The 115,343-nt window shown below is 71.7% G+C and carries 91 protein-coding genes (1 of these 91 cut by a window edge); 49 read left to right on the top strand and 42 right to left on the bottom strand.

Features of this window, described 5'->3' with window-relative positions; genetic code table 11:
- Positions 1–105 precede the first annotated feature (105 nt).
- Positions 106–3,876: a S8 family serine peptidase gene (locus ACGFRF_RS25030; RefSeq protein WP_393743427.1), complete on the bottom strand. Its 3,771-nt coding sequence runs from the start codon at positions 3,874–3,876 to the stop codon at positions 106–108.
- A 315-nt stretch (positions 3,877–4,191) separates the two neighbouring features.
- On the opposite strand from ACGFRF_RS25030, the gene ACGFRF_RS25035 reads away from it, so the two are divergent.
- Positions 4,192–4,617 (top strand): organic hydroperoxide resistance protein, encoded by a 426-nt coding sequence (locus tag ACGFRF_RS25035; RefSeq protein ID WP_393743429.1) that lies wholly within the window; start codon positions 4,192–4,194, stop codon positions 4,615–4,617.
- Positions 4,618–4,724: 107 nt separating this feature from the next.
- Positions 4,725–4,922: a hypothetical protein gene (locus ACGFRF_RS25040; protein WP_393743431.1), complete on the top strand. Its 198-nt coding sequence runs from the start codon at positions 4,725–4,727 to the stop codon at positions 4,920–4,922.
- Between the two features lie 72 nt (positions 4,923–4,994).
- Here the strand turns inward: ACGFRF_RS25040 and ACGFRF_RS25045 are convergent, their stop codons facing one another.
- Entirely contained in the window at positions 4,995–5,906 is a 912-nt protein-coding gene (locus tag ACGFRF_RS25045; RefSeq protein ID WP_393743433.1) for an SGNH/GDSL hydrolase family protein, read from the bottom strand.
- Between the two features lie 457 nt (positions 5,907–6,363).
- Between ACGFRF_RS25045 and ACGFRF_RS25050 the strand changes: the two genes are divergently transcribed.
- From ACGFRF_RS25050 to ACGFRF_RS25060, 3 genes are all read left to right on the top strand, one after another.
- Positions 6,364–6,810 carry a VOC family protein gene (locus ACGFRF_RS25050; RefSeq protein WP_393743435.1) on the top strand — a complete coding sequence of 149 codons (447 nt, stop codon included), beginning with the start codon at positions 6,364–6,366 and terminating at the stop codon, positions 6,808–6,810.
- 100 nt (positions 6,811–6,910) lie between these two features.
- Positions 6,911–8,350, top strand: coding sequence for a dihydrolipoyl dehydrogenase family protein (locus ACGFRF_RS25055; protein ID WP_393743437.1), 1,440 nt, complete (start codon positions 6,911–6,913; stop codon positions 8,348–8,350).
- Complete coding sequence (locus tag ACGFRF_RS25060; protein ID WP_393743438.1) at positions 8,347–8,949, top strand: GPP34 family phosphoprotein; 603 nt, start codon at positions 8,347–8,349, stop codon at positions 8,947–8,949. Before ACGFRF_RS25055 ends, ACGFRF_RS25060 begins: the two co-directional genes overlap by 4 nt.
- 459 nt (positions 8,950–9,408) lie before the next feature.
- Here the strand turns inward: ACGFRF_RS25060 and ACGFRF_RS25065 are convergent, their stop codons facing one another.
- From ACGFRF_RS25065 to ACGFRF_RS25075, 3 genes are all read right to left on the bottom strand, one after another.
- Complete coding sequence (locus ACGFRF_RS25065; protein ID WP_393743440.1) at positions 9,409–9,978, bottom strand: hypothetical protein; 570 nt, start codon at positions 9,976–9,978, stop codon at positions 9,409–9,411.
- Between the two features lie 323 nt (positions 9,979–10,301).
- Positions 10,302–11,066, bottom strand: a complete 765-nt coding sequence (locus ACGFRF_RS25070) for an MBL fold metallo-hydrolase (protein WP_393743442.1) — start codon at positions 11,064–11,066, stop codon at positions 10,302–10,304.
- Between the two features lie 304 nt (positions 11,067–11,370).
- Positions 11,371–11,946 (bottom strand): YbaB/EbfC family nucleoid-associated protein, encoded by a 576-nt coding sequence (locus ACGFRF_RS25075; RefSeq protein ID WP_393743444.1) that lies wholly within the window; start codon positions 11,944–11,946, stop codon positions 11,371–11,373.
- Positions 11,947–12,247: 301 nt separating this feature from the next.
- Here ACGFRF_RS25075 and ACGFRF_RS25080 point away from each other — a divergent pair, with 301 nt between their 5' ends.
- The gene (locus ACGFRF_RS25080; protein WP_393743446.1) at positions 12,248–12,646 is read left to right on the top strand and encodes a 6-pyruvoyl tetrahydropterin synthase family protein; all 399 of its coding nucleotides are present in this window, start codon (positions 12,248–12,250) and stop codon (positions 12,644–12,646) included.
- A 93-nt stretch (positions 12,647–12,739) separates the two neighbouring features.
- On the opposite strand, the gene ACGFRF_RS25085 is transcribed toward ACGFRF_RS25080, so the two are convergent.
- Complete coding sequence (locus tag ACGFRF_RS25085; protein WP_393743448.1) at positions 12,740–16,840, bottom strand: discoidin domain-containing protein; 4,101 nt, start codon at positions 16,838–16,840, stop codon at positions 12,740–12,742.
- Positions 16,841–17,163: 323 nt separating this feature from the next.
- On the opposite strand from ACGFRF_RS25085, the gene ACGFRF_RS25090 reads away from it, so the two are divergent.
- Positions 17,164–17,694 carry an MEKHLA domain-containing protein gene (locus tag ACGFRF_RS25090; RefSeq protein ID WP_393743450.1) on the top strand — a complete coding sequence of 177 codons (531 nt, stop codon included), beginning with the start codon at positions 17,164–17,166 and terminating at the stop codon, positions 17,692–17,694.
- A 218-nt stretch (positions 17,695–17,912) separates the two neighbouring features.
- Here ACGFRF_RS25090 and ACGFRF_RS25095 read toward each other — a convergent pair whose 3' ends face one another.
- Positions 17,913–18,350, bottom strand: coding sequence for a cupin domain-containing protein (locus tag ACGFRF_RS25095; protein WP_393743452.1), 438 nt, complete (start codon positions 18,348–18,350; stop codon positions 17,913–17,915).
- A 561-nt stretch (positions 18,351–18,911) separates the two neighbouring features.
- Here ACGFRF_RS25095 and ACGFRF_RS25100 point away from each other — a divergent pair.
- Positions 18,912–19,424: a sigma-70 family RNA polymerase sigma factor gene (locus ACGFRF_RS25100; RefSeq protein ID WP_393743454.1), complete on the top strand. Its 513-nt coding sequence runs from the start codon at positions 18,912–18,914 to the stop codon at positions 19,422–19,424.
- A 182-nt stretch (positions 19,425–19,606) separates the two neighbouring features.
- Positions 19,607–20,752: an LLM class flavin-dependent oxidoreductase gene (locus ACGFRF_RS25105; RefSeq protein ID WP_393743456.1), complete on the top strand. Its 1,146-nt coding sequence runs from the start codon at positions 19,607–19,609 to the stop codon at positions 20,750–20,752.
- Positions 20,753–20,900: 148 nt separating this feature from the next.
- On the opposite strand, the gene ACGFRF_RS25110 is transcribed toward ACGFRF_RS25105, so the two are convergent.
- On the bottom strand, positions 20,901–23,006 hold the full coding sequence (locus ACGFRF_RS25110) for a BTAD domain-containing putative transcriptional regulator (RefSeq protein ID WP_393743458.1): 2,106 nt from the start codon (positions 23,004–23,006) through the stop codon (positions 20,901–20,903).
- A 1,167-nt stretch (positions 23,007–24,173) separates the two neighbouring features.
- On the opposite strand from ACGFRF_RS25110, the gene ACGFRF_RS25115 reads away from it, so the two are divergent.
- The 4 genes from ACGFRF_RS25115 to ACGFRF_RS25130 all read left to right on the top strand — a co-directional run bounded on the left by ACGFRF_RS25115 (position 24,174) and on the right by ACGFRF_RS25130 (position 27,847).
- Positions 24,174–24,878: a hypothetical protein gene (locus ACGFRF_RS25115; RefSeq protein ID WP_393743459.1), complete on the top strand. Its 705-nt coding sequence runs from the start codon at positions 24,174–24,176 to the stop codon at positions 24,876–24,878.
- 758 nt (positions 24,879–25,636) lie between these two features.
- Positions 25,637–26,179, top strand: a complete 543-nt coding sequence (locus ACGFRF_RS25120; RefSeq protein WP_393743461.1) for a SigE family RNA polymerase sigma factor — start codon at positions 25,637–25,639, stop codon at positions 26,177–26,179.
- A gap of 136 nt (positions 26,180–26,315) precedes the next feature.
- Positions 26,316–26,873 (top strand): hypothetical protein, encoded by a 558-nt coding sequence (locus ACGFRF_RS25125; protein WP_393743463.1) that lies wholly within the window; start codon positions 26,316–26,318, stop codon positions 26,871–26,873.
- A gap of 287 nt (positions 26,874–27,160) precedes the next feature.
- Positions 27,161–27,847, top strand: a complete 687-nt coding sequence (locus tag ACGFRF_RS25130; protein WP_393743465.1) for a hemerythrin domain-containing protein — start codon at positions 27,161–27,163, stop codon at positions 27,845–27,847.
- Positions 27,848–27,888: 41 nt separating this feature from the next.
- Here ACGFRF_RS25130 and ACGFRF_RS25135 read toward each other — a convergent pair whose 3' ends face one another.
- The 3 genes from ACGFRF_RS25135 to abc-f all read right to left on the bottom strand — a co-directional run bounded on the left by ACGFRF_RS25135 (position 27,889) and on the right by abc-f (position 32,248).
- Entirely contained in the window at positions 27,889–28,452 is a 564-nt protein-coding gene (locus tag ACGFRF_RS25135) for a CGNR zinc finger domain-containing protein (protein WP_393743467.1), read from the bottom strand.
- A gap of 417 nt (positions 28,453–28,869) precedes the next feature.
- Entirely contained in the window at positions 28,870–30,534 is a 1,665-nt protein-coding gene (locus ACGFRF_RS25140) for an ABC-F family ATP-binding cassette domain-containing protein (RefSeq protein WP_393743469.1), read from the bottom strand.
- Positions 30,535–30,613: 79 nt separating this feature from the next.
- On the bottom strand, positions 30,614–32,248 hold the full coding sequence (gene abc-f, locus ACGFRF_RS25145; RefSeq protein ID WP_393743471.1) for a ribosomal protection-like ABC-F family protein: 1,635 nt from the start codon (positions 32,246–32,248) through the stop codon (positions 30,614–30,616).
- 428 nt (positions 32,249–32,676) lie between these two features.
- On the opposite strand from abc-f, the gene ACGFRF_RS25150 reads away from it, so the two are divergent.
- The 5 genes from ACGFRF_RS25150 to ACGFRF_RS25170 all read left to right on the top strand — a co-directional run bounded on the left by ACGFRF_RS25150 (position 32,677) and on the right by ACGFRF_RS25170 (position 39,062).
- Positions 32,677–33,399: a molybdopterin-dependent oxidoreductase gene (locus ACGFRF_RS25150; RefSeq protein WP_393743473.1), complete on the top strand. Its 723-nt coding sequence runs from the start codon at positions 32,677–32,679 to the stop codon at positions 33,397–33,399.
- Complete coding sequence (locus tag ACGFRF_RS25155; protein ID WP_393743474.1) at positions 33,347–34,048, top strand: cytochrome b/b6 domain-containing protein; 702 nt, start codon at positions 33,347–33,349, stop codon at positions 34,046–34,048. The genes ACGFRF_RS25150 and ACGFRF_RS25155 overlap by 53 nt, the downstream gene beginning before the upstream one ends.
- A gap of 1 nt (position 34,049) precedes the next feature.
- On the top strand, positions 34,050–36,407 hold the full coding sequence (locus tag ACGFRF_RS25160) for a SpoIIE family protein phosphatase (RefSeq protein ID WP_393743476.1): 2,358 nt from the start codon (positions 34,050–34,052) through the stop codon (positions 36,405–36,407).
- A gap of 388 nt (positions 36,408–36,795) precedes the next feature.
- Positions 36,796–38,427 carry a tannase/feruloyl esterase family alpha/beta hydrolase gene (locus ACGFRF_RS25165; protein WP_393743478.1) on the top strand — a complete coding sequence of 544 codons (1,632 nt, stop codon included), beginning with the start codon at positions 36,796–36,798 and terminating at the stop codon, positions 38,425–38,427.
- A 44-nt stretch (positions 38,428–38,471) separates the two neighbouring features.
- A complete protein-coding gene (locus ACGFRF_RS25170) occupies positions 38,472–39,062 on the top strand; it encodes a DUF308 domain-containing protein (RefSeq protein WP_393743480.1) in 591 nt (196 codons plus the stop codon).
- 220 nt (positions 39,063–39,282) lie between these two features.
- Here ACGFRF_RS25170 and ACGFRF_RS25175 read toward each other — a convergent pair whose 3' ends face one another.
- The 3 genes from ACGFRF_RS25175 to ACGFRF_RS25185 form a co-directional block, all read right to left on the bottom strand.
- Complete coding sequence (locus tag ACGFRF_RS25175) at positions 39,283–40,518, bottom strand: cytochrome P450 (protein WP_393743482.1); 1,236 nt, start codon at positions 40,516–40,518, stop codon at positions 39,283–39,285.
- 182 nt (positions 40,519–40,700) lie between these two features.
- On the bottom strand, positions 40,701–41,567 hold the full coding sequence (locus tag ACGFRF_RS25180) for a Bax inhibitor-1/YccA family protein (RefSeq protein WP_393743484.1): 867 nt from the start codon (positions 41,565–41,567) through the stop codon (positions 40,701–40,703).
- Positions 41,568–41,745: 178 nt separating this feature from the next.
- The gene (locus tag ACGFRF_RS25185) at positions 41,746–42,213 is read right to left on the bottom strand and encodes an SsgA family sporulation/cell division regulator (protein ID WP_393743486.1); all 468 of its coding nucleotides are present in this window, start codon (positions 42,211–42,213) and stop codon (positions 41,746–41,748) included.
- A 408-nt stretch (positions 42,214–42,621) separates the two neighbouring features.
- On the opposite strand from ACGFRF_RS25185, the gene ACGFRF_RS25190 reads away from it, so the two are divergent.
- Positions 42,622–43,494, top strand: coding sequence for a hypothetical protein (locus tag ACGFRF_RS25190; RefSeq protein WP_393743488.1), 873 nt, complete (start codon positions 42,622–42,624; stop codon positions 43,492–43,494).
- Between the two features lie 149 nt (positions 43,495–43,643).
- On the opposite strand, the gene ACGFRF_RS25195 is transcribed toward ACGFRF_RS25190, so the two are convergent.
- Positions 43,644–45,341 carry an amidohydrolase gene (locus tag ACGFRF_RS25195; RefSeq protein ID WP_393743490.1) on the bottom strand — a complete coding sequence of 566 codons (1,698 nt, stop codon included), beginning with the start codon at positions 45,339–45,341 and terminating at the stop codon, positions 43,644–43,646.
- 418 nt (positions 45,342–45,759) lie between these two features.
- On the opposite strand from ACGFRF_RS25195, the gene ACGFRF_RS25200 reads away from it, so the two are divergent.
- The 3 genes from ACGFRF_RS25200 to ACGFRF_RS25210 all read left to right on the top strand — a co-directional run bounded on the left by ACGFRF_RS25200 (position 45,760) and on the right by ACGFRF_RS25210 (position 49,023).
- A complete protein-coding gene (locus ACGFRF_RS25200; protein WP_393743491.1) occupies positions 45,760–46,515 on the top strand; it encodes a dienelactone hydrolase family protein in 756 nt (251 codons plus the stop codon).
- Positions 46,516–47,002: 487 nt separating this feature from the next.
- Positions 47,003–47,962 carry a zinc-binding dehydrogenase gene (locus ACGFRF_RS25205; protein WP_393743493.1) on the top strand — a complete coding sequence of 320 codons (960 nt, stop codon included), beginning with the start codon at positions 47,003–47,005 and terminating at the stop codon, positions 47,960–47,962.
- Between the two features lie 56 nt (positions 47,963–48,018).
- The gene (locus ACGFRF_RS25210) at positions 48,019–49,023 is read left to right on the top strand and encodes an NADP-dependent oxidoreductase (protein WP_393743495.1); all 1,005 of its coding nucleotides are present in this window, start codon (positions 48,019–48,021) and stop codon (positions 49,021–49,023) included.
- Positions 49,024–49,167: 144 nt separating this feature from the next.
- Here the strand turns inward: ACGFRF_RS25210 and ACGFRF_RS25215 are convergent, their stop codons facing one another.
- The gene (locus tag ACGFRF_RS25215; RefSeq protein ID WP_393743497.1) at positions 49,168–49,557 is read right to left on the bottom strand and encodes a DUF2255 family protein; all 390 of its coding nucleotides are present in this window, start codon (positions 49,555–49,557) and stop codon (positions 49,168–49,170) included.
- Positions 49,554–50,432 (bottom strand): helix-turn-helix domain-containing protein, encoded by an 879-nt coding sequence (locus tag ACGFRF_RS25220; RefSeq protein ID WP_393743499.1) that lies wholly within the window; start codon positions 50,430–50,432, stop codon positions 49,554–49,556. The genes ACGFRF_RS25215 and ACGFRF_RS25220 overlap by 4 nt, the downstream gene beginning before the upstream one ends.
- Positions 50,433–50,723: 291 nt before the next feature.
- On the opposite strand from ACGFRF_RS25220, the gene ACGFRF_RS25225 reads away from it, so the two are divergent.
- The gene (locus ACGFRF_RS25225) at positions 50,724–51,650 is read left to right on the top strand and encodes an alpha/beta hydrolase (RefSeq protein WP_393743501.1); all 927 of its coding nucleotides are present in this window, start codon (positions 50,724–50,726) and stop codon (positions 51,648–51,650) included.
- A gap of 104 nt (positions 51,651–51,754) precedes the next feature.
- Here ACGFRF_RS25225 and ACGFRF_RS25230 read toward each other — a convergent pair whose 3' ends face one another.
- Positions 51,755–52,183, bottom strand: a complete 429-nt coding sequence (locus ACGFRF_RS25230) for a hypothetical protein (RefSeq protein WP_393743502.1) — start codon at positions 52,181–52,183, stop codon at positions 51,755–51,757.
- Positions 52,184–52,302: 119 nt separating this feature from the next.
- Between ACGFRF_RS25230 and ACGFRF_RS25235 the strand changes: the two genes are divergently transcribed.
- On the top strand, positions 52,303–52,842 hold the full coding sequence (locus ACGFRF_RS25235; RefSeq protein WP_393743504.1) for a CGNR zinc finger domain-containing protein: 540 nt from the start codon (positions 52,303–52,305) through the stop codon (positions 52,840–52,842).
- 309 nt (positions 52,843–53,151) lie between these two features.
- Here ACGFRF_RS25235 and ACGFRF_RS25240 read toward each other — a convergent pair whose 3' ends face one another.
- Entirely contained in the window at positions 53,152–53,727 is a 576-nt protein-coding gene (locus tag ACGFRF_RS25240) for a TetR/AcrR family transcriptional regulator (protein WP_393743506.1), read from the bottom strand.
- 214 nt (positions 53,728–53,941) lie between these two features.
- On the opposite strand from ACGFRF_RS25240, the gene ACGFRF_RS25245 reads away from it, so the two are divergent.
- Both ACGFRF_RS25245 and ACGFRF_RS25250 read left to right on the top strand, forming a co-directional pair.
- On the top strand, positions 53,942–54,376 hold the full coding sequence (locus tag ACGFRF_RS25245) for a hypothetical protein (RefSeq protein ID WP_393743508.1): 435 nt from the start codon (positions 53,942–53,944) through the stop codon (positions 54,374–54,376).
- Between the two features lie 163 nt (positions 54,377–54,539).
- Positions 54,540–57,695, top strand: coding sequence for an AAA family ATPase (locus ACGFRF_RS25250; protein ID WP_393743510.1), 3,156 nt, complete (start codon positions 54,540–54,542; stop codon positions 57,693–57,695).
- A gap of 90 nt (positions 57,696–57,785) precedes the next feature.
- Here the strand turns inward: ACGFRF_RS25250 and ACGFRF_RS25255 are convergent, their stop codons facing one another.
- The gene (locus ACGFRF_RS25255; RefSeq protein WP_393743512.1) at positions 57,786–60,599 is read right to left on the bottom strand and encodes an AAA family ATPase; all 2,814 of its coding nucleotides are present in this window, start codon (positions 60,597–60,599) and stop codon (positions 57,786–57,788) included.
- A gap of 279 nt (positions 60,600–60,878) precedes the next feature.
- The gene (locus ACGFRF_RS25260; RefSeq protein ID WP_393743514.1) at positions 60,879–63,152 is read right to left on the bottom strand and encodes an ATP-binding protein; all 2,274 of its coding nucleotides are present in this window, start codon (positions 63,150–63,152) and stop codon (positions 60,879–60,881) included.
- A gap of 290 nt (positions 63,153–63,442) precedes the next feature.
- On the opposite strand from ACGFRF_RS25260, the gene ACGFRF_RS25265 reads away from it, so the two are divergent.
- Positions 63,443–63,730: a hypothetical protein gene (locus ACGFRF_RS25265; protein WP_393743516.1), complete on the top strand. Its 288-nt coding sequence runs from the start codon at positions 63,443–63,445 to the stop codon at positions 63,728–63,730.
- Between the two features lie 26 nt (positions 63,731–63,756).
- On the opposite strand, the gene ACGFRF_RS25270 is transcribed toward ACGFRF_RS25265, so the two are convergent.
- Together ACGFRF_RS25270 and ACGFRF_RS25275 are read right to left on the bottom strand one after the other, a co-directional pair.
- Positions 63,757–64,683, bottom strand: a complete 927-nt coding sequence (locus tag ACGFRF_RS25270) for an alpha/beta hydrolase (RefSeq protein WP_393743518.1) — start codon at positions 64,681–64,683, stop codon at positions 63,757–63,759.
- Between the two features lie 243 nt (positions 64,684–64,926).
- Positions 64,927–65,817: a class I SAM-dependent methyltransferase gene (locus tag ACGFRF_RS25275; protein WP_393743520.1), complete on the bottom strand. Its 891-nt coding sequence runs from the start codon at positions 65,815–65,817 to the stop codon at positions 64,927–64,929.
- Positions 65,818–65,947: 130 nt separating this feature from the next.
- Between ACGFRF_RS25275 and ACGFRF_RS25280 the strand changes: the two genes are divergently transcribed.
- A complete protein-coding gene (locus ACGFRF_RS25280; RefSeq protein ID WP_393743711.1) occupies positions 65,948–66,199 on the top strand; it encodes a DUF1990 family protein in 252 nt (83 codons plus the stop codon).
- On the opposite strand, the gene ACGFRF_RS25285 is transcribed toward ACGFRF_RS25280, so the two are convergent.
- Entirely contained in the window at positions 66,133–69,426 is a 3,294-nt protein-coding gene (locus ACGFRF_RS25285; protein ID WP_393743522.1) for a glycosyl hydrolase family 18 protein, read from the bottom strand. The genes ACGFRF_RS25280 and ACGFRF_RS25285 overlap by 67 nt on opposite strands.
- A 674-nt stretch (positions 69,427–70,100) precedes the next feature.
- On the opposite strand from ACGFRF_RS25285, the gene cseB reads away from it, so the two are divergent.
- From cseB to ACGFRF_RS25300, 3 genes are all read left to right on the top strand, one after another.
- Positions 70,101–70,829 (top strand): two-component system response regulator CseB, encoded by a 729-nt coding sequence (gene cseB / locus ACGFRF_RS25290; RefSeq protein WP_393743524.1) that lies wholly within the window; start codon positions 70,101–70,103, stop codon positions 70,827–70,829.
- 1 nt (position 70,830) lies between these two features.
- Complete coding sequence (locus ACGFRF_RS25295) at positions 70,831–72,075, top strand: ATP-binding protein (protein WP_393743526.1); 1,245 nt, start codon at positions 70,831–70,833, stop codon at positions 72,073–72,075.
- A 371-nt stretch (positions 72,076–72,446) separates the two neighbouring features.
- Positions 72,447–73,484, top strand: coding sequence for a D-alanyl-D-alanine carboxypeptidase family protein (locus tag ACGFRF_RS25300; RefSeq protein ID WP_393743527.1), 1,038 nt, complete (start codon positions 72,447–72,449; stop codon positions 73,482–73,484).
- A 184-nt stretch (positions 73,485–73,668) separates the two neighbouring features.
- Here the strand turns inward: ACGFRF_RS25300 and ACGFRF_RS25305 are convergent, their stop codons facing one another.
- A complete protein-coding gene (locus ACGFRF_RS25305; RefSeq protein ID WP_393743529.1) occupies positions 73,669–75,222 on the bottom strand; it encodes a CehA/McbA family metallohydrolase in 1,554 nt (517 codons plus the stop codon).
- A gap of 410 nt (positions 75,223–75,632) precedes the next feature.
- Here ACGFRF_RS25305 and ACGFRF_RS25310 point away from each other — a divergent pair, with 410 nt between their 5' ends.
- The 3 genes from ACGFRF_RS25310 (at position 75,633) to ACGFRF_RS25320 (ending at position 78,483) form a co-directional block, all read left to right on the top strand.
- Entirely contained in the window at positions 75,633–76,706 is a 1,074-nt protein-coding gene (locus tag ACGFRF_RS25310; protein WP_393743531.1) for an aldo/keto reductase, read from the top strand.
- A gap of 159 nt (positions 76,707–76,865) precedes the next feature.
- Positions 76,866–77,684: an oxidoreductase gene (locus tag ACGFRF_RS25315; protein ID WP_393743532.1), complete on the top strand. Its 819-nt coding sequence runs from the start codon at positions 76,866–76,868 to the stop codon at positions 77,682–77,684.
- 133 nt (positions 77,685–77,817) lie between these two features.
- Positions 77,818–78,483, top strand: a complete 666-nt coding sequence (locus tag ACGFRF_RS25320) for a TetR family transcriptional regulator (protein ID WP_393743534.1) — start codon at positions 77,818–77,820, stop codon at positions 78,481–78,483.
- A gap of 224 nt (positions 78,484–78,707) precedes the next feature.
- On the opposite strand, the gene ACGFRF_RS25325 is transcribed toward ACGFRF_RS25320, so the two are convergent.
- Positions 78,708–78,878 carry a hypothetical protein gene (locus ACGFRF_RS25325; protein WP_393743536.1) on the bottom strand — a complete coding sequence of 57 codons (171 nt, stop codon included), beginning with the start codon at positions 78,876–78,878 and terminating at the stop codon, positions 78,708–78,710.
- A gap of 61 nt (positions 78,879–78,939) precedes the next feature.
- Here ACGFRF_RS25325 and ACGFRF_RS25330 point away from each other — a divergent pair, with 61 nt between their 5' ends.
- Positions 78,940–79,710, top strand: a complete 771-nt coding sequence (locus ACGFRF_RS25330) for a TetR/AcrR family transcriptional regulator (RefSeq protein WP_393743538.1) — start codon at positions 78,940–78,942, stop codon at positions 79,708–79,710.
- A gap of 220 nt (positions 79,711–79,930) precedes the next feature.
- Entirely contained in the window at positions 79,931–80,521 is a 591-nt protein-coding gene (locus tag ACGFRF_RS25335; RefSeq protein ID WP_393743540.1) for a flavoprotein, read from the top strand.
- Between the two features lie 49 nt (positions 80,522–80,570).
- Here ACGFRF_RS25335 and ACGFRF_RS25340 read toward each other — a convergent pair whose 3' ends face one another.
- Complete coding sequence (locus ACGFRF_RS25340) at positions 80,571–81,533, bottom strand: helix-turn-helix domain-containing protein (protein WP_393743542.1); 963 nt, start codon at positions 81,531–81,533, stop codon at positions 80,571–80,573.
- Between the two features lie 37 nt (positions 81,534–81,570).
- Positions 81,571–82,554 carry a transcriptional regulator gene (locus ACGFRF_RS25345; protein ID WP_393743544.1) on the bottom strand — a complete coding sequence of 328 codons (984 nt, stop codon included), beginning with the start codon at positions 82,552–82,554 and terminating at the stop codon, positions 81,571–81,573.
- A gap of 242 nt (positions 82,555–82,796) precedes the next feature.
- Between ACGFRF_RS25345 and ACGFRF_RS25350 the strand changes: the two genes are divergently transcribed.
- Positions 82,797–85,790, top strand: a complete 2,994-nt coding sequence (locus ACGFRF_RS25350) for a S8 family peptidase (RefSeq protein WP_393743546.1) — start codon at positions 82,797–82,799, stop codon at positions 85,788–85,790.
- 121 nt (positions 85,791–85,911) lie between these two features.
- On the opposite strand, the gene ACGFRF_RS25355 is transcribed toward ACGFRF_RS25350, so the two are convergent.
- On the bottom strand, positions 85,912–87,054 hold the full coding sequence (locus ACGFRF_RS25355; RefSeq protein ID WP_393743548.1) for a ricin-type beta-trefoil lectin domain protein: 1,143 nt from the start codon (positions 87,052–87,054) through the stop codon (positions 85,912–85,914).
- Between the two features lie 399 nt (positions 87,055–87,453).
- Here ACGFRF_RS25355 and ACGFRF_RS25360 point away from each other — a divergent pair, with 399 nt between their 5' ends.
- From ACGFRF_RS25360 to ACGFRF_RS25370, 3 genes are all read left to right on the top strand, one after another.
- Entirely contained in the window at positions 87,454–88,572 is a 1,119-nt protein-coding gene (locus ACGFRF_RS25360; protein WP_393743713.1) for a hypothetical protein, read from the top strand.
- Positions 88,573–88,968: 396 nt separating this feature from the next.
- The gene (locus tag ACGFRF_RS25365) at positions 88,969–89,907 is read left to right on the top strand and encodes an SRPBCC family protein (protein ID WP_393743550.1); all 939 of its coding nucleotides are present in this window, start codon (positions 88,969–88,971) and stop codon (positions 89,905–89,907) included.
- The gene (locus ACGFRF_RS25370) at positions 89,904–91,079 is read left to right on the top strand and encodes a zinc-dependent alcohol dehydrogenase (protein WP_393743552.1); all 1,176 of its coding nucleotides are present in this window, start codon (positions 89,904–89,906) and stop codon (positions 91,077–91,079) included. Before ACGFRF_RS25365 ends, ACGFRF_RS25370 begins: the two co-directional genes overlap by 4 nt.
- Positions 91,080–91,234: 155 nt before the next feature.
- Here ACGFRF_RS25370 and dacB read toward each other — a convergent pair whose 3' ends face one another.
- Positions 91,235–92,614: a D-alanyl-D-alanine carboxypeptidase/D-alanyl-D-alanine-endopeptidase gene (gene dacB / locus ACGFRF_RS25375; RefSeq protein ID WP_393743554.1), complete on the bottom strand. Its 1,380-nt coding sequence runs from the start codon at positions 92,612–92,614 to the stop codon at positions 91,235–91,237.
- A gap of 231 nt (positions 92,615–92,845) precedes the next feature.
- On the opposite strand from dacB, the gene ACGFRF_RS25380 reads away from it, so the two are divergent.
- Both ACGFRF_RS25380 and ACGFRF_RS25385 read left to right on the top strand, forming a co-directional pair.
- The gene (locus ACGFRF_RS25380; RefSeq protein WP_393743556.1) at positions 92,846–93,337 is read left to right on the top strand and encodes a hypothetical protein; all 492 of its coding nucleotides are present in this window, start codon (positions 92,846–92,848) and stop codon (positions 93,335–93,337) included.
- A 377-nt stretch (positions 93,338–93,714) separates the two neighbouring features.
- Positions 93,715–94,956 (top strand): cytochrome P450, encoded by a 1,242-nt coding sequence (locus ACGFRF_RS25385; RefSeq protein ID WP_393743558.1) that lies wholly within the window; start codon positions 93,715–93,717, stop codon positions 94,954–94,956.
- A 453-nt stretch (positions 94,957–95,409) separates the two neighbouring features.
- Here ACGFRF_RS25385 and ACGFRF_RS25390 read toward each other — a convergent pair whose 3' ends face one another.
- The 5 genes from ACGFRF_RS25390 to ACGFRF_RS25410 all read right to left on the bottom strand — a co-directional run bounded on the left by ACGFRF_RS25390 (position 95,410) and on the right by ACGFRF_RS25410 (position 99,324).
- Positions 95,410–95,565, bottom strand: a complete 156-nt coding sequence (locus tag ACGFRF_RS25390) for a hypothetical protein (protein WP_393743560.1) — start codon at positions 95,563–95,565, stop codon at positions 95,410–95,412.
- Positions 95,566–95,928: 363 nt separating this feature from the next.
- Complete coding sequence (locus ACGFRF_RS25395) at positions 95,929–96,354, bottom strand: DUF6924 domain-containing protein (RefSeq protein WP_393743562.1); 426 nt, start codon at positions 96,352–96,354, stop codon at positions 95,929–95,931.
- A 204-nt stretch (positions 96,355–96,558) separates the two neighbouring features.
- Positions 96,559–96,999, bottom strand: coding sequence for a nuclear transport factor 2 family protein (locus ACGFRF_RS25400; protein WP_393743564.1), 441 nt, complete (start codon positions 96,997–96,999; stop codon positions 96,559–96,561).
- A gap of 140 nt (positions 97,000–97,139) precedes the next feature.
- Complete coding sequence (locus ACGFRF_RS25405; RefSeq protein ID WP_393743566.1) at positions 97,140–98,528, bottom strand: MFS transporter; 1,389 nt, start codon at positions 98,526–98,528, stop codon at positions 97,140–97,142.
- Between the two features lie 253 nt (positions 98,529–98,781).
- Entirely contained in the window at positions 98,782–99,324 is a 543-nt protein-coding gene (locus ACGFRF_RS25410; protein ID WP_393743568.1) for a TetR family transcriptional regulator, read from the bottom strand.
- Between the two features lie 139 nt (positions 99,325–99,463).
- Between ACGFRF_RS25410 and ACGFRF_RS25415 the strand changes: the two genes are divergently transcribed.
- Positions 99,464–100,906: an aldehyde dehydrogenase gene (locus ACGFRF_RS25415; protein ID WP_393743570.1), complete on the top strand. Its 1,443-nt coding sequence runs from the start codon at positions 99,464–99,466 to the stop codon at positions 100,904–100,906.
- Between the two features lie 172 nt (positions 100,907–101,078).
- Here ACGFRF_RS25415 and ACGFRF_RS25420 read toward each other — a convergent pair whose 3' ends face one another.
- From ACGFRF_RS25420 to ACGFRF_RS25430, 3 genes are all read right to left on the bottom strand, one after another.
- Complete coding sequence (locus ACGFRF_RS25420; protein ID WP_393743572.1) at positions 101,079–101,936, bottom strand: oxidoreductase; 858 nt, start codon at positions 101,934–101,936, stop codon at positions 101,079–101,081.
- A gap of 108 nt (positions 101,937–102,044) precedes the next feature.
- A complete protein-coding gene (locus tag ACGFRF_RS25425) occupies positions 102,045–102,878 on the bottom strand; it encodes an oxidoreductase (RefSeq protein ID WP_393743573.1) in 834 nt (277 codons plus the stop codon).
- A 355-nt stretch (positions 102,879–103,233) separates the two neighbouring features.
- Positions 103,234–104,073 (bottom strand): amidase family protein, encoded by an 840-nt coding sequence (locus ACGFRF_RS25430; protein ID WP_393743575.1) that lies wholly within the window; start codon positions 104,071–104,073, stop codon positions 103,234–103,236.
- A gap of 12 nt (positions 104,074–104,085) precedes the next feature.
- Here ACGFRF_RS25430 and ACGFRF_RS25435 point away from each other — a divergent pair, with 12 nt between their 5' ends.
- Both ACGFRF_RS25435 and ACGFRF_RS25440 read left to right on the top strand, forming a co-directional pair.
- On the top strand, positions 104,086–104,865 hold the full coding sequence (locus ACGFRF_RS25435) for a NosD domain-containing protein (RefSeq protein WP_393743715.1): 780 nt from the start codon (positions 104,086–104,088) through the stop codon (positions 104,863–104,865).
- Positions 104,866–105,020: 155 nt separating this feature from the next.
- A complete protein-coding gene (locus tag ACGFRF_RS25440) occupies positions 105,021–105,800 on the top strand; it encodes an SDR family NAD(P)-dependent oxidoreductase (protein ID WP_393743577.1) in 780 nt (259 codons plus the stop codon).
- A gap of 261 nt (positions 105,801–106,061) precedes the next feature.
- On the opposite strand, the gene rpmF is transcribed toward ACGFRF_RS25440, so the two are convergent.
- Positions 106,062–106,262 carry a 50S ribosomal protein L32 gene (rpmF, locus tag ACGFRF_RS25445; RefSeq protein ID WP_393743579.1) on the bottom strand — a complete coding sequence of 67 codons (201 nt, stop codon included), beginning with the start codon at positions 106,260–106,262 and terminating at the stop codon, positions 106,062–106,064.
- A gap of 1,131 nt (positions 106,263–107,393) precedes the next feature.
- Between rpmF and ACGFRF_RS25450 the strand changes: the two genes are divergently transcribed.
- The 4 genes from ACGFRF_RS25450 to ACGFRF_RS25465 all read left to right on the top strand — a co-directional run bounded on the left by ACGFRF_RS25450 (position 107,394) and on the right by ACGFRF_RS25465 (position 112,671).
- Positions 107,394–108,029: a TetR/AcrR family transcriptional regulator gene (locus ACGFRF_RS25450; RefSeq protein ID WP_393743581.1), complete on the top strand. Its 636-nt coding sequence runs from the start codon at positions 107,394–107,396 to the stop codon at positions 108,027–108,029.
- Between the two features lie 305 nt (positions 108,030–108,334).
- Positions 108,335–109,375 carry an alpha/beta fold hydrolase gene (locus ACGFRF_RS25455; RefSeq protein WP_393743583.1) on the top strand — a complete coding sequence of 347 codons (1,041 nt, stop codon included), beginning with the start codon at positions 108,335–108,337 and terminating at the stop codon, positions 109,373–109,375.
- 112 nt (positions 109,376–109,487) lie between these two features.
- Complete coding sequence (locus tag ACGFRF_RS25460; RefSeq protein WP_393743585.1) at positions 109,488–109,682, top strand: hypothetical protein; 195 nt, start codon at positions 109,488–109,490, stop codon at positions 109,680–109,682.
- Positions 109,683–109,878: 196 nt separating this feature from the next.
- Positions 109,879–112,671 (top strand): helix-turn-helix transcriptional regulator, encoded by a 2,793-nt coding sequence (locus ACGFRF_RS25465; RefSeq protein WP_393743587.1) that lies wholly within the window; start codon positions 109,879–109,881, stop codon positions 112,669–112,671.
- Positions 112,672–112,819: 148 nt separating this feature from the next.
- Here ACGFRF_RS25465 and ACGFRF_RS25470 read toward each other — a convergent pair whose 3' ends face one another.
- From ACGFRF_RS25470 to ACGFRF_RS25480, 3 genes are all read right to left on the bottom strand, one after another.
- Positions 112,820–113,872: a YeiH family protein gene (locus ACGFRF_RS25470; protein ID WP_393743589.1), complete on the bottom strand. Its 1,053-nt coding sequence runs from the start codon at positions 113,870–113,872 to the stop codon at positions 112,820–112,822.
- Between the two features lie 4 nt (positions 113,873–113,876).
- Positions 113,877–114,449 (bottom strand): cysteine dioxygenase, encoded by a 573-nt coding sequence (locus tag ACGFRF_RS25475; RefSeq protein WP_393743591.1) that lies wholly within the window; start codon positions 114,447–114,449, stop codon positions 113,877–113,879.
- 144 nt (positions 114,450–114,593) lie between these two features.
- Positions 114,594–115,343 carry the 3' portion of a LysR family transcriptional regulator gene (locus tag ACGFRF_RS25480; protein WP_393743593.1) on the bottom strand. The gene runs 156 nt beyond the window's last position, so only the last 750 of its 906 coding nucleotides appear in the window; its start codon lies off the right edge, out of view; it ends in the stop codon at positions 114,594–114,596.

A 115,343-nucleotide genomic window follows, 5' to 3' on the forward strand; every position in this document is an offset into this window, starting at 1 on the left:
GCCGGGGCCCCCCCCCCCCCCCAGCCCCCCCCCCCCCCCCCCCCCCGCGCGGGCGGGGCCCCCCCCCCCCCCCCCCCCCCCCCCCCCCCCCCTGATGCGTGAGGTTCAGCGGTGTTCCGCCCAGGCGCGGGTGACCGTCTGCCGGACGCTGTTGCCGGCCGAGTCCCGGGCGGTGACGCGCAGCGTCACATAGGCGGTGCCGCTTCGGTGGTGCGTACGGTCCACCGTGGCCCGGAACGTCTCATGGCCCCGGTCACGGACGGCCGTCGCACGCCAGGTGCGGCCGTCGTCGTAGGAGATCTCCACCCGCGCGCTCAGGCCGGCCGGGCGGGGCGCTCCGTCCTGGGCGCGGACCGTGACGTCCACGCCGTACGATCCTGCCCGGTTGACCGTGTTGTGCGCGTCGACCGGTACTACGTAGTCGAGTTGGAGCAGGGGCAGCGGCGTGGATTCGTCGGTGGAGCCGGAGCGGAAGGACCAGGACGTGCTGGTCGCGGTCGCGTAGTCCCAGTCGGGCGAGGTACGCGAAGTGGCCAGCTCCAAGCGGTAGTTAGCGGGTCCGCTCGGCACGCCCACGTTGGCCCAGGCGGTTTCCAGGTCGGTGAGTCTCGTCCCGTCGCGGTAGAGGGCGGCCGTCACCGTGTCCTTCGTGGCCTGCGCGCGGCCGGTGCCGATGCCGCCGCCGTCGGTCTGGAAGCGGGACCAGTGGCCGGACTGCGAGTCCGTGAACTCGGGTATGCGCAGGCGCAGTACGTCACCCTGCCGCACGGTCGGCTCGGGGGTGCCCGCGGGGATCGACGGCCGGACGACGGCGCCCTGCCAAGTCTCCGAGGTCCGGGCTCTGGGCCGGTAGGTCCGGGGGGTGTCGCGCATGCCGAGTGACAGGGGCAGGTCGGGGTCGTACACGGTGGTGTGGTGGACGAGGTGCTGCCAGATGGTGTCCCCGGCGCTGACGTACTCGGTGCGGGTGAAGCCGGTGGGGACGTAGCGGTTGTACTGGAGCCAGGCCGTCTCCTGGTAGGGGCGCCGGGCGAAGCGCTGCTCGGCGGCCCAGCCGCTGCCGCCGTTGTCCGTGTAGGTGGCGTGCACCACGGCGCTGTTTTGGGCGGACACCGTGTGGATGACGTGCCGGGGGATCTGTTCTCTGGCCACCTGCATGACGTCGTAGAGGTAGGGGCTGCGGGCCGTGCCGCGGAAGGTCACCTCCGTGGTGCGGCGGTGGATCCGCTTCAGGATCTCGGCTCCGGTGGTGGCCCCGACGCGGACGACCGGCAGGGGCGAGCGTTCGCCGTCCGGGGTCCAGCGGGTCCAGGGGTTGTCGTCGAAGTGGATGAGGAGGACGCCCCTGGCGCCCGCCGCCGCGGCCTGTTCCAGGGCCGGTTGCAGGCCGGTGCCCTGTGCGTCGGTGAGCACGGCGAGCCGGCCGCGTACGCCGGTGAGCGCCGGGGCGGCGGCGTCGCCCGCGTCGACCGCGCGCAGGGTGGTGCCGTGGTCGTCGAAGAGGGGTGAGGCCGGCATGTAGTAGGCGTCGAGCGTGCCGGGCAGGCCGGTGGTCCGTGCCTGGAGCAGCGGTGCGACGAGCTGCCAGCGGGAGGCGAACTCGAAGGTTCCCGTCCGCACCGGGGGAGTGGGGCTGACGTAGAGGCGCTTGGCGATGTCGAAGAACATCGTGCCCTGGATCAGGGCGCGGCCGTCGATCTCGCGGTAGGTCTGGTAGCTCAGCACCCCGCGCTGTTCGGCGGGCTTGGGGGTGCGGATCTGTACCGGAACGGTTCTGCGGGCGTCCACGGTGACCGTCGTGTCCCTGGTGACCCGCACCTCGGGCAGGACGACCTCATGCAGTTCCTGGCCGTCCCGCGCGGTGCTGAGGAAGGTGTGGCTCACCTGGTAGGTGCCCTCCTCCACCTCGGCGACGCCGTTGTCGGGGTCCGTGTAGCCCATGAATCCGCCGGGGCCCCAGATGAGCGGCTGAGCGGCGACGCGGTCGCCGTTCTCGTCGTACGTCCGCACGGTCAGCTTGTGCGTCGGGCCGTGCACGATCAGGCTCAGCGTGGTGTGCACGGAGGGGGTGGCACCGCCTTCCGGGGTGCCGGTGACGTAGCCGTAGTAGGTGCCCTGCCCGGCCTTGGCCGGATCGACGGTGAGGGGGACAACGACGGTTCCGTGGGCGGGGAGGCGTACGGAGGAGTGGGCGAGGCGGACGGCGTCCGCCGGGGCCGGGCGGCCGGCGGCGTCCGTGAGGCGGGGGTGCAGGGCCAGGGTGACGGCTTCGTCGGAGGTGTTGGTGTAGGTCAGGTCGAAGTCCCGGGCCTTGTCACCCGGTTGGAAGGGTCGGGGGGTGATGCTGCCCGTCGCGGTGACCGCGCCGAGGGCCGCGGCGGCCACGTCGATGCGGCCGCCGCCCTGGTCGGTGACCTTCTGGCCGGTGATCGTGCGGGCGGTGCTGACGAGGGCGTCCTTGATCTGGCTGCCGGTCCAGTCCGGGTGGCGCTGTGCGACGAGTGCCGCGGCGCCCGCGACATGGGGGGTGGCCATGGAAGTGCCGGAGAAGCCCACGTAGTACTGGTCCACCACGTCGCCCTGTGTGGTGCCCGAGGCGCGGGCCGCCACGATGCCGACGCCGGGAGCGGTCACGTCCGGCTTCGCGGCGCCGTCGCCGGAGCGGGGACCCCGGCTGGAGAAGGCGGCCAGCGCGTCGGCGCGGTCCACCGCGCCCACCGTGAGCGCCGAGTCGGCCGCGCCGGGTGAACCGATGGTGGAGGCCCCCTGCTCGCCGCTGTTCCCCGCGGCGGCCACGAACAACGTGGAACTGGTGCGCGAGAGTTCGTCGACGGCCTGGCTCATGACGTCGGTGCCGTCGCTCGGGGCGTCCGAGCCGAGGCTCATGTTGACGACCTTGGCGCCCTGGGCCACGGCCCATTCCATGCCGGCGATGATCTGGGACGCGGAACCGCTGCCGTCGTCGCCGAGCACCTTGCCGACGAGCAGGTCCGCCCCGGGAGCCACGCCCTTGCGGGCGCCGCCGGAGGCCGCGCCGCTGCCGCCCACGATGGACGCGACGTGGGTGCCGTGTCCGAAGGAGTCACCGGTGGTCGGACTGTCCGAGAAGTTGGCCGACTTGACGATCCGCCCGGCCAGGTCCGGATGGGTCTGGTCCACGCCCGTGTCGAGGACCGCCACCTTGACTCCTTGGCCGTGATCGCCCTGCTGCCACACGGGTGGGGCGCCGATCTGGGCGGTGCTGCGGTCGAGGTCGGCGCTGACCCGGACGTCGAGCCATACGCGGGGTACCTCGGCGCCCGTCGATGTCCTCGACCCGGCTGTCCGGGGCCGCAGTTCGGTCCACAGACGGCTCAGGTCGCCCTTGTCGACGTGCAGGGCCTCGGCGCCGATGCTGGTCAACTCGCGGGTGGGAGCGTCCTGTTCGGCGAGCGCGGTGACGCGACGCGCGCTCCGGGCCGCCGCTCGGCCGGATGCGCCGACGATCAGGGGCAGCGTCGCGGTGTGGGCGTCGTCGTATCTCTGCGCGACGAGGGCCGTCACGTCGAACAGCGCCCGGTCCAGGCGGCCTTGGGAGACGAGGGGAGCGGCATCGGCGGGCAGGACCGTGAGGTGGCCGTCCTGTTCGAAGGTGTGGAAGACGACGCCGGAACGTCCCCGGCCGGGGTGTACGGCGGCCGTCTGCCGGCCGTCCGGGCCCTTGGCCACGGTCACGCTGTCGCCCGTGATCAGGTGGACGGTCGCCCGGCTGCCCGGTTCCCCGCTCACCTTCGCGGCGAGCGGTGGACCCGGTGGGTCCGCGAGCGACGGGGTGGCCGTCGCGGTGGCCAGTGCGACCCCTGCTGCGAAGGTCGCCAACAAACGGACGTGTCTCATCGGTTCCGTGCCCTCCCGGCGCGCTGCCTGCCGTTCATCTGCGCGACAGAATCCGACGGCCGTGAGGCAGGTGTCACTCGATCCCCGTGGCACAGCTGGGACATGTCACAACAGCGACAGCGGGGCGCGTGCAGCGTGACGAAGCCAGCCGCCGGGGGATAAGCCTCCGACGAGCCGCCGAAAGACATCAGTCACCGTCTTGACGGGTGACGCAAACGCCTGCCATGATTACGTCACCACCTCAACCGGTGACACGGAAAGTGTCCGGGCAGGAGGTGACCGAGAACCTTTCGATCCAGATGGGGAGCACCAGTCATGGCAGTCAGCTACACCGCGGTTGTCGACGTCGACGGAGAGGGCCGGAACGGCGGTCACGTCCGCTCCTCCGACGGTCTGCTGGAGACCAGCCTCGCCCTCCCCAAGGAGCTGGGAGGCGCGGGCACCGCGACCAACCCCGAGCAGTTCCTGGCCGCCGGCTGGGCCGCATGCTTCCTCGGCGCCCTCCGTCGTGCCGCCAGCACCCGCAAGATCCGGCTGACCAGCACCACCATCACCGCCGAGATCACACTCACCCACGGCGACGACGGCGAGTTCTCCCTCTCCGCGGTGCTCAGCCCCGTGCTCGGTGGCGTGGACCAGGCCACCGCCGAGGAACTCGCGCACGCCGCCCACCAGATCTGCCCGTACTCCAAGGCGACGCGCGACAACATCCCCGTCACCATCAACGCCAGCGCCGCCTGATCCCCCCCCCAGATCGCGGGTCCCGTGCCCCTTCCCCCGGCACGGGACCCGCTCCCCGGGCCACACCCGCACCGCCTACCCAAGAGCGAGGGCATGACATGGCCGCCATGACGTTCACACTCCGACGGACGGCCGGACACCGTCGTTTCGTCGACGACCGAGTCTCCGCCGTCGCCGACGAGCAAGTGCCCCGGCGCGCGGGAAGCCCCACGGAGCGGGCGTGGCCCGACGACAGGCAGGTGTGGAACTGGGCGGAGAGCGCGGTGCTGTCGGGATACGGCCCGGCGGCTTCCAGCCTTGCGTGACGACCCGGCGGGAGGGACGAGTGGCCCTTCCGGACTCCCGGCCGGGTCGGGGACCGCGCTACGACATGGAGGTCAGTGGCGCCCGGCGTGACGCGGAAGGGCCGCGTCGACGGCGTCGGCCATCGCGTTCTCACCCGTGGCATTGGGGTGCACCGGCGCCGCCGGAGTCTCGGGGGCGAAGGTCTCGATCCAGCGCTCGCCGGTCGGCTTGCAGAGGTCGTGCCCGACGGTCGGCGTGTACGTGTTCACGTACCGCGCCCCGCCGAGTCGCGCCTGGCGGGCCAGCATCGCGTTCAGCTCCTTCTCCTTGTCCCGGAGCCAGGCGAAGTCACCCGCGGCCAGCGGCACGCTCCTGCTGGTACAGCCGACGCCGTCCTCGGGGAAGAGGTCGGGGTAGCCGACCACCACGACCCGGGCGTGCGGCGCGCGGCGGTGGATGCCGCGCAGCACCTGCCCGACCTTCGGCGCGGTCCGGGCGATCGCGTCCGAGATCTCGTCCGCGCCGGTAGCCGTGTAGTGAGTCTGGCACGGGGCGCCCGCCGGGTCGCTGCCCAACAGCTGGACACAGGTGCCCAGCACGGTCGAGAAGCCGATGTCGTTGCCACCGATGGTGACCGTGACCAGGTCGGTGCCCCGGTCGAGCGCGTCGAACTGGGCCGGCACACCGTCGGCCTGCGGGGCCGTCATGGCGGCGGTGGTGGCCCCCGAACAGGTGACGTCCGTCAGCGTCGCACCGCGGGCCCCCGCCACCAGCGAGGGGTAGTTCCGGCTGGAGCGCAGGCAGGTCGTGTCGACCTGGGTGGGCACGAGCGGCGCGGAGGCGTACGAGTCACCGAGAGCGACGTAATCCAGCTTGTGCCGGCCCTCCGTGGCCGTGCTCGCCACAGCGGTACCGGCGGGAGCGAGGGCCGCCCCGGCGGAGAGCAGTGCGGCACCCACCGTGAGTGCGCGTCCCGCGCGGGAGGTGGGAAACAGTCTCCTCAAGATCTGTCCTTTCGTGTTCGGTCGGATGACGATCGGTCTTCGGACGCGGGCCGCGACACATCCCTGTGCGGCCACGGCATCCAACAGACACACGTATCCGGGGGCCGTCAGGTGCGGGCCGCGACGGTCACGAATTGATCACCGATGGTCGGTCGGCCGGAACGCGGCACACGTGACCGCCGTCGAGCCGGAGGAACCGGAACACCTAGGCCGCCCGGCCGGACAGCTTAAGGGCAGCAGGCCGCGGGCCGGCCAGGACACACCGTCAGGTGACTGATGCGGGACATGCCGCTCCCGGACGACAGTGAGGACGAACGCGGCGAGCACCGGCCTGGAGGTACGTGCTCGGCGCATCCGCTCTCGGGGACCGCCGACGGCTCGGTCCGGGACGGCGCACCACACACATCACCGCCCACACACCCACCACAACATCCGAACCGAAAGCGAGATCACCGCCATGGACATGAAGCTCGAAGTCGTCATACTTCCCGTCTCCGACGTGGACCGCGCCAAGGGCTTCTACGTGGAGCAGCTGGGCTGGCGTCTGGACGCCGACTTCCCGATCAACGACGGCTATCGGATCGTGCAGGTCACGCCGCCCGGTTCCGAGTGCTCGGTCATCTTCGGGGAGGGCCTCACCGAGCAGCCGGCGGGCACGCTCCACGGCCTCCAACTGACCGTCACGGACATCGTGAAGGCCCAGGAGGAGCTGACCGGCCGCGGTGTGGAGGTCTCCGGACCGTTCCGCGACGAGACCGGCGCCTTCCACCACGCGGGTGACTCCCACCGGGTCCCGGGCCTGCACCCGGAGCGGGCCAGCTACGGCACCTTCGCCGCCTTCAAGGACCTCGACGGCAACGAGTGGTTCCTCCAGGAGGTCACCCAGCGCGCGCCCGGCCGCTGAGCCCGGTCCCGGCGCGGCTGACTTCCCCGTCGCGCCGGGGCCGCCCATCTTCGGGCACCCACGACCCCCATCCGAGCGGCACGCATCCACCGGAGGACACATGCCGACCGAGAACATCCGGACCTACGACGTCATCGTGATCGGCGCGGGCCCGGTCGGCGAGAACGTCGCGGACCGCACCACCGCCGCCGGCCTGAGCACCGTGATCGTCGAGAGCGAACTGGCCGGTGGCGAGTGCTCGTACTGGGCCTGCGAGCCCAGCAAGGCACTGCTGCGCCCCGCCCTGCTCCGCGCGGACGCCATGCACGTGCCGGGGCTCGACCCCGCCGTGAAGAACCCGCTGGACGTCGAGGCCGTCCTGGCACACCGCAATCGCATGTCCGCCGACTGGAAGGACGACGGCCAGGTCGAATGGATCAAGTCGGCCGGCATCGACCTGCTGCGCGGCCACGGACGCCTGGAAGGGGTTCGTGAGGTGTCGGTGCAGACACCCGACGGCGACACCGTCCGGCTCCGGGCCCGGCACGCCGTCGCGGTGTGCACCGGAAGCCGTGCGGCCCTGCCCGACCTGCCCGGGATCGACACGTTGCGGCCCTGGACCAGCAGGGAGGCGACCAGCGCGCAGCGGCCGCCGGGGCACCTGGTGATCGTGGGCGCCGGTGTGGTGGGCGTCGAGATGGCCACCGCCTGGCAGGCCCTGGGCAGCCGGGTGACCCTGCTGGCCCGCGAGGACGGGCTGCTCCCGCGCATGGAGCCCTTCGCGGGCGAACTGGTCACCGAGCGTCTGCGGGAGGCCGGTGCGGACGTACGGTTCAAGGTCTCGGTCGTCGCCGCGCGGCGGCTGGCCGACGGCGAGGTGCGGATCACCCTGTCGGACGGCGATGAACTCACCGCCGACGAGATCCTCTTCGCCACGGGCCGCGCTCCGCGCTCCGAGGACATCGGGCTCGGCACCGTGGGGCTCACCCCCGGTGACTGGCTCCCCACCGACGACAGCCTGACCGTCACCGCCGTCCCCGGGAACTGGCTGTACGCCGTAGGTGACGTCAACCGCCGGGCACTCTTCACCCATCAGGGCAAGTACCAGGCCCGCATCGCCGGAGCCGTGATCGCCGCCCGTGCTCGGGGCGAGGAACCCGTCACCGGTCGCTGGGCCCCGCACAGCAGCACGGCCGACCTCGAGGCCGTCCCCGGCGTCGTCTTCACCGACCCCGAGGTCGCCTCCGTCGGTCTGACCGCTGTTCAGGCCGAGCGCGCCGGCCGCGCCGTCGACGTCATCGACTACGAGATCGGCCATCTCGCGGGCGCCCACCAGTACCGCCCCGACTACCGGGGCCGGGCCCGCGTCCTCATCGACCGTGACCGCCACGTCGTCGTCGGCGCCACCTTCGTCGGACCGGGCGTCGGCGAGCTGCTGCACTCGGCCACCGTCGCCATCACGGGGGAGGTGCCGGTCGAGCGCCTGTGGCATGCCGTACCCGCCTTCCCCACCATCAGCGAGGTGTGGCTGCGCCTCCTGGAGACCTGGAGGGACGCATGACCACCGCACGGGACCTCGCGCTCATCGCCCTGGGGCTGCCGTCCGACCAGCCCGTGGAGCAGGGCGACCTGTCCCTCGCGCTCGCGGGCGCCGAGGCGCTCGATCTGCTGGAGAGCGGGGCGCTGACTGTGGACGGCGACCGCATGGTCGCCGACGGGCCGGTGGCGACGGGTGACCGCCTGCTGGACCAGGCGGCCGCCTCGCTCGCCCGGCAGCGGCCGGACGAGACGGTCGAGGACTGGCTGTGGCGCCGCGGCCACGAGCTGGCCTCGGCCTACGTCGACGACCTGGAGCGGGCCGGACTCGTCAGCCACCCCCGGCACCATGGCTTCCACCTGTGGTCCGGGCGGGCCGTACTGGCGGATTCGCCGGAGCGTGCCCGCGCCGAGGAACGCCGGAGGTCCGGCGAGCCCGTCCTGGGCGCTCTGATGGCGGCCGCGGGAATCGGGGCCGAACCGTCGGAAGAGGGCGAGAGCCCGATCGGGGACGCGGTCGCGACGGTGCTGGCCGCCGTCGGCGAGGCGGTGACGCGACTGGAGGCGCTGCGGCTGCGCAGGGACGTCGAGAACGCCGCGTTCGACAACATATGGCGGGGCTGAGACCAACCGGCGGCCGGAGATGTGTGTCGCCGTGGAGAGGCGGTCACCACACACAGGAGCGAACGTGGACTGCGCCGCCGCGTTGACGCAGACGGCGCGGCGGCCGGTCCGGACCTCTCACGGCGCCCGCGTTCGCTGGTGGACCCGCCGACTTGGCCGGACGCGGAGACAGCTCCGCGTGAACCTTTCGGCCCCGTCCGTTCGTGGACATAGGGAGAACGGAGGGGATCCCGGGGCGGCTGCGCGCGTCGGCGCCGTCATGAGGAGAAAGATGCGCTTGTGAAGACCGGTGTCGAGCTTGCCGACGGGAACCGCGAGATGGGGCGTCGCGGCGGCGGTGGCATCCTTGCCGCACCGCCCGAAGGTGGCTCACCCGTCCCGCGTGGCGAAGCGCGCCGCACCGGACACGTACCGGTGTCCGGCGGCGGGACCACGGCCGGCGGGACGGGCGGACAGGTGTCAGCCGGCGGCGTCCGCCGCGGCCGGGGCCGGCTTCACCAGGGTGTACATGACGGAACGCTGCTGCTTGTGACGCCGGATGCGGCCCTTGGCGACCAGGGCTTCCAGGGTGTTGCGCACGACCTGCGGCGTGGGGTTGCGGTCCGGGTGCTTCTCGAGCAGCTCGTCCCGCAGCTCCTTGGCCAGGCGCGGCTCGTCGTGGCCGGCGAGCAGATCCGCCAGCAGGTCCCCGAGCAGAGGTCGGTGCGACTTCCCCTTCGCACCGGCCTTCGCCGTCCTGCCCTTCGCAGCGGTGCTGACCGACGCCGAACGCCGCGAAGCGGCTCCGGAGGCAGGCTTTGCCTTCGCGAGGACCGGCTCGTCCTGCAGCTGCTCGGGCAGACGTGACGGGTCCGCGAAGCCCTCGTACCGCTCGGCGAGGTTCAGGATGTCCGCCAGGAGGGCCTCCTCCTGCTTCAACACCCTGATCCTTTCCTCCAGCTCCTGCTGTCGCCGGCGGTTCTCCTCCAGGTCCGACGCGGCTTGTTCCACGTACCGCGACCGGAGCGTGGCGGCTGATTGGCTGGTCACAACCGTTCACTCCCTCGATATGGATGACGTTGCGCATGGTACCCACGCCGAGGGTCCCGTGCAGATAAGTGTCGACGCCAGACAGTTCGCCGGGCATGTTCACTCTTCACGATAAGCGCCATGTGCCCCGTGCATGTACCAAGTGCATCTTTTTGCCACGGCTGGCGGGGCGGGACCACCACCCGCACGAGGTTCCCCCCGGACAGACTGCCCGGTGAGTGTGTCCTCGAACCGTCCAACGCCCTTTTGGGGACAGATGGGTGTCCGGAGGACGTGGCGGATCAGGGGGACGGGGTGTCGCCTCGTCCCCCTGATCCGCGGGGTCACATCGCCGCGTGCTCGCGGGCGGTCAGGGCTGCTTCCTCGACCGAACCGTGGTGCACGGGTCCGTGGCCCGGCAGGATGGTGTCCGCGTCGATCCCCTCCAACGCCGCCAGGGAGTCGAGAGCCCTGGCGCGGTCGGTGTGGAACATGTCGGGCAGCAGTTGCGGACCGCTGATCCGTGACGTGGGGTGCGCGGTCACCAGAGCGTCACCGCTGATCAGGATGCCGCTGCCGGGCAGGTGGTAGGCGCAGTGCCCCTTGGTGTGCCCGGGTGTGTGCACGGGAGTGGGGGCGCCGGGCAGGTCCAGGGCTCCCGGCACGGGGAAGGCCTGCGGCTCGCGGACCGGAACATGGGTGGTTCCGCCCGCGCGGAGGGCGTGCACGGCCCACGGAAGCACGCCGGGCCGCCATGCCTGGGCGAGTACCTGTCCGATGGAGACCTGGTCGAGGAAGTCGCGGCGGGCGTGCGGCACCTCGTCCTGGTGCATGAGGACGGGTACGTCGTACGCGGCGCGCAGGTGTTCGGCCGCACCGATGTGGTCGTTGTGCGCGTGCGTGACCAGGACGGCGGCCACGGAACGCGGGTTCAGCCCGACCGCCTGCAGCGAGGCCAGCACGGCGTCGCGGTCGCCGGGGTAGCCGGTGTCGATCAGGGTGCAGCTGTCGCCGTCCTTGACGATCACCCAGTTGGTGTTGCTGCCGGACACCGCGTAGACGTTGTCCTGGACACGGACGATGTCGTCGTCGCGCAGAATTCTCGGCATGGCCGTATGGCTCCTCGATGGAAAAATAGGGGACAGCTGGGCGCGATCCGGCTCACGCACCTGCCTGAGCGCGGACGACGACCGGACAACGCCGTCGTGACGCCGCCCGTAGCGGGTCCCCGTCGTATCACTGACTGTTGCTCTGGAGGTCGGCCGGGGTGGCTTTCGGCGGGCCCAGCATGATGTCACCGGCCTCCTCGGTGATGCACGAAACCCTGGCGACACGATAGCAACGTATGCGCATGTTGTTCGGTATGTGGTCTATGGTCCTCGACCACCGACGCCCGCTGGCGGGGACGCGTTCTCACGAGTCGCACACGGCATCGCACACGGCTTCTCTCAGTGCCACGACGGCCTCGTGCAGCTCCGACGGCAAGGGAGTGTGCGGGGAGACGGACCGAGGACCGGGGCGGCCCCACAACGGCCTGGCATACGCGGAGTCGTGGACCGGGACGGGACCGGCCGTCAGTGCCCGGGCCTGACGGACCAGGCGGTGCCAGCACACGGCCGGTGCCTCGCGGAGCGCCTCGGGGCAGAGCGGATCGTCCTCGCTCGCGCCTTCCACGGCCACCGGCAGCCGGAGGTTCGCGGCCGTCAGTACGGCGGTGGCGCGGGCCGCGAACTCGGCGTGGGCCGTCGTCAGCGCCTCCAGGACGCTGTCACCCAGCTGGGGGGCGGCCAGCTCGCGAAACCGATTGCTCAGGAAGTGCACGCCCGCAGCGCGGCCGTCGGCGCCCACGGTGACCTCCACGAGGCCGTCCTTGGAACGCGCCGTCACCGACAGTGCCCTCATCTGCTCCCGGGCCCTGTTCAGCACACCGTACTGCTCGGCGAAGTCAGCAAGGGCCTTCTCCAGACGGCTCCCCGGTGGCTCGTCCATCGTCCTCCTTTGCCGGTGAAGCCACCCGCGGGCGGCATGACCTCGAAACGGCCGGGCGGCCGCGTTTGCCGCGGACACGTTCCGGGCGTCTGCTCGCGTCCCGGCCCGGCGATCTCCGAGGGTGGAACCGGGCCATGGGGCCTTCAGACACATGATGGACACGAGCCGACGGCGCACTTGGTTCACATGCGGGAGGAACCGGAAACGCTTTCACTGGTCCGCGGCCAGGTATGAAAACATCCCGTCACAGGTGCGCCAGGTTTCTTGTCGCGCCGGTCCGCGGCCCCACCTTGGAGGACTCTTGTTCAGCATCACCGTACGTGACCACATGATGATCGCCCACAGCTTCCGGGGTGAGGTCTTCGGGCCCGCCCAGCGGCTGCACGGTGCGACGTTCGTCGTGGACGCGACGTTCCGGCGCCCCGACCTGGACGACGACAACATCGTCGTGGACATCGGTCTCGCCACCGCGGAACTGGGCAAGGTGGTGGGCGCGCTCAACTACCGCAACCTCGATGACGAGGAGCAGTTCCAGCAAATCAACACCTCGACGGAGTACCTCGCCAAGGTGATCGCCGACCGCCTGGTCGAGCGGATCCACGCGGGGGCGCTGGGGGAGGGTGCCCGGGGGATCCGCGAGGTGGCCGTGACGTTGCACGAGTCGCACATCGCGTGGGCGTCCTACGAGCGGCGCGTGTGACCGACGGGTGAAGGCCCGCGCCGCCGAACGGCGTGTGACCGACATGGAAAGGCCCGCGCCGCCGCGTGGAGCGGCGGCGCGGGCTCAGGGTGGTCAGCCGCGCACCATGACCGGGGGAGTGTTGTACCCCTCGACCCGCAGCCTCGGCCGGCCCGAGGCCAGGGCGGCGGCCGGCCAGGACAGCGTGACCGTGCGCGTCTCACCGGGCAGCAGCCACAGGTAGTTGTCGTCGTAGAGCGTGGGCAGCACCCGGCCGCCGTCCTCGGCGTCCAGCAGGGAGAGCCGGACCATGGCGGCGACCATGGACCCCCGGTTGCGGACGGTGGCGGTCGCCTCGCGGCGGCCTCCGTGACGCGACACCTGCGAGAGCGAGGCCGACAGCCTGACCTGCTGGACCTGGTCCAGGCCGCGCAGGGCCTGCGGGGTGCGGCACCGCCAGTAGGTGTTGCGGGACAGCACCTGTCCCCGTTCGTCCGTGAGGGTCAGTCGCAGCAGGTGCAGGTCAGGCAGGTCGTCCGCGGGCGCAGCGGTGAAGGCCGCCGCGGACGTGGCGGGGTCCACGTCGACGCGGGCCTGCCGGGTGCTCGCGATCCGCCGGCCGGACAGGTCGTACGTCTCCGCGGTGACCGTCGCGCGCTTCAGCGCCTCGCGGGTGTGGTTGACCGCGATGACCTGCCACTTTACGGGGTCGGCCTGGACGTGCAGGGGCTCGCAGGCACGTTGGCAGCCGAAGTAGGCGCCGTTGACGTCGAAGTCGTAGTCGTAGGTCTGCCAGACCGTGCTGTGCCAGGCCGGGTGCGACATCCACAGCATCAGACCGCTGGCGTTGTCCCACAGGTTGGCGTTCCAGGCCTCGAACATGGCGCGGAAGTTCTCGTAGTTGACGAACTGCGCCTTGCGCGTGAAGTCGTCCAGGTCGCGGGCCGTGCCGAGGCGGGTCTCGACGGCGGCCCGGTAGTTCTGCGGCGCCTGGTTCCCGTGCTCGCTCCAGTCGTGGTAGTACCACGCGCCGCCGATCGGCCACTCCGGCCCGTCGTCGCCCACCATGGCGCGGGTGCTCGCGGCGGTGGAGACGACGGGCATGCCGATCTCCGTGTGGAAGCCGAAGTCCTTGCTGCCGTACGTCGACGGGTCGAAGTACCGCTCCGGCTCGACCCAGCCGTAGGGACCGCCGCCCGTGACGACGCCGCCGGCCGAGTTGTTCTGGTAGAGGATCCCCGGCGCCTGGCTCTCGACCGCCGCGCGCATGCCCTGGTCGATCGCGGCAGGCGGGTTGCCCTCGTTGGCACCGCACCACACCGCCACGCTCGGGTGGATGCGGTAGCGCAGCACGGTGTCGCGGGCCACGGAGACGAACGCCTCGTGGTCCGGCGGGTCCATGCTCCAGGCGTTGGGGAAGTCGTTCCACACCAGGATGCCGTGTGCGTCGCAGGCGGCGTAGAACTCCTCGCGGTTGCTGCTGCCGACCCAGTTGCGGATCATCGTGAAGTTCATGGCACGGTGCATCCGCACCGCCGCGTCCATCCGCTCGGCGGGCATACGGCGCAGCAGTTCGTCCCAGCCCCAGTTGCCGCCGCGCACCAGCACCCGGACGCCGTTGACGCTGATCTTCAGCGGGTCGGGGGTGTTGGAGACGGTCGTGACGTCGGTCCAGGCGTCGCCGTCGTCGGAGACCTGGATGGTGTACGTCTTCGGGTAGGCCTGCTCCCACAGGACGGCCACGCGGTCGAAGCGCCGGGCGGAGCCGAGGTCGACCTGGATCCACTGGTGGTCCTCGTAGGCGGAGGACCAGCGGGTGCCCGCGTTGCCGTCGGTTGCGTGCGCGGCGGGGTGGCCGTCCTCCTCGCTGGAGGCCGTGGCCTGCTGGTGCAGGGCCAGGTCGGTACCGGGCTTGGTGCTGTCGACGACCGCCAGGGACCACAGGGAGTTGCCCCAGCTGGTGTTGCGGATGCCGCAGGACAGGCGGACGTAACGGGCGGTGCGGGCCTCGAAGTCGGTCACCCGCAGGCTGGCGTCGCCGCTGTTGAAGGGCAGCGGGACGGCCGTGTTGTCCACGGACGCGGCGTCCGTCCACTGCTCGCCGTCCTCGGAGACCTGCACCACGAAGGTCTGCGCGTAGGCCTGCTCCCACACCAGGTCGACCCGGTCGAAGGACTGCACGGAGCCGAGGTCGACGCGGATCCACTGGTCGTCGGCGAAGTCGGAGGACCAGCGGGTGCCCGGGTCGCCGTCGGTGGCGTTGGCCGGCCCGTGGCCGTCCTCGTCGGTGCTGGAGGCCTCGGCCGGGGCGTGCAGGGCGAGGTCGACGCCCGGCCGGGCGCTGTCGAAGACGGACAGCGTCCACAGCGAACTGCCCCAGCCGGTGGCCCGGGTCAGACAGCGGACGCGGACGTGCCGGGCGCGCCGGGCCCCGAGCTGGACGGTCTGGGTGCAGGCGTCGGAGGAGGGCGTGAACTTCAGCGGGGTGTCGTACTCATAGCCGAACTGCCGTATGCCGAAACGGGTGGTGCGCCGGTCGCTCTCGGTGCCGCCGGTCCGGGCGACCAGGGTGAGGTCGTGCAGGGTGGGCTCGCCCATGCCGTTGGGCCACCACAGCTCGGGGTCCTGCACCCGCAGCGCGCCGAACGCGTCGGGCGCGAAGACGACGTCGACCGACTTGCCGGCCGGGACGGTGACCGTGCGGGAGACGCGTACGTCGCCGAAGGAGGCGGAGACGGTGGTCTCGTGGTCGGCCGAGTCGGCGTTGCGCACCGGGACGGTCACCGTCAGCTCGGCCACCGACAGGTCCGGCAGCGCGGGCAGCACGGTGTCCACGCGCGGGTCGCCGATGACGACGTGGCCGGTCGATCTCAGCCGTACGTGGTTCCAGATCCCGGCCCCGCGGTCACGGACGGCCGGCATCCAGTCCCAGCCCGAGGAGGCCAGGTACGTCGGCGAGTTGAGGTTCATCGTGTTGGCGCCCGCGTCCACCCACGCCTCGCCCTTGGGTCCCTTGTCGCCGGGGCTGCCGGGCACCGGCATGGGGGAGATCCGCACGGCGAGGGCGTTGCCGCCCTCGGCCGCCAGCAGGCCGGTGACGTCGTGGGCGGAGCGGGCGAAGGGGAACGTCACCTCGCCCACCGAGCGGCCGTTGAGCCAGATCTCGGCCTTGTGGTTGACGCCGTCGAACTCCAGCCAGACGTGCCGGTCCGCGCCGGTGCGCAGACCGCGGGGCAGGTCGAACTCCCGCCGGTACCACCAGGAGTGCCGGGACAGCGCCTCCGGCACACGCAGGTTGTTCAGCCCCGCGACCGGGTCGGGCAGCTTGCCCTGGTCGACGAGGGAGCCCAGCACGGTGCCGGGTACGGTCGCGGGCAGCCAGCGGCTCGTGTCCACGCCCGCCTTCGCCAGCGCCGCGCCGTCGCCGTCCGCCCAGTCGTCCATGGTGAGCGTCCAGCCCGACTCCAGCGGCACCGTGCCGTCGGCGGCCACGGTGAGCCCGGGAGCCTCGCCGTGGTGCGTACCCCAGTCGGTCCAGCCGGTGGCCTGCGGGCGGTGGGCCGGGGCGGTGCCGTACACCTCGAACCCGTTGAGGCCGAGGGGGTTGGGGCTGGAGCGCCTGCGGGACGTCATCCGCACCCAGCGCGCCGTGACGGGCTTCACCACCGGGATGTCCACCACGCCGCCGGTGCCGGCGGCGGTGCGGTGGACGCTGGTCCAGGAGTCGTGGTCGCGAGAGGTCTCGACCACGAACTCGGTCGCGTAGCTGGAGAGGATCTCCTTGCCGGTGGTCCCCTGCGCGGGGTTGCCGCTGGTCGGCGGCGTGAACACCGGGTCGCTCGCGTCGGCCTCGAAGGTCAGCCGGATCCGGTCGACCCGGCACTCCGCCTGGAGGTCGACCTCGATCCACTGCGGATCGCCCGCCTCGGCACGCCATCCGGTGCCACGCACGCCCTGCGAGCGGATCGCGTCCACCACGAAGCCGGCGGGGGTGGGCGCGTAGGCCTGCGAGGAGGCCCGGACCGGGCGGTAGGCGGCGATCTCCCCCGGCGCGGAGAGCCCGCCGGATGTCTCGGTCGCGGTCCCGGTGCGTACGGCGGCGCCGGCGGCCGACGGGAACACCGTGCCGAGGCTGAACCCGGCCAGCAGTGTCGAGCCGGTGGCGACGACGGCGCGCCGGGAGGGGCGTTGCGAGGGACTCGACTGATCGGCCATGAGTGAGCCGTCCTATCACAGGGGTGGGTCGGAAGCGGGCATGCGTGTTGCCGGGTACGGAGCGACTCCCGTGGTCTGACAACGTTGCCATAGGCTGTTGCGGGGAACACTTCCCTGTCAAGGCCTGTGACACCGATGAATGGTGGGGCGGGCTGGGCGGAGGCCGCGACAGGCCCGGTCCGGGGGCGCGTTGTGGGGACGGGCGGTGTGGCGCGGGGGCCGGGCGGTGGGGGCGCCTGGGCCTTGGCCACTGTGCTCCCCGCCGCCACACGTGTGACCATCGGACGCCGACCCGTGCCAGACAAAGGAACATGTGAACGGTGATGACTTCCCTCGATGACGGCGGCGAGCCGAGGGCTTCTTTCGATGACGGCGGCGGGCAGGTGACGCTGAACGTGCCGGCCTCGGACCCCGCGTTCGCCGCTCTGCTGCTCTCCAGCCATCTGCGGCTGGTGGGCGAGCCGCTGTGCCCGGTGCGGTGGGACACCGATCAGGAGGCCGCGCTGTGGCTGCACGACCGGGCGCCGTTCGGTCTGCTCGCGCACGACTCCTCCGCCGATCCGCGTTTCGTCTACGCCAACAGCACGGCGCAGGAGCGCTTCGGCTACTCCTGGGACGAGTTCGTCGGAATGCCGTCCAGGCTGTCCGCGCGCCCGGACGGCCAGCGGGACCGGGACGCCTTCGTGCGCGCCGTGCGGGCCGACCACTACGCCACCGGTTACCGGGGGATCCGTGTCGGCAAGGACGGCCGCCCCTTCTGGATCGAGGACGTGACCATGTGGGATCTGATGGACAGCCGTGGCAGGATCCACGGCCAGGCCGCGGTGTTCCGCTCCTGGTCGCCGGTCGGGTGACCCGTCCGTGGGCCTTCTCGCGCGGCGAGCCCGCCACGGATTGCTGCCGTGGCGGGCTCGCGCACAGGGGATCGCACCGGCCCGGGTGGCGCCGTGGGAGCCGCATAGCCCCGTGAGCCGCTTGAGCGGCTTGAGCCGCGTAAGCGAGTGGCCTACGCGGCCTGAGCCGCGTGAGCAGCGGAGGCGCCGGGGCCGCGGGTGCCGGGTCGGTCCGGGGCCTACTGGAAGTCGCAGCCCGGGTTGGGGGCGTCCTCCGACAGCGGGGCGCCGTGCGGCAGGACGTACAGCACGTCGAGGACGACGTCGGTGGTGCCGAGGTTGCGCCCGATGTGCACGTGCTCGGCGCCGGACGGCTCCGTGATGCTGCTCCCGGCCTTGTACACGCCGTCGGAGGCGCAGTCGGAGTCGAAGTGGCTCAGGGTGCCGTGCTGGACGAAACCGTAGACGGTTCCGTCGTGGTAGTGCCAGCCTGTGCTCTGGCCCGGGGGAATGGTGATCTGTCGCAGGACGTAGTCCTTCCCGCCGAACGTCGTCTGGGAGATGATCGTGCCCTTCACACCCGGACCGGCCGGTGTGGCGAAGGCGGTGCTCGCGCCGAGGGAGAGGCCGACGGCTGCGGCCATGGTCACTCCCAGGCGCAGCAGGTTCTTGCGCATGTGGGTCAAACCTTTCAGGTGGATCCACAGCGCGCCGGCAGGGGCCGGAGGGTCCGGGCGGGCCGGCGCACTGGCTCGTGGAACACGCGTTCATGACCGGCGCTGTCGGCACCGGTGGCCCTGCGGGTCCGCACCGTGCCGCGCGCTTCGCGTGTCGAGCAGACAGTGTCACACATGTGGCCGGACCGGGCGGGCCCCCACACTCTCCACCCGATTGCCCCACGACGATTACATGTGTTTACCTTTTGGCAACGCGCCGTTCGGCGGTCAAGGCGGCTCGACGTACGTGACATACAACTCACCGCTCGTAGATGTTTGGATCCTGTTAAGAGCGGGAAATACCGTGCGGAGCGGAAAACCGCCTGGTGAGAGGGCATACTCTGGCCCGTCCCGGACAGCGTCCGCTCACATGTTCCGGTTGGACGGGGACGCGGCACTGCGGCGACACAAATGCAGCAGTTTTCTGGCACTTGCCGGTGCCTACAGTGCGAATGCGGGGGTTACATCCGGCCCCCGGTCGCCGCACAACAGAGAACCAGGATGGTTCAGAACACTATGGCTATGCCCCTCACGGCTATGTCCCGGTCCGACCTGCTCGGCACGATCATGAGGGAACACCGGGACGGCCTTGTCTCGTACGCCGAGAAGATGCTGGGCGACCACGGACTGGCCGAGGACATCGTCCAGGAGACGATCATCCGGGCCTGGCGGAACATCGACCGCCTGGTCGGGATGGACGGATCGGTCCGCGGCTGGCTTTTCACCGTGACCCGGCATCTGGTCATCGACTGGGTGCGCAAGCCCCACGCCCGAAGGGAAGTCGTGGGAGACACCTACAACGACCCCGTATCGGGCACCGACGGCACCGAGGCGGTGCACGACGCCCTGGTGGTGAGGCCGCTGCTGCGCCGGTTGTCTCCCGAACACCGGGCCGTGCTGGTGCACATCTATCTGTGTGACCGCACCATCCAGGAAACCGCCGGCATCCTCGGCGTGCCGGCCGGCACGGTCAAGAGCCGCCAGCACAACGCGCTGCGCAAGCTGCGTGCCGTCGTGCGACCCGAGGCGGCTTAGACATCGTTGTCCAAACGCGCGCGGGCCACTGGCGGGCCGACTGGCGGTGAGCCCGGCGCGGTGGGTGGCCGTACCTGAGGATCTTCCCTCCCGCGTTTGACCGGACCCATGGGTCCGCTTAAGCTGGCCCGAGTATGTGGACTTCTGAGTCCATTTGGGGATCTCGGCAGGGAGAGTGGCACATGGAACACACGGCAGTACCCGGCGATGCTCACACCGGAACCACGGCGGCGGCGCCGACCACGGCGGTGGCAGACGCCGCGGTGGGGAGCACCGCGGCGGCGGCCGCCCGGCCGCACGGAAGTGCCCCGGCTCCGCTCTCGATCCTCGACCTCTCGGTGGTGGGAGAGGGCACCGGCGCCGCCGAGGCGCTTGCCCACACCACCGCGCTGGCGCAGGCGGCCGAGCGCTGGGGCTACCGCCGCTTCTGGGTCGCCGAGCACCACAGCTTCCCCGCGTCGGCGAGCCCGGCTCCCGCGGTGCTGCTCGCCCACCTCGCCGGCGTGACCAGTGGCATCAGGCTCGGCTCGGGCGGAGTCATGCTGACCAACCACGCGCCGCTTGTGGTGGCGGAGCAGTTCGGTGTGCTCAACGCCCTGCACCCCGGGCGCATCGACCTGGGGGTCGGCCGTAACCCGGGCGGTCTTCCCAGTGTCGCCCAGGCGCTGCGCCGCAGCGGTGAGGACCCCGGAGCGGACGCCTTCCGGGACCAACTGGACGAGGTCCTGGGCTTCTTGAGGACCGATTTCCCGGCGGACCACCCGTACACCCGAGATCACGTGCATGTGGTGCCCGGGGCGCCCGGCCTGCCGGTGTGGGTACTCGGATCGGGGACGACGGGGGCGATGGTGGCCGCACGGCTCGGGCTGCCCTTCGCCGCCGCCTACCACATCAACGCGGCCCAGGTTCCGAAGGCCGTCGAGACGTACCGCGACCAGTTCCGCCCCTCGAAGACGCTGGACGCGCCGTACCTGATGGTCTCCGCCAACGTCGTCTGTGCCGGATCCGAGCCGGAGGCCCTGTCCCTGGCCCGGTCGGGTGCGCTGATGCTGGCGCTCGCCCGGCAGGGGAGGCAGACTGCGCTGCCCTCCGCGGAGACGGCGGCGAAGCACTCGTACACCGCCGAGGAGCGCCGGATCACGGACCTCTTGCTGAGCACCGTCGTCCACGGGACGCCGGAGGCGGTCCGCGCAGGTCTGACGGACCTGCAGCGGCGCACCGGCGCCGACGAGCTGATGCTGACGTCGATGATCCACGACTTCCCGGCCCGCAGGCTCTCCTACGCGCTGGTGGCGGAGGAGTTCGCCCTGACCGCGGCGCACGTGTGACCCCCGCACGCATGTGATCACAGGCGATCCGCGGCGCGGTGCCGCGTCTCCCGGAGAGCCTCCCTGCGACAGGCCCCGCGACAGGCACGCCGACCGGTCCCGGCCGGCGGACGCGGGGCGAGCCATCCCATGTCCCCGGCGACGACCTCTACCGGGTCGTGACGCACATTTCCAGTGCCGAGGTCAGTTGGCGCCGGAAGGTCTCGCCTCTCGGGTAGTGACCCAGCGAGCGGGAGAGTTCGGGCAGCAGGTACTGCTCGGCGACGATCCACTCGGCGGCGTCCGAGGGTCCGCCGAAGTGCTGGGGACGGACACCCGGCCGCGGCGGCGGCAGGATCACGGTGCTGCGGTGCGGTGCGAGCAGCGCCGTGGCGGCCTCGGCGCTGTACAGATAGTGCTCGACCATCCGGGCTACCGCTTCCGACCGCGCACTCGGCGAATCCAGGAGCGAGCTGAGTTCCGCGGCGTAGGTGCGCAGCAGTTCGTGACAGGTGTACCGCCCTGCGACCAGCTCGACGAGCAGGTGATGGTCCATCAGCTCGGCCACGTCCTGCCGGGTCCTGCGCAGATCGGTGCCCGCCAGGCTGGCGGCGGCCGGCAGGGCGATGTCCCGCGAGGGGTGCAGGCCGAGTAGCCGGAACAGTCTCGCGGCGCTGCTGCCCAGAGCGTCGTAGGAGCGGTGGAAGGCGTCGCGGGTGTTCGTGCGGGCGTCCCGGCTGGACAGGGCGTCGAGGCTGTCAGCTGTGTCCTGCAGCCTGGCCGTGAGCGCGGCCAGCGGGAACTGCGGCCGCGTCAGGGCACGGGCTCCGGCGACGGCCAGTGCCAGCGGCAGCCCGCCGCACAACTCCACCAGCTCCTCCGCGGCGGCGCGCTCGGCCCGGGTCCGGTCCGTGCCCAGCCGCCGGTCGAGCAGTTCGAGACCCTCCTGCCGGGTCATGGGCTCGAGTGTGATGATCCGGGCGTTGTCGGTGACGGCGAGGCCCTCCAGCCGCCGTCGGCTCGTGACGATCGCGAGGCATCCCGGCGTGGCGGGCAGGAGCGGCCGTACCTGTTCGCAGTCCACCGCGTCGTCCAGGACGAGCAGCAGCCGGCGTCCGGCCAGGGCACTGCGGTAGGCGGCGCCGAGGGCGGTGGCACTCGGGTACGACTGGTTGTTCTCCACGCCGAGGGCGTCGAGGACCTCGGCGATGGCCGCGCCTGGTTCCAGGGGGGCCTGGGACGGGTGGTGACCTTGCAGGTCCACATAGATCTGGCCGTCGGGGAAGTGGTCGGCCACCAGGTGGCCCCAGTGCACGGCCAGCGTCGTCTTGCCGACACCCGCCATGCCGCAGATGGCCGCGGTCATCGTGGGCGGCCGGCTCTCACCCTCCAGCGGCAGCAGTTCCAGGCACTGGCCCAGTACCTGCTGACGGCCGGCGAAGGACAGGCAGTCCGCGGGCAACTGGGCCGGCCTGTCGGCGCCCACGGGCTGCGGTGCCGGATGGTCCGTACGGGCGGCGATTCGGCGCTGGAGCAGGTGCTGCTGGGCGGCGCGCAGCTCGGGCCCGGGTTCGACGCCCAGTTCCTCGGCCAGCCCTCGGCGGATGCTCTCGAACTGTTCCAGGGCGGCGGCCTGCCGGCCGCTGGCGGCCAGCGCGGCGATGATCCGGCAGTGCAGGGCCTCGTCGAAAGGGTGGCACTGCACAGCGCGGCGCAGCATCGTCAGCACTTCTTCGATCAGTGCGGGCGCCGCCGTGAGGACGGCGTCGGCCGCCTCCTTCACCGTCGCGACGAACTCGTGCCCCACCGACGTGAACACCGGATGCTGGGCCACATAGGTGCCGGCGGCGACGGCCGGACCTCGCCACAGCCGCAGCGCTTCCATGAAGTCCTGCGCGGCCTGCGCCGGCGCGCCGCCCCTGAGCGCGAGCTGTGCCTGCGCGCGCAGGTCGCGGAACTGCAGCAGATCCGAGGTCGAGGTGTCGACCAGCAGGCGGTATCCGTCGGCGGCGCGCACCAGGTGTGCCGCGTGCGTCCTGCTGCGAAGTTCGGGTTCGAGTGTTCTGCGCAGCGCGCCGATGTGCCGGTGCACCACATTGACGGCGCTGGCCGGTGGCTCGTCGTCCCACAGGATGTCCACCGCTTCGCTCACCGTGAGCGGGCCGGGGGCACGCAGCAGCAACAGGGCGAGCAGGGCCAGTCTTTTCGGGGGGCCCAGGTCGATCTCGGTGTCACCACGCAATGCCCGCACGGTGCCGAGGATTGAGTAGCGCACTGTCGCGTCCATCTCGCCGCTGGCCTCGTCATTCTTACGTCGTGCCGCTGGTCGCCCGTCCGATCGGGTCACCGCTCCAGTCCGGGACGGGGCCGTACGCCGCGAGGGTGTTTCCGGCATGTCTGAAGGGACGTCAGACATGTCATGGCCCCCCGGAGGAACGGGCAGTGGAACGGGCGCACGGGACGGGCGTGTCCGGGCCCCACCACTGTCGGTTGACGTGTTCGGTCGCAGGGACGGTGCTGCCCCGGCCGTCTGCCGTGCCGCGGCCCCGGAAGGCGGAGACGCTTCTGACACGGCACGCCCGAAAGTGGACTTTGTGGTCCGTTTAGGGTCCGACTCTACTACAGGACAGCTTGTCCGGACGGCCTGTCCGTTGTGAGGTCGGCAGGGAGTCACAGGGCAAGCATGGCAGTGGCGCGACCGCCGGTGTATCAGTCTGTCGACTTGCCGTTCCCCTGCCGTCCGGGTCTTCGATGCGTCACATGACGGTAGGTGTGCACGCGTCGACCCGTCGACCGTGGGCGCTCGGCGACCGCGATCGGACCTCGGGCGTGTAGGACCGGCATATGTACCTCGCCAGGCGTGCCGAATGGGGGCGGGAGTTATGATGTCCCCATTCGACGTCACCGGTCAAGACGGTGACTCCAAGGGGGATGAGGAACCGTGCACCGTCCGCGGGGGTGTGGATCCGACCGGCATGGTGGATCATGTCGAGGTGACAGTCGGAGGTTCTCAGAGCGGGCGGCACATCACCTCGGTCACCCCGACACGTGTACACGCGTCCCCGTGTGGGCGGTGTGGGTGGTGCGGGCGGAGAATGACATGAGGACGTCACCGGTCGGGCGGCCGGGCACGGACGGTGGGAACGGGTCTTCGCCCTGCGTCGAGTGCGCCAGGACGCCGACGGCGCGAGCACGGCAGGTGAACCTTGCGGAAGTCTGCTCCGTTCGTTCTCATGACGGGCTTCCACCAGCTGGGCGGCCGCTACGGGCGCCTGCTCCGTCGGCCGGTCGGCCCAGGTGTCCGCGGGCGGGGTGCAGCCGGGCCGCGCGGTGGTGCCGACCGGGCGACGGACTCCCCCGGAGGACCGGCGGCTCCATGACGGCAGTGCGGCCGACGGCTTGCGTCCACGCGTCGTCACGCCGGTGAGAGAAGGAGCCCCCCTTGTACGTTCTGGTCCCCGACGACCCCGTGTTCTTCGCGAAGTTCCAGAGCCTTGAAGAGCCGCTCCTCCGCCACCTCTACCTGCTTCACAGTGCGGGCATGGAGTCCGACGACGAGCGGATCATCTCGGACGCCTACGACAGCTGGGTGCAGGTGCTGCTGAAACTGCCGCTGTGGTCCCAGTGGCACGCCACGGACACGTCCGCGCACGCCACGGACACGTCCGTACCGGCCACGGACGCCTCCGCGCACGCCCCGGGGACGTCCGCCGAGCATGCTCCGGGCGAGCCGGCCGGGTACACCCTCTACAGCGCGTGCGGCACCCAGCTGACGAGTCTCTACCCGATCGAGGTGACCGCGGTCGACCTCGGACACCTGACGGCCTGCCTCGACCTGTTCGTCGCGGCCGGCAGGACCCAGCACGCCATACCGGCCCAGGTGGGCGCCGAAGTATGGGCCGACCTGCCCGAACGGAAGGACACCCTCGTCGACGTCTTCCGGCGCGTCATGGAGGTCCTGCTGCTTCCGCCCCCGCAGCGGCTCCTGGGCACCTTGCAGCAGGTCGTGCGCCAGGGCCAGACCGTCTCCGTGACCCTGCCGGCCGAGGAGGAGACGGAGTACCGGCGGTACTGCGAGGACATCGTGACCATCCTCAGCTCCGGTGACACGTTCGCCTACCGAAGCCATCGCGCCCTGTACCTCTGACACCGCCGGTGTCTCTGGGGCCTCTGTATCTCTGGAACGCCTGTGTCTGGGGCACCCCCGTCACGGCGAGGCGCCATGTTCGCCGGGATGCGACGGATGCGCGAGGCTTCCTCCGGCGCCGGGATCCCATGGATGTCCGGGGCCCGTCGTAGTTCCGCGATGCCTTCGGGGAGACGGGTGCGGATGTTTGCTGAACCTTCTCGGCCCGCCGGTGCGTTGTCCAGTTGAAGGTTCCGCTGCCAGACACGCGGGCGGCGGGACCGGGACGGGCCTACTGGGGGGCTGACCTTCCCCCCGGTGGTCGGATGACCGTCCCCGCACTGGCGGCCCGAGTCCCCCCTCAGGGCCGCCAGTGCGCAGACCTGGGTGAACCACCTGTTCTCCCCGTCCGTGCCTCCAGCGACCGGCCTTCGGAGACGGATCCTCCGAGGACGGGTCCCGGACTCGGGCCCTTCCCAAAAGCCCCTGGTCCGGGTGCGGCCCGCTTCCGCCTTCCCGCGGCGGAAGCGGGCCGTACGGCTCTTGGCAGGTCCCCGAGCGCAGCGTCCACGGCTCCTACACACGGCGCGCAGCGACGGTGTACAAGCCCGCGAGCAGGCCCCGTCGCTCTCCTCGACCGGCCGGCGGCACAGCCGGAGATGTCCCCGGGCTCCCGTGTGACGTGGTTCACGTGTGTCTTCTCCGGCCCGGAAGGCAACCGAACCGCTTTCCCACCCGGTTGCCACTGGGGGGAACAGACCACCTGGCACGGGAGCGGAATGACGACGGCGCGAGACGCGGCCACGGGATTCGAGGCGTTCGTGGCCGCACGCGGACCCAGGCTGCTCCGGGTCGCCTGGCTTCTGACGGGTGACGCACACCTCGCGGAGGACCTCCTGCAGACGGTGCTCGCCAGAGTCTGGCCCAAACGGCGCCGCATAGCCGACGAGAACCCGGAGGCATACGTGCGCAAGGCGCTGATCAACACACATGCGTCGTGGTGGCAGAGGCGCTGGCGGGGCGAGATCCCGCACGAGCACGAGCGGATCCCCGAGCGGGCCGGCGCGGAGGACCCGTTCACCGCCGTCGACCTGGAGTGGACCCTGTCGCTCGTCGTACGGCGGCTGCCGCCCCGGCAGCGGGCGGTGGTGGTCCTGCGGTACTTCGAGGAGCTGAGCGTGCAGGAGACGGCGCGGGTGATGGGCTGCCGTCCAGGCACCGTCAAGAGCCAGGCGGCCAAGGCGCTGACCACGCTGCGCGCGGAGCTGGCGACCGTGTCCGGCGGCTGGGAGGAGAGTGAGAGCCATGGGCGCCGCGTCTGACGGGGAACGGTTCCTCGAGACGGAGTCGGCTGTCCGACGCCTCCTGGAGGCGGCCGTACCCTCCCCCGCGGCCCCGGCCGACCGCCTGGCACGGATCAGCCGTCGGTCACGGCGGCGCAGGCGTAGGGCCGCCGCCGTGACCGCGCTCGTGACCGCGGCGGTGCTCATCGGCGTGGTGTCGGGGCAGCGTGGCGCGACTGCCACCCACAGGGGGGAGCCCGCGGTGGCGCCGTCGGCTACGACCGCGACCGTCGGGGCGCCCGTGCGTCTGCTCGGGCCGGACCGGCCGTTGACGGTCGAGCTGCCGGAGGGGTGGCACGCGCTGACCGTCGAGGGCGCGCGGGGCAGCCGTGCGGCTTTCCTGTCGACACAGCCGTTGTCCCGGCCCACACCCGAGGGCTGTCTGGCGGACAGCGCCCACATGTTCCCCGGTTGCCGGCCCGTGTCCCGGCTGGCGCCGGGTGGCGTGCTCATCGTCCTGCGGTACGGCGACGGGCGGGGCGTGGGCCCGCTCCGGATGAGCGTGGCATCCGGGATCGACACCTGCGCGGGTGTGGGAGCGGACGGCGGCCACTCGGCCGACGCCGGTTCCTTCGAGGTGCTGTTCTCCGTGTGCCAGCGCGGTCCGACGGCGAGGACGGCCACCGTCATCGGGGAGATCCTGAGCGAAATGTTTCCCGACGACGGGACCTGACTGGTAGCGCCGTGGCGCGCGCGCCCGAACACTTCGTCTCCACAGGATCTTCTGACACGTGTCTGTGTGGTACGTTCCGTGATCAGCCGGTCCGGAAGATCCACAGTACTCGCTCGTACGAGTGTGCAGCTGGCACACGTACGGCAGGGCCGTCTCTCTCTACGTGCGATCGGAGACGCCCATCGGTCGGCAGCGATCCTCGGTCCGCCCTGAGCGGCTGCCCGCTGCCGGTCCGCCGGATCGCCCTCCTCGCCTCGCGGCACGGAAACGGTAAGAAAGGTCTACGGATGTCCGCCACGCAGGTGCCGGCCAAGGAAGGCACCCGTCTCTTCGAGGAACTGTGTGCCGTGCACGGCATCATGACCCGGGGCGCGCAGCTCGTCGCCGGGTCCTTCACACGGCTCGCGGGCGGTGCGGCCGTCGACACCAGGACGCTGGTGACGACCTTGCAGTGGTTCGTCGAGTTAGTGCGCCACGTCCACCGGCGCAAGGACGAACTGTTGTGGCCGGTGCTGCGCGAGCGGTTCCCCGTGAGGGTCCGCCGACTCGACCGGTCGGCCGAGGACGCCGACGCGCTGGACGAGGCTCTGGACGCACTGGAGAGCGTGATCGAGCGGATCGCCGAGGAGCGCCGGGTCGGCGGGTCGGTGAGCTGGGGGCACGCGATGCGGGAGGGGACGCTCGCCTCGCACCGGGTCCGGGACCTGCTGGCCGAACGCCTCGGCGTGGAGGAGCCGCTGCTGAAAGGACTGCTCCACGTCGCCCCGGACGAGGACGTCGTCGGGCTGCGCAAGGCGTTGGCCGACTCCGTTCCGCGCGGCGGACCGCATCTGGTCCTCGGCCTCCTGGAGCACCCCGAGCCCCTGCGTGGCCGGGACCACGTGTACGCCGGCCTTCCGCCGTCCGTGCGCTGGACCCGGTGGATGCTGGTGAGCAGATTCCGCAGGACGCTCAAGGCCCTCGCGGCCGGCTGAACCCGCGACCGCCGGGTCCCGGCGATGTCCGGGTCAGCAGGTCATCGCACGGGCATGGCGGGCGCGGTCTTCTTCCGGGCGCGGTAGGCGGCCGCCTTGATCTTGTTGCCGCAGGACTCCATGCCGCACCACTGGCGCCGCATGCCCCGGGAGCGGTCGATGTACACCCGCGTGCACTCCGGGTTGCCGCACTCCTTCATCAGGGGGACGTCCGGGCCGCTGAGCAGTTCGACGGCCTGCCGCGCGACGGTCGCCAGGGCTTGCCCCGGGGTCGCCTCGTTGTGCCGCCCGGCCGTGGTGAGCTGCGGCGTCACCGGGTCCTTGCGCGCGGCGCCGTTGACCACGGCGAGTGCCTCGCGGTCGAACTCCTCACCGAGGCGGCGGTTGGTGACGAGGCGGTAGATCGCCTCGCGCACGGTTGTCGCCTCCTGGACGTCTTCCTCGTCGCCCGGCGTGATCGTGTCCACGAGTCCGGACTCCAGGTACCAGGCATTCAGCCGCTCCGGCGTCACGAACATCTCGAACCGGGTCGAGCGTCGCGCACGAAGAGTGGCCGCGAAGTCGAGGGCCGGGTGCCCGCATACGAAAACATGGTCAAGGTTCACATCACCATCTTGACAGGTGACTGACGTGGAGCGCAAGAAGCGTCACCGTTCCGGGCGGTGCCGCTCGGTCGGGCGCGGTCGCGGCACAGCACCGGGTCCCGGTCACAGGGCCAGGATCAGGGCACCAGGATGGCGGTCACAGGGCACGCGGGGGAGAGGCTCGGCACCCGGAGGACATGCCAGGCACGTGGAGGGACGTCCGGCACGTGGCGTGGGGCGCCCGGCACTCCGGACCGGAGCGGTGCCCGGCATCCGGCGCGGAGGCCCGCATCCGGCGTGGGGCGCCCGGCACCGGGGGAGACGTCCGGCACGTGGCGTGGGGCGCCCGGCACTCCGGACCCGAGCGGCGCCCGGCACCCGGGATGGAGCCCGCATCCGGCGCGGAGGTTCGCATCCGGTCTGGCGGGCGCGTCCGCGTCAGGCCCGGGAACGGGCCGTCGCCGTGTTCTCCCGCTGTCCGCTTCCCGGCTCCAGCCGGATCTCGCGGCCCGGCCACCGCTGCCGCAGCCAGCGGTCGTGGCTGGCGAGGACGATCGCGCCCGGACCGGTGCCCAGGGCGTCCTCCAGCTCGTCGCACAGACGCGGGGAAAGATGGTTCGTCGGCTCGTCGAGCAGCAGCAGCTGGGGCGGACGGGCCACCAGGAGGGCCAGCGCGAGCCGCCGGCGCTGCCCGACGGACAGCCGGCCGACGGGTTTGCCCAGGTCCGCCTCGTGCAGGAGACCGAGCGAGCCCAGCGGCACCTTCTCGGCCCGCGCCGCGCCCAGCGACAGCTCGTAGGTGTCGCGGACCGTGCGCTCGGGCCGGTCGAAGACGGTGTCCTGGGTGAGCAGTCCCACCGTCAGCCGGCGCCGCCTGCGCACCTCGCCCTCGGCCGGCAGACGTCCGGCGAGCACGGCGAGCAGCGTCGACTTGCCCGCCCCGTTGCCGCCGGTGACCAGCAGCCGATCGGTCGCCGACACCTCCAGGTCGTCCAGCGCGAGCCGACCGGGCACCCGTACGTCCCGCAGCGCCACCAGCGGCTGCGGGCCCTCCTCCGCGCGGGCGGCCAGTTCCCCGGCCCCGAACCGCAGAGGCCGGGGCGGCTCGGCGACCTGGGTGCGCTCCAGTTCCTCCAGCCGCCGGGTGGTGTTGCGCACGCGGCGGGAGATCGAGTTCTGCACCCGGCCCGCCCGGTGGCCGTAGCCCATCTTCTCGTTGTCGACGCGGCCCCGGTCCGGCGCGACCCGGTGCGCGGTCACGCCCGCCGCCTGCCGCAGCTCCTCCAGTTCCTCCTGCTCCTCGGCGTACCGCCGCTCCCAGCGCTCCCGCTCGGCGCGCTTCTCGCCCAGATAGGCGCTGTAGTTGCCGCCGTAGCGGACCGGGCCGTCCACCGCCGGGTCGAGGTCGATCAGGTCGGTGCAGACCGCGTCGAGGAACGCCCGGTCGTGGCTGGCGACGACCACCGTTCCGGGCAGGCCGCGGACCTGCTCCTCCAGGAAGGCGGCGGCGCCGTCGTCCAGGTGGTTGGTCGGCTCGTCCAGCAGCAGTGCGGACGGCCTGCGCACGAGGAGCGCGGCCAGGGCCAGCCGGCCGCGCTGCCCACCGGACAGCGAGCCGAGCGTGCGCTCGTGCCCGAGCGCGCCGAGGCCCAGGCCGTCCAGCACCAGGGCCGCGCGGCGGTCGGCGTCCCAGGACTCCCGGTCCTGGGCCTGTTCCAGCCGCCTGCCGTAGGTCTCGAGGAGTTCGGCGTGGCCGGGATCGTCCTCGGGGACGCGGGCCAGCTCCTCGCCGAGCCGTTCGAGTTCGGTGAGGTCCTCGCGGGCCTCGCGCAGCGCCTCGTCCAGCACCGTGGCGATGGTCGAGTCGGCGTCGAACGGCATCTCCTGGTGCAGGAAGCCGAGGTCGCCGGGGTGCGTGACGCTTCCCGCGTCGGGTTGGTCCACGCCGGCCAGCACCCGGAGCAGGGTGGACTTGCCGACGCCGTTCTCCCCGATCAGGCCGATGCGGTGGCCGGGGGAGGCGGTCAGGCAGACGCCGTCGAGGACGCGACGGCCGTCGAGAACGCGAACGAGGTCGCGGGCGAGCAGAGCGGGCTGGGGCACAGGGAACCGTCCAACGTGATCGGTGGTCGGCCCGCCGGGCACAAGGCCTCGGACGCGGGCCACGTCACACGCCGGTGGCTCACACCGCGGGCGCCCCGGTCTCCTTGAGCGCCCCGTCGGCCAGCCGCAGCCAGCGGTTCACGCCGATCTCGGCGAGGAAGCGCTCGTCGTGGCTGACCACCATGAAGGCGCCCTGGTAGGAGTTGAGCGCGCTCTCCAGCTGGCCCGCGCTGACCAGGTCGAGGTTGTTGGTCGGCTCGTCGAGCAGGAGCAGGTGGGGGGCCGGTTCGGCGCACAGCACGCAGGCCAGGGTGGCGCGCAGCCGTTCGCCGCCGGACAGGACGCCGACCGGCAGGTGGGCCCGGGCGCCGCGGAAGAGGAAGCGGGCGAGCAGGTTCATCCGCTCCGCCTCGGGCCGCTCGGGGGCGAAGGCGGCGAAGTTCTCCGCCACGGTGCGGTCCAGGTCCAGCAGGTCCAGGCGCTGCGAGAGGTAGGCGATGCGGCCGTCGTTGCGCTTGATCTCCCCGCTGTCCGGGGTGAGGTCGCCGGTGATCAGCCGCAGCAGGGTGGTCTTGCCCGCGCCGTTGGGCCCGGTCAGCGCGATGCGGTCGGGGCCACGGACGGTCAGGTCGACGCCGCCGTCGGCGAACACGGCCCTTCCCGCGTGGTGGACCTGCATCCCCTCGCCGAGGAAGAGGTTGCGTCCGGCGGGGACCTGGGTGTCGGGCAGTTCCAGGGTGAGGCGCTGCTCCTCGCGCAGCGCGCGTCCGGCCTCGTCGAGCCGGGCCTTGGCCTCGCTGACCCGGGAGGCGTGCATCGTTCCGGACTTGCCCGCGGCCTCCTGCGCGCCGCGCTTCATGTTGCCGGCGAAGATCTTGGGCAGGCCGGCGTTCTTGAGGTTGCGGGAGGCGTTGCTCATACGGCGCTCGGCGCGTTCGCGGGCCTGCTGCATCTCCCGCTTCTCCCGCTTCAGTTCCTGCTCGGCGTTGCGCACGTTCTTCTCGGCGACCTCCTGCTCGGCGCGCACGGCCTCCTCGTACTCGGTGAAGTTGCCGCCGTACAGGCGCAGTTCACCGCTGCCGAGTTCGGCGATGCGCTCCATGCGGTCGAGCAGCGCGCGGTCGTGGCTGACGAGCAGCAGACAGCCGTTGAAGTCCCCGAGCACGTCGTAGAGCTTGTGCCGGGCCTCCAGGTCGAGGTTGTTGGTCGGCTCGTCGAGCAGCAGCACGTCGGGGCGCTTGAGCAGCTGGGCGGCGAGGCCCAGCGAAACGACCTGGCCGCCGCTGAGCGTGCCCAGGCTGCGGTCCAGGGTGAGGTCGGCGAGGCCGAGACGGTCGAGCTGGGCGCGGGTGCGCTCCTCGATGTCCCAGTCGTCGCCGATGGTGGTGAAGTGCTCCTCGCTCACGTCCCCGGACTCGACGGCGTCGATGGCGCGGATCACCGCGGCGACGCCGAGCACCTCGGCGACGGTGAGGTCGCCGGTCAGCGGGAGGCTCTGGGGGAGATAGCCCAGTGTGCCGCCCACCGACACCGAGCCGGTGGCGGGCTTGAGTTCCCCGGCGATCAGCTTGAGCAGGGTGCTCTTGCCGGAGCCGTTGGGGGCGACCAGGCCCGTGCGGCCGGTGGTCACGGTGAAGGACAGGTCGTGGAAGACCGGGGTGTCGTCCGGCCAGGCGAAGGAAAGGTTCGAGCAGACGACGGCGGCGTCGGACATGAAGGCGACCTCGAGGTACTGATGGCAGAGCATAGACCTCTGCCCTGGGCAGATGTGGGAGCAGGGAGTACGACGAAGCGGACCACGTCGGCGGTGCTCCTGTGCACCGGCCGGTGGCCGTCAGGTCCGGATCTCACCCGGAGATGTCGTCTTCACCCACCACGTCTGCGACTCCTCGATCACACGGTCCAAGGTCCCTCACAGCGTAGCAGGTGGGCGTCCGGCGTTCACGGGGGCGGGGGTTCATACATATGTGCCCTTGGTTGACAGCCGTGGACGGCCGTGTCACCATCGTCACCAGTTGAATAGGTGACGGTATCGCAGGCGGCCGGCCAGTGTTCACACGTGTGGGCTCCGCTCGAACCGGTGCCTGCCCGTCCGGCCGCACTCCGCCGGGATCGTCGCCACCTCTAAGGAGCACACTGACCATGGCAGGAAAGCCCAAGCGCAGGGCCGAGGGCGCACCGGTGGGACGGCGGGCGATGCTGGGCATGCTCGGCGCGGGCGCCGCCGGGCTCGCCGCCGCGCCCTATCTGCAGCGCGGCTGGGAGGGGTTCCTCGGTGCCGCCTCCCAGGTTGACGCCACGGGCCTGACCGGTCTGCTGCCCAATCCGGGCGGTTTCCGGTACTACAGCGTCGTCGGCTCGGTGCCGCACAAGGACGCGACGAACTACGAACTCAAGGTCGGCGGTCTGGTGGAGAAGCCGAAGACCTACACGCTCGACGAGCTGCGCGCGATGCCGCAGACCCGGGTCGTCCACGATGTGCTGTGCACGGACGGATGGCGTGTGGACAAGACGCCCTTCGAGGGCGTGAAGCTGGCGGACATCCTGGACGCCGCCGGGGTGCGTTCCCCGGGCGCGGCGGTCCGCTTCACCTGCTTCGACGGCGCCTACACCGAGAGCCTCACCCTGGAACAGGCCCGCCGCTCGGACGTTCTGGTGGCCCTGAACATGCAGGACAAGCCCATCACCCACGCACACGGCGGACCGGTCCGCCTCTACGTGGCACCCATGTACTTCTACAAGTCGGCCAAGTGGCTGTCCGGCATCTCGGTCACCGACGAGGTCGTTCCCGGCTACTGGGAGGAACGCGGTTATGCGGTCGACGGCTGGCTCGACGACGCCGACCGGCACAGCGACGCGGCCTGAACCGCCCGGTCGTCTGCGCCGGTTCAGCAGCGCCGAGCGCATGGTCCACCGGACCACCGGCTACCTGATGCTCGTGTGCCTGGTCACCGCCGCCTGCCTGTACCTGGGGCCGCTGGCCCAGCTCGTCGGGCGGCGGCACCTGATGGTCACGCTGCACGAGTGGTCGGGCATCTCGCTCCCGCTGCCCTTCCTGCTCGGGCTCCTGTCCGCCGACTTCCGCGCGGACCTGCGCCGGCTGAACCGCTTCGCGGTGTACGACCGGCAGTGGCTGCGGGCCGTGCGCAAACGCCGCATGTCGCCCGAGGCGCGACCGGCCGGCAAGTTCAACGCGGGCCAGAAGATCTACGCGGGCTGGATCGCCGGGGCCGTGCTGATGATGATGTTCACCGGTCTGCTGATGTGGTTCATGGGGCTGCTGCCCTTCATCTCCCGCACCAGCGCGATCTTCGTCCACGACCTCCTGGCCTGGGCCATCACCTTCGTCCTGCTCGGACACATGCGCCGGGCGTACGAGGACCCGGAGGCGAGACTCGGGATGCGCACCGGGTACGTCAGCCGGTCCTGGGCGGAGCGCCACCACTCCCGGTGGCTGAAGGAGGAGCGGATGGGTACCGTGACCGGTGAAACCGAGGAAGCGGACAAGGTGTGACATGTCCCCCAAGGAGGGGCAGGTCTGGCCGGAAGGGCTCATGGACGACCGCAGCGCTCCTGACGCCGGGTCCCCGGACGGCCGGGGACCGGAGTCCGCCGGAGTGCTCGGCGACGAGCTGACGGCGGTGCTGCACCGTGCCGTGCACCAGACCGCTCGCCGTCTGGACGCGGTCGCGGCGGCCGTGTACCTGCTGATCCCAGACGGCGGCGAACTGCGTGCCGCCATGATCGGCGGCAGCCCGCCGTCCGTGCTGACGCTTCCGGGCCGGATGACCCTGGACTCGCCCTACGCCTCCGCGCGCGCCCTGGCCGACCACGGTGTGGCGTTCCTGGCCGAACCGGATCCGCTCCCCGAACCGGAGCGCGGGGCGCTGGCCTACCCCTACACCGTCGCCTCGGTCCCCCTGGAGACGGAAGGGCATCGCTTCGGTTCGCTGACCGTGCTGCGCACCGAGGACAGCGGTGGCTACAGCGACGCGGACTGCCGGGAACTCACCCGGATCGGTGACCGGCTGGCCGTGCTGCTGGCCGGGCTCCACGCCCGTGGCGCCACGATCGCGCCCGGGAGCCTGCCCGTGCTGGTGCCGGTGTTCGGCACCGGACCTCCGGCCGCGGCAGGGGAGCAGGCCGTCGTCCGGGGCGTGCCGGGGGTGCCCGGCTCCGCGGGGATGACCCTGTTGTACGCCCTTCAGCGGCTGACGGACATGTTGAACCGGGCGACCACCATGGAACACGTCGTCGGAGCGGCCGAGTTCTGCGTCGTGGCGCCGATGCGCGCCCGAGCGCTGGCACTGACCTCGGCGGCCGAGGGCCGGCTGTGGGTCCTGGGCCACAGCGGGGACTCCTCGGACCTGGTGTCCGAGCTGCACGGCGGCGCCCTGCACGCGGACACGCCCGCCGCGCGGGCGATGCGGGGACGAGCGCTGTTCATCCCCGGTTCCTGCGGACCGCCGTCCACGGGCCGCGTCCGGGACGCCGAGCCCGGGGCCCCGTCGAGCGGGGTGCCGCGCTACGGCAGCGGTGAGCACGCCGCCGCCTACCTGCCGCTCGTCGGCAGCCGGCACGTGGTCGATCTGCCGATGGCCGACGCCGCCCCTGTCGTCGGGGTCTGCTGCCTGTCGTTCGACGGGCCGCGGACGTTCCCGCCCGAGGAGCGGGCCGTGCTGACCATGATGGCCGGGCTGCTGGGCGCGACGGTTCAGCGCATCCAGCTGAGCGCCGCACGTCAGGTGCTCGCCGTGGGCATGCAGCGGCGGCTGCTGCCCGCCGTCCTCCCCGAGGCGCCGCGCCTGCCCACCACGGCCCGGTACCGGCCGGCCCAGGCCGCGAGCGAGGCGGGCGGGGACTGGTACGACGTGATCACGATGCCGGACGCCCGCGTGATGCTGATCATCGGGGACGTCGAGGGCCACACGCTGGAGAGCGCCGCCGTCATGGGCCAGTTGCGCACCTCGGTGGCCGCCTACGCCACCGAGGGCCACGGGCCGGCCGCGCTGCTCGAACGCACCGACCGGCTGCTGTCCCGGCTGGGCACCGAACTGCTCGCCACCTGCTGCGTGGTGGCCGTGGACACCGAGACAGGGGTGGCCGAGGTGGCGCTGGCCGGGCATCCGGCACCGCTCGCGCGGCTGCCCGACGGTACCGTCCGCCCGCTGCGGGCACCGGCCAACGTGCCGCTCGGACTGCACGGACGCACCCCCTACCGCTCCCAGGAGCACATCCTGCGGCCCGGAACCGTGCTGGCGCTCTACTCGGACGGAGCGCAGGAACCGGACAGCGACGACGTCGGCGCACGCCTGGACGCCGGCGGCCACGGGCCGGGCGCCGACCTGGAGATCCTGGCGGACCGCCTGTTGGCGGACACCCCCGGCGGGCGCGACGACGCCGCGCTGCTGCTGGCCCGCTACGAGGGAGCGGACGACTCCGCGGCGCCCCGTATCGCGCGTTTCCACGTGCACCGGCGCGACCTGCGGGCGGTCCGGGAGGCCCGCGGCTTCGTGCACGAGCGCCTGTGCGACTGGGGTCTGGCCGATCTGTCGGACGACCTCGAACTCATCACCTCGGAACTCGTGACCAACGCGCTCATCCACGCGGGCAGCGACGTGGACCTGCGGCTGCGGGCGTTCGGCGACCGGGTCCGTCTCGAGGTGCGGGACTCGGACAGCGACCCGCCCGTGCCCACCGCCTACTCGCTCACCGACGAGGGCAGCGCGCGGGCGGAACACGGCCGCGGCCTGTACCTGGTCGACGCGTTGGCGCAGACGTGGAACACCTCTCCGAGCGGCCGGGGCAAGACCGTCTGGCTGGAGATGGACATCCCCGGGGCCGAGGTTGCGGCCCGGCCGACCGTCGAATGACCTAACAGCTCTTTTACAGAGTCCCGCCCGAAGCCGTGGGCCCGGACCGTCAACTGACTGTTGTCGTCTCGTGACAGCCCCGCCACAGTGGAACCAGGTCGAGGGCACCCCAGCGGCCGTACGACATGTGACCCCGATACATGTGACCTCGATACGTGTGCCCCCTTCCATCACCGGTTTGACCGGTGATACTGTCTGGCTCAGTCTTCGGCGATCGGAGGCCGCCTCGGTTGCCTACCGAGGTCGCCCCGGTCGCATACCGAGGTCGCGGAGGCACGCGTGCGGACGCCGCTCGTGGGGGCCCGCCGACCTCAGCCACGTTCAGCTCATGTGCCGTGCACCTGTGTCGCCGCGGTCAGGCGCACATCTACTTCCGGGATGGAAATCAATGAGACGCTCACTTCTGACTGTCCTCGCGGCCGGTGTGCCGCTGGCCGCGGCACTGTGGGTGCCGACCGCGTCGGCGGAGCCGGAGAACACCGCCTCGACGCCGCTCGGCTGCCGGTCGCTGCCCGTGCAGGCCCCCGCCGGTACCAAGGTGGAGAGCGTGACCGCGGTCAGCCACGCGGCGGGCACCGTGGACGTGCCCCCGGTCACCCCGCTGCCCGGGGCGCAGATCCCCGACGTACCGGCGTTCTGCGACGTGACGGTGACGCTGACCCATCCGGGTCAGGGCGACCACGCCAAGGTGCGCGTCTGGCTCCCGCTGAACGGCTGGAACGGCCGCCTCCAGACGATCGGCGGCTCGGCCTACGCCGCCGGCGACTACGGCGCGGGCCTGGCCGCCGCGGTCAAGAACGGTTACGCCGCTGCGACCACCGACGCCGGCGTCGGCACCTACATCGACACCAGCTGGGCCCTGACCAGCGCGGGCAAGGTCGACACGACGCTGCTGAAGAACTTCGCCAGCCGCTCGGAGCACGAGGCCGCGGTCGTCGCCAAGGACGTCATCGACGGCTTCTACAGCAGGCCCGCCTCCTACGCGTACTTCAACGGCTGCTCCACCGGCGGACGCCAGGGCTACATGGAGGCCCAGCGTCACCCCGACGACTACGACGGCATCCTCGCCAACGCGCCCGCCATCAACTGGGACGAGTTCGAGGTCGCCACCCTGTGGCCGCAGGTGGTCATGAACAACGAGAAGACCTACCCGACCTCCTGTGAGTTCAAGGCCTTCACCGATGCCGCCGTCAAGGCCTGTGACCCGCTCGACGGCGTCAAGGACGGCCTGGTCAACGACCCGGCCCGGTGCGACTTCGATCCGCGCCGGCTGATCGGCACCAAGGTGGTGTGCGAGGGCAAGGAGCTGACCATCACGGCGGCCGACGCGGCCGTGGTCCGCAAGATCTGGGACGGCCCGCGCACCGCGTCGGGCAAGAAGCTGTGGTCCGGCGTCCCGATCGGGGCCGACCTGTCGGGTCTGGCCGGCGTCACCCCGCCGGACGCGAACGGCAACGTCAAGGGCGCCCCCTTCCCGGTGCCCGCCTCCTGGGTCCAGACCTGGCTGGAGAAGCAGCCGTCCTTCGACCTCACGACGATCACCTACAGCCAGTTCACGCAGCTGTTCAAGCAGTCCGAGGCCGAGTACGACAAGATCATCGGCACGGACGACCCGGACCTGTCCGCCTTCCGCAAGTCCGGCGGCAAGCTGCTGAGCTGGCACGGCCAGGCCGACCAGTACATCCCCACCCAGGGCACCGTGAAGTACCGCAAGCAGGTCGAGCGGGAGCTGGGCGGCGCCAAGAAGGTCGACGACTTCTACCGTCTCTTCCTCGCCCCTGGCACGGCGCACTGCGGCCTGAACAACGGCAGCGGTGCCACGACCGACGACCTCGGCGCGCTGCGCACCTGGGTCGAGCACGGCAAGGCGCCCGAGACGCTGCCCGCCACCCTGATCAACGCCGAGGGCAAGAGCGTCACCCGCGACCTGTGCAGCTACCCGTCGGTGTCCCGCTACGACGGCCACGGCGACCCGGCCGTCGCCTCCAGCTTCCGGTGCGTCCTCCCGTCCCGGCACTGACCCGACCGCCGACCACCTGACCATCCGAGAAAGGCCCCACCCTCATGAGCACGCAGACAGCCACACCGTCGAGCTCGACGGCGGCGGACGGACGTTCCTCCCTGCTGAGGCTGTACCTGGGCCGCGGCGTGCTGGCCGTGGCATGGGCATTGGCGTTCGCCAAGGCTCACGAGAACGTCGACGCCGTGGCCATCACCCTGCTGGTCGCCTACCCGCTGATCGACGCGGTCTCCTCGCTGATCGACTACCGCGCCACGCCTGACGGTTCGGAGCGCCGGGTCACCGCGTTCAACGGGGTGCTCAGCACGCTGGCCGCCATCGCGGTCGGTATCGCCGGGGCCGGTGGCGTCGCGCCGGTGCTCCATGTGTTCGGTGCCTGGGCCGTCGTCTCCGGTGCCGCCCAGGTGGTCGTCGGGCTGCGGCGGCGCGGTCCCGAACTGGGCAAGCAGTGGCCGACCCTGATCTCGGGCGGGCTGTCCTTCCTGGTCGGCTTCTTCTACAACATCCAGGCCGCGGGCGACAATCCCTCGCTCGACGTGCTGTCCGTCTACGCCACGGGCGGCGGGGTGTGGTTCATCCTCCAGGCCCTGCTGCTCGGCTGGAAGGGCCGCCAGCTGCGCACGCGGACCGTCTGACCGCCCTACCCGGTACCGTCCCGGCCCGCGCCCCCTGGCGCGGGCCGGGACGTTTCTCTGCGCCGGGCCGGGACGCGTGGGCCGGGACCTTGTGCTGGTCGGTGTGTCCGGTGTGCCGGCTGGGGGCCTTGTGCTGGTTGGCGTGTCCGGTGTGCGGGCCGGGGGTCTTCTGCCGATCGGCGTGTCTGATGTGCGGGCCGGGGCCCCTTGCCCGTTGGCGTCAGCCGACGCGGTAGCGCACCGGAAGGGACAGCACGCCGCGGATGATCCCGGAACCGATCCAGTCGAGCGAGTCCGGCGGTGCGGCCAGTTCCAGCTCGGGGACGCGGGACAGCAGGGTGCGCAGGGCGATGACCGTCTCCAGCCGGGCGAGCGGGGCACCGAGGCAGTAGTGGATGCCGTGTCCGAAGGCGAGATGGCGGGCGCCCGGGCGGGTCACGTCGAGAACGGCGGGGTCGTCGCCGCCGTCCACCTGCGGGGCGTCGTGCCCGGCCGAGCCGAGAGCGACGACGATCATGCTGCCCCGGGGGATCGACACCCCGCCCAGTTCGAGGTCTGCCGAGGCGTAGCGGCTCGTGGAGCGCTCGACGGAGGTGTCGTAGCGCAGGAACTCCTCCACCGCGCCGGGCAGCAGCTCGGGCCGCTCGCGCAACAGCCGCAGCTGGCCGGGGTGTCGCAGCAGCGCCAGCACGGCGTTGCCGAGCAGGTTCACCGTGCTCTCGTGCCCCGCGACGACCAGCATCATGGCCGTGCCGACCAGTTCCTCCTCGGAGAGCCGGCCGTCCTCCTCGTCGCGCACGGCCACCAGGGCGGACAAGAGGTCGTCCTGGGGACGACGGCGTTTGTCCGCGACCAGGTCGGCCAGCAGTCCGTGCAGAGCGGCCAGTGCCGGGCGGTGCTCGGGCGAGGCCACCTGGAGCGCCTGCCCCGACCAGCGGCGGAAGTCCAGGTGGTGCCGGTGCGGGATACCGAGGAGTTCGGCGATGACCGTGGCGGGCAGCGGGGCGTTGAACGCCTCGACCAGGTCGAGTTCGCCCGAGGGCGGCATCGCGTCGATCAGGTCGTGGGCGATCTGCTCGATGCGCGGCGCCAGTTCGGCCGTACGGCGGGGAGTGAAGGCGGCCGAGGCCAGCCGGCGCAGGCGGGTGTGCTCGGGCGGGTCGGCCTCCATCATCTGCGCGCCGAGTCCGACCGAGGGCTGGTGGAGCACATAGCCGGCGGCGGCCAGGGCCTCGGCGGCGGGCGTGGCGTCCTTGAGCAGGGCGGGATGGGTCAGCGCCTCGCGGGCCAGGTCGTAGCCGACGACCACCCAGCCCTTCAGGCCGAGGTGGAACTCGGCCGGGTGGATGGGGCCCAGCTCCCGGAGCCGGGCGTACCGCGCGGGGGAGTCGGCCTTGAAGGCGTGATCGATGACCACCCTGCCGTCCTGGTACGGGCACTGCTCGTGCGTACTCATGGATGCCTCTCCCGTTCTGGCGGTCCAGGACCGTCCCGGGCGGGCCCGGGCGGTGCCTGACATGCTGTCAGGTCCCCGTGCTGAAGACGAGCCGGGCCCCGCGCTGGTTCAGCCGGCCGGCGTGGGGGCGGACACGCCGGAGGGGCATGCGCAACGCGCATGCCCCTCCGGCGCCGGAGAACTCAGTTGTCGCTGTTGAAGATGGTCAGCACCTGGAGCACCTCCAGGTAGATCCACACCAGTGTCGTGGTGAGACCGAAGGCGGCCAGCCACGCCTCCTCGCGGGGGGCGCCGTAGGCGATGGCGTCCTCCACCTGCCGGAAGTCCAGGGCGAGGAAGCCCGCGCCGAGCAGGATGCCGATCACGCCGAAGACGATGCCGAGGCCGCCGCTGTGGAAGCCCAGGCCGTTGCCCGCGCCGAAGGCGGAGAAGAGCAGGTCGGCGACGAGGAGCAGGAGGAAGCCGGTCGCGGCGGCGGCGAGGAAGCCGGCGAACCGCTGAGTGACGCGGATCCAGCGCATCCGGTAGGCGATGAGGACGCCCGCGGACACGGCGAAGGTGCCGAGCACCGCCTGGACGACCACGCCCGGCGCGATGTACGTCGAGGTCGCGCTGGAGATGACGCCGAGGAAGACACCCTCGAACGCCGCGTAGCCGAGGATCAGCGCCGGGGACGGCGCCCGCTTGAACGCCTGGATCATCGACAGGACGAAGGCGATCAGGGCGGCGCCCACGGCGATGCCGTAGGAGCGGCCGATGTTCGCCTCGTCGACGGGCAGCAGGAGCCAGGACAGCACTGCCGTCAGTGCCACGGTGCCGAGCGTCGTCGCGGTGCGGACGACGACGTCGTCCATCGTGATCGCGTTCCGCGCGGTCCGTACGTCGGCGTCGGGGCCCGCGCCGGCGGCCGAGGCGTAGGGGTTGGTCAGGTAGTCGTCCGCCGGCCGGCCTCCGGCCGTGGCGCCCACCGGGCGGCGCATGTATGCGTCCGCCGGGGCGGCGTCACGGGCGGCGCCCCAGCGGGAGAAGATCGGGTTGCTGCTCTTCACGTCATTCCTCCTCGTCGCCGCGCGTGCGGCCTGCGGCACAGCGTTGTCCTCGGGCGTCCGGGGCGGCATACGTGTGACCGTGTCGCCCACCGGCCCGACGTCCGGCAACCCTGTGCGTCACCACTCTGACAGGTGACGCGACGGGGCGCAAGTCATCCCTGGCCGGGCCCGGCCGCGCTCATTCGGACGGCGCTGCCGGACCGTCGAGCAGCTCAAGGAGGAAGTCGTCCCAGTTCAGACCGGCCATCTCCGCCTCGGCCGGAATGATCCGGTAGGTGGCGTCGAGCCACTCCGCCAGCGGCGCGGTGGGCAGCTCGAACAGGGCCTCCACCTCCTGCGATTCGAGGAGCAGCCAGGACGAGGGCCGCTCACCGGGCAGCGTCGGCCACATCCGCACGTCGCCGCAGCCACTCATCGACGTCAGGCCCCGGTACAGCAGCTCGCGGCCGAACCGCCAGATGAGGCTCGGTCCTCGCTCCGCCAGGAACTCGACGGTGATCACCGCGGGCATGTCCGCGTCGAACCGGAATTCCGCCTGCAGGGGCTGCCGGGTGAATTCGTCGAGCATCTGGTCCAGGTCCAGGAGCAGCGAAGGCACATGCTGGGGCGTCGACCGCGCCCGCAGTGGTGACTGATCACGGTGCATGACGGGAGTTCCCCTCCGTGGTAGGAAGTCTGCGCCTCCCACTCTTCGCCCAGGGGCGCAACCCGCACATCGGTCACTTGACGGTCAAAGGACGAGGCCCGACCGGGCAGCCGGTGACGCGGCGACGCGGCGTACGGAGCAAGAAAGGCGCGACGTAAGTCAATGTGCTGCGCCGCGCCGCGAAGCCGCCGGGCGGGCTGCCGCCGAAAGGCGTCGGGCGGCCGTTGCGGCAAGCCGCCGAGCGGCCGCTGTCCTCGGGCCGCCACGGTACATGTATCTTCAAGTTCATACGTGCCTCAACCGGCGGACGCCACACATGGACGACGGAAACCCGGCGTCGCCGGCCCGCGTCCGTGCGGATTCCCGCCGCGCACCGACATGCACCGTGAAGTGGGGGTCGCCTCAGCCATGTCCTCGTCCTACCAGCGTGCCCGTACCGGCCGGCACCGCGCGCCCTCGACCGGCGACCGGTTACGCGCACTGCTCGCCGACCCCGGCAGGCGTCTGCCGCTCCCCGTGGTCGCCCTGGTCGCCGCGGCCTCCGTCAGCGGATGCGCAACCACCGGCGCGACCACCGCCGATCCCGCCCACGGGGCTCAGGCCGTCGCACCGGACGCGGCGCCGAGCGGCGCGCTGCCGGCCGCACCGGGCATCTCCCGTACGGTGACGACTGCCGACCCGGCCTCCGCCACCGGCACACACCTTCCCGGTCTGGGCCCGAAGACGTCGGCCCGCATCCCCGCGAACGCCCGGCAGGTCGTCCTCGTCACGGGGCAGGACAAGAACTCCTCCCGCTCCCACGTGGTGCTGTACCGGTGGACCGCGTCCGGCTGGGAGGGCGGCGCGACCTGGCAGGCACACAACGCCTTCAAGGGCTGGACGACGGACCACCACCTCGGCGATCTGCGCTCACCCATCGGCGTGTTCACCCTCAGCGACGCGGGAGGCCTGCTGCCCGACCCCGGCTCCAAGCTTCCGTACACGCGGTCCGGCGGGTTCGCCGTCGGCGGTACCGGCTTCGGCGGTGAACCCCTCGCCGGGTCCTTCGACTACGTCGTCGCCATCGACTACAACCGCGTGAGGGGCACCTCCCCTCTCGACTGGACCAGGCCGCAGGGCGCGGACAAGGGCGGCGGCATCTGGCTGCACGTCGACCACGGCGGCCCCACGCACGCCTGTGTGAGCCTGTCGCAGGGCCACATGAGGCAACTGCTGCGCACGCTCGACCCGACGCTGCACCCGGTGATCGTGATGGGGGACGCGGCCTCGCTGGCGGAGTGAGGGGGCCCGCAGAGGGGGGGCGGGATCCGGGGCCGCAGATGCCGGCCCCCGCCCGTGGGAGGGGAGGACATCCACGGGCGGGGGAGAGCGAGGAGCGGGGACTGCCCCCGCATCGGGGGACCGCCCCCGCATCGGGGGACTGCCCGGTATCAGGTGACGGGCGGGAGGTTCGGGCCGGTCGTGCCGAGCTGCTCGGCCGCCACCACCGGCGGCACCGGCCAGGTCACGCCCTTCGGCGGCCAGCTCTGCCCGGTCTCCTTGAGGAACTCGGCCGGCGGCTCGTACAGCGGCGGCTGGTTCCCGTCGGGAATCATCGAGGCCCACTCGACGCCCTCGGTACGGTCCTTGAACTCCTGCTTCATCGCGTCCAGCTGCTCCGGCTGCTCGATCAGGTCGAGCGCGCCCGCCGCCAGGTAGCGGGCGGCGGACAGCAGTGCCTGGTGGCCGATGTTGGTGGCCGCCGTCGCGGTGACCCCCCAGTTGTGGTTGGGCAGGCCGGGCGGGTAGGCAGCGGACAGCAGCACGGCGGTCGGCGCCTGCCAGCTGATGTCGGCGGTGTCGGTGGCCAGCCCGCCGGTGTAGGCGGCCGCCGGGGGAGCGAGCGGGGTCAGCTCGGTCGGCATGCCCACCTCGGGCTTGCCCAGCGACTTCTGGATGCTCTTGGCCAGCGTGTGGTCGGCGTCGGTGAACTTCGGGGCGCCGATCTGCCGCATGTTGTCGTTGAGCAGCTCCGCGCCGGCCTTGTTGGCCAGCAGGTTCCACGTCGCGGAGTGGAACTTGTGCACCAGGCGGGTCTGGCTGGCCTGAGCGGCGGCCTTTCCGCACTCCACGATCTTGTCGTACAGCACCCGGGCGCGTGCCGGGCTGCCCTCGCGGACGAAGAACCAGATGGAGCACATGTCCGGGGTCACGTTCGGGGCGCCGCCGCCGTTGATGATCGCGTAGTGGAACCGCCCGGAGGGGGCGACGTTCTTCTCGCGCAGGTACTCCGACATCGTCGCCATCAGCAGGGCACCGTCCAGGCCGCTCTTGTTGCCGAGCGGGGTGCCGCCGTGACCGGAGGCGCCGAGGAAGGTGAACGTGGCCGAAACCAGTGCGCTGGTGGTGTTCCAGAACGGCACCGTGATGTTGAACGGGTGCCAGTCCAGGAAGGCGTCGAGGCCGGCGTAGACGCCCTCCTTCACCGCGTACGCCTTGCCGACGAGCTGTTCCTCGCCCGCGCTGCCGAACAGCTTGACCGTGGCCTTCAGCCCGTGGGCGCGGATCGCCCGCGCGACGGCGATGGCGGCGGCGGTGCCACCGGCGCCGAGGCAGTTGTGGGCGTCGCCGTGGCCGGCGCCGTAGGTGGGGCCGTAGGCGTCGTAGTTGTACACCAGCGGGTCGTGGGTGGACACGCCCTTCTTCTGCGACAGCCCCGGCAGGGCGTCGTACTCGGCGTTGAAACCGAGGACGGGTCCCTCGGTGCCGTAGGTGGCGACGAAGGCGGTCGGGAAGCCGGCCGGACCCCACTCGATGGTGAAGCCGTTGTCCTGCAGCAGCTTGGCGTGGGCGAGGGAGGACTTCCACTCGCGCAGCGACAGCTCCGCGTGCTGCCACACGTCGTCGCTCAGCTTGGTGATCACGTCCTCGTTGGCGGTGATCCAGTCGAGCGCGGTCTGCTTGGCAGCGGTGTCCTGCGCCAGCCCCTTGGGGGCCCGGTACGTGGCCGGGGAGACACCGGTCTTCTCGTCGTGGCCGAGGGTCGCGGCGAGCACCGGGTCGGCCTGGAGGATGGCGGCGGTGGTGGCGGTGGCGCTCAGTCCGAACATCTTCAGCAGGCGTCGGCGGCCGGGATGGAAGTCGTTCACGTCAGTCTCGTCCTCGAAGTGTGAGGGAAGGGCCGGGCGACCGGCTCCGCGACATGTGATCGTGGCATGTCGCCACGGATCATATGTGTCTACCTGGAGGCACAGCATGAAGTGGCGGAAATTAACTCACCGCCGTGGCCGAACAGTTGGGGGTAGCCGGGACTCGGTGCGAGACATCGCCGGATCGTCGGCCTGGGGCTGAACCCGAGGCCGACCGGCTCCGTTGTACCGTATGCAGGTCCGCCGCTCGGTCGAGGAGCGGAGGGCTGCGACGGCCGTCCCACATCCCCCGTTGGGACGGCCGTCTCCCATGTGTGGGAATCGGGAGACGAACCGATGTGTTCGTCACGTGTGAGCGGAGGACCGCCCCGCGAACCTCCGCATGCCCGATTTGTCCCTGGCAGAGAGGCACCCACCCATGAACGCCGTGATCGGAACCCTCGTCGACATCGACACCGCGGACGGCACCGCCGACGCCTACCTCGCACACCTGGACGACAGCAGAGCACATCCGGGGGTGCTCATGTACCAGGACGCCTTCGGACTCCGCCCGCACCTGAAGGCGATGGCCGACCGGCTGGCGGCCTCCGGCTACACGGTGCTCGTCCCGAACGTCTTCTACCGGCACGGACGCGCCCCGGTCGTGGAACTGCCCGAGTTCATCGACATGGAGGCCCGCCCCGACATCGTCGGGAAGGTCGTACCGCTGATGGAGTCGCTCACCACCGAGCTGACGCGGCGCGACGCAGGGGCCTATCTGGCGTGGCTCGCGGACGCGCCGCAGGTCGCGGACGGGCCGGTGGGCATCACCGGATACTGCATGGGCGCCCGGCTCGCGCTGTACACGGCGGGCACCCACCCCGACCGGGTCGCGGCGGCGGCGGGCTTCCACGGCGGCTGGCTGGCGAGCGAGGCGCCCGACAGCCCGCACCTGCTCGCCGGCCGGGTCACGGCCGAGCTGTACTTCGCGCACGCCGACGACGACCCGTCGATGCCCGAGGACCAGGTCAGCCGCCTGGAGCAGGCGCTCACCGAGGCGGGCGTCAAGCACCGGTGCGAGGTCTACGAGGGCGCGCACCACGGCTACACCCAGTCCGACACCGCCGCCTACAACCCCGCAGCGGCCGAGCGGCACTGGACCGAACTCCTCGCCCTCTTCGCCCGCACTCTCTGACGACGGCGGGGCTGCCCGGGGCGTGCCTCGCGCCAGGCGCCGTTGACCGTCCATGGAACGGACGGTCACTTCGGTCCCTGTCCAGGGCCCGGCGGTCCTCGGGCGCCGGGGTCGCCGATCGCGCCGGTGAGCGGCACGGTTCCGCTGCCTCGGCGCAGTCGGTGGCCACGCTGATCGGTCGGGAGCGGAATCATCGCCCGGAGAGCGCGCTTGCGCGGGTGGTCACGGATCGGGTGGGAGGAGTAGGCCTTGTCCGCAAGAACCAGAGACGCGGACCCCCGGGGCCGGCGCCCCGCAGGACCCGCGCATGGCCCTCGGCCGACCGGCCCGCCGACGGCCGGTGCGGACCGTGTGCCGGCGGTCAAGTGCGACCGTGTGCCGGCCCGGACGAACCTTCCAGGGCCTACGGACCGTACATCTCATGTAGGAGGACCGGCGCGGTGCCGCACCGCGCCGGTCCGCTTGGACCGAGGCTTGGAGTTCGTCGATGAAGGCCTTCCGATACGTGTCCCAGGGCACGCCGTTACGGTTGATGGACGTGCCGGACCCGGTGCCTGACGCCGGCTGGGTCGTGGTGGACGTCGAGGCCGCCGGTCTGTGCCACTCCGACGTCCACGCGCTCGACGGCACGATGGAGCTGACCCGGCGCCCGCCCTTCACCCTCGGCCACGAGGTCGCGGGCAGCGTGTCCGCCCTCGGCGAGGGCGTGCAGGGGTACGCGGTGGGCGACCGCGTCGCCGTCGCGATCATCGCGCATCCCGAGGTACAGGCGCACTACGCGCCGGGCATCGGTGTCGACGGCGGCTACGCCGAGCGTCTGGTGGCCCACGCCTCCACCCTCGTTCGCATACCCGACGGCGTCTCCACGGTCCACGCGGCCGTCGCCACGGACTCGGTCGTCACCGCCTACCACGCCGTCCGCACCGAGGCCCGCGCCAGGCCGGGGGAGGTGATCGCCGTCGTCGGACTGGGCGGCCTCGGCCTGAACGGGGTCCGTACCGGAGTGCTCGCGGGGGCCACGGTCTACGGCGTGGACATCAATCCGGACACCTTCGAAGCGGCCCGCGCGGCGGGCGCGCGCGACTGCTTCACCGACCTCACCGCACTCGCCGACCTGCGGCCCGACGCCGTTGTCGACTTCGCGGGCGTGGGGTCCACCACGTCCGCCGCGGTCGACGTCGTACGCCGTCGCGGCCGGGTGGTCGTCGTGGGCCTGGGCACGAGGACGACGAGCTTCGTCACCGGCAACCTCGTCCGCAAGAGCGTGGAACTGCGCGGCTCGTACGGCGCCGGCAAGGACGAGTACCGGCAGGTGCTCGACTTCATCGCCCAGGGCCGCATCGAACCGGTCGTGGAGGAGATCCCGTTCACCGACCTCAACGAGGGCCTGGACCGCATCCGCCGCGGCGCCGTCCGGGGCCGTCTGGTCGTCCGGCCGGGGACGTGACCCCCGCCCGCCCCGCCCGCCCCGACCACTGCACCGCACGCGAGAAGGACAGACACATGACCCGCACCAACGCCCAGTACCGCCTCGTGGCACGCCCCGTCGGCCTGCCCGCCGCCTCCGACTTCCAGTACGTCGAGGAACCGGCCCCGCGGCCGGGCGAAGGGGAGTTCCTCGTCCAGGTCGACTACCTCTCCGTCGACCCGGCGATGCGTTCCTGGATGAACGAGGGCCGCAGCTATGTGCCCCCGGTCGGCCTGGGCGAGGTGATGCGCGCCGCGGGCATCGGCCGCGTCGTCGAGTCCCGCCACCCCGGACACCCCGTGGGCGAGGTGGTGAGCGGTACCTTCGGCGTCCAGCGGTACGCGATCAGCGACGGCAGGGACGTCGCCCCGGTCGACCTGTCCCTGGGCGAGGCGCCGGTCCACCTCGGCGCTCTTGGTTACAGCGGACTGACCGCGTACTTCGGCCTGCTCGACATCGGCCGGCCCGAGCCCGGCCAGACGGTGGTCGTCTCCGCGGCGGCCGGTTCCGTCGGCGCGCTGACCGGGCAGATCGCCCGGATCAAGGGGTGCCGCGCGATCGGCATCGCCGGAGGTCCCGACAAGTGCCGCTTCCTGGTGGAGGAGCTCGGCTTCGACGGGGCCGTGGACTACAAGGCCGGGAACGTCCGGGCTCAGGTGAGGGACCTCGCGCCGGACGGCGTGGACGTCTTCTTCGACAACGTCGGCGGCGACATCCTCGACGACGTGCTCACCACGCTCGCCCACGGCGCCCGGGTGGTCATCAGCGGTGCCGTGTCGCAGTACAACTCCGAGCAGGGGTTCCGGGGCCCGGCGAACTACATGCAACTGCTCGTCAAGCGGGCCTCCATGACGGGCTTCGTCATCTTCGACTACGCGGCGCGCTACGGCGAGGCCCGCGTCGAACTCGCCGACTGGCTGCGCTCCGGGCGGCTGAAGGAACGCACCCATGTGATCGCCGGCGGCGTCGAGCGGTTCCCCCAGGCGCTGCTCGGCCTCTTCGCCGGCGAGAACACCGGCAAGGCGGTACTGGAACTGTGAGCCCGCTCGTCGTCACCGGGGGGTGAGCGCGGCCGGAAGACCGCGAGATGTCGCCGACGAATCCGGCGGCCGTCAGGTCGGGGCCGCCGCGGCGAGACCGTCCTCGGTGGCGACGACGACGTGTTCCGGGCGCGGGCCGCGCCCTCAGAGGGCCGGAGCCGTGCCGGAATCCGGCGCGGGCGCCGGGTCGATCCTGATCGTCGCGGCCCGTGCCTGAGGGCTGGTGACGAGGGCGTCGGCGAGTGGGCCGTACTTGGCGCGGAAGGCGGCGTCGAGCCCGGGGGAGAGGTCCAGGTCACGAGTCTGAAGGAGAACGTCCCGGGTGACGCCGGCCACCTGGATCCGTCCGTGGCCGAGGTCCCGCGCCGCCCGGTACCAGCGGGAGCGGACTCCCCGGTAGGCGCGGACGTACAGCCGGCCGTCGACGACCACCATGCCGATCTCCACGCCGTCGTGACCGTCGTCCCCGGCGGTCAGGACGAGAGCGTAGGTCTCGGAGAACAGGGCCTGGTCCTCCGGTGTCCAGGTGGTCATCGGGTCAGGTCCTTCGTTCGGTCGGTGCCGGTCTCCTGCCCGGCGGTCCAGGAGATGAGGATGCGCAGGGCGTCGTGGGCGGGGCTGCCGGGTGGGGCGGTGAGGACCATGAGGCGTTGTCCGGAGTTGTCCGGGCCGGCCCAGGTGTCGCAGTCGAGGGTGAGGTCGCCGACCAGGGGGTGGTGGTAGTGCTTGGTGCCGTAGCCGGCGCTGTTGACGCGGTGTTCGGCCCACCAGGTGCGGAAGTCCGTGTCCTGGACGGACAGTTCGCCGACGAGGCGGGCGAGTTCGGGGTCGTCGGGGTCGGCGGCGGCCTCCATGCGCAGGGCGGCCACCGCGTCGCGGGCGTCGTGGTTCCAGTCCTGGTGCAGGGCCCGGACGGCGGGGTCGGTGAACAGCAGGTGGATGTAGTTGCGGCGGGCCGGCGGGAGTGCGGCGAAGTCGGTGTAGAGGGCCACGGCGGCCGGGTTCCAGGCCAGGATGTCGAGGCGTTTGCCGAGGACGAGTGCGGGGGTGTGGGTGAGCTGGTCGAGCAGGCGGCGCATGGCGGGCCGTAGGCGTTGGGCGGGCCTACGGCGGCGTGGGCGGTCGTCGTTGCGGCCGGCGAGTTCGTAGAGGTATCTCTGCTGGTCGTCGTCGAGGCGCAGGGCGCGGACCAGGGTGGCGAGCACGGGGGCGGAGGCCCGGACGCGGCCCTGTTCGAGGCGGGTGTAGTAGTCCACGCTGATCGCGGCGAGCTGGGCGACCTCCTCGCGGCGCAGCCCGGCGACCCTGCGGGCGGAGTCCGTCTCGGGCAGCCCGCACTCCTGCGGCGTCAGCTGCGCCCGACGCGCCTTGAGAAAGGCGCCGAGGGGGAGATGGGATGCGGAATTCATGCTCTCCAGTGTCACGCGGTCACCCCGGCTGCGACATATGTATGAGGGGGCAGGATCTTTCCCAGGCAGGAACTTGTCTCTTTTCCCTGCGCTGACCTGCCGCGATCGTAGAAGTGTGCCCGGAACGGCGAGCTACGGGTTTCCCTCGTACTGTCCGCCGGACGCACCGTCATCTGACGGTTCCCTCGCTTGCTCCTCAGCAGCACAGTAAGAACCAAAGGAACATCTCCCCTGTGTGGGAGTAGATCCGACGAAAACGCTACAAGCCGATCGACGAGAGAGAGTCTCCTCATGGCCAGGACCACCGTCAGTTTCGACAGCGCCGGCATCGAGATCGCCGCCCACCTCTACACCCCCGACACCCCGGCGTCGGGTCCGCGGCCGGCGCTGGTGGTCGGTCACCCCGGTACCGCCGTGAAGGAGCAGACCTCCGGCACGTACGCGCAGCTGATGGCCGAGCGCGGTTTCGTCGCCCTCGCCTTCGACGCCGCCTACCAGGGCGCCTCCGGCGGTCTGCCGCGCGGTCTGGAGGACCCCGCCCAGCGCGTGGAGGACTTCAAGGCCGCCGTCTCCTACCTCACCACCCGCAAGGAGGTCGACGCCGAGCGGATCGGACTGCTGGGCATCTGCGCCTCCGGCGGCTACTCGCTGACCGCCACCGGCGGCGACCACCGCGTCAGGGCCGTGGCCACCGTCAGCGGCGTCGACGTCGCCCGCCAGTTCCGCCTCGGCGCGGACGGCAGCCAGGACCCGGCCGTCTTCCAGGCCCTGCTGGACGCCGCCGCGGCGGCCCGCACCGCCGCCGCCCGCGGCGAGGACCCCGGCGCGCTGCCGGTCTTCCCCGAGACCGCCGAGCAGGCCGGCGCACTCGGCGGCGAGCACGGCATCGAGGGCTTCGAGTACTACTGCACCTCACGCGGCCAGCACGAGCGGTCCACGAAGTCCCTGCCCTGGCAGAGCGTCGACAAGCTCGCCTTCTTCGACGCCTTCCTCGCCGTCCCGCTGATCGGCCCCCGCCCGATCCTGCAGATCATCGGCGAACGCGCCGTCACCGCCTGGATGGCCGTCGAGGCACACCAGCGCGCCACCGGCCCCAAGGAACTGCACCGCATCCAGGGCGCCAGCCACGTCGACCTCTACGACAAGAAGCAGTACATCGACCCCGCCGTCGACAAGCTCACCGACTTCTTCACCACCCACCTCACCACGGCCGGCTGAGCAGGCGCCGGTACACACGCCGAAGGGGCCGACAGCGCGTGCTGTCGGCCCCTTCGGCATGCGAACCCGTCACCTGTGTGAACGTGTCAGGGCCCGCGGGCGGCTCACTTCGCCTGTAGAGGGCCCGCGAAGGACTTGCGCAGGGACGAAGGGGCGGCGAGGGGGAGAAGTGAGGCGAGCATCTTGCCCTTGAAGGTGCTCGGCTGCCGCGTCAGCTCGACGTCGACCCGGGTGCCGTCGTCCTCGGGAGTCATCCGGAAGACCCAGCCGCCGCCGGCTCCGAAGAGCTTGGAGTCGAGGGTGGTGATGGTGACCGTGTCACCGTCCGGCTCCCACTCGTAGCGCGCACGTTCCCAGGCGGCGGCGGTGCCCTCGGTGACCTCGGCCCAGGTGTCGCCGAGGCCGTGGACCTGGAAGTGTTCGGCGTCGATCGTGGGCCAGGCCTTCGCCCGGGAGGGGCCGAAGTCGGTCAGCACTTCCAGCACGTCCTTCGGGCTGAGCGTGGAGACGAGATGGAACCGTACGACTGCCATGGGGTTTCCTCACCAAGAAGTAACTGCTCTGACCGGTGACGAGAGATTCCCACGGGCTAGCGTCACCTGTCAAGGCGGTTACTCTGGAAGGGCGTCCACTTCCCTGTCAGGAGGATCATGTGAGACACGTGTTTCCGTGCGGGACGCCCACCCTCGACTTCGTGGGCACCTTGCAGGAGCGGCGTGCGCCAGTTCCGATCGAGCGGATCGGCTCTCCCGGGCTGCTCGACTCCTGGTTCGTGGAGTCCGGGCTGCTCGACGAGCGGCCCGCATCCGACCACGCCGACCTGCGCGCGGCCCTGGAGCTGCGAGAGGCGATCTACCTGCTCGTGCGGGCTCGCCTCGCCGGCGATCCCCTGCCCGCCGGGGCGGTCACCGCGGTGAACCGGCGGGCGGCCGGAGTGCCGGTGGTCCTATGCCTGGGGTCCGGAGGCACGAGCCGTTCCGGTACGGCCGCCCACGCCCTGGCCGACCTGGCGCGCGAGGCGGTCGAGATCGTCGCGGGCCGGGACGCTGCGCTGCTGCGCGAGTGCGGACGCCCCGACTGCACACAGGTCTACCTCGACCGCTCCCGGGGCAGCCGGAGGGAATGGTGTGCGATGTGGACCTGCGGGAACCGCGTCAAGGCAGCCGCCCTGCGGGCCCGTCGCCGGCAGTGACAGCCTTGCGCCCGGACCGGCGCGCACACGTGTCTGTTGGGGACGGTCCCCTCGTACGGGACCGCCCCCGTACCCCTCAGCCCCGGTTCTCGGCCTGGAACATCCATCTCTGCTTCTCCAGGTCGGCGGTCAGGCCGATCAGCAGGTCCTCGGTCACGGCATCCGCCGGGCCGGTCCCCGTGGGTCTGCGGAGCATCAGTCGTTCGACTGCCGTCCGGCGACGAAGGGACGAGGGGCACGTCCCGTTCGTGGGCCGGCTCGGGTCCGAAGGGACCGGGTCGCGGTCACATGATCGACGGCCATGAGGTCTCAGTCGAGAACCCGCAGTGCCCCGGCGACGGCCGGCTCCAGGAACGCCCGGTCGGCGCGCGCCTGGCTCATGACGTGCAGACCCTGGATGAACGTGGTGAGGAAGCGGGCCAGCTCCACCGGACTGCGCTCGCCGGACAGCTCTCCGCGAAGCCGAGCGCGTTCCAGCGCCTCGGTCAGCACGGCCTCGATGGCGGTCATGGCCGTGTGGACCTGCTCCACGGTGCCGTCGTGGGCCGCGCGTTCGACGATCGCGTTGACCAGCAGACACCCGCGTTCCGGGTCGGCGGCGTCGGCCGTCACCATCGCGAGCAGCAACCGCCGCAAGGCCGTGCGGATGTCGCCTCCCGCCCGCACGTCCCGGTCCAGCGCCGCCACCAGACCGTCGCAGTAGCGTCGCAAGGCCTGGGCGTAGAGACCGTCCTTCGAACCGAAGGCGGCGTACAGGCTGCCGCTGCCGATTCCCAGCAGTTCCGTCAGCCGTGGCATCGGCGTGGCGCGGTAGCCCTGCCTCCAGAACAGGGCCATGGCCTGCTCCACTGCCGCGTCGGTGTCGAATCCACGAGGACGTGCCACACCGGGATCCTTTCGTCGGTCGAGTCAGGTCTGACTCTGACAGGTGCGGCCACCTGCGGCATGAGTCGATCGACTGCAAACGTGACACCACGGGGCACCTTCGTTCCTCCGCCCGGACTACGACGTTCCATATCGATCCGGGCAGGGACATGTCCCACCGGGTGTTGTGCGGTTAGCCTCGACGCCATTGACGGCAAACAGCCCGAGGACCGACATGCAGGTGCACCTGAACCCCCCGCTGGAGCCCGCCAACGCGGCCCGGCACGCCGCTGCCATCGTCGCGGCGGCGGCCGACATCAGCGGTGCGGAGCTGGACTACAGTCCGGAGAGCATCGATCTGGTGGAGGACATCGTCGACGGTTTCCGGGCCGAAGGCGTGACCGGAGAGGACATGGCGGAATCCCTCGTCGCCTTCGGCTGTTACGTCGGCGAGATCCTGACGCGTCACATCGGCGGAGCCTGGCGGGACGCCCCGGCCGCCCACCCCACGGCCGTCCCCATCGTCGTGGAGCTGCCCGACGCACGGGAGTGCCACCCGATCGACTGGGTCTTCAGCCGTCTGGAGTTCGGAGCCGACGTCAGCATCCGCGACCTCTACGCGGCGGCGGGCGCGGACAGCCCGTTCCCGGACGAGCGGACATGTGAGTGAGAGTACGCGCCCCGATGGTGGCACGTGTGCGTGATGCGGGTGAGGGTGTGCACGGACAGCATGCGGAGGGGCGGTGAACGCGCATGCGCGAGGTGAGCACGCGCGCGCGAGTACGGCTGCGGACGCACCCGAGGTGCGCCGGGGGAGTGTGGGAGATCACGGGATGAGCGCGCACATCGGCTCGGACGACGTCGGTCCGGACGGCACCGGCCTGCTCGGCCGGGAGCGGGAACGGAACATGGTGGCCGCACTGCTGACGGCCCTGCCCCGCGGCGAGGGGCGGGTGCTCCACCTGAGCGGCGCTCCGGGCACGGGCAAGTCCGCCGTCATCCGCTTCGCCGCGGCGGCGGCGGACCGCCAGGGCATACGTGTGCTGTCGACTCAGTGGGCACCCGGCGAGCGGGGACTGCGGCATGCCGCGCTGCACCGCCTCCTGCGTCCCGCCCTGGCAGGGATCGCCGACCTGCCCACCAGAGAACGAGCCCTCCTGGACGCCGCGTTCGGAGGCGACGTGGCGGCGTGGGGTACCGATGAACTGGTCCCGTCGGCCACTGCGGAACAGGCCGCGGCGGCCTCCGCGGAACTGGTGGCCGCGGCCTCCGATGAACGTGCCATGCCGACCCCCACGCAACCCGACCCGCCGGCCCCCGCTCCACTGGCCGCAGCGGTGATGCGCCTGCTGGCCGTGGCAGCGGAACCGGTTCTGCTGTGCGTGGACGACCTCGACCGGCTCGACGGCGCCAGCAGCGACACCCTGCGCGCTCTGGCCCGGCTCTGCGACGAGACGCGGGTGGGCCTGATCGTCGCCGAGCGCGCCGCCTCCCACGTCCGGCCCGTTCCGAACGCGCGCACGGTGACGCTCGGGAGCCTGCCCTCTCCCCAGGCCCGCGCGCTCGTCACCCGTGCCGGCCGGGCCACCGGGTACGCCGAGGAGCAACTCGTCCTCGCCGTGGCGCGGGGGAATCCACTCGCCCTGACGGAACTCTCCCTGGACGGTGGCCATCTCGGCGACGCGGCGGGCTTCGGCATGCTGCCGGCGACATCCCGTCTGGCCGAGGCGTACGCGGAGGACGTGGAAGGGCTGTCGGCACCGGCCCGCACCGTGCTGCTCACCGCCGCGCTGAGCGCCTCACCGGTCACCCGGGACATCCTGCGCGCCAGCACCTTCCTGCTGGGCAGCGGCCAGGCGGCACGCGCCGGGCTCACCGAGACGATCGCCCGTGGACTCGTCGCCGAGTCGGTCGGGGTCGTCGGGTCGGCCGAAGCGGGTGAACCGGCCGAAGTCGTTGAACCGGTCGGAGCTGCGGGGGCTGCCGGAGCCGTAGAACTCGGGGTGGAGGGCGTCGAGGAGAATCGGCGGCTGTACTTCCCCGAGCCGCTGGTCCGTCCGGCCGTGCTGCACCTGGAGTCGGCGGCCCGGCGCATGGCCGCTCATCACGCGCTCGGGCGGAGCCTCACCAGCCGTCCCCACGCCGCCTGGCACACGGCCCAGTGCGTGGCAGGCCCCGACGAGGAACTCGCGCGGCGGCTCGAGTCGCTGGCGGCCGGCCCCCGTCCGGGCACCGCCGTGCTCGTGGCCCTGGCCGCGCTGGAACACGCCGCCCGTCTCTCCCCGGATCCGGAACGCAGGGCGGCCCGGCTGCTGCGCGCCGCCGAACTCGCCTGCGACCACGGGCTGATGGACCAGGCGCTCCGGCACGCCCGCCGGATCGAGCCGAGCGAACTGGGCACGTTCGGACGTGCCCTGCTGCTGTGGGTGCACGATCTGCTGCCGGGCAGCAGCGCGGTCGGCCGGGAGCGGATCGCCGACCTGTGCGAGGCGGCGCGCGCCGTCGCCCCGCAGGACCCCGCGCTCACGCAGAAACTGCTGTACGCGGCGGCACGCAGGTGCTGGTGGCAGCAGGCCGGCCCCGGCGAACGCCGCATGGTCCTGCGGGCGTTCGAGGACCTGCGGTCCGGGCCCCGGGACGCACGGGACGTCGCCGTCATGGCGCTGACCGACCCCCTCTCCCTGCCGCGCACGGAGCCACCGCACTCCGTTTCCGAGCTGCCCGGCGAGGCGGGGCGGCCCTCCGTCTCCGGTCTCCCCGGCGAGGCGGCTCCGCACTCCGTCTCCGGGCTGCCCGACGTGGCGGGCCCGCACTCCGCCCTCGGGCTCCCCGACGTGGCAGCCCCGCAGCCCGCCACCGGACTGCCCGACGCCGACGCCGACGCCGACGGTGACGAGAGGGGCCTGGTCGGGCAAGTCGCTCACCTCGTTTCCGACCTCGATCGGGCGGCGCCGCTGCTCGAGGAGGCAGAGGCGGCCGTTCGCGCCGGCGGCCGGTACGGGCGGCTGCCGCAGCTCCTCGTACCGAGGGCGATGGGCCAGATCTGGCTCGGCACCCAGTGGCACACCGCCCAGGCGCTGGCCGAAGAGGGCCGGATGATCGCCCGCCGGACGGGGCAGCCCGACTGGGTGGCGAGGGCCACCGGCACGCTGGGCATCATCGCGGCGCTGCGCGGACAGCACGACAAGGCACTGGAGTACGCCGCGGAGGTCGAGGAGGCCTCCCTGCACCTCGGTCAGAACCGGCAACTGAACCTGGCCGCGCTGGCCCGCGCCCTCACCGCGTCCGGCACGGGCCGGTACGCCGAGGCCTACGCCCGACTGCGCTCCCTGTTCGCCGACCCGGCGACGCCGTACGCCTTCGAGCAGTTCTGGGGACTCGCCTTCCTGGCCGAGGCGGCGTTGCCCGCCGGAGAGCAGGCCGACGCCAGGACCGTCGTCGAGCACGTCACGGCCCTGACCGAGGCGGGGCGCGCACCCCTGCCGCAACGGATCCTGGCGTACGCCGACGCGGTCCTCGCCCCGGACGACGAGGCGGAGGTCGGCTACCGCCGGGCGCTGCGGCCCGGAGTCGGCGCCTGGCCACTGCTGCACGGCATGACCCAGTTCGGCTACGGAGCCTGGCTCAGGCGCCGGCGCCGCGTCACCGAATCCCGCACGCCTCTGGCCACCGCCGAGTCCGTTCTCCGGGACCTGGGAGCCCTGCCCCGCGCGGAGCAGGCGGCAGCCGAGCTGCGGGCGACCGGCCAGGCGGCGGACGGGCACTCCCGCGCGGCGGACGGGCACTCCCGCGCGGATGACATCGCCCGCGTGCTGTCGCCGCAGCAACTCACCATCGCCCGCCTGGCCGCCCGCGGCCTGACCAACCGAGCCATCGGGGAACAGCTGCGTCTGTCACCCCGTACGGTCGCCTCGCACCTGTACCAGATCTTCCCGAAGCTGGGCGTCTCCTCCCGTGCACAGCTCGCCGCGAGGATCGGCGCCGGCTGAACGGGCGGGCCCGGTCGCCGCCGTCAGGCCGCGCGAGGGTCCCGCAGCACTCGGCGAGTTGTGCCTGCGAGAAGTGAGGTCCGGCCGCGGTCAGGCGGCCTGGCGGTCCCGCAGCACCTCGGCGAGCTGCGCCCGCGCCGTCACACCCAACCGGGGGAAGATGCGGTAGAGGTACGCGCCGATGGTCCGCGGCGAGAGACCGAGCTGTTCGCCGACCTCACGGTTGGACAGTCCACGGCCGGCGAGTTCGGCGATCCGCAGCTCCTGGGGGGTGAGCAGATCGCGGGCCGCGGCCGGCCGGGACACACCCGGGGCGCCGCCGTCCGCCCGTTCCCCGGAGGCCCGCAGCTCCCCGGCGATCCGCGCGAGGCGTGCCTCGGCACCCAGCATGGTGTAGCCGGCCGCCGCCTGGCGCAGGGCCGCACGGGAGTCGGCGAACTGCCGCCGGCGCCGCAGTCGCCTGCCCTGGGCGAGACGCAGCGGCGCTTCGAGGCACGGCCAGCGGGACAGGTCCTCGGCGAAGGCCCGCTCGGACAGTCCCTGAGCGTCCTGCGCCCCCTGGTCGTCCTGGTCGTCCGTGAGGACGGCGCGCGCCACCGCGAGCCGGACGGCGACCACCGGGGCGCATTCGGCACCCAGCTCCGCCTCGAGCCGGTCGAGCGTCGCGAGCGCCTCCTCGGCGTTCTCGGCCTCGGCGGCCTCCGCGAAGGGCACCAGGGCGAACAGGGCCGCCGCGCGGCTCCGCGGGTCTGCCAGGAGGGACGACAACGCCGGCCATGCGGCCCCGAACTCGCCGGCCTCCACCAGGGCACAGGCCGTGCCGACCGCGAGCACCGTGTCGATCGAACGCACCGAGCGCCGGGCCGCCTCCAGGTCGGCGGCGCTGCCCGGACGTACCGTGTCGCCGGTGCGCAGACCCCGTACGAGATCCACCAGAAGACGGGCGGCTGCCGCGTGGTGGTCCTGGCCGTACGCCTCGGCGAGTTCCGCGCACCGCCGGAACGCGTGGCCGCCCTGGCCCCGGTCGCCCATGGCCAGGTGCGCAAGGCCCTGCCGGAGCAGCACCCGGGGCAATTGGTCGGGCAGGTCGAGGAAGCGGTGGCGGCGCTCCGCCTGCCGGTACAGGTCCAGCGACCGTAGCGGGTCACCCGCCAGCAGTGCGGCCTCACCCAGGCGTTCGAGATCGCGTACGGGCACGTCGGCCAGGTGCCGGACGGCGGACACGCCCGCGAGGACGGTCGCGGCGCGGCGCACCGGACCGACCGTGGCCATGGCGTGCAGCAGCCGGGGTTCGTCCGAGCGGTCCGGCATCCCGTCGAGGAAGGCCAGCAGCGCCTCGGCGCGCTCGTCGTCGCCCGCGACCGCGGGCGCCGTGATCCGGGCCAGTTCCAGCGCGTTCTCCTGCTCGGCGGCACCGGCCGGCGCGGGCCAGGCGGCGGGGTCGGCCGACGGCTGCCCGCCGTTCCCGGTCCCCGCCAGGGCCTCGGCACACAGCCTGCCCAGGGGGCCCAGCGGGTGCCGCAGCGCACGGTGCGCCATGGTCCGTGTCATCCGCTCCAGGCCGAGGACATGGGCGAGCTGGGCGGCCCTGAGGGCGCAGCGGCCCCGGTCCGCGGGTAGCGGGTACAGGTCGGCCGCCCGCCGCAGCAGCCGGACGGCCATCGGCGGCTCACACTGCTCCAGCGCCTGGCCGTGCACCGCCTCCAGGCGGCCGGCCAGCTCCGGGTCACACCCCTGAACCGCCTGCGACCGGTGCCACAGCATCTGTACCGAGCCGGGCGCCAGGACGGCCGCCAGGGCCGCGTGCGCCGAACGGCAGCGCCGCGGGTCGGTGCCGTGGACCACCGCCCCCGCCGTCGCGGGGTGGCTGAAGTGCAGCCGCATGCCGTCGAACGCCACGAGGCCCGCGCGTTCGGCGGGCTCCAGCGCCGTGAAGTCCAGCTCGGTGCCCCCGATCCGCGACGCGGCCGACAGCAGCAGCGGGAGGTCTCCCGCCGGGTGCAGCGCCGCCGCCAGCAGCAGGTCCCGCGTCCCGGAGGGCAGACGTGCGGCGCCGGGCGCCAGGGCGGAGGCCAGCCGGTCGGACGAGCCCGGCATGCAGGGCAGTGAGTCCTCGTGACCGGCCGGGAGTTCCAGCAGCGCCAAGGGGTTACCGGCCGCGGTCGCCAGCAGCTCACGCACGGCCTGCGCGTCCAGGCCCGGACGCCGCGCCGCCAGCAACCGGGCGGACTCGGCCGGGTCGAGCGGGCCGAGCGGCAGTACGGGGAGGCCGGCCGGGGGGGAGGCCGCACGCGTGCGGTGCGGGCGGGAGGTCATCAGCAGCGCCAGCGGATGGCCCTCGGCCCGCCGGGCGACGAAGGTCAGTACGTCCCTGCTGGGGGCGTCCAGCGCGTCCCAGTCGTCGACGGCCACCAGAAGGGGCTGCCCGGCGCGGCTGACCGACTCCAGAACCCGGAGAACGGCGAAGGGCAGCCACGACGGTCCGCCCGGTGCGGGGGCGCCGTCGACCAGCACCCTCTCCACAGCGTCGAGCGGACCGGCGGCCGGTGGCCGGCGCCGGTCTGCCAGGACCGGCCAGACGATCTGGAGCAGGCCGGTCAGGTCGGGCGGGTTGCTGCCCCGGATGCCGGCGCAGCGCAGGACGCGCATGCCGGTGGCCGCCGCCGCCTGGACGGTGGCTTCCAGGAGCGCCGACTTGCCCGCACCGGCGTGCCCGCACACCATCCGGGCCGCTCCGTGGTCCCTCGCCTCGCGCAGGAAGTCCTTGAGCGCCCGCAGTTCCGGATCGCGGCCGATGAGCCCCGGGTCGTCCGACAGCACCCCGCGACGGGGGGTGACGAGCGACAGCGCGGGCTGCGCCTCCTCGACCGCGGTGAGAGGGGAGAGCCTGGTCTGCGCGTTCATCGTGCCCCCTGTTCCGTGCGAGCGATCCCGCCCGTCCAGGGAGCGCTCCCGTACCTGCTCCATCCCACCGGAGCGGAAGCGGCGGAACCAGGCAGTTCGCATGCAGCTTGCCCGGCCGCGGGAGGAACCCCCAGGCAGCGGACACGCGGCGGCGTCCCTGCGCGCGGTCGGACATCCCGCGCGGCACTACCCGCCGAGGCGGCGCCGGCCGCCGCGTCAAGCCTCCGCTGCCGCCTGCCGCCTGCCGCCTGCCGCCTGCCGCTGTCGACGTCGGCCGTGTCAGGACTGCTCGGGGGGTGCTGTGGGTGCTGTGGGTGCTGTGGGAGCGTCCAAGGCGTGTGCGTTTGCCCGCATCCGTTCCGCGCGCGGACTGTGGATCGCGCTCAGCAGGTCGGCCGCCCGCAGCCAGCTCTCCCGTGCCCCCGTACGGTCACCACGCTCCTGTTGCGCGGTCGCGAGATGGTCGAGCACCTCGGCCTGGTTGTAACCGTCGAAGGCCTCTCCGTACAGCTGCAGCGACTCCCGGTAGTCCGCCATCGCGGCATCGAGATCGCCGAGGTGTTGTCTGGCGTAGCCCATGGTGTCCCAGGCGGCCGCCTCGATACGGAGGTTGCCGTGCCGCCGCAGCAGCGCGACCGCCTCCTCGCACAGGGCGATCGTCTCCTCGTACCGGCCGAGCAGGGCGAGATACCAGCCGACCGCGTTCATCTCGCGGGCCGCGGTGCCCTCGTCCCCCAGCGCGCGGTAGATCTCCAGCGCCCTGCGGGCATGGTGCAGGGCCTCGGCGTGGCGTTTCTGGCGGCCCCGCACCCAGCCGATGCTCCGCTCGGTGGCCGCGCGATCCACCGGATCCAGCCGCTCCAGCAGCCCGAGCAGCAAGTCGACCTGCCGGTCGGCCTCGTCGACCTGGCCCGTCTCCGCCAGCGCGCGGGCGAGGTCGGCGGAGTTCCGCGCGATGGCGGCCGGCTCGTCCAACTGCAGGGCGATGTCCAGGCCGATGCGTTTGGTCTCGATCTCCTCGGTCCAGCGGCCCATGACCGAGTAGTAGGTCACCCAGTCCTGCGTGAGGTGCATGCGGAACCGCAACAGCTGCGGATCGTCCAGGGAGCGCAGCGCCGCCGAGACCGTCGACTCCTCCCGACGGAACCAGTCCAGCGCCTCCTCACGGCTGTCGAGAAGGACGCGCACCACGCCCTCGGCCGGGGGGCCCACCGAGTCGAAGACGGAGCGCCCCAGCAGCCGGTTGGCCTTGTGGGCGTTGTACCGCAGGTAGTCCAGCAGACGGGTCTCGGCGCCGAGGCGGTCGTCCCGTTCCCGCTCGACGAGTTCGGTGCCGTAGGCCCGTACCAGGTCGTGCAGCACGTACAGTCCCTCCGCGTCCCGGGACAGCAGGTTCGCCGAGATCAGCTCCCGCAGGTGCCGCCGGGCCGCCGCCGTACCGACGCCCGCGAGCGAGGCGGCGGCCTCCGTCGACACCGACGGCCCCGGATGCAGGGCCAGACACCGGAAGAACCGGGCGGTCCCGGGTGTCAGGGCCCGGTACGACCACGAGAACACGGCACGGACGTCGACGCGCCGGTCACCGCTGGACAGGGCGTCCAGCCGCGGCCGGGACTCCCGCAGTTCGCGCACCACCGGCCCCAGCGGAACCCGCGGCGACGCGCTCACCTGCGCGCCCACGATCGCCACCGCCAGCGGCAGGAACCCGCACAGTTCCACCAACTCCGCCGCCGCGCGGGGCTCCGCCCGGCACCGCTCCTCGCCGATCCTGGCCGCCAGCGCGGCCAGAGCCTCCTCGGGCGACCACACGTCCAGACCGACCAGCGTGGCGCCCTCGGTCACGGCCAGACCGGACAGCTGACTGCGGGAGGTGATGATGGTCAGACACCCCGCCGCAGCCGGCAACAGCGGCCTGACCTGCTCCTCGTCGCGCGCGTTGTCGAGCACGACGATCAGCCGCCGGGACGCCGCCCGCTCGCGGAACAACGCCGACCGCTCCTCGGTGCCGCGCGGTACCGAGGAGCTGGGCACTCCGAGCGCGTCGAGAAACCCGGCGAGGGCCGCGCCGGGGTCCAGGGGCCGTCCCGAGTCCTCGAAGCCGCGCAGGTTCACGTACAGCTGGCCGTCCGGGAACCGGTCCGCCACCTGGTGGGCCCAGTGCACCGCGAGCGTCGTCTTGCCGACACCCGCCATGCCGCCGATCGCGGAGATGACGACATGTGCTCCGGACCGGGACACGTGTGGGCTGAGCCGGTGGACGGCCGTGAGCGCCTCCGTCCGGCCGCGGAACGTCGCGAGGTCCGGCGGCAGCTGCCGGGGGACGTGTTCCGTACGCCGCATCGCCGCCTCGACGAAGCGCCGCCGCTCGTCCTCGTCGAGTTCCAGGGCGTCCATCAGCTCGCTCAGCGTCGCCTGCCGCGGCAGGCTCTGCCCCCGTTCCATGTCGCTGATGGCCCGCACACTCACTCCGGACGCCTCGGCCAGATTCTCCAGCGTCAGCAGCGAACGCTGTCGCGCCGCACGCAGCAGCCGGCCGAACTCCGCCTTGTCCATCCCACCCCCAGTTCTGGAATGGCCATTAAAGCAAGAGGCGGGACGGCCCGAGCCACGACGTCGTCCAGGGCACGCGGCGGGAGGGCCCGGCACCGGTCGTGGAGCGGAGTCCCTACGACACCTATGCCGCGACGAGCGTCGCAACGACAGTCATGTGACGCATGTGCGGACCGGTGTGGCCTGTGAACATTCAGGGAGGAAAAGACCTAGCCATCGTCGACCAGCCGTAATACGCCGCCGCGACGAACGAGACATCGTGGCCCTCACGTATTGCCCGAAGGGCGTTTTCCATGGTCACCAGGACTGTCTGGCTCGTAGGGTTCGCGTTCCGTTCCGCGCAGGGACGACTGGTTCAGCACTACTACGTCGTCCTGGAGGCGGCCGGTCCCGCGGCCGCCCGCGAGATTGCCCTGCGTAGAGCCCGTACCCCCCGCGAACGCGCGCTGCGCGGCGGACTCGACGTCGAGGAGGCCACCGCCGAGACGCGCGAGGTCGTCTGCGACGACCTCGGCGTCTGGCGCCTGGGCGGTCGAGGGCCCGCCCCCGAAAAGCCCTCCGTGGTCTCGGCCGCCGCGTGATCCCGGCCGGTCACCTTGCCGTCTGCTCAGCCGGCCGTGGTGAGGTGGGTGGTGAAGAAGTCGGTGAGCTTGTCGACGGCGGGGTCGATGTACTGCTTCTTGTCGTAGAGGTCGACGTGGCTGGCGCCCTGGATGCGGTGCAGTTCCTTGGGGCCGGTGGCGCGCTGGTGTGCCTCGACGGCCATCCAGGCGGTGACGGCGCGTTCGCCGATGATCTGCAGGATCGGGCGGGGGCCGATCAGCGGGACGGCGAGGAAGGCGTCGAAGAAGGCGAGCTTGTCGACGCTCTGCCAGGGCAGGGACTTCGTGGACCGCTCGTGCTCACCGCGTGAGGTGCAGTAGTACTCGAAGCCCTCGATGCCGTGCTCGCCGCCGAGTGCGCCGGCCTGCTCGGCGGTCTCGGGGAAGACCGGCAGCGCGCCGGGGTCCTCGCCGCGGGCGGCGGCGGTGCGGGCCGCCGCGGCGGCGTCCAGCAGGGCCTGGAAGACGGCCGGGTCCTGGCTGCCGTCCGCGCCGAGGCGGAACTGGCGGGCGACGTCGACGCCGCTGACGGTGGCCACGGCCCTGACGCGGTGGTCGCCGCCGGTGGCGGTCAGCGAGTAGCCGCCGGAGGCGCAGATGCCCAGCAGTCCGATCCGCTCGGCGTCGACCTCGTCGAGGGTGGTGAGGTAGGAGACGGCGGCCTTGAAGTCCTCCACGCGCTGGGCGGGGTCCTCCAGACCGCGCGGCAGACCGCCGGAGGCGCCCTGGTAGGCGGCGTCGAAGGCGAGGGCGACGAAACCACGCTCGGCCAGCAGCTGCGCGTACGTGCCGGAGGTCTGCTCCTTCACGGCGGTACCGGGGTGACCGACCACCAGCGCCGGCCGCGGACCCGACGCCGGGGTGTCGGGGGTGTAGAGGTGGGCGGCGATCTCGATACCGGCGCTGTCGAAACTGACGGTGGTCCTGGCCATGAGGGCACTCCTGCCGAGGGTCGATGAGGTGTCGTGACGCACCCGGCCGGCGGACCCCCGAGGGGGCCGTCCCTGCCGGGCACACATCCACAGTCCGCCACCACACACACCGGCGGAAGAGACAAGTTCCTGCCTGGGAAAGACCTTGCCCCCCTTCTCGCCGGCCCGGGAGGGCGCGGCACACGTGTCTGAGCGTCCGGGTGGGGCGCCGCCCGTCGCTCCCGCCCGCCGTGCGGGAGGTCGTCAGGAGCGGACCGCGAGGATCCAGCGGTTGGCGGCCAGCGCGTCGTCCGGCGCCGGCCGCAGACCCACGCCGTGACGGCCCGCGAAGCCGAACGGCGTGTGCACGGCCGTGTCCCAGCCCCGTGCACCGAGGTCGGCGACGGAGTCCGGGCGGGGTTCGTTGCTGAACAGGGCGAGCAGGTCGATGCCGAGCCGCTCCCGGACCGCCGCGTAGACGGGCCAGTCGTGCTGCTCGGCCGGGTTCACCCCGTGTTTGACCTCGTAGCCGAGCGCACTGCCCGGTGCGCTGTGCGCGTTGACGGTCGCGAGCAGTTCGTGTTCCGCGGCCGGCGGCAGATACGGCACCAGCCCCTCGGCGAGCCAGGCCGTCGGACGCGTCGGATCGAAACCGGCCGCGATCAGGGCGTCGGTCCAGTCCTGGCGCAGGTCGGCGGCGAGGGCGACGCGGGCGGCCCGCGGGACGGCCCCGAGCGTGTCCAGGACGGACTGCTTGAAGGCGAGCACCTCTTCCTGGTCGATCTCGAAGACCGTACTGCCGTCCGGCCACGGCAGCCGGTGGGCGCGGGTGTCCAGACCGGCGCCCAGCACGACCACCTGCCGGCAGCCGCCGACCGCGGCGCTGAGCAGGAACCCGTCGAAGACGCGGGTGCGCAGACCGAAGAAGCGGGCCAGCCGGCCCCACAGCGGATCGGCGTCGCCGTCCGGCACCTCGTCGAACCGGCGCGGCCAGTCGGCGCAGCCGGGCGCCGCGCGGACGAAGTGCTCCGCGTACTCGTCCCGCGCCGGCGCGTCGGGCCGGGAGGTCTCGATCGCGCGGGCCGCGGCGACCAGGAAGGCGGTCACGCCCACCCCCGCGACTCCGGTGCTGCTTGCTCGGGCGGTATCGGTCATGTCCCTCTCCGCGGTGCCTGTCCTGCGCGGTCTCTGTGCGTAACACGTCCCGGAGCGGGCCGGAGGTTCAGTCGACACGTGTGCGCGGATCCGATATTCGAAGTGCGGTGCGAGTCCTTCCTGGTGGAGCCTGGCCGACGACGGGGAGGTCTGGTTCACCGTCACCGCCTCCAGCCGCTGGGCTCGCTGGTACGCCCGCGCGGCCGGGCCATGTGCTCGGCGCCCAGCCGGGGAGAATTCCGGCTGGGCGCCCGCACCTGCGGTCGAAGGTTTCGACCTGGTGTCGGGCCTGACCGCTCGGGTCACGCCCTCGGATCAGCCGGTGAAGCCAGTGGCAGCATTGAGCAAGGTCGTCGCGGAATCGTCGGCCTCCAGCGAGTAGATCATGATGCCGGCGAGACCCTTGTCCTTGATGTACTGACGCTTGGCCGTCAGCGACTGCGCTGTCTCGATGCTCCAGAAGTTGGAGCCGTCGTAGACCCACGAGCTGTTGGTCGTCGGATCGTAGTGGGTGTCGGCCAGCTTGCCCGCATCCTCCAGCTCCTTGTACATGGCGACACCCGGCGACTGCGAGTAGGGGAACGGATCGGTGGCTCCGGTGACCGACTGGTACAGACCGTGGTTGCCACCGTCGGGCACGCCGGTCCATCCGCGGCCGTAGAACGGGACGCCCAGGGTGAGCTTGGACGGGGGGAAACCGTTTTGGAGGTAGTGGTTGATCGCGTCGTTGGCGGTCAGACCGGTGCCGCTGGCCGGGCTCGCCGAGGAGTCGTACAGGGGCGACTGGAAGTTGGTCGGCCCGGCAGTCTCCCACGCACCGTGCATGTCATAGGCCATGACGTCGCCCATGTCGAGGGCGGAGGCGACCTGACCGACCTGGATCTGGTCGATGTTGGACGAGCCGGCGGGCAGCGCCGCGGTCAGCCGGTAGTGCTTGCCGCCGAGGGCGTCCAGCTCCGTGCGGAACTCCTGGAGCAGTGCGGTGAAGTTCGCGGTGTCCTCCGGGGAGTAGTGGTTGCCCGCGTGCCCGTCGGCGCTGGCCGGGAACTCCCAGTCGATGTCGAACCCGTCGAAGACACCGGCCGCCGCGCCCTGGCCGCCGGCCGGACTGCCGTCCAGGACCGGCAGGTTGCCCTTGATGTACATGTCGATGCACGAACTGACGAACTTCTTGCGCGAGGCGTCGGTCGCCGCCGCGTCGGAGAAGTACTTCGAGTACGTCCAGCCGCCGAGCGACACCAGGACCTTGAGGCTCGGGTACTTCGCCTTCAGCTGCTTGAGCTGGTTGAAGTTGCCCTTCAGCGGCTGGTCCCAGGCGTCCTCGCTGCCGTCGACGCTGTTGTCCGAGGTGAAGCCCATCTGGTAGTCGGCCCAGGCGTCGGAGGCACCGTCGTTACCGGTGGTGTCGCTCTCGTCGGACGAGCCCGCCTTGTTGGCCGACAGGCACGTCAGGTTGACCGGGTCGATGTTCTCGAACGCGTAGTTCAGGGTGGTCAGCTTGCCCGCGATGCCCTCGGTGTCCAGGCTCTTGACGAAGAAGTTGTTCGCGTAGACCGACCAGCTCGGGAAGTACGCCGTCCGCTGGGCGGGCACGCCCGGATCGGGCAGCGCGATCAGCTCGCTCTGGTCCCGCTCGAACCGTGGGTCGGGCGAGCCGGACGGATCGAACGACGTGAACAGCCACTGCTGGTTGGCGGAGCCGGAGCAGTTCCAGAGGATCAGGTTGCCGTCGTTCGGGTTGGTGGGTCCGCCCTTGATGTCCATGCACAGGTCGGCATGCTTGACGCTGTGCAGCAGCACCTGCCCGTTGCTCAGCTGCTCGGGATGCCATTTCTGGCTGTCCTGGTCGTTGCAGTCGTAGAGGGCGAGAGCCGACCCGGGGCCGACGTTCTGGCCGCTGTTCTCCGTGTCGACGCAGCGACCGCTGGACGAACCCTTGAAGGTCACGGTGTTGTTGTCGGGCCAGAGGAGGTCCCAGCCCTGGTTGCCGCCACCGGTGCGGTGATAGGAGACGATGGAGGTGCCGTTGGCGGTTCCGTTCTTGTTGGCGTCCATGATGCCGCCGGCCTTCATGTTCTCCAGCGAGGTGTACGGCAGGACGGCATGGGACAGATCAGTCGGACTCAGGTCGACGTCGGTGGTGGCCTCGGCCGGGGTGAAGATCCACCGCTCGTTCGGAGTGTTCTGGCAGGCGTACCCGATCATGAGCCGGTTCTGGCCGGGGTCGGTCTGGCCGCCCTCGACGTTCATGCACACGTCCGGGTCCTGGGCGCTGTGCAGCTGGTACTCGTTGTTGCCGAGGTACTCCGGGACCCAGCGCTGCCTCGAGTCGTTGGTGCAGTCGTCAAGCGCCAGATAGGTGCTCGTACTGTCGGCCGGAACCCCTATGCAACGGTTGCTCTCCTTTCCCACGAAGCGGATCGACGTGTCGGGGTACTGCTCCACGTGCCAGCTCTGACTGTCCGAGCCGTTCCTGGTGTGGCTGGTGATGAGGGTGGCGTTGGAGGACGACGGGTCGTAGTAGCCGTCCAGCACCCCGCCGGCCGCCATGCTCTCGATTGCTCGGTAGCTGCTGAAGAGAGGGGTGGGCTCGGCAGCGGCCTGCAGCGTGCCGATCTGGACCGGGGTGTGGTCCGAGGAGGCTGTAGACCTCAGCTGCACGTTCACCCCGTTGACGGCGCCGTTGGAGTACACCGCCCAGTCCAGCTCACCGCCACTGCGCTGAGTTGTCTGGCCGGTGCTGTAGATCTGCGCCCCGGCCGGGAGACGCCCCTGCATGGTGCCCGGCGCCCGGTTCCAGTCGCCGAGGGCGATCCAGTCCTCGTTCTGACCCCGCGATGTCACGAACCTGTTGATGTTGGCCAGCAGGCCCGGTGCATCGGAACCACCGCTGCGTGACAGCGCGTGTACCGTGAAGTACCAGGTGTGCCCGAAACGGACCCCCAGCGTCGCCCGGGCGGCCCAGGCGGTGGTCTGCCCCAGGGGATTGGGCACGATGGCGACCTCGTCCGCCGCCCGCTCCGTCACCATGGCGAGGTTGACCCGGCCCCCTGACCAGCTGTCGCCGTTGGGATCGGTCTGCAGGAAGTAGACGTCCATCGCGGCGTGGGCAGTGGCCGCGTACCACTGGGTGTGCCGCACCACGTTCGGTCCGGCCGGGTGTATCGCGTACGGCGGCATCTGAGCCTGGAGCTCTGCGGGCAGAGCCGCCAGCTGGCCGGCGCCGAGCAACTCCCGCTGCGTTCCCGGGATACGTGGCGGCTCCTGCGATCCCGCTTCCTGCAGCGCGAGGATCGGGGGGGTGGCCCAGCCGTTGAGGAAACCTCCGATGTCGAAGGTCCACTTACTGGCGCCGTCCGAATTCGATCCCTGCATGTTCCAGGTGATCAGTGGCCGGTCACCGATGGCAGCCGACGCCGGCAGGGCGGCCAGAAGGCCCGCTCCAAGAGCCGTGACCAGCGCGACGGCCAGGGAGCGCGGTCTTGCGACGATGCGCACCAGACCGGCCACCAGGGCCAGAGCCTCGGTCACAGCCGTCGTCGACGGGCGTCTGGTGGCCGGCGGTCTGAACCGATGGCGGCTGCGCAGGAGCAGCTCGGTCTTCCTCATGGTACTCCTAGATGGTCGGTCTACTCGACGAGCGGATCAGCTCCCGCTGCGGACGAGTCGGACTTAACCGGCGAGACTTTAATTGCCCAGTCAACTACCGTCAATCCGTGACCGAAGGTGCGCAGTTGCCGGCCCTTGAGCCGAGTCGAGAAGGGCCTGGCACGCGACGAGCACGTGGCGGCACGATGATCGACGCCGAGGGGGCGATGCGGCCGAAGGAGCTGCCGGAGGTTCCGGCCCGGGCTGCTGCGGCGGCGCGGGGAGACCGACCGGCAGGCCGCGGCGATGACGGCGGGCGACCGACTGGACGTACGCGCTCGGGGCCGAGCTGACGGACACGGGCTTCTATGCCGGCGTGCTGAGCCGGTTCCGCACCCGGCTGGCCGGGCACGGCAGGGAACGGGTGGCCTTCGACCGGCTCTTGGACCACTGCAAGGACGAGGGGTTGGTGGGCGCCGGGCGTAAGCAGCGCACCTGTTCCGCCCATGTGATCAGGGCGGTGCGGGACTTGAACCGGTCTCTTTCCGCTTGCCTGCCGGCTCATGGCCTGACCCGGAATCACGCAGCGGAGTCGCCCTCGCGTTCGAAGCCCGCCCCGGCCGTCCCCCGGTGGCCCGCCGCCGCGCCCCTGACGGCATGATGGTGCCCCTTCATCCACGTGACGAGGGGAAGACATGTTCGCAGCCCCGGCGCCGGAAGGCCTCCCGGCCTCCGTCTCGATCCTGCTCGTCGAGGACGACGAGGTGATCCGCAGATCTGTCGCGCTGGCCCTGGAGCGCTACGGATACCGGGTCGCCACGGCCGGGGACGGGCTGACCGGACTGGAGCGGTTCCGGGAGGGCGGGCACGACGTGCTGCTGCTGGACGTGATGCTGCCCGGCCTGGACGGCATCGGGCTGTGCCGACGCGTCCGGGAGACCAGCATGACCCCCGTGCTGATGATGTCCGCGCGCGGCGACGCCCTGGACGTGGTCTCGGGCCTGGAGGCCGGCGCCGACGACTACGTGGTCAAACCCGTGGACACCGCCGTACTGGTGGCCCGGATCCGCTCGCTGCTGCGCCGGGCCACCTTCCACGCGGCCGGCACCGAGCCGGCCCCGACACCGGGGAGGGACAGCCGGCTGGTCTTCGGCGACCTGGCCGTCGACACCGCCGGCCTGGAGGTGTTCCGGGGCGGCGAGCCGGTCGCGCTGGCCCCCTCCGAACTGCGCCTGCTGCTGGAGTTCGCCGCGCACCCCGGCGTCGTCCTCGACCGGCAGACACTCCTGCGCACCGTGTGGGACTACGGCTGGGACGGCGACACCCGGGTGGTCGACCTGTGTGTGCAACGGCTGCGGAAGAAGATCGGGGCCGACCGGATCGAGACCGTACGCGGCTTCGGCTACAAGCTGCGGCGGAACTGACGTGTACACCGTCCGCGCGCTGCTCAACTGGCGTTCGCTGCGCTGGAAGATCGCCCTGCTCGTGGCCGTGGCCTGCTGCGCCGTCGCGCTCACCGTCGGACTGCTGGTCCACCGCAGCACCCTGGCCCGCTCCATGAACGACGGCGCGGCCAAGGCGGTGAACGCCCTGTCCGTCGACGTGGAACGCTACGAGCGGGAGGGGACGCCTCCCGACGGCGACGAGCTGAACACCGGTGCCATGCCGCAGGAACTGCTGCATCGGCTCCGCGACCGGACCGGCACGGCCGACGACACCGTCACCTGGTACGAGGACGACCCCTACCACCCCAGCATGTGGGCCGCGCGCAGCTACCGGGGCGAGCCGTTCGCGGTGAGTGTCGACATGACCTCCGACCTGCTCACCCGGAACGCGCTGGACCGGCACATGTGGAAGTACTCCCTGGTCGTGCTGGCCGTCGTCGTGCCCGTGTCTGCGCTCGCCGCCGAACTGCCCAACCGGAGGCTGCGGCGGGTGGCCAGGACCGCGCGCCGGATCTCGGACGGCGACCTGGCCGCGCGGACCGGCTCCGGCGGCGGGGACGAGATCGGCGCCATCTCCGCCACCGTGGACGCGATGGCCGACAGCCTGCACGAACGGCTGCGGGCCGAGCAGCGGTTCACCGCCGACGTCGCCCACGAACTGCGCACCCCGCTGATGGGGCTGGTCACCGCGAGCGGCCTGCTCCCCGAGGGCGAGGCGACCGATCTGGTCCGTGACCGGGTGGTGGTGCTGCGGAACCTGGTCGAGGAACTGCTGGAGATCTCCCGGCTCGACGCGGGTGCCGAGACGGCCGATCCGCGCCCGGTGCCGCTGGCCGCCGTGGTCCGCGACTCGCTGGCCCGCACCGGCCTTCAGGCGCGGTTCACCGCGCGGGGGGAGCCGCGCGTCGACACCGATCCGCGCCGCCTCGACCGGATCGTCGCCAACCTCGTCACCAACGCCCACCGGCACGGCCGCGCGCCCGTCGAGGTGGAGGTGACGGCCACGACGGTCACCGTACGCGACCACGGCCCCGGGTTCCCCGCCCACCTGCTGACCCACGGACCGCAGCGCTTCCGCACCGGGGCGGCCGAACGCGGCCACGGCCACGGCTTGGGCCTGACCATCGCGCTGGGCCAGGCACGGGTCATCGGCGCGCGGCTGGACCTCACCAACGCCCCCGACGGCGGGGCGGTGGCCGTACTCCGGCTGCCCGCCGCGCCGTGAGCCGATGTCGCCGACGGCGGGCGGTGGTCGTGCTGCGGATGCCCGCCGCGCGGTGAGCCGAAGCCCCTGACGGCGGGCGGTGGTGGTGCTCCGGGTGCCCGCCGCGCGGTGAGCCGAAGCCCCTGACGGCGGGCGGTGGTGGTGCTCCGGGTGCCCGCCGCGCCGTGAGCCGATGTCGCCGACGGCGGGCGGTGGTGGTGCTCCGACTGCCCGCCGCGCCCCGACCCGCCGCCCTCTTTGCGCTTCGATACACGGTGGATACACACCTGAGCGGTGCCGGACGACCGGTCACCGCCTCACGGACGCGCTCGCCACGCAAAGTGATCGGGGGTGTGTGAGCGTCACGCACCTGTCCTCAGGAGGTGCGTCCCATGTGCCCGGTCACCGTCCCCGGCAAGCCCGAGCTGCGCCCGGACCAGGTGCCACCGTCCCTGGTCCGGTCCCGGCTCCGCCGCGCGCTCCGGTCACGCCTGGTCGCCTCCTGCGCCGCCGGTGCCGTCGCGCTGACCACCCTGGTGGTGCTCGCCGTCGTACGCCCGGGCGATGGCGTACGCCCGGGCGATGGCGGTCCGGCAGGACCTGTGTCGCCGAAGTCCCTGGCATGGCCGGCGGACGGGCAGACCAGCATCCACGTCGAGGGCCTGGGCGCCCGGGGCGAACTCGGCTCCCGAGGCGCGCAGAAACCCGTTCCCCTCGCCAGCGTGACCAAGGTGATGACCGCGTACGTCATCCTGCGCGACCATCCGATCCCTCCGGGCGGAAGCGGTGCCCGCGTGACCGTCGACGCCCAGGCCGGCCAGGAGTCCAGCCTGGGCGCGGAGTCGACGGTGGCCGTCGAGGCCGGGCAGCGGCTGACCGAACGGCAGCTGCTGGAACTGATGTTGCTTCCCTCGGCCGGCAACATCGCGCGGATGCTGGCCCGTTGGGACGCGGGCTCGGAAGAGGCGTTCGTCCGGAAGATGAACCGCGCGGCCCACGGCCTGGGCATGACGAACACCACGTACGCCGACTCCAGCGGCATCGTCCCGACGACCGTCAGCACCTCCGAGGACCAGCTGATGCTGGCCCGGAAGGTCATGCGCGACGCGGTGTTCCGGTCCGTCGTCGCCGAGCGGGACGCCACCGTGCCCGGGGTGTCCGGCAAGGTCCACAACACCAACACCCTGCTCGGCGAGAACGGTGTGATCGGCGTCAAGACCGGCTCCAGCACCCCGGCAGGCGGCAATCTGATGTGGGCGGCCACCGCCCCGGACCGCGACGGACACGAGCGGCTCGTCCTGGGCGTCGTCCTGCACCAGGAAGCCGGCACCAGCTCCCAGCAGGGCCTCGACGCCGCGCTTGCGACCAGCGGTGCGCTGGTCGCGAGCGTGCGGCGGTGGGTGGCGACGACCGGGCCCGCCGGCCGGTGACGGGCCCTCAGCGCAGGCCGACGGCCCGTGCCACGGGCCGCGTCACCGCGTCGCCCCTTCCGCGCCCGCGCGGCACCTCGGCGGGCAGTACGGGGATGCCGGGTGCCGGCTGCTCGGGTGCCGAGGGACGCGGTTGTGCGGGTGTGTGGGCGCACGGGGCCGCGGCCGGGCCGCCCGGTGCGGTTCAGTCCCGGATGCGCAGGACGATCGGGTTGGTCAGCGCCGCCATCGGGCCCCACTGGAGGTCCGCGGCCATGGTGTTGCCCTTGCCGGGGGTGCCGTCCGCCTTCGGGTGGCGGACCTCGGCGCGCACGTAGGCGGCGAGCGAGGTGGTGGTGCGCCAGACGACCGTGCCGGTGCCGGAGGCGCCCAGTGACTCCTGGTGCATCTGGCCCTCGTCGGTGATGAACCGCACCGTGCCGTTCGGCACCCCGGACACCTCCAGGCGTACGTCGACCGGGGTGTCGGCGGCCAGCTCCAGCGTTCCGGCGATCCCTGCCGACCGGCCGCCGCCGGTCGCGGTGAAGTCGACGGTGACGGCGGAGGACTCGGCGACGTAGCTGCGGCCCCTGCGGATGCCCTCCAGGATCGCCGGCCGGCTCAGGTCGTCGGCGTGCACGACTGTCTGCGGCAGGCCGATGACCTGCGGCACGCTGTGCGCGTCGCTGTTGGCCATGGCGGGCAGCCAGTCCTTGCCGGAGCGCATCGCCGTGCCGAGCATCGCGTCCCAGGTGTCGACGGCGGACTCGTCGTCGTAGGTCCAGGGGCCGTTCCACACCTCGACGGCGTCCGCGTCCTCGTAGCCGAACTTCCACTGGCACGCCACGTACGGGCAGTAGGGGTGTGCCGGGACGACCAGGCCGCCCTGGCGGCGCACCTGGCGGGCGAAGCGCGGGAACGCGTCGTCGCGCGAGCGGTAGCGCCAGTCGATCCACGAGCCGTTGTCCAGGCCCAGCGCCAGCCAGTGGCCGTTGCGGGTGGTGATCTCCTCGCCGTTGATGATCAGCAGGTCGGGGCCGGCGTACTCGCCCCAGACCGCGTGCGCGGACGAGGTGTTGTGGTCGGTGGAGACGATGAAGTCCAGGCCCGCCTCGCGCGCGCCGGCCGCGACCTCGGACGGCAGGCGTTTGCCGTCGGAGTGCACGGTGTGCAGGTGGCAGTCGCCGCGGTACCAGGCCCGGCCGCGGCCCTTGGCGCGCTCGCTCGGATAGTTCGGCTTGAAGGGGGCGCCCGCGGGGCCGTAGCGCAGGGTGACGGTCACCGAGTAGTTCATGCCCTGGGGGGCCACCTGGTAGGGGCCGAGCACGACGTGCCAGGTGCCGGGGTTGACCGGGCCGGGCAGATAACCCGGGGTCGTGGCGTCGCTGTTGACGACGAAGGAGGTGCGGGCGCCGCCGGACCAGCCGCGGAAGCCCTTGCCGCCGAGTGCGGTGCCGCGCTCGTCGAAGATGCCGATGTCGCACGAGTTGCCGGGCGTGCCGCTCGGCACCGACGGCTTGTCGTACGTGTAGGACACGGCGATCTGGTTGACGCCGCGCGGCACCTCCACCGGCAGGTGGACGAAGTCGGCGGCGCCCGTCGCGAGATGGCCGGTGATGGTGCGCGTCACCTCGGTGCCGTCGGCGGGCACGCCCGCCGGTGCGGCCTCGGCGGCCTCCGCGAAGCGGACGGGCGCGAGGGTGAGCGCGCCGGCCGCGCCGAGCACCCCGCCCGCCATGAGCAGGCTTCTGCGGCCCATGCCGGCCGTGCCCTCCGCGGCCGGGCTCGAACTGTGTTCACAGGTTCCGCTCTGGCACATGGCGGTTCCCTCCTGAGTGTGTGTGGTCTCCAGTGACCTCGGCACATTCGTCGGCCGAGGTGAAACGCCACGCATTCTTCGGGGAAACCTTCGCTACGGCTGGTTGAAGCCGAAATGGCGGTCGCCGACCTTTCGGGCCACTGTGTCCGCGTCTGGGCGTATACGTCGGCCGGTCCGACACGTGTCTCGTTGTGCCCGGGCGCGGGATCACAGAGGTGTGACGCTCCTCGCTGCCCTCACCGGATTCGACAAGAGACCACTGGACCTTTATGGTGGAGGGCATAAGGTTCCACTGGCCTCTTATGTGGCCAGTGGGTCTCCGGCTCCGCGAAACGAAGGTGGTCCTGGCGATGAACGCAGACCCCGCGCCCGCGCACGACGGCGCAGACACCGCACGCCTGGCCCGCACTCCGCTGGGCGGTTCCGGTATCTCGGTGCGGCCCGTCGGCCTGGGGCTGATGGGGATGTCGCAGTTCTACGGCGAGGCGGACCCCGACGCCTCGGTCGCCACCATCCGGGACGCGATCGAGCTGGGCGTGGAGCTGTTCGACACCTCGGACTACTACGGTGCGGGCAGCGCCACCCCGGGCCGGCCGGTGGCCGGCTTCGGACACAACGAGGGACTGCTGGGACGTGCGCTGCGGGGCCGCCGGGACCGTGCGGTCGTGGCGACCAAGTTCTCCGCGCGCCCCACCCCCGAGGGCCGCAGCTTCTTCGACGGCCGCCCCGAGTACGTGAGGGCCGCCTGCGAGGCCAGCCTGAAGCGGCTCGGCACGGACCGGATCGACCTGTACTACTACCACCGGCTGGACCCGGCCGTCCCGGTCGAGGACACAGTGGGCGCCATGGCCGACCTGGTCGCCGAGGGCAAGGTCCGGGCGATCGGCCTGAGCGAGGTCACCCCGCAGATCCTGCGGCGGGCCCACGCCGTCCACCCCGTCGCCGCACTGCAGAGCGAGTACTCGCTGTGGGAGCGCGGCGTCGAGGCCGAAGTGCTGCCGGAGTGCCGCCGCCTGGGCATCACCCTCGTGCCCTACAGCCCGCTGGGCCGCGGCATGCTCACCGGAGCCTTCGGCCGGGGCGCCGAGTTCGACCGCGACGACTTCCGCTCCACGCTGCCCAAGTTCCAGGGGGAGAACTTCGAGCACAACCGGCGGCTGGTCGACGAGCTGACCGAGTTCGCCGCGAGCACGGGCGACACCCCCGGTCAGATCGCCCTGGCCTGGCTGCTGGCCCAGCACCACGACATCGTTCCGATCCCGGGCTCCAGGCGTCCGGCCTACGTGCGCGCGAACCTCGCGGCCACCTCGGTGCGGCTCAGCGCCGACGACGTCGCCCGTCTGGGCGCACTGTTCGACCCCGCGCGCGTCAAGGGCGGCCGTTACGGCGCCCTCAACACCCTTGCGGACGACACCGAGAGGTGACGCCGGCACCGGACAGTGCACCCAGGGGACATCAACCCCTCCGGCGTCTTCCACGGGACGAAGCCGACGCCCGCCTCGCGGCCGACGGCGCTTTCCCCGTCCGAACCCGGCACCTTTTCCCCACCATCCCCACCCTCCACAGAAACCGAGGCAACAACCATGAGCAAGACCTGGCTGATCACCGGAAGCTCCCGCGGACTGGGCCGTACCCTCGCCGAGTCCGTCCTGGAAGCCGGCCACAACGTGGTGGCCACCGCCCGGCGTACCGAGGCGCTCGGCGTCCTCGCCGACAAGTACGGCGAGCGCGTGCGCCTGGTCACGCTGGACGTGACCGACGCCGCCGCCGCGCGACGGGCCGTGCAGGCCGCCGTCGAGGCGTTCGGCCGTCTGGACGTCGTGGTGAACAACGCCGGCTACGCCGACATGGCCGCCATCGAGGACATGTCCGACGACGCCTTCCGCGCCCAGATCGACGCCAACCTCTTCGGCGTCGTCAACGTCACCCGCGCCGCCCTGCCGGTCCTGCGCGAGCAGGGAGCCGGGCACATCATCCAGATCTCCTCCGTCGGCGGACGCGTGGCCGTGCCGGGACTTGGCGCCTACCAGGCGGCCAAATGGGCGGTCGGCGGCTTCTCCGAGGTCCTGGCCAAGGAGGTGGCCCCCCTCGGCATCAAGGTGACCGTCGCCGAACCGGGCGGCATGCGCACCGACTGGGCCGGCTCCTCCATGGCCACCCCGCCCGTCAGCGCACCCTACGAGCGTGTCGTCGGCGGCGCCATCGGGATGATCCGCGGCGCACACGGCAACCAGCCCGGCGACCCCGGCCGTATCTCCCAGGTCCTGCTGGACATCACGGAGGCCGAGGAGCCGCCGCTGCGCCTGCTGCTGGGCAAGGACGCCGTGGCCGTCGCGCAGGACATGGCCGACCGGCTCGCCGCCCAGGACGCCGAGTGGCGCCATGTGAGCGAGTCCGTATGACCCGTGCCAGCAGGCGCGGCGAGCAGGTGCGTACCCCGTCGGGGCCGTCCTTCGGGGCCGCCCCGACGGGGCGTAGGGTTGCGGCGGGCGGCACCGGGTGCGGGCCGCGGAGGAGTTCCCTGGGGAAGCGACGATGACAGACGACCGGCTGACGGACTTTCAGCGCGCGCGCAGCGCCGAGCAGCGCGAGGTCCGCAAGCGGGCCATCCTCGAAGCCGCGACACAGCTCCTGACGGAGATGCCCGTCAGCGACATCAGCCTGCGGGAGCTGAGCCGGCGGGTCGGGCTGTCGAAGACCAACGTCGTGCGGTACTTCGAGACGAGGGAGGCCGTCTTCTTCGAACTGCTCAACCGGTCCCTCGCGCAGTGGATCGAAGAGCTGCCCGCCGACCTCCCGCCCGCCGGTGCCGGCTCGCCGGAGGCCGTGACGGACGCCCTGGCCCGGTCCCTGGCCCGCCGGACCCTGCTGTGCGACCTCATGAGCGCGCTGGGTTCCGAACTCGAACGGAACATCTCCGCCGAGTCCGCGCGTGACTTCAAGCTCGCCCACGTCCGGTTGCTGGGCACGCTGGCGGACCTGCTGCGGCGGCACATCACCGCGCTGACCCCGGCCGCCGCCCGCGAGCTGGTCTCCCTGACCGTCGTGTGCACGGCCGGGCTCTGGCCCTTCGCCCACCCCTCACCGGCTGTCGCCGAGGCCCAGCGGCACCCCGAACTCGCCGACACGAAGGTCGACTTCGCCGAGTGGCTGGGCCGTACCCTGCACGTCACCGTCACCGGACTGCTGAACCTGGGCTGACCCTCGCGGCCGGTCCGGCCCGCACCGGCCGCATCCCGCCCGCACCGCGATGAGCCGGGTCGCACCATGTGCCGGGTCGCATGACGAGTCGGGTCGCGGCACGTACCCGGTCACGCCACGAGCTGGGTGACTCCGCCGTTGACGTGGAGGTTCTGGCCGCTGACCCACCGCGATTCCGGACCGGCGAGAAAGGCGACGACGTCGGCCTGTCCGTCTCGGCGAAGTCACGCCTCAGGCCTGGTCCGTCGGTAGCCCGCGGTGGCGGAGGTGGTGCCCAGCCGCTTCATCCACAGGTGTACGGCGTACTCACCGATCCCCGCCACGGGCTGGTCGTAGGTGATGTCGAACTGCTTGGCGACGTCGAAGCCGTCGCCCGCGAGCCGCAGCGGGACCATAGGGTGTTGCCCCTGTCGAGACGACGGGATCAGTGATTCACAGGGCTGATATCGTCGATTCATGACCACGGAGACGGCAACGGAACAGGCAGGGCCGACGCTGCGGCAGAAGATCGTCCTGGCCGCCGCCCGGCTCCTGGAGGAGGGCGGCCTGGACGCGGTGTCGACCCGCGCCGTCGCCGCACGTGCCGGCGTGCCGACACCGTCGATCTTCCGGATCTTCGGGGACAAGGACGGGCTGCTCGAGGAGGTCGCCGAGCACGGTTTCCATCGCTACCTCGAAGTGAAGGCCGAACTGCTCATCGACGACGACCCGGTCCAGGCGCTGCGCGACGCGTGGGACCTGCACATCCGCTTCGGACTCGAGCACCCGGCCTACTACTCGCTCGTCTACGGCCAGGTCCGCCCCGGCCACATGCCGCAGGCCGGACGGCGGGCCGCCGCCGGCCTGCGGCACATGATCACACGAGTCGCCGCGGCCGGGCGCCTGCGGATGAGCGTCGAACGCGCCACCGAGGTCATGCACTCCGCCGGCGTGGGCACGATCCTGACGCTGATGAGCCGGCCCGAGGGCGTCCACGACCCGCGGGCCGCCGACACGGCACGCGAGATGGTGATCAACACCCTCACGCTCCCGCCCGCGAAGAGCGACGACGGCGCCGACGTCACCCCCCGCGCCGCGGTCGTCTCCCGCGCCGCCGTCGCGAGCAGTGCCATGGCGCTGCTCGCCGCCCTCGGCCAGGAGGGCACCGGGGCGCTCAGCCCGGCCGAGCTGAGTCTGCTGTGTGAGTGGCTCAACCGGCTGGCCGACGCGACGGGCGCGCACGACTGACGACGCGTCCGGCCGGTGCGGGCGCCGGTGTGCGGGCCGCGGCCGGCGTTCGTGGGAAGTCGCTGCCGTCGGCGTCGACGGCAGGTTCCGGTGTGTGGTTCGCGGTCGGCGCTCGGGGGAGGTTGCCGCCGCCGACGCGGGACACAGACCGGCACGGATGGTCAGCCGTTGTGGCGCGTGCGGTCACACTCCGGCCGCCGCGCGGGACCATCGTGGGAACATGACCAGCAACAACCCCTCCACCTTCGGTGGGCGCCTGCTCATCGGCGCGACCGGCTCCGCCGCGGTCGCCACGCTCCCTATGTACATCAACGCGCTGCGCACCACGTTCACCGGGACCGTCACCGTCCTGATGACGCACACCGCCGCCACGTTCCTCCCGCCGCACACCGTCGGCCTGTTCGCGGACCGGGTGGTCACGGGCGCGACGCCGGACGACTGGGCCCGCGAGAACCAGGCGACCCTCGCGGCGGAGCACGACATGATGGCCGTTCTGCCGGCCACCGCCAACATGCTCTCCGCCACCGCCACGGGCGCCGTGCCGAACATGCTGACCGCGACGATCGCCGCCGCCGACTTCCCCGTGGTGTTCTTCCCGGTGATGACCGGCGAGATGTGGCTGAAGCCCGCCGTCCAGCGCAATGTCGACCAGCTCCGCCAGGACGGCTACCACGTCGTCGATCCGCAGTGGGGACAGCGCTACGACGTCGGCCTGAAGCAGCTGGTCAAGGCTCCCATGCCGCCGGCGCCGCCTCACTTCGTCGAGGTGGTCCGGGAGTTCATGCCCGAGCGCGGGACCGAGGCCGACTGAGGACGCCATCGCGTCCCGTCCGACGGTACCTCGGCAGCTCTCCGCATCGTCACTCCGCTTCCGGCCGCCGGTCACGGTAGGCGCCGGGTGTCATGCCGGTGACGGCCCGGAACGCCCGGTGCAGCTGTGCCGCGCCGCCGAATCCGCACGCGCGGGCCACGGCGGCGAGAGGGCGTTCGGGGCGCGACAGCAGCAGCCGCTGGGCGTGTGACACCCGCACCCGGCGGATCAGCTCCGACAGCGATGCGCCGTCCGCGGCCAGCGCGCGGTACATCGTGCGCCGGGAGATTCCGCAGCCCGCGGCCACTGCGGCGGCGTCGAGACGGGGATCGGCGGCGTGCCGGCGCACGAACCGGTGGATTCGTTCCCGGGTCAGCGCCGTGGCCGACGCCTCCGGCGGTGCGCTGCCCGCGGCCCAGGACAGACCGGTGTCCAGCAGGTCGACGGCGTGCGGCAGCAGTGCGGCCGCCGCCCTGGCATCGTGACCCTGCATACGGTTGAGGCCGACGAGGAAGTCCGCGATGACCCGGCCGGGGCCCGATGCGCCCAGTTCCACGCCGGTCGCCCCGGCGAGCGAGCGATGCGACAGCCGGGACCTGGGCACCTTGACCACGAGCTGGGAGAAGTCGTCCTCGAAGTCCAGCGCGTAGGGGCGGGCGCTGTCGACGAAGGCCATCGTCCCCGGCGCGAGCAGGGCGACCCGACCGTTCTGCTCCAGCCTGCCGTGGCCGCGCAGCTGGATGTTGGCGAGGAGGACGTCCTCGTGGTCGCGTCCGATCAGCCGGCGCGTTCGGACCACCTGCTGGGGGCCCGCGGTCAGCTCGGCGAAGCCGATCCCGTCCAGGACGGAGTGTTCGATCCGCCCCTCGAAGGCCCCGTCCGGCCCCGGGCGCACCGCCACTCCGACGAACGTGTCACAGATGACGTCGGACCAGTAGGCGAACGCGTCGGACGCGTCGGCGTCCGCGCTGGACCACACGGTGCGTGAGGTGGCGTGTGAGCAGGTGTCCATGCTCCCATGATGGCTCCGCGCCAGCACGTGTGCCGCCTCAGACCAGTCCGCGGGCACCGGCCCGGACGCCGGCCTGGAATCGGGTGTCGGCGCCCAGCTTGGCCAGGACGGCGGCGACGCGGCGGGTGGCGGTCCGGGTGCTGCACCCCAGCTGGCGGGCTATGGCCTGGTCCTTCAGCCCGGCCTTGAGCATGCCGAGGAGAAGGAGGTCGTCCGAGTCGAAGGTGTCGTCCTCGGCGGGTGCCGCGCCGCAGATCGGTTCGGCGCGGGCCCAGTAGGCCTCGTACAGCTCGATCAGGGCGTCGAGCATGGCGGACGGATGGATGACGACGAGGTCGTCGTAGACCGGGCCGGACAGCGGCACCAGGGCCACCCGCTTGTCGATGATGTGCAGTTTGAACGGCAGGGACGGCAGCAGCCTGGACTGCTCGCCCAGTTCGGCGAGTCTGAGCAGCGTGGCGAACCGTCCGGGGCGCTCCATGGACTGCGGGCAGTAGATCGAGCGCACGTCGATGCCTTGTTTCAACCAGGCCGCAGTGATGTCGAACTCGTCCTCGTTGCTGTGGAGCCGGCCGTCGGAGCGCCCCACGTAGGGCGGCCGGTCGAGGGCCCACATGTGGCTGGTGGCGGAGTTGCTCAGTTCCTCGACCCGCTCCAGGATCAGCCGGCGGTCCGACAGGACCTCCACCAGGTTGCGCGGATCGGCGCGCAGCCGCCCCTCCCGGTAGCGTTCGGCGATCCGGTCGATCTCCGTCCGTGCCGAGGCCAGCGCGGTCTCCACCTCGAACTGCCGCCGGGCCAGCAGGGGGAGCAGCACGGCCTCGGGGTTGGTCGCCTGGTAGTGGCCGCCGCTGGTGACGTGGAGCAGCCCGAGTTCCCGTAGCCGCGTGACGGACTGCACGACATGGTGCTCCGGCGTCCCCAGAAACGCGGCGACGTCCGCGACGGTGACCTGGCCGCGGTCCAGAAAGCACCGGTACACCCGCTCGTCGGACTCGGCTATGCCCAGGGCCGTGAGCACCTATGCATACCTCCGTCGAATCGGCGTGTGACATCCGTGGCGTGGTTGGTCATCCGTCCAAACCCGCCAACAGAGTATCTGGACACCTCTCCGAGGAACAGCGTTCACTTTCTCGCTGGGACGACGCGGTTGCTTCCGTGCCCGGCACCCGCCGTCGCCAACTCCCCACTCCAGCACGTGCAGCACCACCCGTAGGTGCTGGAGACACCCTCCGGCCCCGGCCCACTCCCGTGGAGGAACGTGTGAGTTCCACGCTCCGAAGAAAGACCTTCGCCTGCGCCGCGGCGGCTCTGGCCGTCGCCCTGGGCGCCGTCTGTACCGGCACACCGGCGCAGGCCGCCGGTGACCCGCTGACCCCCGTCCCCCTGACCGGTCACCTCCCGGCCGGCCGCTACATCGTCACCCTCTCCGACGCGCCCGTCGCGTTCTACAAGGGCGGCGTGGACGGCCTCGCCGCCACCGCGCCGTCGTCGGGCGCGAAGGTCGACACCTCCACCACCGCCGCACACCGCTACCGGGACTATCTCCGGGACCGGCAGAGCAAGGTCGCCGCCTCGGTCGGCGCCAAGGTCCGGGGGCGCTATACGGTGGTGACCAACGGCTTCACCGCCGAACTGACGGCCACTCAGGCGGCGCGGCTGAGCCGCCGGCCGGGCGTCCTCAAGGTCAGCCCGGACGGATGGAACAAGGTGACGGACGACACCCGGGCGACCGACCTCATGGGGCTGTCGGGGCCGCACGGTGTGTGGTCGAGGCTCGGCGGCACCGCGAAGTCCGGCAAGGGCGTGGTGGTCGGCGTCATCGACACCGGCGTCTGGCCCGAGAGCGCGTCGTTCGCCGCCCCCGCGCTGGGCACCGCGCCCCCCACGGCCAAGGACCCCTACCGCCCGTACCGCAAGGGCGACGTGATCAGGATGAAGAAGGCCGACGGCGGCACCTTCACCGGCGTCTGCCAGACCGGTGAGGAGTTCACCGCCGCCGTCTGCAACACCAAGCTCGTCGGCGCCCGGTACTTCGGCGACGCCTACCTCGCCGAGACTCCCCCGGAGCAGCGGGAGGACTACGTGTCACCGCGGGACGGCGAGGGCCACGGCACCCACACCGCGTCCACCGCCGCCGGCAACGCGAACGTCCAGGTGACCGTGGACGGGAAGGACTTCGGGAAGATCACCGGAGTGGCACCGGGCGCCGCGGTCGCCGTGTACAAGGCGCTGTGGAAGGACAAGGGCGGCGCCGACTCCGACATCGTCGCGGCGATCAACCAGGCGGTGGCGGACGGCGTCGACGTCATCAACTACTCCGCGGGGGCGCTCCTGGAATCCCCGCTCGACTCGCCCGTCCAGCAGGCCTTCCGAGCGGCGACACAGGCCGGCGTGTTCGTGTCGACGGCCGCGGGCAACAACGGCCCGTCGAGTTCGTGGATGGACAACACCGCCCCGTGGACCACCACCGTCGCGGCCAGCACCATGGCGACCCCGCAGGCCACGGTGAAGCTGGGCGACGGCCGGACCTTCGTCGGGGCCAGCGTCACCGTGGACGCGGAACTCGGGCCGAAGCCGCTGGCGTTGTCCACCGACGTGAAGGCCGCCTCGGCGACGGAGAGCGCGGCGGGGCTGTGCCAGGACGGGACGCTCGACCCGGCGAAGACGGCCGGGAAGATCGTGGTGTGCGACCGGGGGGTCAACACCCGGGTGAGCAAGTCCGCCGAGGTGGCACGGGCCGGGGGCGTCGGCATGGTCCTGGTGAACACCAGCGACCAGGACACGGACGGCGACATCCACCTGGTGCCGACCGTGCACCTGAACGGACCGGCGGCCACGACGGTCCGCGACTACGCGGCGACGCCGGACGCCACCGTCTCGCTGGAGCCGGGAGGTTCCACCGGGACGCCCTACCCGCAGATCGCCCCGTTCTCCTCCAGGGGACCCTCGCAGCAGAACAAGGGCGCGCTGATCAAGCCGGACCTCGCCGCACCGGGTGTGGCCGTGCTCGCCGCCGTCGCCCCGCCCAGCAACCAGGGGCACACCTTCGACTTCATGTCGGGCACGTCGATGGCCGCGCCGCAGGTTTCCGGTCTCGCGGCCCTCTACTTCGGCGTGCACCCCAAGTGGTCCCCGATGGCGGTCAAGTCGGCCCTGATGACGACCGCCGTGGACACCAAGACCGCGTCGGGCGGCACCAACACCGACGTGTACGCGCAGGGTTCCGGTGAGGTCGACCCCACCGCGATGCTCAACCCCGGCCTGGTGTACGACTCCTCCAACCGCGACTGGCTCGCCTACGAGGAGGGCCTCGGCATCGACACCGGGACCGGCGTCGCGCCCGTCGCACCCAGCGACCTGAACTACCCGTCCATCTCCGTGGACCAGCTGCTCGGTTCGCGCACCCTCACCCGCACGCTGACCGCGGTCAGGCCGGGTGTGTACCGGGCCTCGGTGAAGCTGCCCGGATTCCAGGCCGAGGTGAAGCCCTCGACCCTGCGCTTCACCCGTGCCGGACAGAGCGCGAAGGTCAGCATCAAGCTGACGCGCACCACCGCGGCCTCCGACGTCCCCGTCACGGGCTCCCTGACCTGGACCGGTGGCGGGCGGGTGTCGGTGCGCAGCCCGATCGTCGTGACACCGCAGAGCCTGCTGGCCCCCGGCCGGGTCGAGGGCAGCGGCAGCGCGGGCAGCGTCTCGTACTCCGTGACCCCGGGAACCGAGAAGCTGACGCTCACCGCCTACGCCCCCGTGGCGGGCGCCCCGGTGCGCGGTGAGATGTCCAACGAGACGGGCAACGCCCAGGACTTCGTCCTCACCGTGCCCGAGGGAAGCAAGGCCGGCGAGTTCTTCGCCACCGGGGACAACCCCGACGACAAGCTGTACCTGATGGTCGTGCCCCTTCGGGAGGACGGCTCGCCCCTCAACGGCGGCCAGCTGAGCGAGTACGAGCACCAGGCGCACGTCAGCCTGACGACGCTGAAGCCGGGCAAGTACGCGGTGACCGTCATGTCGTCCTGGTACGAGGGCGCGCCGTTCTCGCCCGACATCAAGTTCACCCTCCAGGCGAACGTGGTGGGTACGAACGCGCCGACGACCGGCACCTTCAGCGTGTCTCCCACGCATCCCGTGACCAAGCCGGGCGTCCCCTTCTCGGTCACCGGCACGTGGTCCGGTGTGGACACCTCCGCTCCTGCCACCGCCTACATCGGGTACCAGGACGGCACCGGCACCCTGGTCACCATCAGGGGCTGACCCTCTCCCGAGGCGGGCCGCCCGGCGGCCCGCCCGACCCGCCGACCGATGGAACGGCCCCGCCGCGCGGCGAGTCACGCCGCGCGGCGGGGCCGTTCACGTGCGGGCCGTCCGCCGGTCCTCAGGAGGAGGACCACTTCTGGTTGGGGCTGCCGGAGCAGGACCACAGCTGAAGCCGGGTGCCGTCGTCCGTGCCGTTGTCCCGGACGTCCGTGCACTTGTCGGCGAGAGCGCTGACCAGGTCGTGGCGGACGTTCAGCTCGAACTGCTGCGCCGGATTCCCGTCGCAGGAGGCGAGTACGAGGTCCGTACCGTCGGCGGTCGAACCGTTCGCGAGCTGCACGCACATGCCGAGCGCCCGCATGGTCCCGCCCGTGAACGTCCAGTGCTGCGAGGCGGATTCCGAGCAGTCCCAGATCATCAGGCCCGCGCCCTGCACGGCCTTGCCGCCCACGACGTCCATGCAGCGCTGCGAGGCGTGGCTGAACACGTTCACCCCCGGTGCCGTGAGCGGAGCGGCCGTCGTGGTCCCGGTCGTGGCCTTCGCCGGGGTGGTGGAGCGCTGGTCGGGGGAGGCGGAGTCCTCGCTCGACGCACTGCTGCTGGGCGAGGCGGACGTGGGCTTCCCGGATTCTTCGGCCTTCTTGCCGGGACCGGTCGCGGACGCCTTCACCGAGGGCACCGGCACACCGCCGAGCCCGTCGATGACGTCGGTGCCGCGGCCACGGGAGTCGACGGTCACCGAGGCCCCGTCGCGCTTGGCGCCGTCGTGACCGTTGACCAGGCCCAGGGTCAGCAGGACACCGCCCGCCGCCAGCAGCCCGACGACGCCCACGACGCCGAGCGCACCGCGCAGTCCCTCGCGCCGGGCCTTGTCGCCCTTGCCCCGGCGGGCCGGTTCGAGCGATACGACCAGGTCCGGAGCGGGGCCGCTGTCCGTGTCGGCGCGGCGTGCGAAGTTGTCGCCGGGTCCGTCTCCGGCGGAGCCGACCACCGCGCCGTCGGCCGCCGCGGACGACGCCCCGGTACCGCGGCCGGTGTTCCCCCGCGACCCGAGCGAGGAGATCTGGGTGAGCCGGGGCAGGGAGGTGCCCCGCCCGGCCGCGCCGGGCGTCCGGTCACCGCTGCCCGGCGCGGCCGGCTCCGCGCCGCCTGCCGCGGGGCCGTCCTGGCCGGACCGGGAACCGGAACTGACGGATCTGGCGCTGCCCGGGACTCTCTTGGGGAGATCCCCCGCCGACCGGGGCGTGTGTGGAGGCTTCATGGGTTCCTTTCCAGCGGAGCCGGAGCATGGGCGGCAGTGTCGCGGGGGGTGCCCGACCGGTCTCCTCGGCGGTCAGGCCCTGCCACACATGGAGCGGATCCGACGCCGTTTCGGTTCACCCCTACGACGTGTGACATGCGACTCATACCGGTCTGTGAGTGAGGACTCGAACCGGCGCATCGGACGGCGCGACCGCGCCGGTGGGCGCGCGGGCGGTGCCGCGCACACACGAACGCCACCCGGCCTCGCGGCGGGCGGCGCCTGGGATCCTGAGAGGAGGAGATCTGTCCCTGTCTGCCTGCCGACGGGGGCCAGCGTGTCACGGGGCGGCGCCGTCATCTCGGGGGCATCCTGTGGGCCCTGGTGATCGCCGGGGCAGCCGACGAGAAGGGTCCGGTCATGCGGGTGTCGTCGCAGGGCGTTACGGTCGTGGCTCTCCTGGCGGATCCGGACGCGCCGACGGAGATCGCACAGCGCGTGGCCCGGACACTCCCTGCCCGGCTCGCCGACAAGACGGGCCAGGGGCGACGGTTCGACGTCGAGGTGGTCAGTGAGCCCTTCACCTCAGGGACCGAGGACCTGCCCACGTTGACGCGCCGGATCATGGACCGCGGGAGTGCGGAGAACTGGGACATCGTCGTGGCCCTCACCGACCTTCCGCTGCACTCGCACGGGCGCAAGCTCGTCGTGGACCTGAGTCATGAACACGGCTTGGCGCTGCTGTCCCTTCCGTCGCTGGGGGCCCTGCGTTTTCAGAGAAAGGCCGGGCGGGCGGTGGAAGAAGCCGTGCTCAGCTTGGCGGGTCCGCGAGCCACTGGGACTGAGGAACCCCCGCAGAGTCAGCCGCTGGGACGTTTCGTCAGTCGTCTCGCGCCTATTCATCCGGGCCCGATCGATGAGGAGGAGACCGCTGATCTGCGGTACGTCGTCAGCGGGCCGCGCGGTTACCTGCGGGTGCTCGGCGGTATGGTGCGCGCCAACCGGCCGTGGCGGTTGGTGCCGGGCTTGTCGAAAGCCCTGGCGGCCGCACTCGCCACGGGGGCCGTCGCCACCGTGAACTCCACCGTCTGGAGCCTGGCCGAGGCCCTGAGCGCGCCACGCCTCGTGATCGCCATGGTCGGGTCCGTCGGGATCATGATCGGCTGGCTGATCGTGGACGCGCAGCTGTGGGATCGCTCGACAGGGGTTGCACGGGAAGCGAGGCTGAGGGCGAGGCTCTACAACGCCTCGACGGTCGTGACCGTGGGTATCGGGGTGCTCGTCTGCTACGTGGGTTTGGTAGTCATCAACTTGGTGTGGGCGCTGTTCATCCTCAACGACCGGGTGTTCGCCTCCATGACACGGACTCCGCTGCACGCCACGGACTACTGGACGTTGTCCTGGTTCGTCGCTTCGGTCGCCACGGTGGGCGGCGCGCTGGGATCGGGCTTGGAGAGCGACGACGCGATCCGGGCAGCCGCCTATTCCAAGCGCGAACAAGAACGTCGCCGCATGCTGCAGGACGACCACGGTGACTAGTGCGTTTTTCATCAGCTGATCGATCGGTGCGTGGTTGTTTCGTGTGGGGGTGTACGGGGACCCGGACGCTACGCCGCCGGAGCGCCGGCGCTCCGCCTGGCGGGCGTGCGGCGGCACCACCGTCTCACCTGATCCGGGTGAACGGCCCGCAGAGGCATGCCGGCGCAGCGGACCCCGTACCGACTCCCGGGAGCCGGGCTCTTTGCGCCATCTCCATCACCGCTACGCCGGCGCGTCACGTCCGCGCCGCGACCGGACGGCTCCGCCCGGTTCGGTGACGGGAGTTGAGGATTGAACGCGGGCCACGCGGAAACTCCGGCGTAGTCCCGACATGCGCTTCACCTTCTCACTCAAGTGGCCGCCTTCCCTTCACCTCACCGCACGTAGGGAGCACCCATGAAGACAGACACCCGTTCCACCTCCCGCCTACGGCACGATCCGCTCGTACGTGGCCTCGGCTGGACAAGTGCGCTGCTGGGCGTGCCCCAAGTCGTCGCCCCGGCGGGCTTCGCCAGGGCACTGGGCGTGGGCGACGCCTCCCGGCACCGCTCGGCCACTACCGCTGTGGGTGTGCGCGAGTTGGCGGCGGCGACCGGGCTGCTGGGGCGGCCGCATCCCGCCTGGCTCTGGGGCCGCGTCGGTGGCGACCTCATGGATCTGACGATGCTCACCCGGGCCCTGAAGAACCACAACGGTCGCGGCCTCGGCCGCACCGTTGCCGCGACCGCCGCGGTCTCCGCCATCACGGCCACGGACGTCTACGCGGCCGTGACCCGCACGCGTAGGAGCGCCCCCATGGAATTGACCGCGACCACCACCGTCACCCAACCCCCGGACGAGGTTTACGGCATGTGGAGCGACCTGAAGCGACTGCCGGACTTCATGGCGCACCTGGACGAGGTGCGCGTCACCGGCCCGCGCACCAGTCACTGGCGGGCCGGCGCGCCGTTCGGCAAGGCGGTCGAATGGGACGCCGAGACCACTCAGGACGTCCCCGGCCAGCTGATCGCCTGGCGGTCGGTGGACGGTGCCGACATCGACAACTCCGGCGAGGTCCGCCTGGTGCCCGCCCCCGGCGGCCGGGGCACGGAGATCCGGGTGACCCTGCGCTACGACCTGCCCGGCGGGGCGCTGGGCAAGGCCGCGGCGCGCTACTTCGGCGAGGAACCGCACCAGCAGTTGGACGACGACCTGCGCCGCTTCAAGCAGATCGCGGAGACCGGTGAGGTCGTCCGCTCCGAGGGCGCACCCGGCGGCAAGCGGGCCCGCGGGGAGTTCCCGCAGCACCCGGCCCGACCGCTGACCGAGGACGAACTGAAGGAGGCCCTGGCATGAAGGCGAGCTGCTGGACGGGACGCAACTCCGTCGAGGTGCAGGACGTCCCCGAACCGTCGATCCTGAACAGCCGCGACGCCATCGTGAAGATCACCTCGACGGCGATCTGCGGCTCCGACCTCCACCTGCTCGACGGCTACGTCCCCACCATGGAAAAGGGCGACATCATGGGCCACGAGTTCATGGGAGAGGTCGTCGAGGTCGGCCCCGGCATCAGCGACGACAAACTGCGCGTCGGCGACCGGGTCGTCGTGCCCTTCCCCATTGCCTGCGGCGCCTGCGCGTCCTGCCGCGCGGAGCTGTACTCGTGCTGCGAGAACAGCAACCCCAACGCCGGCATCTCGGAGAAGTTCTTCGGTCACCCCACCGGCGGCATCTACGGCTACTCACACCTCACCGGTGGCTTCGCCGGCGGCCAGGCCGAGTACGCCCGGGTGGTGTTCGCCGACGTCAACGCCCTCAAAATCGAGTCGGACCTCAGCGACGAGCAGGTGCTGTTCCTGTCCGACATCCTGCCGACCGGGTACATGGGCGCCGAGCTGTGCGACATCCAAGACGGTGACGTCGTCGCCGTCTGGGGCGCCGGGCCGGTCGGCCAGTTCGCGATGGACAGTGCCCGGGTCCTGGGCGCGGAAAAGATCATCGCGATCGACAAGGAGACCTACCGGCTCGACATGGCCGCCGCCCAGGGCTACACGACCGTCGACTTCGAGGACGTCGACGTACGGTCGGCGCTGCTGGAACTCACCGGCGGCCGGGGCCCCGACAAGTGCATCGACGCGGTCGGGCTCGAGGCCACACACGGTGCCTCCCACGTGCACCTCTACGACCGCGCCAAGCAGGCGGTCCGCTCCGAGACCGACCGGCCGCACGCCCTGCGCCAGGCCATCCTGTCCTGCCGGAGCGGCGGCGTGGTGTCGGTCATCGGCGTCTACGGCGGGCTGATCGACAAGTTCCCGGCGGGTGCGTGGATGAACAGGTCCCTGACCCTGCGCACCGGGCAGTGCCACGTGCAGAAGTACATGAAGCCGCTTCTGGGTCTGATCGAGCAGGGCAGGATCGACCCCACCAGGGTCATCACCCACCGGATGCCCCTGACCGAGGCAGTGACCGGCTACGACCTGTTCAAGAACAAGAAGGACCGCTGCGAGAAGGTCGTCCTCACGCCGTGAGGGCCGCGCCGATGAACTGTGACACCACGTGTCGCTGACGCCGACGAGCCCAGCCGGCCCTGGGGAGCGTGCTTCTGCGGCCATTGCCGTACTTCTCGGGCAGGTGCACCCATTGGGTTCCGGTCTGGAATCCCGACGATCCTGAGCGAAACCGCCTAGGCCCAGCAGCCGTTCACGGTCGCGGCCAGACCGTCCATCGCGTCCTTGATGTCGTTCGGGGCGGCCGTCGAGCCGTTCTCGACGAAGGAGAAGACCCGCCATTCGCCGTCGTCGGTCCGGGTCAGACCGCTCAGGGCGATGGCACCGGTGAGGGTGCCGGTCTTCGCCTGCACCTTGCCTACGGCGCACTGGGAGTTCGGGTCGTCGAACCGGCCCCACTCCGGGCCGAGGGTGGAGCCCGCCTCACCGGCGACCGGCAGGCCGTCGAGGACGGCGCCCAGGGTGTGCGCGTAGCGGGGCTGGGTGAGCAGTTCGAGGATCTGCGCGAGGGTGGCCGCCGGGATGCGGTCGGTCCGGGACAGGCCGCTGCCGTCGTGGATCTCGAAGTTCTCGAGGGACACGCCGTAGCGGTGGCTCAGCACGTGGCGCACGACCTCGGTGCCGTCCTCGAAGGTCGCGGGGCGTCCCGCGCCCAGCGCGGTCATCCGCAGCAGGGTCTCGGCGATGTTGTTGTCGCTGGTCTTCAGCATCTTCTTGACGATGTCCGCCAGCGGGGCCGACCGGTGGCGCGCGACCGGCACATCGGTGCGGCGGGCCGTGCCGCGCGTGACGTCGCCGTCGACGCTGATGCCGTCCTCGGCGAGCAGCTTGGCGAAGGTCTGCCCGGCGTCGATGGAGGTGTCCTGCACGCCGCGGCCGTCGACGACGAGGGCGCGCACCGGGGCGACGCTGTCGGGGTAGTAGCCCTCGTTCCAGCCGTCGGCCAGGGTCGGCTCGGGGAACAGGCTGTCGTCCACGGCGACCTTGACCGAGGTCAGGCCCGCCCGCTGCAGCCCGGCGACCGCGGTCTTCGCCAGCTCGGCGAGGTCGGCGCTGCTGAGCGTGCGGTCGCCGCCGCCGACGAGGGTCAGGGTGCCGTCGCCGTAGACCACCTTGGTGGTGAACCGGTGCTCCGGGCCCAGCACGGTCAGGGCGGCGGTGGACGTGGCGAGCTTGACGTTGGAGGCCGGCATCAGCGCCGTGGAACCGTCGTGGTCCCACAGGGTGCTGTCGGAGTCCGCGTCCAGGACCACGCCGCTCACCTCGGAGCCCAGCCGCTGGTCGAGCACGCGGGCATCCAGGTTGGTGGCCATCTGCTGGTCGTCGGGGTCGGCCAGGCCGGTGCTGCCGGACGCGCCGCTGCCGGCCTGTGCCGTGGTGCCGTTGCCGGCGGCGAAGGCCGAGGGCCCGGCCAGCGCGGCCGAGGCGACGGGCACCGCCAACGCCAGCACGACGGTACGCCGGAGACCAGTGCCGCTCTGTCCGGTCCTGCGGTGCCTGCGCCGCCCGCCCGGCACGAAGGAGTTGAGCTGTGTTTCCGCTGCGGAGTTACTCATGGAATCCAAGGTTCGAGTCAAGATACGTGTGAAACGGTCCGGTGCGCACCCTACGTCGCCGCACCCCCGGCTCCGGGCGGCTTCCGTGTCTTGCCATCACTTCTTCACACCGGTGTCAGCCCTGCGTGTGCCTAGACTGAAACAGGTGTCTGGGGAACGGACGGCCGGCACACCGCGCTTGTCCGTTCGCCGCGCCACCGGACCGGTGTGACATGGGGAGGGTGCCGTCCGATGAAGTCCGCACGCCGGGAGACCGCCCGATGGGCCGCGGCAGGTACGTGGCCCACCGCGCTGGCGCTGGCCGCCGCGGGGTGCTGGTTCCTCGGCCGGGCCGGTGAGCCGCCGGGCGGTGCCGACCGCGTGACCGCCGAGCGCGTGACCGCGGGCCGGGTGTGCCGGTCCGCGCTCCCGCACGGTATGGAGCTGTCCTGTGGCACCTACGGCTTCGGCGACCTGCGCTACGTCTGCGCCGCCCACGGCCACGACGGTGCGCGGTGCGAGCGGACGTCACAGGTGACGGTGCGTAACTCCGGCCGCTCCGTGGCGTATGTGGCGTACATAGCGGGGCCGGGGGAGGGCGTGCGCGAGGAAAGCCCCCGACAGGCGGTGGATCCGGGCGATGAGGCGACCTTGCGCCCCGGCGGGGGACGGCTGTTGTTCGACATCACGCTGCGCGGCACGGACGGGGGGCCGAGCAGCCTGGAGGTGGTCCGGGTCCGCTGACGCCCCGGCGGACGCCCGTGACGCGGCGCCCTGGCCACGACCGGTGCGGACGTCACCCGGGTGAACCTTCAGAGGGCCGGGCCACGTGTCTCTTGAAACGGCTTCTGCGGCCGACCGAGCCACCGAGCGACCGGCCGAGCCACCGAGCGACCGGCCGACCGGCTGGCCGGGTCGATCCGCGGCCATGCGGCCGCACCTGGCCCGGACCGGCCATGCGGACCGCACCTGGACCGGCCGAGCGGAGCGTGTGCGGACCGGTCGGGAGACCGTTCGCGGACCGGCCGAGAGACCGCGTGGACCGGCCGGCGGGGTGTATGCGTCCCGCGGCACGGCACGACCCCCGGGACCGTCCCGGCGTAGAGGGCGAGGAAACACGGATGGACACGCACCAGCAGGCGGCGCCGGTCGGTGAACCGGACGAGCGGGTGATCATGGGCCCGGAGTTCAAGGCGGACGCCCACCGGCAGTACGCGCGGCTGCGCGCGAAGGGTCCCATCCATCCGGCGCAGTTCTTCCCCGGCATCACGGGCTGGGTGGTCGTCGACCACAACCTCGCCCGCGAGGCGCTGGTCCATCCGGCGCTGCTCAAGGATCCGCAGCCGGCCGCGGAGATGCTGGAGGCGGCGGGCTTCCTGGGCCACAAGCGCGGCACCGGGTTCGGCGGCCAGATGCTGGAGGCGGACCCGCCCGAGCACACCCGGCTGCGCCGTCTGGTGTCGGGCGCGTTCTCCCCCAAGCGGACCGCCGAGATGGAACCGCGCATCACCCAGATCGCCGACCAGCTCATCGACGCCCTGCCGCCGTCCGGCGAACTGGACCTGGTGGAGGCCTTCACCGCGCCGCTGCCGGTCGCCGTCATCGCCGAACTGCTCGGCATCCCCGAGGCCGACCGCCAGGACTTCCGCCGCTGGACGACGCTCGCCTTCCAGGTGGGGCACCCCGAGTACGCGACGGCGGTGGCGAGCCTGCACGGGTTCCTGCGCGCACTGGCCGACGACAAGCGCCGTGCTCCCGGTGACGACCTGCTGTCCGCCCTGGTCGCCGCCCGGGACGAGGACGACGGCCGCCTCTCCCAGGACGAACTGGCCGGCACCGCGGCCCTGCTCGTCATCGCCGGCCACGAGACCACCGTCAACCTCCTGGGCAACGCGGTGCTGGCGCTGCTCCAGCACCCCGACCAGCTGCGGCTGCTGCGGGAGGACCTCGGCCTCCTGCCCAACGCGGTGGAGGAGTTCCTGCGCTACGACACGTCCGTCGAGCGCACGACGAACCGGTACGCGGCCGAGGACCTGGAGCTGGGCGGGGTGCGCATCCCCCGGGGCGGCATCGTCGCCGTGGCCCTCGCCTCCGCCGGCCGCGACGCCCCCCTGCCCGACGGCGGCGACCCGGACACCCTCGACATCACCCGTCCCGCCGCCCGGCACCTCGCCTTCGGCCACGGCATCCACCACTGCCTGGGCGCGCCGCTGGCCCGCCTGGAGACCCGTATCGCCCTGCGCACCCTCCTCACCCGCGTCCCGCGCCTGGAACTGGCGGTCCCCGCCGACACCCTCGACTGGTTCCCGGCGGGCATGGTGCGCGGTGTGCTGTCCCTTCCGGTGCGTTACCGCACCGGATGAGAAGGGCCGCCGGTGCCGCACACGGCGGACCGTGACCGCCGTGGGGAGGCCGTGCCCCGCCACAGCGCTGCCGCTGACGGAGGCTGAGTCGAACACCGAGGCGGACACCCAGTCCGAGGCTGAGTCGCACACTGAGCCGGACACCGAGGCGGACACAGAGGCGGACACCGGTGTCTCATCGGTTCCGGAAAAGAAAAGGGTGCCCGCCCCCCGACGGGGGACGGGCACCCTTCGTGTCATGCGCGTGTGTTCTTCGGCGGACCGAGAGCGTGGACGTCTTCGCATCGACGGCGTACCGAGGATGACGCGCGTCCGCTCAGCGCTCAGCGCAGGCCGTAAGCCCGCGTCACGGTCTGCCGTACCCGGTCATCCGCCTGGTCCACGGCGTCAGCCCGCAGGCTGACATGGCCGCCCGGGTGTCCGCCCGCGGGTATCACCAGCGACCAGCGGCCGTCACCGGCGGCCTTGACCCGGGCCCGCCGCCAGCTCTTGCCAGACGATCACGCCGATGCGGCCGGTGTGCCCGTCGTCGAGCCGCTGGGCCGCGAGCCCCGTGATGTCGAACAGGGCGCGGTCCACCTCGCCCCGTGACAGCGCGTCCCAGCACATACGTGTGGTCGTTCTCGGTGAACCGCGCGAAGGCCGCTTCGCGCCGCCGCGGGGCGGGGGTGGTACCGACGATCTCGACGGTGCTGCCCGAGCGCCGGTAGCTCACCGTGTCACCCGTGATGAGAGTGACCTTCTCGACGGGCCCGGCGGCCACTGCGCCCGGCTGTTCGGCGGCGAGCCTCGACGGCGCCGCGTCGGCCGGTGCGACGACCAGCCCCGCCAGCGTGCCGACCCCCAGCAGCAGCGCCGCTGTTCTGTGTCCTGTCACTGCAACCCTCCTGTTGCCGCCCCTTGGTCGAGGGGCGGGGACAGTTGTTCCGACAGGTCAACAGGTCGGCAGTGCTTCCGGGTTGCCCGGCCCGGTCAGAAACCCCGGAAGACGCCGTCGTCGTCCGCGGCGTCCACGAACTCCTCCCAGTCCATGTTGGCGAGGGAGATGTTGTTCTCGATCGACCACACCTGGGTGGCGACGACCCTGAGTTCGTGGAAGGCCTGCTCCGGCGCGTCCTCCTCCTCCGTCTTCAGGATGGCCAGCAGTGGCATGTCGGGTCCGCTCAGGGCCTGTCGGTCCGCCAGGATCAGCAGGTCGTCCTCGGCGGGCGCCAGCTCGGCGACCTGCTCGGTGGTCAGGTCGCGATAGGCGGGGTCGTCCACGATGTGCAGCGCCGCGAGGTACCCGTCCTCCTCGTCCGGGGTGGTGATCACCGTGCGAAGCGTCTGCCAGGCCGCTTCGTCGGAGAAGTCGGTGCGGATCAGCAGGGTGTCTTCGCTCTGCGGCAGGCTCTTCATGGCCGGATCTCCTGAGGGTGGGCGATGACCGGGCTGTGCGGCGCCCGGCACACGTGCCTGCGCATGTTAGCGAATCAGTTGATCACATGTATCGACCGGTCACCTGCCGTGACTTGTGACGAACGGCGACTCCCGCCGGGGTGTCAGGGGCAGCGCCGACGATGACCGCATACCTGCCCGCTTCCGACAGTCCCGTGCGAGGGGTCAGCGGAGGTGATGGCTGACGTTCCCGACCATGTGGATGTCGATCCGGCGTTCCGCGAACCGCCATGTGCCGTCCTGTCGTACGAAGCGGTCTCGGTAGCGGCCCGCCGCGATCGGCTGGAGCGGAAGTTCCGGCACCTGCTGGAAAATCGTCAGGTAGGACCGTGCGGTGGCCGTGGCCGCGCGCTCGTCGACATCGACGCGGATGTTGGTGGTGACGTGGTGGGTGCGCAGTGTGCCGTCGGCGTAGCGGATCGTGCGCTCCCGAAGCATGTTCTCCACGGCCTCGGCGCCCTCCAACCGGGTGCCGTCACTTCCGATGAAGACACCGTTGGCGAAGAGTCGGCCCACACCGGCCAGGTCGCCGGTGTCGACCAGTTCCGCGTACTCAGCGATCAGATTCTCGATCTCGCGAGTGGCGGCCAAGGCGAATGCTGACATGGGAAACCCTTTCACGATCTTCTCTGCTGCGGTCGAACACTGAACGTGCTGATGAGGTGTCGGCCGACGCGCGAGGACATGGCGTACCGGCCGCCACGTGTGCGCCGATGACCGGCGTGAACTCGGTGGAAGAACTCGGTTCAGTAGGGGTTGTGCTCGTCGACGAGTTCCGCGATGCGCGCGTCCACCGTCTCCTCGTCCCGGCCCGCGCCGGCCGAGCCCGCCGGGATGAAGAGGCAGGAGACGAGCCCGACCACGGCGGCCGCGGCCAGCAGCAGGAACACCGCCGTATAGCCGCCCTCGCTGGGGAACTGCCCGGACGTCGTACGGGAGGCGAGGACGGTGGCGACGACGGCGGCACCCACCGCTCCTCCGATGGTGCGGATGTTCGCGTTCATCCCGCTCGCCGCGCCCGTGTGTTCAGCGGGGACGGCGTGCACGATCGCCGCGGACAGGGCTGACAGTCCGATACCGAATCCCACGCCTCCGATCGCGGCGGCGAGGGAGACGAGCCAGGCACTGCCGTGGAGGAACGCGAGCAGAAGGTAGCAGACGACGATCGGCACGGTGCCGACGACCAGCAGTGTCTTCGTCGGTACCGCCCTGGCCAGTGGGCCGGCGGCGAGGCCGCCGAGGAACTGGGTGACCGAGACCGGAAGGAAGATCAGGCCGGTCATCACGATGGATTCACCGAGGCCGTAGCCGGTACTGGTGGGAGTCTGGAGGAAGGAGGGGACGAACCCGAGGGCGGAGTAGAGGGTGACTCCGAAGAGGAACGAGGCGAGATTCGCCGTCCACACCGGACGCATACGGAACACCCGCATGTCGATCAGCGGGTACCGGGAGCGTGTCTCGACGGTCACCCACAGCACGCCGGCCACGACCGCGGCGGCGAACAGACCCAGCGTCCTGCCCGAGCCCCAGCCCCACTCCTGACCCAGGCTCAGCGGCAGCAGGAGCAGCACCAAGGTCGCCGCGAGCATGAGGCCGGCCGGCCAGTTCATCCGGCCTGTGGCCGCCGCCCCGGTGTCGGGGACGAGCGCCAGCACGGCGAACACCATGACTGCGTTGGCTATGGCGGGCACCCAGAACAGCCACGGCACACCGAGTCCGTCGATGATCGGGCCGGCGACGAGGACACCGACGGCACCGCCCACCGCGCTGACAGCGGCGATCGCGCCGATCTTGGCACCGACCTGCTCGCTGGGCAGCAGGTCACGGACGACACCGAAGGCCAACGGCAGGGTGGCGCCTCCCGCGCCTTGCAGCAGGCGGCCCAGCACCAGGACCGGCAGGCTGGTCGCGAGCGCCGCGACCACACTTCCGGCGGTCAGGAACAAGAGGACCACGATGAGGACGCGGCGTTTGCCGACCTGGTCACCCAGCCGTCCGAGCAGGGGTGTCAGTACGGCGCTCGACAGCAGAAACGCCGTGAGGACCCAGCTCACCTCTAGCTGGCTGGTGTGCACCTGGCCGCGCAGCGCCTCCAGCCCGGGGTTCACCATCGACTGCACCAGGGCGTAGGACACCGAGGAAACGGACAAGACCGCCACTGCCGCACCGGCTCCGCGCGATGCGGGGGAGTGTTTCGCCACGGCGTGGCCCGAGGAAGATTTTTCGGACTTCACGGTCCAACTTTGGGCCTCGAAAATAGGACTGTCAAGTCCAATTTGGTGGGCTGGTGCTCACACGTGGAGGGGATCCCTCGGCCAGTCTCCGGCGCCCGTCCGGCGGGACGTGTTCCCACCGGGTGGCCGCCATGTCCCCCTCCGGATCTCCGCCTCAGGACGCTCCGACGCCGTGCAGAAACGTGTCGACCACCACGTCAGCGGCCTTTCCGGGAGCCAGGTGTTTCTGCTGGTGCGCCACCAGGTTCACCAGCTCGGGCAGCAGCGGCCCCGCCCATCCCTCCGGCTGGTCCCGGCGCAGGAGCCCTTCGTCGGTGGCCCGGCGCAGAAAGGCGTCGACCTCGGCGATACAGGCGTCCCGGCGCCGGCGGATGGTGTCGTCGGCGAGCATGCGGGCGAGGTCGACGGGCCAGGTGCGGTTGACGGCGATGATGTTCTCGACGTAGCGGTGCAGTGCGACGGCGACGGGGGCCTCGCGCAGCCGGGCGTCCTCGATGGCCCGCTCGATCGCCGTGACGCGCGATTCGTAGATGGCGGCGAGCAGTTCCTCGCGGCAGGAGAAGCGCCGGTAGACGGTGCGCCGGTCCACTCCCGCCTCCGCGGCGATGCTCGCGATGCTCGCGCCGGGGTCGGCGGCGAGCATGCGCGCTCCGGTGATCAGGACGGCTTCCAGGTTGCGTGCAGCATCGGCTCTCATCCTTGAAGAGTACCTCTGTTGAGGCCAATCTGAGATTTGCTACCACGCTTATGTGCATCTAACGGATAGAAGTGCTACATTGAAGTGGCAGTTGGACGAGAGGTCCGAACGAACCGAGAGCACGGAAGAGAGAAAGCGCATGATCACCTACGACCGGCTTTTCATCGGTGGTTCCTGGGTCGAGCCGAGCAACCCGGAGCTGCTCGACATCGCCTCGCCGCACGACCACTCGGTGGTCGCCCGCGCCGCCCAGGCGCAGCCGGCTGACATCGACCGCGCGGTCGCCGCGGCACGGAAGTCCTTCGACGAGGGCGAGTGGCGTCTGACCCCGCCGGCGGAGCGGATCGCCGTCCTGCGCCGCTTCAACGCCCTGCGTGAGGAGAACGCGGAGAAGATCGCACACCTGATCTCCCTGGAGAACGGCTCGGCCGGCTGGTTCACCCGCGCCGGACAGCCCGGTCTGACCAGGCAGGCGAACGCCTACCTGAAGGCGGCGGAGGAGTTCGGCTGGGAGGAGACGCTCGTTCCCTCCGACCCGGCGTCCCCGGTGCGCAGCGTGGTGCGCCGTGAGGCGGTCGGCGTCGTGGCCGCGGTGATCCCCTGGAACTCGCCGTTCTCCTCGGCCACTTCGAAGATCATCCCCGCTCTGGTCGCCGGCAACTCCGTGATCCTCAAGGTCTCCCCGGAGAACTCCCTGAGCATGGGCTTCCTGGCCGAGCTGCTGGAGCAGGTGGGCCTGCCCGAGGGCGTCATCAGCGTTCTGCCCGCGGACCGGGAGACCAGCGAGTACCTGGTGTCGCACCAGGACGTCGACAAGATCGCCTTCACCGGCTCGACGCGGGCCGGCCGCCGCATCGCCTCCATCGCGGGTGAGCAGCTCAAGCGGGTCAGCCTGGAGCTGGGCGGCAAGTCCGCCGCCATCATCCTGCCGGACGCCGACATCGAGAAGGCGGTCGCGGGCCTGAAGTTCGGCTCCCTGCTCAACAACGGCGAGTCGTGCATCGCCCAGACCAGGATCCTGGCCCCCCGCGGCCGGTACGAGGAGGTCGTGACCGCGCTGAAGGAACTGGTGGGGTCGCTGAAGGTCGGCGACCCGAACGACCCCGACACCTTCATCGGCCCGATGATCCGCCCCGACCAGCAGCAGCGGGTGCGCGACTACATCCAGCTCGGCATCGAGGAGGGCGCCCGCCTGGTCATCGGCGGCCCGCAGATCCCCGAGGGCCTGGAGAAGGGCAACTACGTCACGCCCACCGTCTTCGCCGACGTCGACAACTCCATGCGGATCGCGCAGGAGGAGATCTTCGGCCCGGTCCTGGTGGTCATCGCCTACGACGACGAGGACGACGCCGTCCGCATCGCCAACGACTCCGAGTACGGCCTCTCCGGTGGCGTCTGGTCCTCCGACGAGGAGCACGCCCTGGCGGTCGCCCGCCGCGTCCGCACCGGCACCGTCACGGTCAACGGCGCCTCCGTCGCCTTCGACGGCCCGTTCGGCGGCTTCAAGGCCAGCGGCATCGGCCGCGAGTACGGTGCGGTCGGCCTCGGCACCTACACCGAGTACAAGACCATCACCGTCTGACCCCGGTCGTACGACCCCGACCACGGCCGGAACCACCGACGGACGACCCACGGACACACCACGCACGAAACCGCCGACGGCGGCAGGTGGACCCGACCACCTGCCGCCGGCGCGGCGTTCTCGGCTGTCCGTGGACGGCCCGGAATCGGGCGTCCAGCTCATACTGTGAGGCTCACAGCACCGCGTTGTCGGCGGCACCCGGGAAGTCCGTGCTGAACGCGAGCTGCTCGCCGGCCTCGAACTCCGCCCGCAGCTGGTCGAGCTTGACGCCGATGCGCCGCTGGGCGTCGCTGCCCAGGACGACCCAGTGGGGCAGCTCCGGAGCGGCGACGGCCCGGTAGATCGCCTCGGCGGCGCGCTCCGGGTCACCGGGGAACATCTCCGGCGTGAGGTTGCTCATCATGGCGCGGAAGGCGCCGGCCGTGGCGGCGTAATCGTCGATGGCCTGGCCGGACGCCCGGGTCCGGTTCTCGATGCCGGTGCGGAACGAACCGGGCTGGACGATCATCGCGTGCAGGCCGATGGGCTCGATCTCCTGCCACAGGGCCTCGGTGAAGCCCTCCAGCGCGAACTTGCTGGCCGAGTAGTAGCCGTTCGCGGGAAGGCTCGCCAGGCCGTCCATGGAGGAGACGTTGACGATGACACCGCTGCGCCGGGCGCGCATGCCCGGCAGCACCGCGCGGGTGAGGGCGACCGCACCGAAGAAGTTGACCTCGAACAGCCTGCGGTAGTCGCTCTCCTCCTGCTCCTCGAGGGCGCCGATGAAGTCGATCGCCGCGTTGTTGACGAGGATGTCGATGCCACCGAAGCGCTCCTCGGCGGCGCGGACCGCGGCGTCCCGGTCGGCGGGCTCGGTGACGTCGAGCTTGACCGCCAGAGCGGTCTCCGGGTAGCGGGCCGCCAGTTCGGTGGTGGCCCGTGTCGAGCTGGCCGTCGCCACCACCTGGTCGCCGTGGGCCAGGACGTGTTCGGCGAGGGCCTTGCCCAGTCCGCTGGATGCGCCGGTGATGAGCCAGGTCTTGCGAGACATACGGTGGATCTCCTTCGGATCGAGTGAGCGGGGGTACAACGAGGGGGGAGGCAGAGAAGGGGGGAAGGGGAGACGCCGGAGCGCCCGGGGTACGGCGCGGCTGTGTGCCTACGCCGGGAAGTCCGCGGCGCCGCTCGCCTCGGCCCACTTCCTCGTCTCCGCGGCGCGCGCCTCGCCCGCCTCCAGAGCCATGGTCACGGCCTGCGCGCCCAGCAGGATGCGGCGCGGCGGGTCGTCGTGGCCGACGCCGTCGATGAGGACCTTGGCGGCGCGGACCGGGTCTCCGGGCTCCTTGCCGTTGTTCTCCGCCCGGTACTCGTTCATGGCGCCGACGGTCTCCTCGTAGTCGGGACCCACCGAGTGCCGTTCCATCGACGAGCCCTGCCAGTCCGTGCGGAAGGCGCCCGGCTCGACGATGACCACCCTGATCCCGAGGGGCGCCACCTCGTTGGCCAGGACCTCGGAGAAGCCCTCCACGGCGAACTTCGCGCTCTGGTAGGCGCCCATGCCCGGAGTACCGCCCACCCGGCCGCCGAGGGAGGAGAACTGCAGGAACGTCCCCGAGCGCTGCCCGCGCAGCACCGGAAGGGCGGCCCGGGTGACGTTGACGACCCCGAAGAAGTTCGCCTCGAACTGGGCCCGGAAGTCGTCCTCCGCGATCTCCTCGATCGGGGCGCTGTTGGCGTACCCGGCGTTGTTCACCACGACATCCAGTCGGCCGAAGGCGTCGACGGCCGCCTGCACCGCGTTCCGGGCGGCGGCGGTGTCGGTGACGTCCAGGGCCACCGCCCGCACCTGATCGCCATGGCGGGAGACCAGGTCCTCGAGCTGCTCCGGGCGGCGCGCGGTCGCCACCAACTGGTCGCCGGACGCCAGAACCGCTTCCGCCAGGGCCCGCCCGAAACCACGGGACGCGCCGGTGATCAACCATGTACGAGCCATGCTGTGCCCTTCGTCGATCTTCACTGGGGTGCGCCGCACGTGTGTGGGCCGACCCGACCTGCGCAGGGTGCGAAGCGGTACGAGCCGCAGCACAGCCGTCCCTGTTGAACGGCTATCGGCAGGATGTATCCCAGAGTCGTCGTCGACCCCGCGCATGACGTCCGTCGTTTGACTGCCGGTTCCTCGCGCACCGGCCGCGGGCGGGCCCCGTGGGTAAGTCATCGGACCGATGTGTCATACATTGCGCCGGTGGCCCGGCGCGCGATCCGGCGGGCAGCCCGACGAGGCCGCCCGACCCGATCGGACAGCCCGCTGGAGTTCCTTCCAGGCAGCCCGGCGGGGCCGCCCCGGTGGCCTACTCCGTCTCCGCGCGGCGCAGCAGCGCGTCGATCCGCACGGCCACGGACAGCAGATCCCGGTCGGCCATGCGAGGGCCGATGAGCTGGAGGCCGACGGGAGGAGACGCGGTGACCGGGAGGGGCACCGTCACCGACGGCAGGCCCGCGGTGGCCGCGGGGGAGGTGTTGCGGATCAGAGTGAAGAACGTGGGCAGGTCCCGGCCGTTGAGCGGGAGGGACTCCTCGTACCGGCGGAGCGGCCGGGCACACACCGGGACCGTGGGGCTGAGGATCGCGTCCAGGCCGTTCGCCGCGAAGAGTTCGTCGTAGGCGGCCTGCATCGCCCGGCGCTCCGCGACCGCCGCGCGCGGAGCGGCGGGCCCCGCGTACGCCGGACCGGTGGGCAGCGCACTGGCTTTGAGCATGCCCGCGATGACCGGGTCACCGGCCGCGTCGAGGACTTCGGCAGGTGTGAGTCCGGTGCGGTGTTCGTCGAGGTAGCGGCCGAACGCGGCGGCGAACTCTCCGAAGACGAGGTGGATCCCGACCCGGGTGTCGTACTCCACCAGGTGCGCCGTGTCCACGGGAACCCATTCGGTCCGCGCCGTGGTCAGACGGTCGACGGCCTCCGCCCAGGCCGCTTCGACCGGGCCCTCCAGGTCTTCGGTGAACACGTGCCTCGGCAGGCCCAGCCGGAGCGGGCGCCCGGGGTCGAGGGCCCTCCCGGTCTCCCCGGTGACGATGGTGTCCAGGGCCGTCAGACGGTCCAGGGTGCGGGCCAGCGGTCCGGGTGTGTCCCGCGTGACCGACAGCGGTGTGATGCCGGCCGAGGGGTAGCGCCCGGCACTGGGGCGCACGTCGGTGAGGGCATCCTCGTGGACAGCGCGGACGGCGCGACGATCTCCGGCAACATCGTCTCCGGCAACAACACCGGCGCCGACGGTTCCGCGTTCTACGGCCAGTGCAGCACGACCGGTGACGAGCCCGGCGACTGCGGCGGAGGCATCCACCTCCTCGGCAGCTCCCGTGCCACCGTCCAGGGCAACACCGTGCAGAGCAACGCTGCGGGCATCGTCGTCAGTGATGAGAACGGCCCCGCCGCGCACAACACGATCACCGCCAACCAGGTCCTGGACAACACGCGCTCGAACGGCATCACCCTGGCCGGTCGCAACGCCGCCGCCCCGGGCGGAACGCCCGCACCCGCCGACGGCGGTGTCTTCGCCAACAGCGTGACCTCCAACATCGTGACCGGCAACGGGCTCGACGCGCCCGGCGGTGGCGTCGCCCTCGTCTCCGCGGTAGCCGGCGGCGCCGTCTACGACAACAGCGTGGAAGGCAACGTCCTCTCCGGCAACGGACTGGCCGGCGTCGTCGTGCACGCGGACACGACCGGGCAGGATCTGAACGGCAACACCGTTCGCGGTAACCAGATCGCCACCAACAACGTGAAGGGCGATGAGGGTATGCCCTCCGTCGAGCAGACCGCCGGTGTCGTCGTGCGCGCCGCGGGATCGCTCGCCGTCACGGTGACCGGCAACACCATCGCCAACGACCACTTCGGTCTGTGGACCGCAGGGCCGGTGACCGTCAGCGGTGCCGCCGGCAACATCTTCAACGCCGTTGACGTGCACGTGTCCACGAACTGAGATCCCGTTGGAACAGTCCCGCTCCGTTCGCCGCCGCAGCCGGCGAACGGAGCGGGACCACACCTGATCCGCCCCCACGTATCGCTGTGCCGAGACATACATATGCTGCGTGGCGGGGGACGAACACACACGTTGGCGACAACACAGGAGAACCCATGGATCTGCAGCTCACGGGCCGGCGCGCGGTGGTCACTGGTGGAAGCCGGGGCATCGGCTTCGAGGTCGGCCGTGCACTTGCCGCGGAAGGCGCCTCGGTCGCCCTGGTCGCCAGGTCCGCCCGGCACGTCGAGGAACAGGCCGCCCTGCTGCACAAGGAGACCGGCGCCAAGGTCATCGCGGTCGCGGCCGACACCGGGGACGACGCTTCGGTGGCCGAAATGGCCCGCACGGTGCGGGAGCGGCTCGGTGACGTGGACATCCTGGTGAACAACGCCGCCACCACCAACCCGGGTGCGTTCCCGGATGACGCCTTGGAGGCCGAGATCAATGTCAAGGTTCGCGGTTACCTGCGCTGCGTCCGCGCCTTCGCCCTCGGCATGACCGAGCGGGGCTGGGGCAGGATCATCAACGTCAGCGGTCTGGCGGCGCGGCAGAGCGGGTCGGTGACCGGCTCGGTGCGCAACGCCGCGGTGGTCGCCATGACGAAGAACCTGGCGGACGAACTCGGGCCGCAGGGAGTCAACGTCGTCAGCGTCCAGCCCGGTGCCACGCGGACCCGTACGTGGCTGGACAACCTGCAGACCCAGGCGACCGCCATCGGGAGCAGCCGGGCGGAACTGGAGGAGCGGGTCGCCGCGACCGTCTCCATCGGCAGGATCGTCGAACCGCATGAGGTGGCGGCCGTCGTCGCCTTCCTTGCCAGTCCCCTCAGTGTGGCGATCAACGGTGACACGGTCATCACGAGCGGCGGCGCCAAGGGACCGATCTACTACTGATCGCCTGCTGGCCGCACCAGGGAGGTGTCGTCGCGCCGGATCGGCACCATGACCGACGCGGCCGACACTCGCCTCGCCGACGTACTGACCGCTCCTGCGCGTACCGAGGTCCGGCCGGCGGCCGGACGGGTTCGCAAGGAGGGGGCGACGTTCACGCCGCATCCCGCTCTCGCGCGCGGGACAGGCTCAATCGCTCACCCGAGGTGGCCGAGCGGCCGAGCCCGGTGGCCCAGGGCCTCCGGGCTCGGCCCTCGACACAGGTCAGGCCGAGGGCAGCACCTGACGGCCCCGGTACATTCCGCAGTGCTGACAGGCGGCGTGCGGTGGGGTCGGCAGACCGCATGCCGAGTTGGCGCACTGTACGAGGAGCGGCCGAGCCGCCTTCCAGTGGGCTCGGCGGTGACGTGTCCGTGAGCGGGACTTCTTGTGCATCATGGGCGATGGTCCGATTCCGTGTGTCATCGCTCTGACCGGACAGGGCACGCTGGAATCCGACGGGCTGGCACACACATCCTTCAGGTGTCCTCGTCGGACACGTCTTCCTGAGGCAGCGCGAAGCTCGGCGGAGCACGGGCCGGTGAAGGTCAGAGCCGCTGGGCGCGGGCGCAGTGAGCCCGCTGGGCGTGGGCAAGGTGAGCACGCGAGCCGTCCGCCACCAGTGGAGGAAACCCGCGACGCGGGCGAGGTGTGCGAGGCGGCTGGGCTGTCCTCAATCGCTGGTGACGAGGGTGAGGCCTGGACCGGCGCCGATGGGCGGTGGGCTCAGGCTAGGCTCTGTCGACTTCGATCAGCACGCGGTGGAGGCTAGCAACTGCCGGGCGTGGCCGCAAAACACATATGACCTCCTGGCCGACGACCACACGCCGTCCCGACCCGGGCAGCGCGCCGAGCAGGCCCGGCCCCTCGACGGCAGGGCCGGGTTGCCTTGACGGCTGGGGCATGGCTGCCACGACTGGTGGGGCCGGGTTGCCTTGACGGCTGGGGCCCGGCTGGCTCGTCCGGTGGGGCTGGGCTGCCTTGACGGCAGGGTTTCGGCCCCTCGACGGCAGAGGTCCGGGCGTCTTGACGGCTGGGGCCCGGCTGGCTCGTCCGGTGGGGCTGGGCTGCCTTGACGGCTGGGGTCCGGCCCCTCGACGGCAGAGGTCCGGGCGTCTTGACGGCTGGGGCCCGGCCTGGCTCGTCCGCTGAGGCTAGGCTGCCTTGACGGCTGGGGCATGGCTGCCTTGACGGCTCGCCCGGCTGACTCGACCTCCGGGGCCGGCCTAGACCGCTGGAGCGCGGCCCCCTCGACGGCAGGAGCCCGGCCCCCTCGACGACAGTGGCCCTGCCCCCTCGACGGCAGGAGCCCGGCCCCCTCGACGACAGTGGCCCTGCCCCCTCGACCGCTGGCGCCCCGGCCTCCCGACCCTCCCGAGGCCGGGCCGGCAGACGCCCGTCCCGGACCTCTCCGCCTCCCCAGCGGCCACACCCCGCTGCTCTCCATGCCCGACAAGCCGGCCGATCTCCTCGAGGAGATCGTGCACGGCGCTCCGGCATAGGGTGCTGGAGCGGCCTGCCGAGCCGCGGAAGCGCACGATGACCGGAAGGTGCCCGATGAGACCCGTGACCCGACGCCAGGCCGACCATCATGCCGCGCGGTCGGCCGCGACCCGGGCGCAGGTGATGTCCACCCTGGAGCGGCTGCTCGATTCGGGCGAGGCCTTCTCGGAGATCAGCGTCCAGCGGATCCTCGAGGAGGCGGGTGTGTCCCGGGCCACGTTCTACGCGCACTTCCACAGCAAGTCGGAGGTCCTGGTGCGGCTCACCGATGAGCTGCGGGAGTCACTGCTGACGCTGGCACGGCAGTGGGACCCGGGCGCCGGGGAGGACGGGGCCGACCGGTTCGCCCGGTTCTTCGAGGAAGTGATCACGATCCACCGCGCCCATCAGGGTGTGCTCACCGCGGTCCGCGAGGCGGCGTCCTACGACTCCGCAGTGGGCGACTTCTACACCGCCGACCTCGAAGGTTTCGACGAGGCGGTGCTGAGGAGCCTGCTGTCCGAACAGGCCGCCGGTTCGACGCCGGCCGACCTCGACGCCGTCGCCGCGAGCCGGATCATCGTCTGGGGAGGCGCCCAGGCGATCGCGCACCACATCCGTGTCGACGACGGCAGCGGTGACGCCGTCTTCGCCCGCGAACTCGCCCAGATCTGGTGGCACGGCGCCTACCGTCGCCCCGCCGGGGCGTAGGGCTCCCTGTCGCCGGCCGGACCGCCGAGCGCAGTCGTTGTGGCACGACACCCCGCGTCCGGCCGAGGTGCGGGGAGTGGGTGCGGAAAGGAATCCGCCAAAGTTCGCAAGTGGCCGGAAAATGAGCATCGTTCTGAGCTGCTGCTCACACGTGTTCCGGCGCCGCTCCATGGCGCCGCCGTGTCGCGGGTTCCTTGACAGCGGGGGCCTCGCGTGAAGATCCTCGTGACCAGTTAGAGCGGTGACGCACGGTGAGTGTGTGCACATGTGTCTCGCGCGCCCCGGACCGAACACGAGGAAGCGACATGATCAGCAGGCGGAGACTGACCCAGGCCATGACGGCGGCAGCGGCGACGGGGGCCGCCGGTCCGGCCGGGGCCGGCCAGGCGTCGGCGGACACGGGCACGGCAGCCGTCGAGGCATCGAACGGACCGACCGCACACGGTCTGGGACCGGTGCGCGTCGCCCGCACCGACGTCCTGGACGTCGCCTATCACGCGGTCGGCCCGGCCCGCGGAAAGCCGGTGGTCCTCCTGCACGGCTGGCCGTTCAGTCCCGTCGGCTCCTACGCCGAGGTGGCCCCCGCGCTCGCCCGGCGCGGATATCGCTGCTACATCCCCTATCTGCGCGGCCATGGAGAGACCCGGTTCCGGCGCGAGGACACCGTCCGGTCCGGTCAGCAGGCGGCGCTCGGCGCGGATCTGGTCGCCTTCATGGACGCCCTGCGCGTACCCCGGGCCCTGCTCGCCGGATACGACTGGGGCGGGCGGGCCGGCGACGTCGTCGCCGCACTCTGGCCGGAGCGCTGCACCGGACTCGTCTCCGTGAACGGCTACCTCATCCAGAACCTCGCCGTCGCCCAGGAGCCGCTTCCTCCCGCGCGGGAGGAAGGCTACTGGTACTTCTTCTACTTCCTCACCGAGCGCGGACGGAAGGGGCTCCAGCGCAACCGGGAGGACCTCGCCCGCGTCGTCTGGCACCGCAACTCGCCCGCGTGGCAGTTCACCGAGGCCGAGTTCGCGCAGGCGGCCGAGCTGTGGACCAACCCGGACTACGTCGACGTGGTGATCCACAGCTACCGGCACCGCCTGGCCGCCGCCCCCGGCGACCCCCGGTACGCCGAACTGGAGCGCAGGCTGCTGGACCAGCCGAAGATCACCGTCCCCACGGTCACCCTGGACGGGCAGGCCGACGGCGTCATCCCGGCGACCGACGGGAGCGGGTACGCCGCACACTTCTCCGGCCCCTGGACACACCACGTCGTCCCTGGCGCCGGCCACAACCTGCCCCAGGAGCGACCCGGGGCGTTCACCGCCGCGATCCTCGAAGCCGATGCCATGGGGTGACCGGCGGCACATTCGTCACCACCTTGACAGGTGACGCATGGAGGTGCAGGCTGATAGCCGTCCCCGGCACCAACGAGGACGCCATCCACGACCGACGAAGTGGAGCAGGGTCATGAACAAGGAACTCACCAGCGAGGCCGCCGCGGCGGCGGTGCGGCAAGCCCGCTTCGGCAAGCTTCCCGAGCGCATCCGCTTCGAGGACATGAGCGAAGAGGTGGAGGTCGAGAAGGGCGGGGCGAACGCCTCGTACAACCCCGAGGGCCAGTGGAACTACTACTCGTGCCTGGCTCTCGACATGGGGCTGTAGTCCCGGCCCAGCGCTCCCCCCAGGGGGAGCGCCCCAGCCCGCGTGAGCAGGCGACAACATATCGAGACGTCCAGGTAGACATGCGGACACAGGGTGTCGGGTGATCCGATACGCTGTCGGGCCGCGTGTCGACATGTGCGCATCGATGGACAGCGCGGGGTTCCCTTTCATCGCAGCCCTTGGAGACAACAGCCCGATGAGCGACCAGGACCACCCGGCCCGTCCCGCCGCAGGGCGGCGGCTGATCGGGCGGGACCGGGACCTGGAGTTCATACGGTCCCACCTCGACGGCTCCGCGGTGCACGGGGCGGCTCTGCTGCTGTCGGGCGAGGCGGGCATAGGCAAGACCGCGCTCCTCGACACGGTGGCGGCGCAAGCCACGCAGCGGGGAGTCCGTGTGCTGCGGGCGAGCGGAGTGCAGTTCGAGGCGGACATCAGCTACGCCGGCCTCAACCAACTGCTCGTGCCGCTCTTCGACTCCTTCGACCGGCTGGACCGCGGCCACCGCGACGCCCTGCGCGTCGCAGTGGGCATCGGCGGCGGCCCGCCACCCAACCGTCTCCTGACCTCCACCGCGGCCCTGATGCTGCTGCGCCTGATCGCCGACGACACGCCCTTGCTGGTCGTCGTCGACGACCTGCCGTGGCTGGACCGGGCCACCACCTCGGTACTGGGCTTCGTGGCCCGGCGGCTCATCGGCAGCCGCATCAGCTTCCTGGCGGCCTCCCGCGTCACCTCCGACGGCTTCTTCGAGTCGAGCGGTCTGACCGAACACCGGCTCCAGCCGCTGGACGAGGTGTCGTCGGCCGAACTGCTCGCCCACACACACCCTGAGATGTCCCTCGCGGTCCGGCGCCGGGTCATCGCGGCGGCATACGGCAACCCGCTCGCGCTGGTGGAGCTGTCCGGTGCACTGGAAGCCGAACAACGCACGACACCGACGGCGGTGCCCTCCGTCCTGCCCCTCAGCGAGCGCCTGCAGACACTCTTCGCCGCACGTGTGGCCGACCTGCCGGAGCCGAGCCGGGAGCTGCTGCTGATCGCGGCGCTCGAGGGCACGGGCGATCTGGCCGTGATCGAGGCCGCCGGTGCCGGCCGTGCCGTGATCGACGACCTCGAACCCGCCGAACGCGACTGGCTGATCTCGATCTCGCCCTCCTCCCGGCGGCTGTCCTTCCGGCATCCACTGATCGGTTCGGCGGTGGTGGCGCAGGCGACGGCCGCGGACCGCCGCCGGGCGCACCAGGCACTCGCCGCCGTACTCACCGACCAGCCGGAGCGCCGCGCCTGTCACCTCGGGGAAGCGGCGACAGGCCCGGACGAGACGGTGGCCGACCTCCTGGAACAGGCCGCCCGTCTGCGCCTGGCGCGCGGCGACGCACTGGGCGCGGTGGCCGCGCTCACCCGTGCGGCGGGCCTCAGCCCGGCGTCCGCCGACGAGAGCCGCCGGCTGGCGGAGGCCGCCTACATCGGCGCCGACGCCGGCGGTGAACTGGCAGACGCCTCTCGCCTGCTGGCCGGAGCCCGGCAGGCCGACCCCGCCGCCTGCACATCGCTCCACGCTGCAGCGGCATCCGCCCTCCTCCTGATCAACAAGGAAGGCGACATCAACACCGCGCACCGGCTGCTGGTCGGCGCGATCGAGACAGGCGGACACCGCTGGGACGCATCCGACGGCGCCCTGATCGAAGCCTTGTTCACCCTGATCACGCTGTGCTGGTACAGCGGCGACCCGCAGAAGTGGCCACCGCTGTTCCGGGCGCTCGACCGGCTCACCCCTGGACCGCCCGACCTCTTGCGGGCGTGCGCCCAGATCATCGCGGACCCGGCTCGCACCGGGCACCGGGCACTGGACACGCTCGACGCACTGCTGACGGATGTCGGCCAGGACCCGACCCGCGTCATTCGCGTCAGCAACTGCGCGGTCTACCCGGAGCGGCTGGCGGACGTGCGGGAGGGGTCCGTGCGCCTGGTCGAAGAGGGCCGTGCCGGCACCGCACCCGCCCGCCGGCACCTCGCCGCACTGATGCACCTGTGCCTGGTCCACTACCCCGCGGGCCGCTGGGAGGAGGTCGTACGCCTGGCCGGTGAGGGGCTGGTGCTGTGCGAGGAGCACGGGTACCGCTTCTTCGCCTGCAAATTCCAGTACATGCTCGCGCTCGTGGCCGCGGCACGGGGCGACACGGCGACGAGCACGGCCCTGTCCCAGGAGATCGTCGGCTGGGCCGCCCCCCGCGGCGCCCACGGTGCGCAGGTCCTCGCCTTCCACACCAGAGCCCTGGCCGCCCTCGGCGCAGGCGACTTCGAGGCCGCCTACCGGCATGCCACCGCGCTCAGCCCGGCCGGAACCCTCGCTCCTTACCTCCCGCAGGCCATGGCCGTCACCATGGACCTGGTGGAGGCGGCCATCAGAACAGGGCGCCCCGCCGAAGCCGCCGCCCACGCGGCAGCCATGCGGGAGTCCGCGATGCCCCGGCTCGCACCCCGTCTCGCGATGCTCGTGCTCGCCTGCGAGGCGCTGACCACGCCCGGCGACGACGCCTTCGCCCTGTTCGAGAAGGCGCTCCGCCAGGCCGAGCCCGGCGACTGGCCGTTCGACGTCGCACGGATACGCCTCTTCTACGGCGAACGTCTCCGACGCAGGCGTGTCACGAAGGATGCCCGCGAGCAGCTGGCCCAGGCGTCGAAGGCGTTCAAGGAGCTGGGAGCAGCCCCGTGGGTGACCCGTGCCACGGCCGAACTCCGTGCGAGCGGCCACGGCGCATCGGCCGCCGCGCAGCCGGGGAAGGGGGCCCTGACCGCCCAGGAGCGGGAGATCGCCACCCTGGCGGCCACCGGTCTGACCAACAAGCAGATCGCCGAGCGACTGTTCCTGTCGCACCGGACCATCGGCACGCACCTGTACCAGATCTACCCCAAACTCGGCATCAACTCCCGCGCCTCACTGCGTGACGCCCTGGCCGCCCTCGACCTGGAGGACATCGGCTGAGGGGCGGTCCCGGCGACCGTACGGTGACGGGACCGGGCGCGAGCCGTCGTGGACCGGCCGCCGGAGCGGACCTCGAGGCGCTCACCGGCGTGGCCCGGCGGACACGGCGGAGGCGGCACACGCGGCGGACGCGGCGGACGTACCGGACTCAGCCGGTGGTCAGCAGGACGCCGGCGTACGACAACCCGGCCACCACGACCCAGGACGCCGCCCCGAGCACCAGCATGCGCCGGCCGGACGTGCCCGCGAGTGTGCTCAGGTTCACCACCGCGCCGAGGCCGAAGAGAGCCGAGGCCAGCACGAAGTGCTGCACCGCGGCGGCGCCGTCGAGCACCGCGGCGCCGAGCAGTCCGGTACTGCGCAGCACGATCATCGCCAGGAATCCGACCACGAAAAGGGGGAGTGCCGGAGGCCGCTCGCCGCCCGCGTCCGCCTGCGCGCCCCGGGACCGGCGCAGGGCGACGGCCGTACCCGCGGTCAGCGGGGCGAGCAGGACCACCCGCATCAGCTTGACCAGGACGGCCTCGCGCAGGGCGAGCGGACCGGCGGTCTGCGCGGTGGCGACCACCTGTCCGACATCGTGGACACTGGCCCCCGCCCACCGGCCGAACCGCACGGTGTCCATGCCGAGGGCGGTGTGCAGCACGGGCAGTACCGCGATCGCGAGCGTGCCGCACAGCGTGACCAGCGCGACCGCGCCGGCGACGTCGTCCTCCTCGCTCCTGGCCACCTGGCCCACCGCGCCGATGGCCGAGGCACCGCAGATCGCGTAACCGGCGGCCACCAGCAGCGGGACATCGCCGGGCAGGCCCAGTCGCCGGCCCAGCCAGGAGGTACCGAAGAAGGTGGCGAGGACGACGCACACCACCATCGCCACCGTGGGCAGCCCGAGCCCCGCCACGTCGGCGAGAGAGAGCTGGAGCCCGAGCAGGACCACGCCGACCCGCATCAGCCGCTTCGCCGCCACGGCCAGTCCGGCCCTGGCCGACGTCCGGACGAACACCCGGGTCCCGGGCAGCTGGGCGGCCGCGACACCGAGCACGACCGCGAAGGTGAGCGTCGGTACGGCGGGCAGCGCCCCGTGCAGCGCCGTCGCCAGCAGCACCCCGGCCGTCGCCAGCGCCAGACCGGGCACGGCGCGATGCCGGGACCACTCCCTGAACACGAGCGGGATGAACGATCTGTCGTGGACTCCGCTCACGGCGTCAGTCGCTTTCGCCGTCGGGGCGCTCGTACACGCGCCGCACACTGCTGCCCAGACGCACCACGTCGGCGCCGTAGATGTGGATGGAGATCGCCGTGCCGGTTCCGGAGTTGCGCACCTCGTGAATGTCACCGGGCGGGGCGAAGCCGCACACGGACCCCACCGGGTTGGTCACCACCTCCGTGTCGACCAGGCGGGAGGCCGCGCCGTCGGACACGAGGCGGTAGCGGTGCTCGGTCTCCGTCCCCTGGTGGACACCCGTCACGCACCAGGAGACGTGGTCGTGGACCGGCGTGCGCTGACCGGGCAGCCAGACGAGCGCCACCACGGAGAAGCTGCCGTCCGGTTCGGCGTGCAGCACGTGTTGCGTGTAGCGCTCGGGCGAGCCGACGCACTGTTCGGCGGTGAGCAGGCCGGGATCCGCGAGGTAGCCACGCAGCGCCTGCGCGGCCAGGTCGGCGGACCGTGCGGGATTCAGGCCACGCGCCACCACGGCCCGGACGTCCGCTGTCAGGGCTGCCGCCGTCTCCGTGATGCGCGCACTGCCGGACGCATGAGCGGTGGTTGCTGTCATGCACAGCAGCTTCAGGGCCGTCGCACGCCGGCGTCCAAGCAGTGTTTCTTCGCTCGTCCCAACCGCTGCTTATACGAGCCGGGAGGGGGCGGCGGGTGTCGAGTCGGTCACGTGCCGTTCCGGGCGGCGGGTGTCGCGGTGCGGTCAGCAGCCGGTCCGGGCGGCGGCCGCCGAGCGCAGGTGCTCCAGCACCAACTCGGTGGCCGGCAGTCGCACATGCTCACGCAGCGCGTAGGCGCTGACCCGGCGGACGACGTTCGGCTCGATCAACCGGCCGGTCACCTGACGGTGGTTGAGGAAGGAGAGCACCAACGAGGGGGCCACCGCGATGCCCACTCCGGCAGCCACCAGGCTCTGCAGCGCGAGATTGTCGTCGGTCGTGAAGACGACGTCCGGTTCGAACCCTTCCTCGGCGCAGATCTGCAGTAAGTTCGCCCGGCACCGGGAGCAGCCCGCCACCCAGCGCGCCTGGGCCAGCTCGGCGAGGCGCACGGCACGTCGGCGGACCAGCGGGTGACCGGCCGGCAGCAGGACCGTCAGCCGGTCCTCCAGGAGGTCGATCTCCGCCAGTTCCGGCGGGACTTGCGCGCGCAGCCCCGGATAGCTGAAGGACAGTGCGATGTCGCACGCCCCGGACAGCACCCGGTGCAGGGACTCGGGTGGCTCGGCCTCCTGCAGTTCCACCCGTACGGCAGGGTGGTCCGCCAGCAGCGCGGCCACCGCTTCCGGGATCAGCGTCGCGTTGGCGCTGGGGAAGGCGCACACGCGGACCCGGCCGGCACGCAGTCGCGCCATTGCCTGCAACTGCTGCTGCGCGTCACTCAGTTTCCCCAGGATCTCCTCCGCGTGACGGGCCAGCGTCCGTCCGGCCTCGGTGACGCACATCCGCCGGCC

It is taken from the genome of Streptomyces sp. NPDC048521 (assembly GCF_043199855.1).
GTDB lineage: Bacteria > Actinomycetota > Actinomycetes > Streptomycetales > Streptomycetaceae > Streptomyces.

Bases quoted from the DNA above. Each gene is read 5' to 3' on its own strand.
- ACGFRF_RS25030 (WP_393743427.1), bottom strand. From the start codon at position 3,876: ATGAGACACGTCCGTTTGTTGGCGACCTTCGCAGCAGGGGTCGCACTG.
- ACGFRF_RS25035 (WP_393743429.1), top strand. From the start codon at position 4,192: ATGGCAGTCAGCTACACCGCGGTTGTCGACGTCGACGGAGAGGGCCGG.
- ACGFRF_RS25040 (WP_393743431.1), top strand. From the start codon at position 4,725: ATGACGTTCACACTCCGACGGACGGCCGGACACCGTCGTTTCGTCGAC.
- ACGFRF_RS25050 (WP_393743435.1), top strand. From the start codon at position 6,364: ATGGACATGAAGCTCGAAGTCGTCATACTTCCCGTCTCCGACGTGGAC.
- ACGFRF_RS25055 (WP_393743437.1), top strand. From the start codon at position 6,911: ATGCCGACCGAGAACATCCGGACCTACGACGTCATCGTGATCGGCGCG.
- ACGFRF_RS25060 (WP_393743438.1), top strand. From the start codon at position 8,347: ATGACCACCGCACGGGACCTCGCGCTCATCGCCCTGGGGCTGCCGTCC.
- ACGFRF_RS25070 (WP_393743442.1), bottom strand. From the start codon at position 11,066: ATGCCGAGAATTCTGCGCGACGACGACATCGTCCGTGTCCAGGACAAC.
- ACGFRF_RS25075 (WP_393743444.1), bottom strand. From the start codon at position 11,946: ATGGACGAGCCACCGGGGAGCCGTCTGGAGAAGGCCCTTGCTGACTTC.
- ACGFRF_RS25085 (WP_393743448.1), bottom strand. From the start codon at position 16,840: ATGGCCGATCAGTCGAGTCCCTCGCAACGCCCCTCCCGGCGCGCCGTC.
- ACGFRF_RS25090 (WP_393743450.1), top strand. From the start codon at position 17,164: ATGACTTCCCTCGATGACGGCGGCGAGCCGAGGGCTTCTTTCGATGAC.
- ACGFRF_RS25095 (WP_393743452.1), bottom strand. From the start codon at position 18,350: ATGCGCAAGAACCTGCTGCGCCTGGGAGTGACCATGGCCGCAGCCGTC.
- ACGFRF_RS25100 (WP_393743454.1), top strand. From the start codon at position 18,912: ATGCCCCTCACGGCTATGTCCCGGTCCGACCTGCTCGGCACGATCATG.
- ACGFRF_RS25105 (WP_393743456.1), top strand. From the start codon at position 19,607: ATGGAACACACGGCAGTACCCGGCGATGCTCACACCGGAACCACGGCG.
- ACGFRF_RS25120 (WP_393743461.1), top strand. From the start codon at position 25,637: ATGACGACGGCGCGAGACGCGGCCACGGGATTCGAGGCGTTCGTGGCC.
- ACGFRF_RS25130 (WP_393743465.1), top strand. From the start codon at position 27,161: ATGTCCGCCACGCAGGTGCCGGCCAAGGAAGGCACCCGTCTCTTCGAG.
- abc-f (WP_393743471.1), bottom strand. From the start codon at position 32,248: ATGTCCGACGCCGCCGTCGTCTGCTCGAACCTTTCCTTCGCCTGGCCG.
- ACGFRF_RS25150 (WP_393743473.1), top strand. From the start codon at position 32,677: ATGGCAGGAAAGCCCAAGCGCAGGGCCGAGGGCGCACCGGTGGGACGG.
- ACGFRF_RS25155 (WP_393743474.1), top strand. From the start codon at position 33,347: ATGCGGTCGACGGCTGGCTCGACGACGCCGACCGGCACAGCGACGCGG.
- ACGFRF_RS25160 (WP_393743476.1), top strand. From the start codon at position 34,050: ATGTCCCCCAAGGAGGGGCAGGTCTGGCCGGAAGGGCTCATGGACGAC.
- ACGFRF_RS25165 (WP_393743478.1), top strand. From the start codon at position 36,796: ATGAGACGCTCACTTCTGACTGTCCTCGCGGCCGGTGTGCCGCTGGCC.
- ACGFRF_RS25170 (WP_393743480.1), top strand. From the start codon at position 38,472: ATGAGCACGCAGACAGCCACACCGTCGAGCTCGACGGCGGCGGACGGA.
- ACGFRF_RS25175 (WP_393743482.1), bottom strand. From the start codon at position 40,518: ATGAGTACGCACGAGCAGTGCCCGTACCAGGACGGCAGGGTGGTCATC.
- ACGFRF_RS25185 (WP_393743486.1), bottom strand. From the start codon at position 42,213: ATGCACCGTGATCAGTCACCACTGCGGGCGCGGTCGACGCCCCAGCAT.
- ACGFRF_RS25190 (WP_393743488.1), top strand. From the start codon at position 42,622: ATGTCCTCGTCCTACCAGCGTGCCCGTACCGGCCGGCACCGCGCGCCC.
- ACGFRF_RS25200 (WP_393743491.1), top strand. From the start codon at position 45,760: ATGAACGCCGTGATCGGAACCCTCGTCGACATCGACACCGCGGACGGC.
- ACGFRF_RS25205 (WP_393743493.1), top strand. From the start codon at position 47,003: ATGAAGGCCTTCCGATACGTGTCCCAGGGCACGCCGTTACGGTTGATG.
- ACGFRF_RS25210 (WP_393743495.1), top strand. From the start codon at position 48,019: ATGACCCGCACCAACGCCCAGTACCGCCTCGTGGCACGCCCCGTCGGC.
- ACGFRF_RS25215 (WP_393743497.1), bottom strand. From the start codon at position 49,557: ATGACCACCTGGACACCGGAGGACCAGGCCCTGTTCTCCGAGACCTAC.
- ACGFRF_RS25220 (WP_393743499.1), bottom strand. From the start codon at position 50,432: ATGAATTCCGCATCCCATCTCCCCCTCGGCGCCTTTCTCAAGGCGCGT.
- ACGFRF_RS25225 (WP_393743501.1), top strand. From the start codon at position 50,724: ATGGCCAGGACCACCGTCAGTTTCGACAGCGCCGGCATCGAGATCGCC.
- ACGFRF_RS25230 (WP_393743502.1), bottom strand. From the start codon at position 52,183: ATGGCAGTCGTACGGTTCCATCTCGTCTCCACGCTCAGCCCGAAGGAC.
- ACGFRF_RS25245 (WP_393743508.1), top strand. From the start codon at position 53,942: ATGCAGGTGCACCTGAACCCCCCGCTGGAGCCCGCCAACGCGGCCCGG.
- ACGFRF_RS25250 (WP_393743510.1), top strand. From the start codon at position 54,540: ATGAGCGCGCACATCGGCTCGGACGACGTCGGTCCGGACGGCACCGGC.
- ACGFRF_RS25255 (WP_393743512.1), bottom strand. From the start codon at position 60,599: ATGAACGCGCAGACCAGGCTCTCCCCTCTCACCGCGGTCGAGGAGGCG.
- ACGFRF_RS25260 (WP_393743514.1), bottom strand. From the start codon at position 63,152: ATGGACAAGGCGGAGTTCGGCCGGCTGCTGCGTGCGGCGCGACAGCGT.
- ACGFRF_RS25265 (WP_393743516.1), top strand. From the start codon at position 63,443: ATGGTCACCAGGACTGTCTGGCTCGTAGGGTTCGCGTTCCGTTCCGCG.
- ACGFRF_RS25270 (WP_393743518.1), bottom strand. From the start codon at position 64,683: ATGGCCAGGACCACCGTCAGTTTCGACAGCGCCGGTATCGAGATCGCC.
- ACGFRF_RS25275 (WP_393743520.1), bottom strand. From the start codon at position 65,817: ATGACCGATACCGCCCGAGCAAGCAGCACCGGAGTCGCGGGGGTGGGC.
- ACGFRF_RS25285 (WP_393743522.1), bottom strand. From the start codon at position 69,426: ATGAGGAAGACCGAGCTGCTCCTGCGCAGCCGCCATCGGTTCAGACCG.
- cseB (WP_393743524.1), top strand. From the start codon at position 70,101: ATGTTCGCAGCCCCGGCGCCGGAAGGCCTCCCGGCCTCCGTCTCGATC.
- ACGFRF_RS25300 (WP_393743527.1), top strand. From the start codon at position 72,447: ATGTGCCCGGTCACCGTCCCCGGCAAGCCCGAGCTGCGCCCGGACCAG.
- ACGFRF_RS25305 (WP_393743529.1), bottom strand. From the start codon at position 75,222: ATGGGCCGCAGAAGCCTGCTCATGGCGGGCGGGGTGCTCGGCGCGGCC.
- ACGFRF_RS25310 (WP_393743531.1), top strand. From the start codon at position 75,633: ATGAACGCAGACCCCGCGCCCGCGCACGACGGCGCAGACACCGCACGC.
- ACGFRF_RS25315 (WP_393743532.1), top strand. From the start codon at position 76,866: ATGAGCAAGACCTGGCTGATCACCGGAAGCTCCCGCGGACTGGGCCGT.
- ACGFRF_RS25320 (WP_393743534.1), top strand. From the start codon at position 77,818: ATGACAGACGACCGGCTGACGGACTTTCAGCGCGCGCGCAGCGCCGAG.
- ACGFRF_RS25325 (WP_393743536.1), bottom strand. From the start codon at position 78,878: ATGGTCCCGCTGCGGCTCGCGGGCGACGGCTTCGACGTCGCCAAGCAG.
- ACGFRF_RS25330 (WP_393743538.1), top strand. From the start codon at position 78,940: ATGACCACGGAGACGGCAACGGAACAGGCAGGGCCGACGCTGCGGCAG.
- ACGFRF_RS25335 (WP_393743540.1), top strand. From the start codon at position 79,931: ATGACCAGCAACAACCCCTCCACCTTCGGTGGGCGCCTGCTCATCGGC.
- ACGFRF_RS25340 (WP_393743542.1), bottom strand. From the start codon at position 81,533: ATGGACACCTGCTCACACGCCACCTCACGCACCGTGTGGTCCAGCGCG.
- ACGFRF_RS25355 (WP_393743548.1), bottom strand. From the start codon at position 87,054: ATGAAGCCTCCACACACGCCCCGGTCGGCGGGGGATCTCCCCAAGAGA.
- ACGFRF_RS25360 (WP_393743713.1), top strand. From the start codon at position 87,454: ATGCGGGTGTCGTCGCAGGGCGTTACGGTCGTGGCTCTCCTGGCGGAT.
- ACGFRF_RS25365 (WP_393743550.1), top strand. From the start codon at position 88,969: ATGAAGACAGACACCCGTTCCACCTCCCGCCTACGGCACGATCCGCTC.
- ACGFRF_RS25370 (WP_393743552.1), top strand. From the start codon at position 89,904: ATGAAGGCGAGCTGCTGGACGGGACGCAACTCCGTCGAGGTGCAGGAC.
- dacB (WP_393743554.1), bottom strand. From the start codon at position 92,614: ATGAGTAACTCCGCAGCGGAAACACAGCTCAACTCCTTCGTGCCGGGC.
- ACGFRF_RS25380 (WP_393743556.1), top strand. From the start codon at position 92,846: ATGAAGTCCGCACGCCGGGAGACCGCCCGATGGGCCGCGGCAGGTACG.
- ACGFRF_RS25385 (WP_393743558.1), top strand. From the start codon at position 93,715: ATGGACACGCACCAGCAGGCGGCGCCGGTCGGTGAACCGGACGAGCGG.
- ACGFRF_RS25390 (WP_393743560.1), bottom strand. From the start codon at position 95,565: ATGTGCTGGGACGCGCTGTCACGGGGCGAGGTGGACCGCGCCCTGTTC.
- ACGFRF_RS25395 (WP_393743562.1), bottom strand. From the start codon at position 96,354: ATGAAGAGCCTGCCGCAGAGCGAAGACACCCTGCTGATCCGCACCGAC.
- ACGFRF_RS25400 (WP_393743564.1), bottom strand. From the start codon at position 96,999: ATGTCAGCATTCGCCTTGGCCGCCACTCGCGAGATCGAGAATCTGATC.
- ACGFRF_RS25410 (WP_393743568.1), bottom strand. From the start codon at position 99,324: ATGAGAGCCGATGCTGCACGCAACCTGGAAGCCGTCCTGATCACCGGA.
- ACGFRF_RS25415 (WP_393743570.1), top strand. From the start codon at position 99,464: ATGATCACCTACGACCGGCTTTTCATCGGTGGTTCCTGGGTCGAGCCG.
- ACGFRF_RS25420 (WP_393743572.1), bottom strand. From the start codon at position 101,936: ATGTCTCGCAAGACCTGGCTCATCACCGGCGCATCCAGCGGACTGGGC.
- ACGFRF_RS25425 (WP_393743573.1), bottom strand. From the start codon at position 102,878: ATGGCTCGTACATGGTTGATCACCGGCGCGTCCCGTGGTTTCGGGCGG.
- ACGFRF_RS25440 (WP_393743577.1), top strand. From the start codon at position 105,021: ATGGATCTGCAGCTCACGGGCCGGCGCGCGGTGGTCACTGGTGGAAGC.
- rpmF (WP_393743579.1), bottom strand. From the start codon at position 106,262: ATGACACACGGAATCGGACCATCGCCCATGATGCACAAGAAGTCCCGC.
- ACGFRF_RS25450 (WP_393743581.1), top strand. From the start codon at position 107,394: ATGAGACCCGTGACCCGACGCCAGGCCGACCATCATGCCGCGCGGTCG.
- ACGFRF_RS25455 (WP_393743583.1), top strand. From the start codon at position 108,335: ATGATCAGCAGGCGGAGACTGACCCAGGCCATGACGGCGGCAGCGGCG.
- ACGFRF_RS25460 (WP_393743585.1), top strand. From the start codon at position 109,488: ATGAACAAGGAACTCACCAGCGAGGCCGCCGCGGCGGCGGTGCGGCAA.
- ACGFRF_RS25465 (WP_393743587.1), top strand. From the start codon at position 109,879: ATGAGCGACCAGGACCACCCGGCCCGTCCCGCCGCAGGGCGGCGGCTG.
- ACGFRF_RS25475 (WP_393743591.1), bottom strand. From the start codon at position 114,449: ATGACAGCAACCACCGCTCATGCGTCCGGCAGTGCGCGCATCACGGAG.